Annotated in this window: 103 protein-coding genes and 4 tRNA genes (2 of these 107 running past the window's edge); 62 read left to right on the plus strand and 45 right to left on the minus strand. The window is 65.6% G+C overall.

The genetic code is table 11. The annotated features are described in order from the left end of the window. On the minus strand, positions 1-1,489 hold the 5' portion of the coding sequence (gene pepN / locus AC6CIE_RS12770) for an aminopeptidase N (protein ID WP_498092329.1). The gene continues 1,217 nt to the left of window position 1, outside the view; 1,489 of the gene's 2,706 nt are visible here — the first part of the coding sequence; the start codon lies at positions 1,487-1,489; its stop codon lies beyond the left edge, outside the window. A gap of 151 nt (positions 1,490-1,640) precedes the next feature. Here pepN and AC6CIE_RS12775 point away from each other — a divergent pair, with 151 nt between their 5' ends. Beyond that, complete coding sequence (locus tag AC6CIE_RS12775) at positions 1,641-2,276, plus strand: DUF4136 domain-containing protein (protein WP_498092330.1); 636 nt, start codon at positions 1,641-1,643, stop codon at positions 2,274-2,276. 89 nt (positions 2,277-2,365) lie between these two features. Here AC6CIE_RS12775 and AC6CIE_RS12780 read toward each other — a convergent pair whose 3' ends face one another. Continuing rightward, positions 2,366-2,749 carry an H-NS histone family protein gene (locus AC6CIE_RS12780; protein ID WP_218345091.1) on the minus strand — a complete coding sequence of 128 codons (384 nt, stop codon included), beginning with the start codon at positions 2,747-2,749 and terminating at the stop codon, positions 2,366-2,368. Between the two features lie 745 nt (positions 2,750-3,494). On the opposite strand from AC6CIE_RS12780, the gene tldD reads away from it, so the two are divergent. The 6 genes from tldD to glcF all read left to right on the plus strand — a co-directional run bounded on the left by tldD (position 3,495) and on the right by glcF (position 11,895). Continuing rightward, positions 3,495-4,955: a metalloprotease TldD gene (tldD, locus tag AC6CIE_RS12785; RefSeq protein WP_175124623.1), complete on the plus strand. Its 1,461-nt coding sequence runs from the start codon at positions 3,495-3,497 to the stop codon at positions 4,953-4,955. Positions 4,956-5,202: 247 nt separating this feature from the next. Beyond that, positions 5,203-6,276, plus strand: coding sequence for a 3-deoxy-7-phosphoheptulonate synthase AroG (gene aroG / locus AC6CIE_RS12790; protein WP_175124622.1), 1,074 nt, complete (start codon positions 5,203-5,205; stop codon positions 6,274-6,276). A gap of 167 nt (positions 6,277-6,443) precedes the next feature. Next, on the plus strand, positions 6,444-7,853 hold the full coding sequence (locus AC6CIE_RS12795; RefSeq protein WP_175124621.1) for an FAD-binding oxidoreductase: 1,410 nt from the start codon (positions 6,444-6,446) through the stop codon (positions 7,851-7,853). A 181-nt stretch (positions 7,854-8,034) separates the two neighbouring features. Continuing rightward, positions 8,035-9,534, plus strand: a complete 1,500-nt coding sequence (locus tag AC6CIE_RS12800) for an FAD-linked oxidase C-terminal domain-containing protein (RefSeq protein WP_175138771.1) — start codon at positions 8,035-8,037, stop codon at positions 9,532-9,534. 12 nt (positions 9,535-9,546) lie between these two features. Continuing rightward, positions 9,547-10,653 (plus strand): glycolate oxidase subunit GlcE, encoded by a 1,107-nt coding sequence (gene glcE, locus AC6CIE_RS12805; protein WP_367351703.1) that lies wholly within the window; start codon positions 9,547-9,549, stop codon positions 10,651-10,653. A 6-nt stretch (positions 10,654-10,659) separates the two neighbouring features. After that, entirely contained in the window at positions 10,660-11,895 is a 1,236-nt protein-coding gene (gene glcF / locus AC6CIE_RS12810; RefSeq protein ID WP_498092331.1) for a glycolate oxidase subunit GlcF, read from the plus strand. 27 nt (positions 11,896-11,922) lie between these two features. Here glcF and AC6CIE_RS12815 read toward each other — a convergent pair whose 3' ends face one another. The 5 genes from AC6CIE_RS12815 to AC6CIE_RS12835 all read right to left on the minus strand — a co-directional run bounded on the left by AC6CIE_RS12815 (position 11,923) and on the right by AC6CIE_RS12835 (position 16,886). Continuing rightward, positions 11,923-13,362 carry an NAD(P)(+) transhydrogenase (Re/Si-specific) subunit beta gene (locus tag AC6CIE_RS12815; protein ID WP_175138768.1) on the minus strand — a complete coding sequence of 480 codons (1,440 nt, stop codon included), beginning with the start codon at positions 13,360-13,362 and terminating at the stop codon, positions 11,923-11,925. Beyond that, positions 13,359-13,676: an NAD(P) transhydrogenase subunit alpha part 2 gene (locus tag AC6CIE_RS12820; RefSeq protein WP_006224972.1), complete on the minus strand. Its 318-nt coding sequence runs from the start codon at positions 13,674-13,676 to the stop codon at positions 13,359-13,361. Before AC6CIE_RS12820 ends, AC6CIE_RS12815 begins: the two co-directional genes overlap by 4 nt. Positions 13,677-13,678: 2 nt before the next feature. Next, on the minus strand, positions 13,679-14,797 hold the full coding sequence (locus tag AC6CIE_RS12825; protein WP_498092332.1) for a Re/Si-specific NAD(P)(+) transhydrogenase subunit alpha: 1,119 nt from the start codon (positions 14,795-14,797) through the stop codon (positions 13,679-13,681). 156 nt (positions 14,798-14,953) lie between these two features. Next, entirely contained in the window at positions 14,954-15,829 is an 876-nt protein-coding gene (locus AC6CIE_RS12830; protein WP_175138766.1) for an N-formylglutamate amidohydrolase, read from the minus strand. Positions 15,830-15,896: 67 nt separating this feature from the next. Next, positions 15,897-16,886, minus strand: coding sequence for a Bug family tripartite tricarboxylate transporter substrate binding protein (locus tag AC6CIE_RS12835; protein WP_498092333.1), 990 nt, complete (start codon positions 16,884-16,886; stop codon positions 15,897-15,899). Between the two features lie 237 nt (positions 16,887-17,123). Here AC6CIE_RS12835 and gcvA point away from each other — a divergent pair, with 237 nt between their 5' ends. The 3 genes from gcvA (at position 17,124) to AC6CIE_RS12850 (ending at position 20,079) form a co-directional block, all read left to right on the plus strand. Continuing rightward, positions 17,124-18,050: a transcriptional regulator GcvA gene (gene gcvA / locus AC6CIE_RS12840; protein WP_175124613.1), complete on the plus strand. Its 927-nt coding sequence runs from the start codon at positions 17,124-17,126 to the stop codon at positions 18,048-18,050. Positions 18,051-18,057: 7 nt separating this feature from the next. Then, positions 18,058-19,176, plus strand: a complete 1,119-nt coding sequence (gene mnmA / locus AC6CIE_RS12845; protein WP_498092334.1) for a tRNA 2-thiouridine(34) synthase MnmA — start codon at positions 18,058-18,060, stop codon at positions 19,174-19,176. A gap of 84 nt (positions 19,177-19,260) precedes the next feature. Then, a complete protein-coding gene (locus AC6CIE_RS12850; RefSeq protein ID WP_175124611.1) occupies positions 19,261-20,079 on the plus strand; it encodes a sulfite exporter TauE/SafE family protein in 819 nt (272 codons plus the stop codon). Positions 20,080-20,169: 90 nt separating this feature from the next. Here the strand turns inward: AC6CIE_RS12850 and AC6CIE_RS12855 are convergent, their stop codons facing one another. After that, the gene (locus AC6CIE_RS12855) at positions 20,170-20,781 is read right to left on the minus strand and encodes a glutathione S-transferase (RefSeq protein WP_175124610.1); all 612 of its coding nucleotides are present in this window, start codon (positions 20,779-20,781) and stop codon (positions 20,170-20,172) included. Between the two features lie 162 nt (positions 20,782-20,943). On the opposite strand from AC6CIE_RS12855, the gene purB reads away from it, so the two are divergent. Next, on the plus strand, positions 20,944-22,320 hold the full coding sequence (gene purB / locus AC6CIE_RS12860) for an adenylosuccinate lyase (RefSeq protein ID WP_175124609.1): 1,377 nt from the start codon (positions 20,944-20,946) through the stop codon (positions 22,318-22,320). 58 nt (positions 22,321-22,378) lie between these two features. Beyond that, positions 22,379-22,837 (plus strand): c-type cytochrome, encoded by a 459-nt coding sequence (locus tag AC6CIE_RS12865; protein ID WP_175124608.1) that lies wholly within the window; start codon positions 22,379-22,381, stop codon positions 22,835-22,837. A gap of 93 nt (positions 22,838-22,930) precedes the next feature. Here AC6CIE_RS12865 and AC6CIE_RS12870 read toward each other — a convergent pair whose 3' ends face one another. The 3 genes from AC6CIE_RS12870 to AC6CIE_RS12880 all read right to left on the minus strand — a co-directional run bounded on the left by AC6CIE_RS12870 (position 22,931) and on the right by AC6CIE_RS12880 (position 25,051). Then, entirely contained in the window at positions 22,931-23,623 is a 693-nt protein-coding gene (locus AC6CIE_RS12870; protein WP_175138765.1) for a cytochrome b/b6 domain-containing protein, read from the minus strand. Between the two features lie 86 nt (positions 23,624-23,709). Then, a complete protein-coding gene (locus AC6CIE_RS12875; RefSeq protein ID WP_175124606.1) occupies positions 23,710-23,991 on the minus strand; it encodes a hypothetical protein in 282 nt (93 codons plus the stop codon). 700 nt (positions 23,992-24,691) lie between these two features. Beyond that, the gene (locus tag AC6CIE_RS12880; protein ID WP_498092335.1) at positions 24,692-25,051 is read right to left on the minus strand and encodes a hypothetical protein; all 360 of its coding nucleotides are present in this window, start codon (positions 25,049-25,051) and stop codon (positions 24,692-24,694) included. Positions 25,052-25,253: 202 nt separating this feature from the next. On the opposite strand from AC6CIE_RS12880, the gene AC6CIE_RS12885 reads away from it, so the two are divergent. From AC6CIE_RS12885 to AC6CIE_RS12900, 4 genes are all read left to right on the plus strand, one after another. Then, entirely contained in the window at positions 25,254-25,967 is a 714-nt protein-coding gene (locus AC6CIE_RS12885) for a DUF3053 family protein (protein ID WP_495601985.1), read from the plus strand. Between the two features lie 91 nt (positions 25,968-26,058). Then, positions 26,059-27,240 carry an AI-2E family transporter gene (locus AC6CIE_RS12890; protein WP_246282972.1) on the plus strand — a complete coding sequence of 394 codons (1,182 nt, stop codon included), beginning with the start codon at positions 26,059-26,061 and terminating at the stop codon, positions 27,238-27,240. Between the two features lie 105 nt (positions 27,241-27,345). Continuing rightward, positions 27,346-27,567, plus strand: a complete 222-nt coding sequence (locus AC6CIE_RS12895) for a hypothetical protein (protein ID WP_191576547.1) — start codon at positions 27,346-27,348, stop codon at positions 27,565-27,567. Between the two features lie 160 nt (positions 27,568-27,727). Then, a complete protein-coding gene (locus AC6CIE_RS12900) occupies positions 27,728-29,302 on the plus strand; it encodes a sensor domain-containing diguanylate cyclase (RefSeq protein ID WP_175184379.1) in 1,575 nt (524 codons plus the stop codon). Between the two features lie 22 nt (positions 29,303-29,324). Here AC6CIE_RS12900 and AC6CIE_RS12905 read toward each other — a convergent pair whose 3' ends face one another. Continuing rightward, positions 29,325-29,543 carry a 6-phosphofructokinase gene (locus tag AC6CIE_RS12905; RefSeq protein ID WP_286892838.1) on the minus strand — a complete coding sequence of 73 codons (219 nt, stop codon included), beginning with the start codon at positions 29,541-29,543 and terminating at the stop codon, positions 29,325-29,327. A gap of 117 nt (positions 29,544-29,660) precedes the next feature. Between AC6CIE_RS12905 and yddG the strand changes: the two genes are divergently transcribed. Beyond that, complete coding sequence (gene yddG / locus AC6CIE_RS12910) at positions 29,661-30,569, plus strand: aromatic amino acid DMT transporter YddG (protein ID WP_498092336.1); 909 nt, start codon at positions 29,661-29,663, stop codon at positions 30,567-30,569. A gap of 27 nt (positions 30,570-30,596) precedes the next feature. Here the strand turns inward: yddG and AC6CIE_RS12915 are convergent, their stop codons facing one another. Further along, positions 30,597-30,788 carry a hypothetical protein gene (locus AC6CIE_RS12915; RefSeq protein WP_175124599.1) on the minus strand — a complete coding sequence of 64 codons (192 nt, stop codon included), beginning with the start codon at positions 30,786-30,788 and terminating at the stop codon, positions 30,597-30,599. Positions 30,789-31,047: 259 nt separating this feature from the next. Here AC6CIE_RS12915 and AC6CIE_RS12920 point away from each other — a divergent pair, with 259 nt between their 5' ends. From AC6CIE_RS12920 to AC6CIE_RS12930, 3 genes are all read left to right on the plus strand, one after another. Beyond that, positions 31,048-31,299: a hypothetical protein gene (locus AC6CIE_RS12920; protein WP_175184438.1), complete on the plus strand. Its 252-nt coding sequence runs from the start codon at positions 31,048-31,050 to the stop codon at positions 31,297-31,299. A 109-nt stretch (positions 31,300-31,408) separates the two neighbouring features. Continuing rightward, positions 31,409-31,600 (plus strand): hypothetical protein, encoded by a 192-nt coding sequence (locus AC6CIE_RS12925; protein WP_175124598.1) that lies wholly within the window; start codon positions 31,409-31,411, stop codon positions 31,598-31,600. 200 nt (positions 31,601-31,800) lie between these two features. Then, entirely contained in the window at positions 31,801-32,724 is a 924-nt protein-coding gene (locus AC6CIE_RS12930; protein WP_175124597.1) for a hypothetical protein, read from the plus strand. Positions 32,725-32,892: 168 nt separating this feature from the next. On the opposite strand, the gene AC6CIE_RS12935 is transcribed toward AC6CIE_RS12930, so the two are convergent. From AC6CIE_RS12935 to egtD, 5 genes are all read right to left on the minus strand, one after another. Continuing rightward, positions 32,893-33,237, minus strand: coding sequence for an addiction module antidote protein (locus tag AC6CIE_RS12935; RefSeq protein WP_175124596.1), 345 nt, complete (start codon positions 33,235-33,237; stop codon positions 32,893-32,895). An 89-nt stretch (positions 33,238-33,326) separates the two neighbouring features. Beyond that, positions 33,327-33,620: a type II toxin-antitoxin system RelE/ParE family toxin gene (locus tag AC6CIE_RS12940; protein ID WP_175124595.1), complete on the minus strand. Its 294-nt coding sequence runs from the start codon at positions 33,618-33,620 to the stop codon at positions 33,327-33,329. Between the two features lie 240 nt (positions 33,621-33,860). Then, positions 33,861-33,937: transfer RNA gene (locus tag AC6CIE_RS12945), tRNA-Met, on the minus strand. A gap of 155 nt (positions 33,938-34,092) precedes the next feature. Continuing rightward, positions 34,093-35,409, minus strand: a complete 1,317-nt coding sequence (egtB, locus tag AC6CIE_RS12950) for an ergothioneine biosynthesis protein EgtB (protein ID WP_498092337.1) — start codon at positions 35,407-35,409, stop codon at positions 34,093-34,095. Between the two features lie 36 nt (positions 35,410-35,445). Next, positions 35,446-36,423, minus strand: coding sequence for an L-histidine N(alpha)-methyltransferase (gene egtD, locus AC6CIE_RS12955; RefSeq protein ID WP_498092338.1), 978 nt, complete (start codon positions 36,421-36,423; stop codon positions 35,446-35,448). Between the two features lie 370 nt (positions 36,424-36,793). On the opposite strand from egtD, the gene AC6CIE_RS12960 reads away from it, so the two are divergent. Together AC6CIE_RS12960 and AC6CIE_RS12965 are read left to right on the plus strand one after the other, a co-directional pair. Continuing rightward, the gene (locus tag AC6CIE_RS12960) at positions 36,794-37,129 is read left to right on the plus strand and encodes an ElaB/YgaM/YqjD family protein (protein WP_175124592.1); all 336 of its coding nucleotides are present in this window, start codon (positions 36,794-36,796) and stop codon (positions 37,127-37,129) included. 9 nt (positions 37,130-37,138) lie between these two features. Beyond that, positions 37,139-38,629 carry a phospholipase D-like domain-containing protein gene (locus AC6CIE_RS12965; protein ID WP_175138758.1) on the plus strand — a complete coding sequence of 497 codons (1,491 nt, stop codon included), beginning with the start codon at positions 37,139-37,141 and terminating at the stop codon, positions 38,627-38,629. Between the two features lie 58 nt (positions 38,630-38,687). On the opposite strand, the gene AC6CIE_RS12970 is transcribed toward AC6CIE_RS12965, so the two are convergent. The 4 genes from AC6CIE_RS12970 to AC6CIE_RS12985 all read right to left on the minus strand — a co-directional run bounded on the left by AC6CIE_RS12970 (position 38,688) and on the right by AC6CIE_RS12985 (position 43,809). Then, the gene (locus tag AC6CIE_RS12970; RefSeq protein WP_175124590.1) at positions 38,688-40,355 is read right to left on the minus strand and encodes an FMN-binding glutamate synthase family protein; all 1,668 of its coding nucleotides are present in this window, start codon (positions 40,353-40,355) and stop codon (positions 38,688-38,690) included. A gap of 200 nt (positions 40,356-40,555) precedes the next feature. After that, positions 40,556-41,779 (minus strand): YeeE/YedE family protein, encoded by a 1,224-nt coding sequence (locus tag AC6CIE_RS12975; protein ID WP_498092339.1) that lies wholly within the window; start codon positions 41,777-41,779, stop codon positions 40,556-40,558. Between the two features lie 149 nt (positions 41,780-41,928). Continuing rightward, a complete protein-coding gene (locus tag AC6CIE_RS12980) occupies positions 41,929-42,873 on the minus strand; it encodes an AEC family transporter (protein ID WP_498092340.1) in 945 nt (314 codons plus the stop codon). Positions 42,874-42,906: 33 nt separating this feature from the next. Then, the gene (locus AC6CIE_RS12985; RefSeq protein ID WP_498092341.1) at positions 42,907-43,809 is read right to left on the minus strand and encodes a DMT family transporter; all 903 of its coding nucleotides are present in this window, start codon (positions 43,807-43,809) and stop codon (positions 42,907-42,909) included. Positions 43,810-43,928: 119 nt separating this feature from the next. On the opposite strand from AC6CIE_RS12985, the gene AC6CIE_RS12990 reads away from it, so the two are divergent. Beyond that, positions 43,929-44,372 (plus strand): GNAT family N-acetyltransferase, encoded by a 444-nt coding sequence (locus AC6CIE_RS12990; RefSeq protein WP_175124586.1) that lies wholly within the window; start codon positions 43,929-43,931, stop codon positions 44,370-44,372. A 217-nt stretch (positions 44,373-44,589) separates the two neighbouring features. Here the strand turns inward: AC6CIE_RS12990 and AC6CIE_RS12995 are convergent. After that, positions 44,590-44,674 (minus strand) — tRNA-Leu (locus AC6CIE_RS12995). Between the two features lie 161 nt (positions 44,675-44,835). Here AC6CIE_RS12995 and AC6CIE_RS13000 point away from each other — a divergent pair. Further along, positions 44,836-45,447 carry a tRNA-uridine aminocarboxypropyltransferase gene (locus AC6CIE_RS13000; RefSeq protein ID WP_343736980.1) on the plus strand — a complete coding sequence of 204 codons (612 nt, stop codon included), beginning with the start codon at positions 44,836-44,838 and terminating at the stop codon, positions 45,445-45,447. A 164-nt stretch (positions 45,448-45,611) separates the two neighbouring features. Here AC6CIE_RS13000 and AC6CIE_RS13005 read toward each other — a convergent pair. Then, a tRNA-Leu gene (locus tag AC6CIE_RS13005) sits at positions 45,612-45,696 on the minus strand. A 233-nt stretch (positions 45,697-45,929) separates the two neighbouring features. Between AC6CIE_RS13005 and rnr the strand changes: the two genes are divergently transcribed. The 12 genes from rnr (at position 45,930) to AC6CIE_RS13065 (ending at position 58,585) form a co-directional block, all read left to right on the plus strand. After that, complete coding sequence (gene rnr, locus AC6CIE_RS13010; protein ID WP_175124584.1) at positions 45,930-48,395, plus strand: ribonuclease R; 2,466 nt, start codon at positions 45,930-45,932, stop codon at positions 48,393-48,395. Between the two features lie 137 nt (positions 48,396-48,532). Beyond that, positions 48,533-49,270 (plus strand): 23S rRNA (guanosine(2251)-2'-O)-methyltransferase RlmB, encoded by a 738-nt coding sequence (rlmB, locus tag AC6CIE_RS13015; protein ID WP_498092342.1) that lies wholly within the window; start codon positions 48,533-48,535, stop codon positions 49,268-49,270. 45 nt (positions 49,271-49,315) lie between these two features. Further along, on the plus strand, positions 49,316-50,560 hold the full coding sequence (locus AC6CIE_RS13020) for a cystathionine gamma-synthase family protein (protein WP_175124727.1): 1,245 nt from the start codon (positions 49,316-49,318) through the stop codon (positions 50,558-50,560). 57 nt (positions 50,561-50,617) lie between these two features. Continuing rightward, the gene (locus tag AC6CIE_RS13025) at positions 50,618-51,298 is read left to right on the plus strand and encodes a Fe2+-dependent dioxygenase (protein WP_175138754.1); all 681 of its coding nucleotides are present in this window, start codon (positions 50,618-50,620) and stop codon (positions 51,296-51,298) included. 354 nt (positions 51,299-51,652) lie between these two features. Next, a complete protein-coding gene (locus AC6CIE_RS13030) occupies positions 51,653-51,925 on the plus strand; it encodes an HU family DNA-binding protein (RefSeq protein WP_003812968.1) in 273 nt (90 codons plus the stop codon). A 145-nt stretch (positions 51,926-52,070) separates the two neighbouring features. After that, a tRNA-Val gene (locus tag AC6CIE_RS13035) sits at positions 52,071-52,146 on the plus strand. A 326-nt stretch (positions 52,147-52,472) separates the two neighbouring features. Next, on the plus strand, positions 52,473-53,285 hold the full coding sequence (locus AC6CIE_RS13040) for an energy transducer TonB (RefSeq protein ID WP_175124581.1): 813 nt from the start codon (positions 52,473-52,475) through the stop codon (positions 53,283-53,285). A 1-nt stretch (position 53,286) separates the two neighbouring features. Then, positions 53,287-54,246, plus strand: coding sequence for a MotA/TolQ/ExbB proton channel family protein (locus AC6CIE_RS13045; RefSeq protein WP_498092343.1), 960 nt, complete (start codon positions 53,287-53,289; stop codon positions 54,244-54,246). Then, the gene (locus AC6CIE_RS13050; RefSeq protein WP_286892299.1) at positions 54,246-54,740 is read left to right on the plus strand and encodes an ExbD/TolR family protein; all 495 of its coding nucleotides are present in this window, start codon (positions 54,246-54,248) and stop codon (positions 54,738-54,740) included. Before AC6CIE_RS13045 ends, AC6CIE_RS13050 begins: the two co-directional genes overlap by 1 nt. Positions 54,741-54,803: 63 nt before the next feature. Further along, positions 54,804-55,475 (plus strand): response regulator transcription factor, encoded by a 672-nt coding sequence (locus tag AC6CIE_RS13055; RefSeq protein WP_006218435.1) that lies wholly within the window; start codon positions 54,804-54,806, stop codon positions 55,473-55,475. Positions 55,476-55,589: 114 nt separating this feature from the next. Next, a complete protein-coding gene (locus AC6CIE_RS13060; RefSeq protein ID WP_063952906.1) occupies positions 55,590-56,660 on the plus strand; it encodes a sensor histidine kinase in 1,071 nt (356 codons plus the stop codon). Next, on the plus strand, positions 56,657-58,585 hold the full coding sequence (locus AC6CIE_RS13065; RefSeq protein WP_175125770.1) for a potassium transporter Kup: 1,929 nt from the start codon (positions 56,657-56,659) through the stop codon (positions 58,583-58,585). Before AC6CIE_RS13060 ends, AC6CIE_RS13065 begins: the two co-directional genes overlap by 4 nt. Positions 58,586-58,685: 100 nt before the next feature. On the opposite strand, the gene argG is transcribed toward AC6CIE_RS13065, so the two are convergent. Together argG and AC6CIE_RS13075 are read right to left on the minus strand one after the other, a co-directional pair. Beyond that, the gene (gene argG / locus AC6CIE_RS13070) at positions 58,686-60,026 is read right to left on the minus strand and encodes an argininosuccinate synthase (protein WP_175125769.1); all 1,341 of its coding nucleotides are present in this window, start codon (positions 60,024-60,026) and stop codon (positions 58,686-58,688) included. A 69-nt stretch (positions 60,027-60,095) separates the two neighbouring features. Then, positions 60,096-61,046 carry a LysR family transcriptional regulator gene (locus AC6CIE_RS13075; RefSeq protein WP_498092344.1) on the minus strand — a complete coding sequence of 317 codons (951 nt, stop codon included), beginning with the start codon at positions 61,044-61,046 and terminating at the stop codon, positions 60,096-60,098. Between the two features lie 97 nt (positions 61,047-61,143). Here AC6CIE_RS13075 and AC6CIE_RS13080 point away from each other — a divergent pair, with 97 nt between their 5' ends. From AC6CIE_RS13080 to AC6CIE_RS13095, 4 genes are all read left to right on the plus strand, one after another. Further along, positions 61,144-62,010, plus strand: a complete 867-nt coding sequence (locus AC6CIE_RS13080) for an amidohydrolase family protein (protein WP_175138808.1) — start codon at positions 61,144-61,146, stop codon at positions 62,008-62,010. 69 nt (positions 62,011-62,079) lie between these two features. Further along, positions 62,080-63,033, plus strand: coding sequence for a Bug family tripartite tricarboxylate transporter substrate binding protein (locus AC6CIE_RS13085; RefSeq protein WP_175125767.1), 954 nt, complete (start codon positions 62,080-62,082; stop codon positions 63,031-63,033). A 2-nt stretch (positions 63,034-63,035) separates the two neighbouring features. Continuing rightward, positions 63,036-63,566, plus strand: a complete 531-nt coding sequence (locus tag AC6CIE_RS13090) for a carboxymuconolactone decarboxylase family protein (protein ID WP_175138751.1) — start codon at positions 63,036-63,038, stop codon at positions 63,564-63,566. A gap of 11 nt (positions 63,567-63,577) precedes the next feature. Next, on the plus strand, positions 63,578-64,138 hold the full coding sequence (locus AC6CIE_RS13095; protein WP_452005132.1) for a hypothetical protein: 561 nt from the start codon (positions 63,578-63,580) through the stop codon (positions 64,136-64,138). Between the two features lie 76 nt (positions 64,139-64,214). On the opposite strand, the gene argF is transcribed toward AC6CIE_RS13095, so the two are convergent. Both argF and AC6CIE_RS13105 read right to left on the minus strand, forming a co-directional pair. After that, complete coding sequence (argF, locus tag AC6CIE_RS13100; protein WP_175138749.1) at positions 64,215-65,156, minus strand: ornithine carbamoyltransferase; 942 nt, start codon at positions 65,154-65,156, stop codon at positions 64,215-64,217. 56 nt (positions 65,157-65,212) lie between these two features. Further along, positions 65,213-66,394 carry an aspartate aminotransferase family protein gene (locus AC6CIE_RS13105; protein WP_498092345.1) on the minus strand — a complete coding sequence of 394 codons (1,182 nt, stop codon included), beginning with the start codon at positions 66,392-66,394 and terminating at the stop codon, positions 65,213-65,215. Between the two features lie 179 nt (positions 66,395-66,573). On the opposite strand from AC6CIE_RS13105, the gene AC6CIE_RS13110 reads away from it, so the two are divergent. Then, complete coding sequence (locus AC6CIE_RS13110) at positions 66,574-66,864, plus strand: DUF3579 domain-containing protein (protein WP_013392635.1); 291 nt, start codon at positions 66,574-66,576, stop codon at positions 66,862-66,864. A gap of 124 nt (positions 66,865-66,988) precedes the next feature. Here the strand turns inward: AC6CIE_RS13110 and AC6CIE_RS13115 are convergent, their stop codons facing one another. The 3 genes from AC6CIE_RS13115 to AC6CIE_RS13125 form a co-directional block, all read right to left on the minus strand. Next, complete coding sequence (locus AC6CIE_RS13115; RefSeq protein WP_239212088.1) at positions 66,989-68,266, minus strand: TRAP transporter large permease; 1,278 nt, start codon at positions 68,264-68,266, stop codon at positions 66,989-66,991. A 36-nt stretch (positions 68,267-68,302) separates the two neighbouring features. After that, positions 68,303-68,803, minus strand: a complete 501-nt coding sequence (locus AC6CIE_RS13120; protein ID WP_498092347.1) for a TRAP transporter small permease — start codon at positions 68,801-68,803, stop codon at positions 68,303-68,305. A gap of 102 nt (positions 68,804-68,905) precedes the next feature. Further along, on the minus strand, positions 68,906-69,880 hold the full coding sequence (locus tag AC6CIE_RS13125; RefSeq protein WP_105238069.1) for a TRAP transporter substrate-binding protein: 975 nt from the start codon (positions 69,878-69,880) through the stop codon (positions 68,906-68,908). A gap of 102 nt (positions 69,881-69,982) precedes the next feature. Between AC6CIE_RS13125 and AC6CIE_RS13130 the strand changes: the two genes are divergently transcribed. The 9 genes from AC6CIE_RS13130 (at position 69,983) to AC6CIE_RS13170 (ending at position 78,818) form a co-directional block, all read left to right on the plus strand. Then, positions 69,983-72,514: an ABC transporter permease gene (locus tag AC6CIE_RS13130; RefSeq protein ID WP_498092349.1), complete on the plus strand. Its 2,532-nt coding sequence runs from the start codon at positions 69,983-69,985 to the stop codon at positions 72,512-72,514. Continuing rightward, positions 72,514-72,936 (plus strand): group II truncated hemoglobin, encoded by a 423-nt coding sequence (locus AC6CIE_RS13135; protein ID WP_218345069.1) that lies wholly within the window; start codon positions 72,514-72,516, stop codon positions 72,934-72,936. Before AC6CIE_RS13130 ends, AC6CIE_RS13135 begins: the two co-directional genes overlap by 1 nt. After that, entirely contained in the window at positions 72,926-73,657 is a 732-nt protein-coding gene (locus AC6CIE_RS13140) for a 3-deoxy-D-manno-octulosonic acid kinase (protein WP_498092351.1), read from the plus strand. Before AC6CIE_RS13135 ends, AC6CIE_RS13140 begins: the two co-directional genes overlap by 11 nt. Before the next feature lie 145 nt (positions 73,658-73,802). Continuing rightward, entirely contained in the window at positions 73,803-74,906 is a 1,104-nt protein-coding gene (locus AC6CIE_RS13145; protein WP_498092353.1) for a polyamine ABC transporter substrate-binding protein, read from the plus strand. Positions 74,907-74,911: 5 nt separating this feature from the next. After that, on the plus strand, positions 74,912-76,036 hold the full coding sequence (locus AC6CIE_RS13150; RefSeq protein ID WP_175125748.1) for an ABC transporter ATP-binding protein: 1,125 nt from the start codon (positions 74,912-74,914) through the stop codon (positions 76,034-76,036). Beyond that, the gene (locus AC6CIE_RS13155; RefSeq protein ID WP_175125746.1) at positions 76,033-76,944 is read left to right on the plus strand and encodes an ABC transporter permease subunit; all 912 of its coding nucleotides are present in this window, start codon (positions 76,033-76,035) and stop codon (positions 76,942-76,944) included. Before AC6CIE_RS13150 ends, AC6CIE_RS13155 begins: the two co-directional genes overlap by 4 nt. Continuing rightward, the gene (locus AC6CIE_RS13160; protein ID WP_498092355.1) at positions 76,941-77,750 is read left to right on the plus strand and encodes an ABC transporter permease subunit; all 810 of its coding nucleotides are present in this window, start codon (positions 76,941-76,943) and stop codon (positions 77,748-77,750) included. Before AC6CIE_RS13155 ends, AC6CIE_RS13160 begins: the two co-directional genes overlap by 4 nt. Beyond that, on the plus strand, positions 77,747-78,103 hold the full coding sequence (locus AC6CIE_RS13165; protein ID WP_175125744.1) for an arsenate reductase: 357 nt from the start codon (positions 77,747-77,749) through the stop codon (positions 78,101-78,103). Before AC6CIE_RS13160 ends, AC6CIE_RS13165 begins: the two co-directional genes overlap by 4 nt. A 25-nt stretch (positions 78,104-78,128) precedes the next feature. Then, positions 78,129-78,818 (plus strand): DNA-3-methyladenine glycosylase, encoded by a 690-nt coding sequence (locus AC6CIE_RS13170; protein WP_498092357.1) that lies wholly within the window; start codon positions 78,129-78,131, stop codon positions 78,816-78,818. On the opposite strand, the gene AC6CIE_RS13175 is transcribed toward AC6CIE_RS13170, so the two are convergent. Further along, positions 78,815-79,531 (minus strand): PhoP regulatory network YrbL family protein, encoded by a 717-nt coding sequence (locus tag AC6CIE_RS13175; RefSeq protein ID WP_498092359.1) that lies wholly within the window; start codon positions 79,529-79,531, stop codon positions 78,815-78,817. The two genes, AC6CIE_RS13170 and AC6CIE_RS13175, sit on opposite strands and share 4 nt — an antisense overlap. A gap of 113 nt (positions 79,532-79,644) precedes the next feature. Between AC6CIE_RS13175 and AC6CIE_RS13180 the strand changes: the two genes are divergently transcribed. The 5 genes from AC6CIE_RS13180 to phoU all read left to right on the plus strand — a co-directional run bounded on the left by AC6CIE_RS13180 (position 79,645) and on the right by phoU (position 85,996). Beyond that, entirely contained in the window at positions 79,645-81,030 is a 1,386-nt protein-coding gene (locus tag AC6CIE_RS13180) for a DNA recombination protein RmuC (protein ID WP_498092361.1), read from the plus strand. A 70-nt stretch (positions 81,031-81,100) separates the two neighbouring features. After that, complete coding sequence (locus tag AC6CIE_RS13185) at positions 81,101-82,669, plus strand: amidase (protein ID WP_498092363.1); 1,569 nt, start codon at positions 81,101-81,103, stop codon at positions 82,667-82,669. Between the two features lie 50 nt (positions 82,670-82,719). Then, the gene (locus tag AC6CIE_RS13190) at positions 82,720-84,384 is read left to right on the plus strand and encodes an isovaleryl-CoA dehydrogenase (protein WP_498092365.1); all 1,665 of its coding nucleotides are present in this window, start codon (positions 82,720-82,722) and stop codon (positions 84,382-84,384) included. A gap of 39 nt (positions 84,385-84,423) precedes the next feature. Next, positions 84,424-85,104 (plus strand): ribose-5-phosphate isomerase RpiA, encoded by a 681-nt coding sequence (gene rpiA / locus AC6CIE_RS13195; RefSeq protein ID WP_175138742.1) that lies wholly within the window; start codon positions 84,424-84,426, stop codon positions 85,102-85,104. 163 nt (positions 85,105-85,267) lie between these two features. Beyond that, positions 85,268-85,996, plus strand: a complete 729-nt coding sequence (phoU, locus tag AC6CIE_RS13200) for a phosphate signaling complex protein PhoU (protein ID WP_175138741.1) — start codon at positions 85,268-85,270, stop codon at positions 85,994-85,996. A gap of 21 nt (positions 85,997-86,017) precedes the next feature. On the opposite strand, the gene AC6CIE_RS13205 is transcribed toward phoU, so the two are convergent. From AC6CIE_RS13205 to AC6CIE_RS13260, 12 genes are all read right to left on the minus strand, one after another. Then, the gene (locus AC6CIE_RS13205) at positions 86,018-87,970 is read right to left on the minus strand and encodes a phosphocholine-specific phospholipase C (protein ID WP_498092367.1); all 1,953 of its coding nucleotides are present in this window, start codon (positions 87,968-87,970) and stop codon (positions 86,018-86,020) included. Between the two features lie 145 nt (positions 87,971-88,115). Then, positions 88,116-88,388: an oxidative damage protection protein gene (locus tag AC6CIE_RS13210; protein ID WP_105238082.1), complete on the minus strand. Its 273-nt coding sequence runs from the start codon at positions 88,386-88,388 to the stop codon at positions 88,116-88,118. 104 nt (positions 88,389-88,492) lie between these two features. After that, on the minus strand, positions 88,493-89,851 hold the full coding sequence (gene argA / locus AC6CIE_RS13215; RefSeq protein ID WP_175125729.1) for an amino-acid N-acetyltransferase: 1,359 nt from the start codon (positions 89,849-89,851) through the stop codon (positions 88,493-88,495). 225 nt (positions 89,852-90,076) lie between these two features. After that, positions 90,077-90,751, minus strand: a complete 675-nt coding sequence (locus AC6CIE_RS13220) for an amino acid ABC transporter permease (RefSeq protein ID WP_062838418.1) — start codon at positions 90,749-90,751, stop codon at positions 90,077-90,079. A gap of 112 nt (positions 90,752-90,863) precedes the next feature. Further along, complete coding sequence (locus AC6CIE_RS13225) at positions 90,864-91,541, minus strand: amino acid ABC transporter permease (protein WP_234015831.1); 678 nt, start codon at positions 91,539-91,541, stop codon at positions 90,864-90,866. Between the two features lie 20 nt (positions 91,542-91,561). After that, complete coding sequence (locus tag AC6CIE_RS13230) at positions 91,562-92,308, minus strand: amino acid ABC transporter ATP-binding protein (RefSeq protein WP_255596245.1); 747 nt, start codon at positions 92,306-92,308, stop codon at positions 91,562-91,564. A gap of 73 nt (positions 92,309-92,381) precedes the next feature. Next, positions 92,382-93,236, minus strand: a complete 855-nt coding sequence (locus AC6CIE_RS13235) for a transporter substrate-binding domain-containing protein (protein ID WP_279975642.1) — start codon at positions 93,234-93,236, stop codon at positions 92,382-92,384. Between the two features lie 10 nt (positions 93,237-93,246). Continuing rightward, positions 93,247-94,194, minus strand: coding sequence for an N-carbamoyl-D-amino-acid hydrolase (locus tag AC6CIE_RS13240; protein ID WP_498092370.1), 948 nt, complete (start codon positions 94,192-94,194; stop codon positions 93,247-93,249). A 22-nt stretch (positions 94,195-94,216) separates the two neighbouring features. Beyond that, entirely contained in the window at positions 94,217-95,695 is a 1,479-nt protein-coding gene (hydA, locus tag AC6CIE_RS13245) for a dihydropyrimidinase (protein ID WP_498092372.1), read from the minus strand. A gap of 28 nt (positions 95,696-95,723) precedes the next feature. Beyond that, positions 95,724-96,503 carry an SDR family oxidoreductase gene (locus AC6CIE_RS13250; RefSeq protein WP_175138737.1) on the minus strand — a complete coding sequence of 260 codons (780 nt, stop codon included), beginning with the start codon at positions 96,501-96,503 and terminating at the stop codon, positions 95,724-95,726. A 13-nt stretch (positions 96,504-96,516) separates the two neighbouring features. Then, complete coding sequence (locus AC6CIE_RS13255) at positions 96,517-97,443, minus strand: dihydrodipicolinate synthase family protein (RefSeq protein WP_498092374.1); 927 nt, start codon at positions 97,441-97,443, stop codon at positions 96,517-96,519. Between the two features lie 120 nt (positions 97,444-97,563). Continuing rightward, a complete protein-coding gene (locus AC6CIE_RS13260; protein WP_175125722.1) occupies positions 97,564-98,505 on the minus strand; it encodes a LysR substrate-binding domain-containing protein in 942 nt (313 codons plus the stop codon). 174 nt (positions 98,506-98,679) lie between these two features. On the opposite strand from AC6CIE_RS13260, the gene AC6CIE_RS13265 reads away from it, so the two are divergent. From AC6CIE_RS13265 to hrpA, 3 genes are all read left to right on the plus strand, one after another. Continuing rightward, positions 98,680-99,360, plus strand: a complete 681-nt coding sequence (locus AC6CIE_RS13265) for an aspartate/glutamate racemase family protein (RefSeq protein ID WP_218345060.1) — start codon at positions 98,680-98,682, stop codon at positions 99,358-99,360. Positions 99,361-99,367: 7 nt separating this feature from the next. Beyond that, entirely contained in the window at positions 99,368-100,777 is a 1,410-nt protein-coding gene (locus tag AC6CIE_RS13270; RefSeq protein ID WP_367351724.1) for an FAD-binding oxidoreductase, read from the plus strand. An 84-nt stretch (positions 100,778-100,861) separates the two neighbouring features. After that, positions 100,862-104,866: an ATP-dependent RNA helicase HrpA gene (gene hrpA, locus AC6CIE_RS13275; protein WP_498092377.1), complete on the plus strand. Its 4,005-nt coding sequence runs from the start codon at positions 100,862-100,864 to the stop codon at positions 104,864-104,866. 67 nt (positions 104,867-104,933) lie between these two features. Here the strand turns inward: hrpA and lpxO are convergent, their stop codons facing one another. Continuing rightward, positions 104,934-105,833 carry a lipid A hydroxylase LpxO gene (lpxO, locus tag AC6CIE_RS13280; RefSeq protein ID WP_175125717.1) on the minus strand — a complete coding sequence of 300 codons (900 nt, stop codon included), beginning with the start codon at positions 105,831-105,833 and terminating at the stop codon, positions 104,934-104,936. A gap of 150 nt (positions 105,834-105,983) precedes the next feature. Here lpxO and dnaE point away from each other — a divergent pair, with 150 nt between their 5' ends. The 4 genes in view from dnaE to AC6CIE_RS13300 are tightly spaced (each overlapping or abutting the next) and all read left to right on the plus strand, a layout consistent with a single transcriptional unit that may run on beyond the window. Then, positions 105,984-109,475 carry a DNA polymerase III subunit alpha gene (gene dnaE / locus AC6CIE_RS13285; protein ID WP_498092379.1) on the plus strand — a complete coding sequence of 1,164 codons (3,492 nt, stop codon included), beginning with the start codon at positions 105,984-105,986 and terminating at the stop codon, positions 109,473-109,475. Beyond that, positions 109,475-110,578, plus strand: a complete 1,104-nt coding sequence (locus tag AC6CIE_RS13290; RefSeq protein ID WP_175138732.1) for a glycosyltransferase family 4 protein — start codon at positions 109,475-109,477, stop codon at positions 110,576-110,578. Before dnaE ends, AC6CIE_RS13290 begins: the two co-directional genes overlap by 1 nt. Next, positions 110,575-111,423 (plus strand): polysaccharide deacetylase family protein, encoded by an 849-nt coding sequence (locus tag AC6CIE_RS13295; protein ID WP_175125711.1) that lies wholly within the window; start codon positions 110,575-110,577, stop codon positions 111,421-111,423. The genes AC6CIE_RS13290 and AC6CIE_RS13295 overlap by 4 nt, the downstream gene beginning before the upstream one ends. After that, positions 111,420-112,043: the 5' portion of a glycosyltransferase family 2 protein gene (locus AC6CIE_RS13300; RefSeq protein ID WP_498092381.1), read on the plus strand. Its footprint extends 129 nt past the window's final position; only the first 624 of its 753 coding nucleotides appear in the window; its start codon is at positions 111,420-111,422; its stop codon lies beyond the right edge, outside the window. Before AC6CIE_RS13295 ends, AC6CIE_RS13300 begins: the two co-directional genes overlap by 4 nt.

Here is a 112,043-nt window from a genome sequence, read left to right on the forward strand (position 1 = left end):
TCTTTTCGACGCCGACGGGCGGGCACGACTGGGTAAGTGTCACGGTGCAACAGCGCGCGGCGGCGTCGTGATCGAGCCTGACCGAAACGCGGGGCGTGCCGGCCTGCCGGTACCAGCGGCGAAACACTGACAGGTCGCGGCCGGGATGCTGTTTGACGTAAACCGATTCCATAGCGGCGACGAAATCGTCGCACGTGACGGCCTGGCCGTCGTGGCGGCGGAAGTATTCGTCCATGCCCGCGCGGAAGCCGGTTTCGCCCAGCAGCGTGTGCTGCATGCGGATGACCTCTGCGCCTTTTTCATACACGGTGGCCGTGTAGAAGTTGCCGATCTCCTGGTAGCTTTCCGGACGGATCGGATGCGCCATGGGGCCGGCGTCTTCGGGGAACTGCGCGGCGCGCAGCGCCACGACGTCATCGATGCGCTTGACGGCGCGCGCGCTGGCCGCGGCTGCGGCGTCCATGTCGCGCGCCATCATGTCAGCGCTGAATTCCTGGTCGCGGAAGACTGTCAGGCCTTCTTTCAGGCTCAGTTGGAACCAGTCGCGGCAGGTGACGCGGTTGCCGGTCCAGTTGTGGAAGTATTCATGCCCAATGACCGATTCGATACCTTCGTAGTTCGCGTCGGTGGCCGTCTGCGGATCGGCCAGCACGTAAGCCGCGTTGAAGATATTCAGGCCTTTGTTTTCCATGGCTCCCATATTGAAGTCATGGACGGCCACGATCATGAAGCGGTCCAGGTCCAGTTCAAGCCCGAAGCGGCTTTCGTCCCAGCGCAGCGAACGCACCAGCGAATCCAGCGCCCATTCGGTCTTGGTTTCGGAGCCGGGGTCGCTGTAGACCTGCAGCAGCACATCGCGGCCACTGACCGTCTTGACTGTGGTTTCGCGATGCGTGAGGTTGCCCGCCACCAGCGCGAACAGATAGCAGGGCTTGGGGAACGGATCTTCCCATTCGACCTCGTTGCGGCCGTCGGGCAGCTGGCGCGAGGCGATCAGGTTGCCGTTGGACAGCAGCACGGGATACTCGGGCTGCGCGCGCAGCGTCACGCGATAACGCGACATGACGTCGGGGCGGTCAGCAAACCACGTAATGCGGCGGAAGCCTTCGGCCTCGCATTGCGTGAAGAAATTGCCGCCCGACACGTACAAACCCATCAGGGTGGAGTTGGCGGACGGCTTGCAGCGGCTGACGATTTCAACCGTGGCGTCGGCGGGCAGGCCACGCAGCGTGAGGGTGTGCTCGGACAGCTGGTAGCTGGCGGCGGGCAGCGGCTCGCCATTCACGCCTACCGACACGAGTTCCAACTCTTCTCCGTCCAGGATCAGGGCGGCGTCTGCGCTGGCCTCAGGCCTGCGCTGCACGTGCATCGTGCAGCGCACTTCGGTCGCGTCGGGCGCGAGGTCGAAGGCGAGGGCGACTTCGGGAATTTCGTAGGGGTAGGGCTGGTAATCCTTGCGGTAAACGGTAACGGGCGTGTCGGTGCGCATGGGATTTGCAGTCCTGTATGAACAAGAAGGCTATTGTAGTGGCTGGCCGATGAGCGGAACCTTGGGCTTACGGGCTAGCCTGAAAACTTTTGGCAAGCGCTTATGTCAAAGCTCGTTATGATGGCGCCGTCGTGCGCTGAAGGAGTTGCAAATGTCCAGGTCGTCTTGGTTCAGCAGTCTTGGCCGGTGGGCCGGTATTCTTGCCGTCCTGGGGGCGATGACGTTGACGGGCTGCGCCGCGCCGACCGTCTCGGCCCGCGTGACGTCGTTTCAGCAATGGCCGGCGGCTGTCGAAGGCCAGACCTATCAGTTTGTTCCCGCCGACCCATCCCAAATCAATAATCTGGAATATCAGTCGTTCCAGGACATGGTGCGCGCGGGTATCGGCGCTACGGGTCTGGTCGAAGCCCGCCAAGGCGTAAAGGCCCGCTTCGAGGTGTCGTTCCGTTATGGCACCACACAGACGCAGGTGATGGTGCGCCGTCCGTACGATCCGTATTTCTATGGCGGCTATGGCAGTTTTTATGGGCCAGGACCGTGGGGCATGGGCGCGGGTTTCTGGGGGCCGGACTGGGTCGACGTGCCCATGGTGGTCCAGCGCAATTCGCTGTCGCTCTTCATACGGGATACCCAGCAGGGCGGTGCCGAGGTATACCGTTCGACCGCCTTCATATTGAGCGAGCGCGACGATTTGCTTCGCACCATGCCCTATCTGGTGCGCGCCATATTCGACAATTTCCCCGGCAATAACGGCGCTGAACGCGAGATTCAATTCCCCGCGCGTTGAGCCGGGAAGGTTCTCGGCGGTGGTTTCCTAAAATAAAAACGGCGCACCATGATGGTGCGCCGTTTTTATTTCTTACTGAGGAATAGGTTTTATTCCTTGATAAGAAAACTCTCGCGGGTTGCGCCGCCGGCTTCTTCGGCAGCGAGCCAGCGCGGCGCCTTGCCGCGGCCGCTCCAGGTTTCTCCGGTTTGCGGGTGGCGATACTTGGGCGCCACCGCGCGCTTCGCGGCGCCGCCTGCGCGGGCGGGGGCGCCGGCCTTGCGGCGGCCACCCGTGGCAGCGCGGGCGGGCTTGCCGGCGCCGTACGCGGCGATGATTTCTTCAGGCGTGATGTCGTACTCGCGCATCGACGTGATGATGGACGTGATCACCGGCTTGCGGCGCTTCGTCTGGAGGACTTCGGCCTTCTTTTGGAGCTTGTTGATTTCCTTTTCGATCTTTGCTTGCAGAGCTGCGTAGGTTTCTCGGGCCATGGTTTATTCCTGATTATGGAACTGCTTTAATCGCCGGCGAAGTTATTTATTTGTTGTGCTTCGCATAATACAGAATTTAAGTCGGGGTATCGTCATTCTCAGACTAATTACTTTGTATCAAAAGCGCGGGAAGACTTATCGCTTGCGGGTCGCCGCAATTTTCACAACATAGGAAGCAATATCTTAAATTTGGGACAAACTGAAACAACCGGCTGCTTGGCTAACGGGTTTGCATTGGGATCGTTGATTGTCGGACAACCCCAAGAATGGCTTGCAGGCTGACGAAATCGTCCGTCTGCAAGCCAGCGCGGGGAACTATCGATGCGAGTCTGGCGTCAATAACCGAGCGCTCGCTGCGTGCTGAATTTGTCGCAAACGCACGCGTTATACATTATGGCTTTGTGACCCCCCTGCGTTGGTATACCCCTGGAACAACGGTGTTCCGTCCCTCGGATTTCATTTTGTTGTCAGGTCGTACGACAAGATCGAAATCGTCTGATAGGCAATGCGGTCCGGGCGCAATTGCTTAACTTGATACTTAACTTGATGCCCAGTATGCCGCCCCCATCTGTATGGGCAAGATAATGCGAGATCATTTTGTCCCGCATGGCGTGCCGCATTTGCCACTACGGCGCACCGCGACTTTTGGTCTCCGGCGCGACGCCGGTCCTTGTCGGCGGTACGATACGGTCTTGAGCGCCATGACGCGCATGCGCGGCCCCGGTGCCGTTCCTGAACTGAGCCTATGAAAATCATCGATCCCGCCATTGCTTCCCTGGCCACTGCCAAATCCCTTCTGCTCGACCCCTGGGGTCTGACCGAAGCGGACATGGCGCGGGCACTGGGTGAAATCTTCACCCACAAGGTCGATTACGCCGACCTGTATTTCCAGTACACGCGCAGCGAAGGCTGGAGTCTTGAAGAAGGGATTGTGAAGACGGGCAGTTTCTCCATCAGCCAGGGCGTGGGTGTCCGGGCCGTCAGCGGGGAAAAGACCGCATTCGCCTATTCGGATTCCCTGTCGCCCGACGCGCTGCTGTCGTCGGCGCACGCCGTGCGCGGCATCGCGCGCCGCGGCGCCGGCAAGGTCAAGGTCGCCGCTCACGTCGAGGCCGAGATGGGCCGTAGCCTGTATGCGGACATCGACCCCGTCGCCAGCCTCAGCGCGCCCGAAAAGGTCGCACTGCTCGAGCGCATCGAGCGCATGGCGCGGGCGCGCGATCCCCACGTGATCCAGGTCATGGCCGGACTGGGCGCGGAATATGACGTGGTGCTGGTCGCGGGCAGCGACGGCCGCCTGGCCGCAGACGTGCGTCCCCTGGTGCGCCTGTCGCTCACCGTGATTGCCGAACGCAATGGCCGTCGCGAAATGGGTCACGCCGGCGGCGGTGGCCGGCTGGGCCTGGCCTACTTCACCGACGAGATGCTGCAGGGCTATGTCGAGCGCGCGGTGCACGAAGCCATGGTCAACCTCGAGGCGCGTCCCGCACCGGCCGGCGAAATGACGGTTGTCCTGGGCTCGGGCTGGCCCGGCATCCTGCTGCACGAAGCCGTCGGCCATGGCCTGGAAGGCGACTTCAACCGCAAGGGATCCAGCGTGTTCTCCGGCCGCATCGGCGAGCGCGTGGCGTCCAAGGGCGTCACCGTGATCGACGACGGCACGATTCCCGACCGCCGCGGTTCGCTCAACATCGACGACGAAGGCAATGCCACGCAACGCAATGTCCTGATCGAAGACGGCATTCTGCGCGGCTACATGCAGGACACGCTGAATGCGCGCCTGATGAAGACCGCCGCCACCGGCAACGGCCGCCGCGAATCCTTCGCGCACCTGCCCATGCCGCGCATGACCAACACGTACATGCTGGCCGGCGACAAGCCCGCCGACGAAATCGTCGCCTCGGTCAAGCGGGGCCTGTATGCCGTCAACTTTGGCGGCGGCCAGGTCGACATCACCAACGGCAAGTTTGTGTTCTCGGCCTCCGAGGCCTACATGATCGAAGACGGCAAGGTCACGTATCCGGTCAAGGGCGCCACGCTCATCGGCAATGGCCCCGACGCCATGAACCGCGTCACCATGATCGGCAACGACCTGCAGCTGGACTCTGGCGTGGGCACCTGCGGCAAGGACGGCCAGAGCGTGCCCGTCGGTGTCGGCATGCCGACGGTCCGCATGGAAGGCCTGACGGTCGGCGGCACGGCCTGATGCCATAAATGGGGGCGGCATCCGGCAAAAATCCGGCGTGACGCCCTCAAAAAACTGTGCTAGAGTCGGTCCCCATGAAATTCGCGTCCCCCGCCTTTTATTTTTATTTTTTTGGTTTTCTGAAGCCGCTGGCGGAGGAAGGGACGCGCTCAATCTGAAGTTTGGACAGAATCCCCCCAAAAAAGCCGCCAGCAAATCTGGCGGCTTTTTTTTATGCCGCCGTGGCGGGCAACCCAGGAGCAGTACCGTGTCGCACAACACCGATGACCTTCGTATTCGAGAAATCAAGGAACTGAATCCGCCCTCGCACGTGATGCGCGAGTTCGCGTGCACCAAGGAGGCGTCCGAGACCGTCTTCGCCGCGCGGCAAGGCATGCACCGCATCCTGCACGGCATGGACGATCGCATGATCGTCGTGATCGGTCCGTGTTCCATCCACGACACGCGCGCCGCCATCGAATACGCCAAGCGTCTGAAGCCCGTGCGCGACCGCCTGAGCGCGGACCTGGAAATCGTGATGCGCGTGTACTTCGAGAAGCCGCGCACGACCGTGGGCTGGAAAGGCCTGATCAACGATCCCGACCTGGACGGCAGCTTCGACATCAACAAGGGCGTGCGCGTCGCCCGCGAACTGCTGCTGGACATCAACAGCATGGGCTTGCCGGCGGGATGCGAGTTCCTGGACATGATTACGCCGCAGTACATCGCGGATCTGGTCTCCTGGGGGGCGATCGGGGCGCGCACGACGGAGAGCCAGGTGCACCGCGAGCTGGCGTCGGGCCTGTCGTGTCCGGTGGGATTCAAGAACGGCACGGACGGCAACGTGAAGATCGCCGTCGATGCGATCAAGGCGGCCTCGCAGCCGCACCATTTCCTGTCGGTGACCAAGGGCGGCCATTCGGCCATCGTGTCCACGGCGGGCAACGAGGACTGCCACGTCATCCTGCGCGGCGGCAAGACGCCGAATTACGACGCGGCCAGCGTGGACGCCGCTTGCCAGGACGTGTCCAAGGCCGGTCTCGCGCAGCGCATCATGGTCGACGCCAGCCACGCCAACAGCAGCAAGAAGCCGGAGAATCAGCCGCTCGTCGTCGAAGATGTGGCGCGCCAGATGGAAGCCGGCGATGCGCGCCTGGTCGGCGTCATGGTCGAAAGCCATCTGCTGGGCGGCCGCCAGGACATGGTGCCGGGGCAGCCGCTGGTGTACGGCCAGAGCATTACCGACGGCTGCATCGACTGGGATGCGTCCGTGGCCGTGCTGGAGCGCCTGGCGCAAGCCGTGCGCGAACGCCGCCGCGTGGCGCTGACCTCTGGCAAGTAAATCCGGCAAGTAAATCCGGCAAGTGATTCCGGCAAGCGATTCCGGCAAGCGATTCCGGAAAATGAGGGGGATTCACGCCGCGCACCCTCAGCCTGGGACGGTGTGCGGCGCAGCACGCGAGGCGGCGTAGAATATTCGGATTATCGAACCCGGGAAACCACGAGATCATGAACGCTCCCTTGCACGCCGAATCGTTGCGCCGCGCGGTTCCGGCCGCCTGTCTGGATGCCTTGCGTGCGCACTTTGGCGACCGCCTGTCGGAATCGGCTGCCGTGCGCGAACACCATGGCCGCGACGAATCGCCTTACCCCGCCATGCTGCCCGACGCCGTGGTCTTCGCGCACTCGACGGAAGATGTGGCATTCGTCGCCAAGGTGTGCAACGAGCACCGCGTTCCCTTGATCCCGTACGGCGCCGGCTCGTCGCTCGAAGGCCACATTCTTGCGATCCAGGGCGGCATCAGCCTGGACCTGTCGCAGATGAACAAGGTCCTCGCCATCAACGCCGAAGACCTCACCGCCACGGTGCAGGCCGGCGTGCTGCGCAAGCAGCTTAACGAAGAGATCCGCAGCACCGGTCTGTTCTTTCCGATTGACCCGGGCGCTGACGCCAGCCTGGGCGGCATGGCCGCCACCCGCGCGTCGGGCACCAACGCCGTGCGCTACGGCACGATGCGCGAAAACGTCATGTCGCTGACCGTCGTCACCGCGGACGGCCGCATCATCCGCACCGCGGGCCGCGCCCGCAAGTCGTCGGCCGGCTACGACCTGACGCGCATTTTCGTGGGCAGCGAGGGCACGCTCGGCATCATCACCGAAGTGACCGTGCGCTTGTATCCACAGCCCGAAGCCGTGTCCGCCGCCGTCTGCAATTTCCCGACGCTGGACGCCGCCGTGCAGAGCGTGATCGAGATCATCCAGATGGGCGTGCCGATCGCGCGCGTCGAGTTCATGGACGCCGCCAGCGTGCGTGCCGTCAACCTGCACAGCAAGCTGACCCTGCGCGAAACGCCGCTGCTGGTATTTGAGTTTCACGGCAGCCCCGCCGGCGTGCAGGAGCAGGCCGAAACCGTGCAGGCCATCACGGCCGAACACGGCGGCATGGACTTTGAATGGGCCGAGCGTCCCGAAGACCGCAGCCGCCTCTGGACTGCGCGCCACAACGCGTATTTTGCGGGCCTGCAGTTGCGTCCCGGCTGCCGCGCCAGCACCACCGACGTCTGCGTGCCGATTTCGCGTTTGGCCGACTGCGTGCGCGACACCGTCGAGGAACTGGACCGCGCAAGCTTCCCGTACACGATCGTCGGCCACGTGGGCGACGGCAACTTCCATGTGCTGATGCTGCTGGACGCTGACAACGCGCAGGAATGGCAGGAATCGGAAGCGATCAATCACAACCTCGTGCGCCGCGCCATCGCTGCCGATGGCACCTGCACGGGCGAGCACGGCGTCGGCCTGCACAAGATGCAGTTCATGGCGGAAGAACACGGCGAAGACGCGCTGGATCTGATGCGCAGTCTGAAGCACGCGTTTGACCCGAACAACATCCTGAATCCAGGCAAGATCGTGTCCTGGTAATCAACAGGGGGAGGCTGCAAACGCCTCCCTCGATCCGTCAGCGCCTGCTGCTTTTACGCGACAGGCTGCTTCACGGTTTACGGCCGGTTACGTATGAACTGGCCGCAAATGCCGGTAAATGCGTCAGGTGCGGGTAAATCCCGGCCTGATTAACATGGGCACACGCGCTATTGTTGCGCTCATGAATTCACTGGTCGAAACCGGCCTGGCACAAGTGCAGGCGCCTTATTCGCAGCAGCAGCTCATCGAGGCGTTGTCGGCCGCGTTGCCCGCGCACTGTGTGCTTTATCGCGAAGAAGACACCCGTCCTTACGAATGCGATGGCCTATCCCTTTACCGCTCGATTCCCGCGGTCGTCGCCCTGCCCGAAACGGAAGCGCAGGTGCAGGCCATCATGCGCATCTGCAAGCGCCTGAACGCGCCTATTGTCGCGCGCGGCGCCGGAACGGGATTGTCGGGCGGCGCCATGCCGCACAGCCAAGGCGTGTTGCTTGGGCTGTCCAAATTCAATCGGATCAAGCATATCGACCTGGCCAGCACGACCGCGATCGTCGAGCCGGGCGTGCGCAATCTTGCGATCTCCGAAGCCGTGTCGCCGTATGGGCTGTATTACGCGCCGGACCCATCGAGCCAGATCGCGTGCTCCATCGGCGGCAACGTCGCGGAAAATTCTGGCGGCGTGCATTGCCTGAAATACGGCCTGACTGTGCACAACGTGCTGCGCGTGCGTGTGGTCACAATCGACGGCGACGTGGTCGAACTGGGATCGCACGCGCCGGACGCGCCCGGACTGGACCTGTTGTCCGTGTTCGTCGGGTCAGAGGGCATGCTGGGCGTCGTGACCGAAGTGACCGTCAAGCTCATCCCCAAGCCGGCCTGCCAGCAGGTCGTCATGGCCAGTTTTTCCAGCGTCGAGGCGGCAGGCAATGCGGTCACGCAGGTGATCGCGGCAGGCATGATTCCGGCGGGTCTTGAAATGATGGACCGGCGCGCCACCCACATGGTCGAGCCGTTTGTCCGCGCGGGCTACGACATGGACGCGCAGGCCATCCTGCTGTGCGAATCGGACGGCACGCCCGAAGAGGTGGCGCACGAGATCGCGCGCATGGAGGCCGTGTTCCGGCAAGCCGGCGCCACGCGCTGCCAGGTGTCGGCATCCGAGGCGGAACGCTTGAAATTCTGGGCGGGGCGCAAGAACGCGTTTCCCGCTGCCGGGCGCGTGTCGCCCGATTACTACTGCATGGACGGCACGATACCGCGCCGTCATCTGGCGCGCGTACTGGGCGCCATTGAACAGATGGAAGACGAATTCGGCCTGCGATGCGCCAACGTCTTTCATGCTGGCGACGGCAATCTGCATCCGCTGATCCTGTTCGATTCGAATAAGCCGGACGAGGTGGAGCGCGCCGAGAAATTCGGTGCGGCCATCCTTGAGCTGTGCGTGCAAGTGGGAGGAACCGTGACCGGAGAGCACGGTGTGGGAATGGAGAAGATAAATCAAATGTGCGTGCAATTCTCTCGCGAAGAACTCGACGCGTTCCTGGCAGTCAAGCGGGCCTTTGATCCGCCGTGCCTGCTGAATCCTGAAAAGGTCATCCCCACGCTGGCACGCTGCGCCGAATACGGCAAGATGCACGTCCATGCGGGAGAACTGCGCTTCCCCGATCTCGCCCGTTTCTAGGACGTATCCCTTATGGATTTTGTCCTGTCGGAATTGTGCGACCAGGTCATGACGGCCCGTGCCGGCCACAAACCCCTGTTCGTGATGGGCGGCGGCAGCAAGCGGTTCTACGGTAACTACCGTCCCGTGCGGCCGCAGGATGGCCATTGCCTGCTGGATATGACGCCGTACCGCGGCATCGTCAGCTACCACCCATCCGAACTCGTCGTCACGGTGCGCGCCGGCACGCCGCTGGCCGAACTGGAGGCCGCGCTTGCCGAGCACGGCCAGATGCTGGCTTTCGAGCCGCCGCATTTTGCGCCGACCGCGACGGTGGGCGGCTGCGTCGCGGCCGGCCTGTCGGGCCCGCGCCGCATGAGCGCCGGCGCCTTGAAGGATTTCGTGCTCGGTGCGCAACTGCTGGATTCGGAAGGACGTATCCTTTCCTTCGGTGGCGAGGTCATGAAGAACGTGGCGGGCTATGACGTGTCGCGCCTCCTGGCCGGCTCGCACGGCATCTTCGGCGCCATCCTGGAGGTGTCGCTGAAGGTCGTGCCCAAGCCGATGGAAGAGATGACGCTGGCGTTGCCCGCGACGCAGGCGCAGGCACTGGCCAACTTTGCCTTCTGGCGGGGCAAGCCGCTGCCGATCTCGGCATCGAGCTGGTCAAGCGATGCCGACGGCGCGGACGGCATGACGATGGTGCGCCTGTCGGGCGCGCCGCCCGCGCTGGCCAGCGCGCGAGCGCTGATCGGCGGCGATGTACTGGCGCCGGATGCGGCCGACGCATGGTGGCGGTCGTTGCGCGAGCAGACGCACCCGTTCTTTGCGCCAGACCGGCCATTGTGGCGGCTGGCCCTGCCGCCAACCACCGTCGATCTGGAACTGGGGCCGACGCTGGTGGAGTGGGGCGGTGGCCAGCGTTGGCTGAGCGGTCCGCGCGATGCCGCTGAACTACGCGAGACGGCGGCCCGCCACGGCGGCCACGCGACGCTGTTCCGGCCCGCCGATACCCCGCCGCCCGCCGATGGCGTGTTCCATCCGCTTGCGCCGGGTGTCGGCGCAATCACCCGCAGGCTGAAGCAGGAACTCGATCCCGCCGGCCTCTTCAACCCCGGCCGCCTGGTCCTGGAGCTGTAGGACATCATGCAAACCAATCTGGCCTCCTGGGCGAGCGGCACCGATCTGGGCAACGAGGCGGACGCGATTCTGCGCCGCTGCGTGCATTGCGGTTTTTGCACGGCCACCTGTCCCACGTATCAGGTTCTGGGCGACGAACTGGACAGCCCGCGCGGACGCATCTATCTCATCAAGCAGGTGCTGGAGGGCAAGGAGCCCACGCAATCCACGCAGCAGCATCTGGACCGCTGCCTGACCTGCCGCAATTGCGAGACCACCTGCCCGTCCGGCGTCGAGTACGGCCACCTCGTCGACATCGGCCGCAAGATCGTGGACGAGCGCGTGGAGCGGTCGTGGGGCGACAAGACCAGGCGCACGCTGCTGCGCAAGGCAATGCTGTCGCCGATGTTCGCGCCGGCCATGCGTCTGGGTCAGAGCCTGCGCGGCATCCTGCCCCAGGCCCTGCGGCGCAAGGTGCCGGAACGCCGCGACGCCGGACCGCTACCGCAGGTGGCGCGACACGATCGTCAGGTCCTGATGCTGGCGGGCTGCGTGCAGCCGGCCATGATGCCCACCATCGACGCCGCCACCATCCGCGTGTTGGATGCGGTCGGCATCGGCGCGCGCATCGCGCCGGGCGCCGGTTGCTGCGGCGCGGTCAGTTTCCACCTGGACGCGCAGGACGAAGCCGTGGCGCAGATGCGCGGCAACGTCGACGCGTGGTGGCCGCTGGTGCAGGACGGCAAGGTCGAGGCCATCGTCATGAATGCGTCGGGCTGCGGCGCCATGGTCAAGGAGTACGCGCACCATCTGCGTCACGACCCGGCGTATGCGCAGAAAGCCGCCGACATCGTGGCGCTGGTGAAGGACGTGGCGGAGATCGTCGCGCCGCACGCCGACATGTTGCGGTCGCGTCTGCCGGCCGGTACGCGGGCATCGTTTCACCCGCCGTGCACGTTGCAGCACTGGCAAGGGCTGCGGCCGTTGTCAGAGCAATTGCTGGTCGATCTGGGATTTGAGCTGCAGCCGTTCGCGGACAAGCATCTGTGCTGCGGATCGGCGGGCGCGTATTCGGTATTGAATCCGGACATCGCGCTGGAACTGCGCGACCGCAAGCTGGGCGCCATCGCGGTGGGCAGTCCCGATGTGATCCTGTCGGCCAACATCGGGTGCATCGGCCATCTGCAAAGCGGCACCGATACGCCGGTGCGTCATTGGGTCGAAGTGGTCGACGAGCAGTTGCGCCGCGCTGCGCAGGGCTAGCCGCCCGCGCAGCGCCTGGCGTTGGGGTTACTCCACGGCCTTGACCATGTCTTCGAGCACCTTCTTGGCGTCGCCGAAGACCATCATCGTGCGGTCCATGTAGAACAGTTCGTTGTCCAGCCCGGCATAGCCTGAGGCCATGGAGCGCTTGTTCACGATGACCGTGCGCGCCTTGTAGGCCTCGAGGATGGGCATGCCGGCGATGGGTGACTTGGGATCGTTCTTGGCGGCCGGGTTGACCACGTCGTTCGCGCCCAGCACCAGCACCACGTCGGTCTGGCCGAACTCGCTGTTGATGTCTTCCATCTCGAAGACCTGGTCGTAAGGCACTTCGGCCTCGGCCAGCAGCACGTTCATGTGGCCGGGCATGCGGCCGGCCACCGGATGGATCGCGTACTTCACGGTCACGCCCCGCGCGGTCAGCTTTTCGGCCAGTTCCTTCAGCGCATGCTGGGCCCGCGCGACAGCCAGGCCGTAGCCCGGCACGATGGTGACGCTTTCGGCGTTGGTCATCAGGAACGCCGCGTCGTCCGGGCTGCCCGACTTGACGCTGCGCTGCTGCGCATCGCCTGCCGCCGCGCCGCCGCCCGCTTGCCCGCCAAAGCCGCCCAGGATCACGTTGAAGAACGACCGGTTCATCGCCTTGCACATGATGTAGGACAGGATGGCGCCCGACGAGCCCACCAGCGAGCCGGCGATGATCAGCATGGGGTTGTTCAGCGAAAAGCCGATGCCCGCCGCCGCCCAGCCCGAATAGCTGTTCAGCATCGACACCACCACCGGCATGTCCGCGCCGCCGATCGGGATGATGATCAGCACGCCCAGCACGAAGGCGATGAGCGTCATGATGATGAACGGCGTCCATTCCTGCGTGAGCATGAACCAGAGGCCGCAACCCAGCATCGCCAGCGCCAGCGCCAGATTCAGCATGTGCTGGCCGGGGAACACCACGGGCGCGCCCTGGAACAACCGGAACTTGTACTTGCCGGACAGCTTGCCGAAGGCGATGACCGAACCCGAGAACGTGATGGCGCCCACGAACGTGCCGATGAAGAGCTCGAAGCGGTTGCCGGTCGGGATGGCCATGCCGGGCGGCGCGATGCCGAAGGCGTGCGGCTCGGCCACGACGGCCACGGCGATCGCGACCGCCGCCAGGCCGATCATGCTGTGCATGAAGGCGACCAGCTCGGGCATCTTGGTCATCTCGACGCGCTTGGCCATCAGCGTACCGATGGAGCCGCCGACCAGCAGCCCCAGCACGACCCAGCCCAGCCCGATCGTGGCCGTGCCGCTGCGCGCCAGCCCAATGATGAGCGCCGCGGTGGTCACCACGGCGATCGCCATGCCGGCCATGCCGAAGGCGTTGCCCAGACGCGAGGTAGTGGGATGCGACAGGCCCTTGAGCGCCTGGATGAAGCAGACCGAGGCAATCAGGTAGAGCAGGGTGACGAGGTTCAGCGAGATCATTTCGCTTCCTCCTTGCCCGGCTTGCGGTCCTTCTTCTTGAACATTTCAAGCATGCGCCGCGTCACGAGAAAACCGCCAAAGACGTTGACGGCGGCCAGCGCCACCGCGAATACGCCCATGCCGCGCGCCAGTCCGCCTTCGGTCAGCGCTGCGGCCAGCATCGCGCCGACGATGATGATCGCGGAAATGGCATTGGTGACCGCCATGAGCGGCGTGTGCAGCGCGGGCGTGACGTTCCAGACCACGTGGTAGCCGACATAGATGGCCAGCACGAAGATGATCAGATTCATCAGGGTGGGGTTGATCGCTTCCATGGTCACGTCCTCCGCGTCACATTGCCGCCTTCGCACACCAGGCAGGCTGCCACGATTTCATCGTCGCGCTGGATCGCCAGCGCGCCGTCCGCATTGATGATGAGCTTCAGGAAATCCAGGATGTTGCGCGCGTAGAGCGCCGAGGCGTCGGTCGCGACCAGGCCGGGCAGGTTGGTCAGCCCGATGATCGTCACGCCGTGCTTTTCGACGATTTGCCCTTTTTCCGACAGCGGGCAGTTGCCGCCACGTTCGACGGCAAGATCCACCAGCACCGAGCCCGGCTTCATGGCCGCGACCGTGTCCGCCGAAACCAGCGTGGGGGCGGGGCGTCCCGGGATCAGCGCGGTGGTGATGACGATGTCCGCCTGCTTGCAGCGTTCGGACACCAGCGCGGCCTGGCGCGCCATCCAGGCGGGCGGCATGGACCGCGCGTAGCCGCCCGTGCCTTGCGCGATCTCGCGCTCTTCGTCGGTCTCGAACGGCACATCGATGAACTTGGCGCCTAGCGATTCGACTTGTTCACGGGCGGCGGGCCGCACGTCGGAGGCTTCGACCACTGCGCCCAGCCGCTTGGCGGTGGCGATCGCCTGCAGGCCGGCCACGCCAGTGCCCAGGACGACGGCGCGCGCGGCTTTCAGGGTGCCGGCGGCGGTCATCATCATGGGGATCAGCCGGCCGTAGTGATGGGCCGCAAGCAGCACGGCCTTGTAGCCGGCCAGGTTGGCCTGCGACGACAGCACGTCCAGGCTTTGCGCGCGGGTGATGCGCGGCGCGGCTTCCAGCGCGAAGCCGGTCAGGCCCGCGGCGGCCATTTGCGCCAGACCTTCGGCGTCGAAGGGGTCGAGCATGCCCACGACCACGGCGCCCGGCTTCATGTGGGCCAACTCTTCGGGGGCGGGCGCGCGAACCTTCATGACCAGTTCGGCGCCCAGGGCATCCTGGGCTGAACCGAGCGTGGCGCCCGCGGCGACATAGGCATCATCGAGATAGCGGGCGGCGGCGCCGGCTCCACTTTCCACAACGACGGTGTGCCTGCCGCCCACGTACTTCTTGACGGTCTCCGGTGTTGCTGCGACACGGGTTTCCCCGTCTCGGGTTTCCTTAGGTATCCCGATGTGCATCGACGCCTCTCCTCAGAAGGTTCGCCGTAGTTATACACGGAATGTGCGCTCTCACGCCTCCCCCGTTTTGGCCGCTTGCGCGCGGCCAAAAAAAAACCCCATGGCGAACCATGGGGCGGGGGTCTTGCAACCCGGCGTGCGGACGGGCGGCGTTGCTTATGCCGTCTGCGCGCGGGTCCACGTGATCAGCGCGGCGGTGAGGTCGCGCAGATCGGCCTTCAGCCGGCCGTAGTTGTCGGTCGGACGAAGCGACACTTCGTCCATGTAGAGCTTGCGGTTGATCTCGATCTGCAGGCTGTGGCGGCCTTCTTGCGGGCGGCCGAACGCGCGCACCAGTTCCACGCCCTTGTAGGGATCGTTCACGGTGACGTTGTAGCCGCGCTCGCGCAGCCAGGCGGCGATGAATTCGCGGAAGGCTGGATCGCTGGTGCTGCCGTCGCGGTCGCCCAGCACAAAGTCGGGATGGACCAGGCCCGGGCGATCGGTGGCGAAGGCGCCGGCCACGCTGGGCATCGAGTGGCAGTTGATGTGCCAGACCTTGCCGAACTTGCGGTGGGCGTTGTCCAGCACCTGACCAAGCGCGGCGTGATAGGGCTTCCAGCAGGCATCGATGCGGTGGCGCACTTCGTCCACCGTGAGCTTGCGGTTGTACAGCGGGGTGCCGTCATCGAGCATGCGCCAGATCAGACCCTTGCCCAGCTTGACCTTGGGCGAGGGGTTGATTGCGTCGGGCCATGCCGCGTCCAGCAGCAATTCGTCGATCTCGTCGGCGGCGCGGTTGGCGTCGATATAGGCGCGCGGGAACGCCGCGGCGATCATCGGCACGCCCATCTCGATGGCGTCGCCCCACAGATCGTCAACCCAGGTGTCCTCGGCCGTGCGCAAGGCGCCAAAGTCCACCGCGGCGGCGAAATCGGGGGGGTAGGTCGTGCCGCTGTGCGGGGAATCCAGCACGAGAGGGACCGAGATTTCCGAATCGGGATAGTGCTGCGGGAGGTCGAAGCGGTAGGACAGGGGCTGGGTAAGTCGCATATGGGGGTACTGCGTTCGTGAATCGGAGGTCCTCGCGCGCCACGGGCACGCGAGGACCGAAGACCGGTTAGTCGATCTTCACGTTGGCTTCTTTGGCGATGCGCTTGTTCTTGGCGATTTCAGCCGAGATCTGCGCGCCGAATTCGGCCGGGGTGTTGGCAGCGGGCGAGGCACCGAGGGCGGCAAGGCGGCTCTTGACGTCTTCTTCGGCGCTGACCTTCTGGACGGCGGCGTTCAGCTTGGCCAGCACGGGGGCGGGCAGCTTGGCCGGGGCGACCAGACCGAACCACGAGGCGTCGTTCACGGCCGGCAGGCCGGCTTCGGCGAACGTGGGCACGTTGGGCAGCGAGGCGACGCGCTGCGGCGAGGCGACGGCCATGGCGATCAGGCGGCCGGACTGGACGTGCGGCAGCGTGGAGGGCAGGTTGTCATACATGACGTCGACCTGGCCGGCCAGCGCGTCGTTCAGCGCGGGGCCCACGCCACGGTACGGCACGTGCATCAGGTCGGTGCCCGAGGCCATCTTGAACAGTTCGCCCATCATGTGCGAGACCGAACCGTTGCCGGCCGACGCGTACGTCAGCTTGCCGGGCTGGCTCTTGGCCAGCGTGATGAATTCGGCGATGGTCTTGGCCTGGACCTTCGGGTTGATGGTCATGATGTTCGGCACGGCAGCCAGGTTCGAGACGGGCGTGAAGTCCTTCTCGCCATCGAACGGCAGGTTCGGGTAGATGGCCGGGTTGATACCGTGCGTGCTGACGGTGGCGATGCCCAGGACGTAGCCGTCGGGCGCGCTGCTGGCGACGAAGGCGCTGCCGATCGAGCCGCCGGCGCCGCCGCGGTTTTCCACGACGACGGTCTGGCCCAGTTCCTTGCCGAGCTTGTCGGCGAACAGGCGGCCGACGATGTCGGTGGTGCCGCCGGGCGGGAAGGGAACGATCAGGCGGATGGGCTTGCTGGGATACGCATCTTCAGCGTGCGCGATACCCGAGGTCAGCGGCGTGGCCAGGGTCGCGGCGGCGACACACAGGCTCAGGACTACATTACGGCGTTGCATGAATTCCCCTACTAATGAATGAACAGCGGATGCGCAAAGGCAGACGCAAACCCGACGATTCTTTCCTGGCGGCCAGGTTTGCGCAAACGAAAGATTCTCCGTAAGCTATGACTTTTTTTCATACCTCTTTTCGGCAGGCCGTCGCCAGCGTTACTTTTTTGTAACATTCGTCGCGTCGGCCTTTGCCGTCATCATGCCCGCAGGGCAAGGGAGCCCCACATTCGGTGGGGGCTGCAGATGAGGCGTTTCTGTCCCTCTTTAACGGATCTCCAGGCGTTCGAAGTTGCCGCCCGGCACAGCAGTTTCACGCGCGCCGCGCAGGAATTGTGCGTGACACAGGGGGCCGTGAGTAAACAGGTGAAACATCTGGAAGAGTTCGTCGGCGTTGAGCTATTCCTACGAATCAGGCAAGGCCTGGTTCTGACCGAAGCAGGCCGCAGCTATCTGGCCAAGATCCAGGCCGGTCTCGGCCAGATCGAAGCGGCCACCGTCGAGCTGATCGCGCACCAGGGGCGCGGCGGCACGCTCAACCTGACCTGTATGCCGACGTTTGGCGCGCGGTGGCTGATTCCGCGGCTGACAGCCTTCATGCGCCTGCGGCCCGACATCCACGTGGAATTCCTGCCGCACCGCCAGGGCTACGACTTCTCCACACCCGAATTGGACGCCGCCGTGCGCTTCGGCGAGGGGCTGTGGCCCGGCAGCGGCGCGGACTACATCGTGGGCCGCGAGATCCTGCCGGTCTGTAGTCCCCGCCTGATCGCGGGCGGGTGCCAGTCGCCCGAAGACCTGCTGGCATATCCGCTGCTGCACCATACGTCGGCCCTGGAAGGCTGGCGCGACTGGTTCGAGCAGGCCGGCTGCGATACGCGGCGCAGCCTGGAAGGCGCCCGGTTCGATCAGTACGCGCTGCTGTCGCAGGCCGCCGCGGCGGGCTTCGGCGTGGCGCTGATCCCGCGCTGCCTGATCGAGGACGAGCTGCGCGACGGCAAGCTGGCCATCGCGATGCAGTTGCCGATCCGCGCGCGGATGGGCTATTACCTGTGCTACCCCGAGCAGAAAGCCAATCTGCCCACCCTGCAGGCCTTCCGCGCCTGGCTGATGGAAGTGTCGCGCGCCGCCGAACCGCAGCCGCGGGAAGACGCCTTGTCCGATCTAAAATAGCCGCATCATGAGTCAAACATCCACCAAGAAAGGCCGCGTTGTCGTCGGCATGTCCGGCGGGGTCGATTCTTCGGTCACCGCCTGGCTGCTCAAACAGCAAGGCTACGAGGTCGTCGGCCTGTTCATGAAGAACTGGGAAGACGACGACGATTCCGAATACTGCTCCACCCGCCAGGATCTCCTGGACGCCGCCAGCGTCGCCGACCTGGTCGGCGTCGAGTTCGAATACGTCAACTTCGCCGCCGAATACAAGGACCGCGTGTTCGCGGATTTCCTGCGCGAATACTCCGCGGGCCGTACGCCCAACCCCGACGTCCTGTGCAATGCCGAGATCAAGTTCAAGGCGTTCCTCGACCACGCCATGGCGCTGGGCGCAGAACACATCGCGACCGGCCATTACGCCCGCGTTCGTGAAGTACCCGCTGAGGGCGGCGGCTCGCAGTTCCAGTTGCTGAAGGCGCTGGACGCATCCAAGGACCAGAGCTACTTCCTGCATCGCCTGAACCAGGCGCAGTTGTCGCGCACGCTGTTTCCGCTGGGCGAGATCCACAAGACCGAAGTGCGGCGCATCGCGCACGAGATAGGCCTGCACAACGCCGCCAAGAAGGATTCCACCGGGATCTGCTTCATCGGCGAGCGGCCGTTCCGGGAATTTCTGAACCGTTACCTGCCCACCGAGCCCGGTCCCATCCTGACGCCCGAAGGGCAGAAGGTCGGCCGCCACGAAGGGCTTTCGTTCTACACGCTGGGCCAGCGCAAGGGGCTGGGCGTGGGCGGTGTCAAGGGCCGCCAGCGGGACGACGGCACGGCCGAGGCCTGGTACGTGGCGCGCAAGGATCTGGAACGCAACGTGCTGTACGTCGTGCAGGGGCATGACCATCCTTGGCTGCTGTCCGGCGATCTGAAGGCGCAGGACGCGAGCTGGGTGGCCGGCCACTCGCCGGCAGCGGGCGCCTACGGCGCCAAGACCCGCTATCGGCAAGCCGACGCGGCCTGCCGCCTGGGCGATGCGGCGCCCGAGACGTTTTCGCTGGATTTCACCGAGCCGCAATGGGCGGTGACGCCCGGGCAGTCGGCCGTGCTATACGATGGCGAGGTTTGCCTGGGTGGCGGGATCATTATTTAAGCAGTCCCCGCTGCACGTAACCAAGGCCCCCCGGAGCCATGCCCGCGGGGCCTTGTTCATGACAATAAAACTGAGGAGACGGTTGTGGATGTGACGATGGTGATCTGCCTGCTGGTGTTGGGCGGAGTGGTCGGCTTTGCCGCGGGCCTGCTGGGCATTGGCGGCGGCATGCTGCTGGTTCCCTTTTTGACAATGCTGTTTACCTGGCAGGGCATGCCGGCCGACCTGGTGGTGCACGCCGCGATCGCCACGTCCATGACGTCGATCCTCTTTACCTCCATTTCCAGCGTGCGCGCTCACCAGCAGCGGGGCACCATCAAGTGGCGCATCGTCGCGGCGATGGCGCCGGGCATCATCATCGGCGGGCTGCTGTCGGGCGGCGCAGTGTTTGCCGCGCTGAGCACGCTGTGGCTGTCGCTGTTCTTCGCGTTGTTCGTGGGCTACTCCGGCTGGAGCATGCTGCGCAACAAGAAGCCCAAGCCCACGCGCCAGATGCCGGGCGTGGTCGGCACCAGTGCGGCGGGGGCGGGCATCGGCTTCCTGTCGGGCCTGGTCGGTGCCGGGGGCGGCTTTCTGTCGGTGCCGTTCATGGTCTGGTGCAACGTGGCCCTGCACAATGCGGTGTCGACCTCGGCGGCGCTGGGCTTTCCCATCGCGCTGGCCAACAGCGTGGGTTATATCGTTTCGGGCCTGAACGAAGCCCAGACCTATCCGGGGATGCTCGGCTTCATCTACTGGCCGGCATTGCTGGCGCTGGTCTGCACCAGCGTCCTGACGGCGCCGCTGGGGGCGCGCATGGCCCATCGCCTGCCGGTGCAGACGCTCAAGCGCGTGTTCGCCGCGCTGCTGTTCGCGCTGGCGGCGTACATGCTGTTCAAGGCCTGGCAGACCTGGACGGTTTGATCGATATACGGAAAACCGGCCGCGGAAAGCGGCCGGACGAAAAAACGCCCGGTCGAGCCGGGCGTTTTTGCGGGCATTTCTGGCCGGCCGTCAGGCCGTCTTGGGCACCGTGTCGATGAACGACTGGCGCTGGGACAGCTTGTCGTACAGGCGGGCCAGATTGGGCTGGCCGGTGCGCCAGTCCAGGGTGGCAAAGCGCAGGTCCAGGTAGCCCAGGGCACAGCCGACCGCGATGTCCGCGAGGCTGTAGTTGATGCCCATGCAATGGGCGTTGTCGCCCAGGCTTTTGTTCATGGCGTCCAGGCTGGCGTGGATCTTGCCGTATTGGCGTTCGATCCATTCGGGGCTGCGCTGGGCCTCGGGGCGCTGGTTTTCCTTGACGATGGTCACGCAGGCGTCCAGGACGCCATCGGCGATGGCTTCCCAGCATTTGACGGCTGCGCGATCGCGCCCTTGCTGAGGAATCAGCCGGGCGACGGGAGACAAGGTGTCCACGTATTCGACGATGACGCGCGAATCGAACAGGGCGCCGCCGTCTTCCATCACCAGGCAGGGGACCTTGCCCAGCGGGTTGTACGTTTGGATCTGCGTGTCGGCGGACCAGACGTTTTCGAGTTCAAGCCGGTAGTCCAGCTTTTTCTCGGCCATGACGATACGCACTTTGCGCACGTAGGGACTGGTAAGCGAGCCGATCAGTTTCATGGAGTCACAAGCGGAGTCGGAAAGCGGCCGAAGTATAGCAGGCTGTATGACGGCCGGAATTGTCCGCAGGGCGGAATCTTCGTCAGTTTGCCACAATGTCAGGCGGCCCCGGATGATAAAATCGCCGGGTTTTCCCATCCGTCGCTTTTTCCCTACCAGACCATGCAAATCGCCGATCAGCTGAGCCAACTTAATGCCCTTTCGCCACTGGATGGCCGCTACGCTTCCCGGGGCGACGCACTGCGCGGTCTGCTGTCCGAAGCCGGCTTCATGGCGCACCGCGTCGAAGTCGAGGTCGCCTGGCTGATCGCCTTGTCCGACGCCGGTCTGCCCGAGCTGCCGGCCTTCTCCGAGGCCGCCCGCGCGCGCCTGGCCCAGTTGGTCGCCAACTTCTCCGAGGCGGACGCCGGCCGCATCAAGGATATCGAGCGCGTCACCAACCACGACGTGAAGGCCGTCGAGTACTGGCTGAAAGAAAAGGTTGCCGATGACGCCGAACTGGCCCGCGCCGCAGAATTCATCCACTTCGCCTGCACGTCCGAAGACATCAACAACACCTCGCACGCGCTGATGCTGTCGCGCGCCCGCGACCAGGTCGTGGTGCCGCGCCTGCGCGAAGTCGCCGCCAAGCTGAACGACCTGGCCGTCGCCAACGCCGATCAACCGCTGCTGTCGCGCACCCACGGCCAGCCCGCCAGCCCGACCACGCTGGGCAAGGAATTCGCCAACGTGGCCGCGCGCCTGAACCGCGCCATCGCCGCCGTTGTGGCCGTCGAGCCCCTGGCCAAGCTGAACGGCGCAACGGGCAACTACAACGCCCACCTGTCCGCCTATCCCGAAATCAACTGGCCAGAGTTCAGCAAGCGCGTGCTGACCGGCCTGGGCCTGACCCAGAACCGCCACACCATCCAGATCGAACCGCATGACTGGATGTCCGCGCTGTTCGACGCGATTACCCGCGCCAACATCATCATCCTGGACCTGGATCGCGACATCTGGGGCTACGTGGCGCTGGGCTACTTCAAGCAGCGCCTGAAGGAAGGCGAGGTCGGTTCGTCGACCATGCCGCACAAGGTCAACCCGATCGACTTCGAAAACTCCGAAGGCAACCTGGGTCTGGCCAACGCCGTGCTGCGCCATCTGGCCGACAAGCTGCCGATCTCCCGCTGGCAGCGCGACCTGACCGATTCCACCGTCCTGCGCAACCTCGGCGTGGGCCTGGGCTACTGCCTGGTGGCGTGGGATGCCTGCATGCGCGGCCTGGGCAAGCTCGAAGTCAACACGGCTGCCATCGACGCAGATATCGACGCCTGCTGGGAAGTGCTGGCCGAGCCGGTGCAGACCGTCATGCGCCGCTATGGTCTGCCGCAGCCGTACGAGCAGCTCAAGGCCTTGACGCGCGGCAAGGGCATCACCGAAGAGGCTCTGCGAGAATTCATCCAGGGCCTGGCGCTGCCTGAAGAGCCCAAGGCCCGCCTCCTGGCGATGACCCCGCGCTCGTACATTGGTCTGGCTGCCGAGCTGGCCCGGGCGGTATAGTCGCCGTGCCGCGCGCGTCACGCGCGCGGCTTTCACGTTGTACCTACGGGAGAAATCAATGAAGAAGTTGTCCACGCTCGCTGCGCTGGCCTGTATGACGGTGGGTCCGCTGCTGGCAACGTCCGCCTCCGCGCAATTCGCCAAGCCCGAAGATGCCGTCAAGTACCGCCAGTCGGCGCTTGCACTGATCGGCTCGCACTTCGGCCGCATGGCGCCGGTGGTCAAGGGCCAGGCGCCCTATGACGCCGCGCAGATCAAGGCCAACGTCGATGTGCTGAAGACGCTGTCGGCGTTGCCGTGGGCGGGTTTCGGCCCGGGTACGGAAGGCGGTGACGCCCGTCCCGAAATCTGGAGCGACGCGGCTGGCTTCAAGCAGAAGCAGCAGGCGTTCCAGGACAACATCGTGAAACTGTCGGCAGCCGCCGATGCCGGCGATCTGGACAAGCTGCGCGCGGCCTTCGGTGACGTCGGCGCCAGCTGCAAAGCCTGCCACGATTCGTACCGCAAGAAGAAATAAGGCATCGGGCCGTTGTCAGATCCGGCCCGTCGTCCTGGCAAGCAAAAAGCCCCGTCAAGGGGCTTTTTTCATGGGCTGTTGGCTTGGGCAGGGTCAGGAGAACGACATGTCGGACACGACCTCGAGCGATCGTATCCACAGCACCAGCCCGGTCACGCAGGCGCCCAGCAACAGCGCGCGCAGCCAGATGGCCAGGCCATCCTGAGCGGGCGGCGTGCCGGCGGGCACGTCCTTGGCGTCGACGTTGCCGGTGATGATGGCGCGCACCAGACGCTTGCGGCGCACTACCACGTACCAGGTGACGGCCAGCAGGTGCAGGGCGACCAGGCCGATGATGACCCATTCATTGAGCTTGTGCCAGGACGTCATGGCGCTGGCGGTGGCTTCGGATACGTGCCCGAACAGCGGACCCTGCGTCATGATGTCGTCGGTGGTGAACAGGCCGCTGACCGCCTGAAAGCCCACGACCAGCAGCAATGCCATGACCGACAGGGCGCCCAGCGGATTGTGGCCGGCGGGCGCGGCGGCGCCCTTCAGGTAGCGGGCCACCGCGCCGGGGCCGCGAACGAAATGCGCGAACCTGGCATAGCGCGGTCCGGCAAAGCCCCACAGCACGCGGAAGATAATGAGGCCCAGCGCCGTACAGCCGAAGCGCACGTGCCAGTCCATGTACAGGCCGCCCAGCTTCACGCTGACGAACGCGCCGACGATGCAGACGACAAGTCCCCAGTGAAAGAGGCGGGTGGGAAGGTCCCAGATGCGGACCGCAAGACGATTGTTCTGCATGGTGAGATCAGCGGGCTGAAGTTGCAGGGAATTTATCACGCACAAAGCAAACCGCCGCGGGGTAAGCGCGGCGGTGTCGGGTCTGCTTAGCGAGCGTTGCGGCGCACCGGTTCGATGCGATGCACGTGTTCGTGGCGGAACCGGATGCGCTGGGCGGGCGTCTTTTGCGCGGGCGCGCCGCACGGCACGACTTCGGTGGTGTAGGTGGTGGTGCCGTTGATCGGCGCGTTGAAGATGACCGTGGCGCGGATCTCGGGGCCGTTGGCCGGCTTCAGGTAGACGATGTCGCCGATGTGGATGGGCATGTCGTCAAGCTGCGTATGGGCCGGGCGGCGGATCAGTTCGGTGGTGGTGAAACGAGTATTCATGTTGTGTTCTCTTTAGGTTCTAGTTATTGGAAAAGCTGCGTCTTGTCATGGTGCGCGCAGGGCGGGCAAATGCAGGGCACTGGCCGGACCTTCGCGAAGCGCCTTGTCCGCCGGATGTATTGGACAGGCGTTACATGACACTAACGCATTGCTGCTGCCGTTCTTTTGCGCATTCTCATGTTTTTTGCGCGCCGGGCCGGCGGGGTGATGCCTTCGTCCAGTCCTGGCGGGCATCGGTCGGGCTGCAGGGCGCAGGCGCGCCATACACAGGCATGGTTGCCGGCGCGGTAGCGTGCGCCGATGCAGCCCTGGGTGCGCACAGAGTGGGTTGGCTCTGGCGCTCGCGGTGGTTGGACCGCGGCATGCGTCGCTGCTTCCGGAAAAGCAACGTGTTGTTTGGGTGTATCTGCTTCAGGCCGATCCGGACTGGCGGATGGGCGAAGGCGTGTGGTTTCCGATGGTGCTCTGGGTTTGCGTATTTTGCGTTGTACTTCGCAAGGACGCAGAGCTTACGGTAGTGGATCTGATTGTGGCAGCGGCTTTTTGCGGCCAGCCTGGGGTGAGCCTTGGTGTGAGCAGTTCGTGGCGGACATGGCGTACCGGGGTACGACTGCGCAGATCCAACGGGCGATATTATCGGAGAATACGCGATTATGCAAGCATTTTCGGCCGGATAGGCATCCGGCCGAGCAAACGCGCGTTAGTGCGCCGCGGGACGGGCCTGGCGTTGGGCCTCGATGATCAGGCCTTCCAGGCGCGGCGACATGCGCAGCGCCACTTGGGCGCTGGTCGTGCCGTCGGGCTGCGGCAAGGTTTCCAGCGCCAGTTCGATGCGCTCGTCGTCAAAGGCCTCGGGCGCCGCCTGAATCTCCACATAGCGTTCCAGCAGCGCGTCCACGGCTTTTTGGGCGTCCGCCAGCGCTTCTTCCGACAGCTTGCCGTGGCCGAGGTACTGGTTGACCACCCGCGCCAGGTCGTTCATGAAAAGGAGCAAGGAGTTCGCGCCGCGGCAATCCGGGAGCGTGAAACCCCAGGGCAGGGGAGAAGCGTTCTGAGTCATGGGGGCAGCCAGTGTGTGTTGCGGGCGGCCGAACGCCGCCGAATCCGTGATTTTAGAGGACGCCGGCGCCGCGGGCATGCGCGCCGCTCTCCCTGTGTCAACTCGCTTCGATGGCAACAAATTTCGCCCCATTCGGATCCAAGCTCGGGGCTACCGGATAATCTTCCCGTAATCTGCAGAATCGGAGTGCAAAAGGATGCGCATGGGTTGGGTTCGCGCGTGGGTGGCGGGCATGGCGGCGGTTTCGATGCTGTTGCTGGCGGCCTGCGTCAACAAGGAGCCGCAGGAGCGCGCCGCGTTCATACAGGTTTTGCAAGTCCGCATGAACAACGTGACGCTCTTGCCGATCGGCCTGTTGAGCAAGCAGGAAAAGGACGCGATCGGGGATTACGACGACGCCTATGAAGTAATGACGGATTTCCAGGACGCCATGGCCAAGGCGGCCGCGCCGCTGCGCGAAGTGCTGTCCGTGGAGACGATCCGGTCGGTAAGTGAGATCGTGGAGCGCAAGGCCAGCCTGCAGGCGGCGCGCAAGACGCTGGCAGACAGCGCCGCGCAGGTCCAGGCGGCGCGAAGCAAGGCCGACAAGGCGCGCGCGGCCTTGACATTGCCCGCCGATCTGGCGCCCGTGTATGACGGCGTCTACGACGAGGCGGTGACAGCGCCGGCTGCCGACATGATGGAGGCCGCGGCCAGGATGGACTCGGTCGCCCGCGACGCGCTGGGCATTGCGGACTTCGTGGCTGCCAATGGCGCGGACGTCACCTTCGAGGATGGGCAGACGAAGGTGGCGAAACCGACGTTGCAACAGGAACTGAACCTGCGTCTGCAAGCGCTGAATGCGCAGTCCGACGGTCTTGAAGCCGCCCGCGCCACGCTGCTGCAGGCAGCGAGCGCCGGCTCGAAGGCGCCATAGCCGTGGATCAGCCTCGTCCCGATGCAAGCGGCGCCAGGCGGCGCTTTGTACAATGCGGCTCTCGCGGCGCATGCCGTGCCTTGGACACACCATGAGCGAATCTTCAGGCGTGCATTACAGAACCTTCGTGCTTTTGCTGGTGGTGGTCACCATCGCGTTCGGCTGGCTGTTGTGGCCTTTCTATGGGGCCGTGTTCTGGGGCACCATTCTGGCCATTCTTTTCGCGCCCTTGCAGCGCCGCCTGGTGGTGCGCATTGGCGGCCGGCGCAATCTCGCCGCGCTCATCACGCTGCTGCTGGTGCTGCTGCTGGTGATTCTTCCGTTGGTCGTGATCAGCGGCTCGCTGGTGAGCGAAGGCGCGAGCCTCTATCAAAGCATCAAGTCAGGCCAGATCAACTTTGGCGCGTACTTCCAACAGGCAATGGACGCCTTGCCGCCGTCGGTGCATGCGCTGCTGGCGCGCTTCGACCTGGCCGACATTCCCAGCCTGCAGGACAAGCTGAGCGCCGGCGCGATGCAGGCAAGCCAGTTCCTGGCGACCCAAGCCCTGAACATCGGACAGGACACGTTCCAGTTCGTGGTCAGCTTCGGCATCATGCTGTATCTGCTCTTCTTCCTGCTGCGTGACGGGCCCCAGCTTTCGGCGCGGCTGCGGCGCGCGGTGCCGCTGAGCGACATGCACAAGCAGCACCTGTTCCGCAAATTCACGACCGTCGTGCGCGCCACCGTAAAGGGCAACGTCGCGGTGGCGGCGGCGCAGGGCGCGCTGGGCGGCATCATCTTCTCAATCCTGTCGATCCAGGGCGCGTTGCTTTGGGGCGTGATCATGGCGTTCCTGTCGCTGCTTCCGGCGATTGGCGCGGGACTGATCTGGGCGCCGGTGGCCGTGTATTTCCTGCTGACGGGCTCCGTGGTCAAGGGCGCCGTGCTCATCGCGTTCGGCGTGCTGGTCATCGGCATGGTCGACAACATCCTGCGCCCCATTCTCGTGGGCAAGGATACGAAGATGCCCGACTACGTGATCCTGATCTCCACGCTTGGCGGGATGGCGCTGTTCGGCCTGAACGGCTTTGTCATCGGTCCGCTGATCGCGGCGCTGTTCATGGCAAGCTGGGATCTGTTCTCGCCCGCGGCAAGTGATCCGACGGTCGTCCCCGCAGCGAGCGCGCCGTTGCCGGGCAACCCCGTCGCCGGCACGCCGGCGGCAGCGGGCGGCGCCACTGCCGGTACGCAGGCCGCGCTGGCCCGGGATCGCCAGTCCCGCGACGATTGACCGAGCCGGGCGCCCATGTGCGCCCGGCCGGGTGTATGGTGTAGCAGCGCCGGTCATTGCGGCCGGCCTTTCGTGTCAACTTCGCCAAACAGGAGCGCGTTGGATATGGAATGGAAACTGCATCGGTCGGGCTGGATCGAAGAACGCAACTTTGACATCGAATTTGCCGAAACGCCTGAGGGGTACCACACCCGCGTGCGCGTCTTCGGCTTTCCCATCCTGGAAGACACCAAGCACGTGTTCCCCAACGAGGCGCTGGCCGAAAAAGGTGCGCTGACGCTGCTCAAGAGCCAATTTACCGGCACGCCGGATCTGGAAGAGACGTAGGCCGCAAAAGGCGGCAGCGGGCGCGTTCTGCAATAATCTCTGAGTTTCCATCCAGGCCCGGCGGGGGTGCCGGGAGGGCGTACGGGGAGGCGCATGAGCCCACGGGTGTTGTTTAGGTCGAACGTCCGCGCAATGCGGAACCTGAGTGGCGAGGCGCGCCATGTCTGACGGCGAAACGCGTGCGGGCGTGCGCCGCCGCCAGGCGCGCCGCTACTCCATGCGCACGGGCCTGCTGGCCCTTGTCTTTGCCTGTATCACCCCCGCGCTCATCGTGGCGACGGTCGCGGTCTACGAAAGCTACGTCATCCAGAAGGAACGCATCTTTCGCGACACCATCTTTCTGGCGCGCAATCTCACGGCAATCCTCGATCGCGAGCTCACGGGCGTCGAAGCCGGCTTGCAGATGCTGGCGTCATCGCCGGACCTGGTCGAAGGAGACCTTGCCGGTTTTCATCGCCGTGCGCGCGAGTCCGTGCGGTTCCAGATCGTCGACAGCTACGTCCTGACCAACAAGGAAGGGCGCCAGATCATCAACACGCAAGTGCCCTACGGCACGGCGTTACCGTCCACCGGCGCGCCAGATGAGCTGCTTCGCGTCTTCCAATCGCGCATGCCGGTGCTGACGGGGTTGTTCACCGGCGGTCTGACCAAGGATCCCACCATCGCGCTCGGCGTGCCGGTCGTGCGAGGCGGGGAGGTGGTCTACAGCCTGAATGTGGGGCTGTCGCCCGAACGCATCGGCAATGTGTTGGGCCGCCGCGCCTTGCCCGAGGGCTGGGTGGCTGCCGTGCTGGACGACGCCGGAACCATCGTCGCCCGCACCCGCGACACGTCGAAATTCGTTGGCCAGAAGGCGGTGCCCGCGCTGGCCCGCGCCGTGCAGCAGGAAGGCGAGGGGTCGCTCGAAACGATCACCAAGGAAGGCACGCCGGTCTACACCGCGTTCAGCCGGTCGGCACTGTCGGGCTGGACGGTTGCCGCCGGCGCGCCGATGCAATTGCTGACCACGGACCTTTATCGTTCCATTGCGTGGATCGGCATGGGCACGTTGTTCGCGTTCGGCCTGGGGCTGTGGCTGGCGATCAGGCTGGCGAGCCGGCTGACGTCGGCCGTGCAGGGGCTCGTCGCGCCGGCGTTGGCGCTGGGCGAGGGCCGTACCGTGGAACTGCCTGCCACACGCATCAAGGAAGCCCAGGAAGTGGGCGCCGCCATGCTGCAGGCGTCGCGCATGCTGGCGCGCGCGCAGCATCTGGCGCACTACGATCCGCTGACTGGTCTGTGCAACCGGGTGCTGTTCGGCGAACTCGTGCTGCGTGAGCTGGCGGTCGCGCAGCGCAGCGGCGAGGCGTTCTCGATCCTGGCCATCGACCTGGACGGCTTCAAGGCCGTCAACGATATGCATGGCCATGCCGCGGGCGATACGGTGCTGAAAGAGGCCGCCGACCGCATGGCAAGCGCCATCCGGGTTTCCGACGTGGCGGCACGCCTGGGCGGTGACGAGTTTGCCGTGTTGTTGCTGGGCGCCAACCAGGAGAACGCGCGGCTGGTTGCCGAGGCGCTGGTCGAGAGCCTGTCGCTGCCGTATCCCAACGTGCGCGTCGCGGTGTCGGCGAGCATCGGCATCGCCGTGTATCCGCAATCTGGCACCACCATGCTGCAGTTGCTCGAGCGCGCGGACGTGGCGTTGTATCGGGCCAAGGGTCTGGGCAAGCGGCGGGTGGCGCTGGATCAGTAAGCCCGCCGCGGGTCTGGGCGTGTCAGGTGTCGTGGCGCGGCGCCAGCGCAGTCAGGACCTCGCCGGATCCCAGACGATACCGCTTGTCGTCCAGCGCGATGACGGCGTCACCTTCGGATGTTCTGAATATGTAGCGCCCGCCGGTTCGCGGCAGGATGCCGGCGCCCGCATCCTCCGCCCGCAAGAACACTTCAATGCGGTAAAGCCGCCCTGAATCCGTGCTTGCCAGCACGTCGCTCATCCTGCGTGTCGAAATAGCCATGCCGCGATTTCTCCGTTCGGTTTTCGCTAAACTTGCCGCCTTGGCGCCGGGCCAGCCCAGTTCTCGTACAGGCCCGGCGCGCAATCGGAATCGGTAATGCAATTGAGTCCTGGCCGGAATGCGGCCACTTCCCTCGGCTTGCTGGCGATCCTGCTATGGGGCACGGTCGTCGGACTGATTCGTGGCGTCAGTGAAAACTTTGGCCCGATCGGCGGCGCCGCGCTCATCTATACGGTGGGTTCGATCTTCCTGGTGTTGTTGCTGGGCTTCCCGAAGCTGCGCACGTTTCCCCGGTCCTATCTCATCGCGGGCAGCATGCTGTTCGTCGCTTACGAGATCTGCCTGTCGCTGTCGCTGGGATTCGCGGCCGATCGGGGGCAAGCCATCGAGTTGGGCATCGTCAACTATCTGTGGCCGTGTCTGACGGTCGTGTTTGCCATGCTCATCAATGGCCAGCGGGCAAGCATCTGGGTAGCGCCGGGCATCTTGTTGTCGGTGTGCGGCATCGTGTGGGTCGTTGGCGGAGCCGGCGGGCTGTCGTATGAACGCACCGTGGCCAATGTGTCGAGCAATCCTCTCAGTTATGGGTTGGCGTTCAGCGGCGCCATCATCTGGGCCGTGTATTGCAACGTGACCAAACGCTTTGCCGACGGCAAGAACGGCGTCGCGCTGTTTTTCGTGCTGACCGCTGTTGTCCTGTGGATCAAATACGCGATCAGCGCGGAACCCGCGCTTGCGTTCACGGCGCCCGCCACGATCGAGCTATGCGCGGCCGGCGGCGCAATGGCCAGCGGCTACGCATTCTGGAACGTGGGGATACTGCGAGGCAACCTAACCTTGCTGGCCACCGCGTCGTACTTCACGCCGGTCTTCTCCACCTTCTTTGCCGCGCTCTGGTTGGCGACGCCGCTCACCCTGTCGTTCTGGCAGGGCGTGGCGATGGTCACCGCCGGTTCATTGTTGTGTTGGGCGGCAACCCGCGGCAGACCGGCCCGCAACGGATAGTCCGGGCTTGGTCTACGTTGGGGGAGACTACTCGACGAGCATCGTCAGGGCCACGGCGAACCCCAACGGGACCAGCATCAGCGATGCAAAGGTGGAACTGACAATCGCCGCCGATATCTTCAGCCAGGGCTCGGGCCCCGCGCTTCGTATCGTTTGAATCACCAACGCGACGATACCCATAACCATCAAACAGCTCATGAAAACTGCCAAGTAAGTCATGTTGTCTCCGTCCTCGCCTGATTTAGGGGATTCGGCGCCGCTTTGCGGTCTTATGTTTGAGACGATTGTGCGCCTGTATTGCAGGACTGCACCCTAGGGTTTTCCTTGCAGGCAGGGCGCTTTGTGGCGGATTAGCCGCGCAGTCTGCAGCATGAAAATCGTGTGCAAGCGCAGCATTTTTCACGCGCCGCGTCCGTCCGTGGCGGGCCCCCGCGATTGCGCTACGATGGCGTCATCGAAACACGGAAGAGGCCGCCAGATGCCGCAAGAACTACGTCCCGGCACGCGCGCCACCTTGCAGGTCCGGCAGCTTGCGCCAGGTGAATTCGCATGGATCATCACGCTGCTTGATCCTGAATCTGGAAATGTGCGCAGCACCAATTACTCGGACAAGCGATACACCAGCCAGGATGAGGCCTCTGCCGCCGGCAAGGCCGCGGTCGTTGCTTTTCTTGCGGGCGAGACGCCCGATCGCGGGGCCGTGCCCGCCGGCAATCGGCGCAAGGACTGACGGCGCTTACGTTTTCGCTGATGGTGTTGAAACCCTGATGGGGGCCGGGCACGTCACTTGCTGATGCTCATCCGAGGCGCATCTTGCGCTGCTTGAAGGAGAGGCAATCATGTCCCAGATCCCGCATCGAGAACCCGGACAGCCGGACGATCTCACGCCGGACGATCCGGCGCTTCCGGGTACCGCCCCTGCGGACGATCCGCGTCCGGACCCGGGTCGTCCCACCGACAATCCCGACGTCATCGACCCAACGCCGCCCGCGCCGGACCCCCGTGCTCCGGGCACCATCGACCTGGCCTGATTGCGGCCGGCGTCACTTCATCCATATCCATTTATCGAAGCAAGGAGGTTTCCATGCGCTCCATCCTGTTGTGGCTGCTTGGCGTGCCCATTCCCATCATCATTCTGCTGGCGCTGTTCTGGCACTGAAGGCCGGTTCGTCATTTCCGCTTTGGCACCCGCGTCAGCGCGGTTGCGTAAGACTCTGGACAAGGATCGATCATGCAAAATACGTCTTCATTGAGCCAACCCTATGCCGATGGCGTGCCTCCACGTGAGTCCGCCATTTCGGCCGTGTCGTGGGCGGCGGTCTTCGCCGGCGCGGTGATTGCCGCCGCGCTTTCGCTCGCATTGTTTGCCGGTGGCACCGGCCTGGGTTTCCTGTCCGTATCGCCGTGGGGCGACGAGGGCGTGTCGGCCCCGACCATCGGTATTGGCATCATTGTCTGGATGCTGCTCACTCAGATCCTCTCGTACGGCATTGGCGGCTATGTCGCTGGACGCCTGCGCACCAAGTGGGTCGACGTGCACTCGGATGAGGTCTACTTCCGCGACACCGCGCATGGCTTTCTGGTCTGGGCGCTGAGCGCCGTGGTCAGCGCCGCGCTGTTGGGGTCGGCCCTGGCGTCCATGGCATCGGGCGTGGCCAAGGCCGGCGCATCGGTGGCGGCCACTGCCGGCACCGCGGCAACTGCGGCCGCGACGGCCGGCGCGGCGGGTGCAGGCAGCAACGGTGGCATGGAACGCGCCACCGACTATCTCACCGACACCCTGATGCGCTCGGAACGTCCCGAGGCCAACACTGACCCGGAAGCGGCACGTGCCGAAGTGGGCCGCATCGTTGCCATGAGCATCACCCGTGGCGAGATGACGCCCGCTGATCGCGATTACGTGGTGAAGGTCGTGGCCGCGCAGGCCGGCGTTGAGCCCGCCGTGGCGCAACGCCGCGTCGACGAGGCGATCCAGAACGCCAAGAAGACCGCGGAAGAAGCCAAGGTAAAGGCCAAGGAAGCCGCGGACGCGGCGCGCAAGGCCGCTGCGGCATTCGCGTTGTGGGGCTTTGCGTCGATGCTGATCGGCGCGTTCGTGGCAAGCCTGGCGGCGACGTGGGGCGGCCGCCGGCGCGATACGGTGTATCGGACTTGATGGGCTGACGCCTGTATTGTCCGAATGAAAATGGCCCGCACGGTGTGCGGGCCATTTTGTTCTTAACGTTCGGTACTTTCGGTTCAGCTCGTCATCAACGGATTATGAGTCCGTTGCGGGGACAAGTTTGAAATGACGCTTCGGAAGAAGCGCGCTTCGACGAAAAGTTTATCGGGAGCAGGCGATGTTGCCAAAAGCGGCGGCGTCAACATTCGGCCGATTAGCGGCGGCTGCGCGCAAAGAAATTCCCAACGCTCCCATGACCTTGAGAATCGTCGCGAAATCGGGGGACCGCTCACCAGATAGCGCCTTATACAAGCTCTCGCGCGACATGCCCGTGTCCTTTGCGATCTTCGTCATCCCTTGCGCACGGGCGATATCGCCGAGCGCCTTTGCAATGAACGCCGCGTCTCCATCACTCTCCTCGATGCAAGCGTCCAGATAAAGCGCCATCTCTTCGGCGGTACGGAGCCGCTCAGCGATGTCGTATTTTTTTGTTTGAAGCTTTGCCATGTTTCTGCTCCTATGCGTATGGAGCCTGATTACCAAGGCGTGATTGCCACTAGTGCAATCACGCCGCATCGTCGCTCAAAGGCAAGAGATCAAAGGCTTGTAGCCAATCGGTAAGCTCTTGCAATGTCAGCTTGTTGCGTGGACTTGTTGCCTCCTGCGAGGAGGATCACAAGCGTCCCATCCTGCCGCTGCGTGTAATAGACCCTGTATCCCGGGCCGATATCAATCCGAAGTTCCGATACGCCTTTCTCGAGATTTCGGTGGTCACCCGGATTGCCGGCACGCAGCCGTTGAATTCGTGCCTGGATTTTTGCGCGAGCCCGCAGATCTTTTAAATCTGCTTCGAACTCGTCATAGTCTTCGGTGCTTTCCAGGTCTTTCATCCCTGGCGCCTAACATCTTCAACACCCCTACTGACTGGTCGCGGATGATGCACTGTATCCTCGCGGATACGTAAAGTCAATCGATAGTATCCTTTGGGATACATACGGACCGGGCGGGTAAAGTGAGGCACTGATCCGGCTGATGGGTACTAGCGCGATGGATAGTGAACCTAAGATGAAGCAGCGTTGAACGCCGTCAACGAAAAAGGCCCGCACAATGTGCGGGCCTTTTGAATTCTTTGGTGGCGCATCCCTGATTCGAACAGGGGACCTGCGGATTATGATTCCGTCGCTCTAACCGGCTGAGCTAATGCGCCATCCCTTTTGCTGAACAGTTTGCGTTGCAAGTGCTGCTCAACGAAGAACGAAATTCTAGCACGAAGTTTTTTTGCAGTGCAAGCGAACCGGCGCCAATTTTTTCACGCCCGGCCTATCCGGTGTTCCAAACGGCTCGCCAGCGGCGCAAATCCCCTCATTCATCCCGAGCCAGCCGGATCCCGGAGAACTGCCACCGCGCCTCGGGCGGAAAGAAGTTACGGTAGCTCGGCCGGATGTGATCACGAGGCGTGGCGCAGGAGCCGCCTCGAAGCACGTACTGGTTGCACATGAATTTGCCGTTGTACTCGCCGACCGCGCCAGCGCTGGGCTTGAAGCCGGGGTAGGCGTCGTAGCCGCTCGACGTCCATTCCCACGCGTCGCCGAACAGCTGCACCGGACCGCGCTGGCCGTTGCGTTCGGGGGCGGGGCGCGTGTCGAGGTGGCCGTTTTCAAGCAGGTTGGCTCGGGCCGAGTAGGTGTCTTCGGACATCTGCCGGGCGGCGTGTTCCCATTCGGCTTCTCGCGGCAGGCGTGCGCCCGCCCATCGCGCATAGGCGTCGGCTTCGAAATAGCTGACGTGCGTGACGGGCGCCTCCAGTTCCAGCGCCTGCATGCCGCGCAATGTGAAGACGCGCCAGCCATCGTCGTCGCTTTCCCAATACAGCGGGGCGCGCCAGCCTTGCGCGCACACCATGTCCCAACCCATGGACAGCCACAGTTCGGGCCGCTCATAGCCGCCGTCGTTGATGAAGTCCAGGAATTCCCGCTGGGTCACGAGACGATCAGAAAGAGAGAAGGGCGTCAGCAGGACGTCGTGAGCGGGGCCTTCGTTGTCGAACGCAAAGCCGCGTCCGTCGTGGCCGATGCGCGTGATGCCGCCCTCGTAGCGGGTCCAGCCGGCGTCCGTGGCGGGCGGCTGTGCGGGTTGGCCGGGCGCCACGTAGGCGGGTTTGAGCGGATTGGCCGACAGCATGTGCTTGAGATCGGTGAGGATCAATTCCTGGTGCTGCTGCTCGTGGTTCAGGCCAAGTTCGAGCAGGGCGTCGAAGTCGGCATCGTTGCCGCCCAGCCGCGAAATCAGCGCGTGCATCGCTTCGTCGACGTATTGGCGGTACCGCAGCACCTCAGCGAGCGGCGGGCGCGACAGGAGGCCTCGCTGCGGCCGCGGATGCTTTGCGCCGACAGCGTTGTAGTAGGAATTGAACAGCATCCGGTATTGCGGATGGAAGGGCGGCGTCGATGTGTCGAAGCGCGCCAGCAGGAACGTCTCGAAGAACCAGGTGGTGTGGGCCAGATGCCATTTGACGGGGCTGCAGTCCGGCATGGATTGGACCTGGCAGTCTTCGGGGCTCAGTGGCGCGGCCAGCGCGGTTGTGGTCGAGCGCACGGCGTCGTAGCGGTCGTGCGGTCCAGCCTGTCCGCTCGCGTAGGGCGCGATGGCGGGATGGGTCAGCAGGCAAGCGGGGTCCATGGCGATCCTCCGGGGGGCGTCGTGGGTGGTCCCGCGTCAGGCGCGGGCGCTGAAAACAGAAAACCAGTCTCGGGCATCCGACCAGTGTTCGACATTGCCAAAGCCTGCGCGATGGAGCAGGTCGCTGAAGGCCTGTGGCGTGAACTTGTACGAGTTCTCCGTATGGATGCGCTCGCCGCGCTTGAAGTCGCGATGGCCGTCAGGCCAGGTCACGCGCAATGCGCGCTGCGCTTCCAGGTGCATCTCGACCCGCGAGCGTTCGCTATTGAAGATGGCCACATGGCGCCAGTCGTCGACATTGAAATCGCTGCCCAGCACCGCATTAACGTGGCGCAGCAGATTCAGATTGAACGCGGCGGTCAGATGCAACGCGTCGTCGTACGCGGGTTCAAGCACGCTTCTGGGCTTGACGCGGTCAACGCCGATCAGCAGCCCGCCGCCGGGACACGCTTCGCGAATCCTCCGCAGCATGGCGTACGCGCTGTCGGGACCCAGGTTGCCGATGCTGGAGCCCGGATAAAAGAAGAGGCGCTGCTGCATCGGGATGTCGGCCGGCAACGCAAGTTCATGCGAGAAATCCTGCCCCACGGCCGTGATCCGCATGTCGGGATAGGACAGCTTTAGCCGGCGGACAGCCGCCTGCAGATAGTCGGCAGAAATGTCGACCGGCACATAGTGGCTGGGACGAAGGCTTGAAAACAGCCGCTCGGCCTTGACGCAGTCGCCGGCGCCCAGATCGATCATGGCCTGCACCGGACCGACGTGGCGGGCGATATCCGCGCCATGGCGGCGGAAGATTTCGTCCTCGCAGCGCGTCGGGTAGTACTCGGGCAGCTGCGTGATGGCCGTAAAAAGCGACGAGCCGAGGGCATCGTACAGAAACTTGGGGTCGATGTGGGCCGGGCTGTCCAACAACCCGTCGTGCAATTCGATCTGCTCGGCGCTTTGATGCTGCGGTTCTTGCGCGACGAATTCAGGAGAAACGGCGGCAAGGAGTGCGGAAGGGGAAACCATGCGTTCAGTTCCTTTTTGGGGCGGTTGAAGCGCATTGCGAAGACCTATTGTGGCGGCCGAGGGGGTTCGGGTGTCAAGCGCCAAGCCTCTGAATGCAATGGACTTTTACGAAATCGAAAACGCGTTTGGCCGGAAGCGACAAGGTGTTTGCCTCACCTTGGGCACGGGCCAGACAGCCCCATCAGCAAGTTTCGCGCCGCTGAAATATCGGTTTACGGCTGGTTGCGAAAGCTCGGGCAGTTATGGCCGTTGCTATGGACAATGGGGCTTCGGCCATGCGGAACGATGTGTCCCGCAGTCCTGGCGATGCTGCGTTGCATCAGGCAATGGCGGTGTCGCGGGTACGGTCCAAAAAAAACAAGGAGCTACCATGAATCGAAAGCACCAGCGCGCTGAAATGGCTTTGCATCGTGAACGCGTGAATGACAGCTTCCACGAGCTGCTCGCCGGAACGGAGGACCTCTTGCGTTCGACTGCGTCGTATACGGGCTCCGAAATCGAATCGGCGCGTGCGCGCCTGAAGCGCCAACTCGCCGATGCGCGTGAATCCGCGGGCGGCTGGGAAGTCGTCGCGCGCGAACGGGCCCGCCGGGCCACCGCTTACGCGGACGAGTACGTGCATGAGAATGCGTGGAAGTCGGTCGGCGTGGCGGCGCTGGTGGGCGCCGTGCTCGGCTGCATTTTCGTGGCAGGCAACCGACGCTAGAGGCGCATGATGAGCCCATTACCGGCCGAGAGCCGGGGTGGGCCGCACAATACCTTGCACAAACTGACGGTCGACGCGCGCCGATGGGCGCGCGCCGTGCTGTTTGCGTGCGTGGCGTCCGTGCTCGCCGCCTGCGCCAGCGTCCCCGACGCGCAGGAACGGCACGCGCGCGCCTCGCAGGCGGGCCTGTCCGCGGATGCCGCGCAGGACAGTTACCGTCGCGGGCAAGGCATTGCTGCGGACCCTCAAACACCGAAGGACGACTTCCTTGCCAGGCACCTGGCAGTGGAACAGGCGGTCAGCGGCGCGCCGCTGGTCAAAGGCAACCGAGTGCGCCTTCTGGCTGATGGTCCCAGCACGTACAAGGCGATGCTGCAGTCCATTGGTCAGGCGCGCCGCTACGTCCACATGGAAACCTACATCTTCGAGGACGACGCCGAAGGCCAGCGCTTTGCCGAGGCGTTGATTGCGGCGCGCAACCGCGGCGCCGAGGTCTCGTTGATGGTGGACGCGGTCGGGACGATCAAGACGCCCGATGCGTTGTTCCAGCGGATGCGCGATGCGGGCGTGCAGGTGGCCGTCTTCAATCCCGTCAATCCGGTCAACGCCCGGGCTGGCTGGTCGCCGAACCAGCGCAATCACCGCAAGGTGCTGGTCGTTGACGGCAAGGTAGGCTACCTGGGCGGCATCAACGTCAGCAGCGTGTACGAGTCGTCGTCGTTCTCCGGCGGGGGCGGCTCGGGCTCGGGTGGCGGCTCGGGGGGCGGCTCTGGCGATAAGGCGGGCGACCCGCCGGAAGACGCCGATTCCGCGCCCTGGCGCGACACGCATTTGCGCATCGAAGGCCCGGCGGTCGCCGAACTGGAGCAGGTGTTGCAGGCGGGTTGGGCGTCGCAGGCGAAGGAGCCCATCAAGGGCGGCGATTCGCAGGTCGCGCCGCCCGTCGGCAACACCACGGTCCGCATCCTGGCCAACCAGCCCGATCGCAGCGACGGCTATACGGTCTATCTGACGCTGATGTCCGCGTTCGAAAGTGCGCAGAAATCCATCCACATCACGATGGCGTACTTCGTGCCGGACCCCGCGTTCATCGAGGTGTTGCAGTCGGCGGCGCGGCGGGGCGTGGACGTGGTGCTGGTGCTGCCGGGATTCAGCGATTCGTCGCTGGTGTTCCACGCGGGACGGTCGCACTACACCGATCTGCTGCGCGCCGGCGTGAAGATCTACGAACGGCGCGACGCGCTGCTGCACGCCAAGACGGCGGTGGTCGACGGCGTCTGGTCGACCGTCGGTTCCAGCAACATGGATTGGCGCAGCTTTGCGCTGAACTATGAGATCAACGCGGTGGTGCTGGGCCCCGAGTTCGCGGCCGAGATGGAAGCGCTGTTCCAGCGCGACGTGGCCGATGCCGTGCAGATCACGCCCGAGGCCTGGAAGGAGCGCGGCCTGGACGACCGCTTCATGGAGTCGTTCTCGCGCATGTTCGAGCGCTGGCTGTAGCGAACGCGGCAGGCGGGCTTGGCGCGATGTGCTGCGACAGGCCCGCCCGCCGCGCCGCTCAGGAATTGCCGGCTGCGGCGGCTTGGGCGGCGTGCTCGCGCGCGAGCGCGGTGGTGATGTCGTGCGTGGGCTGGAACGACTGCGCCTGCGCCATCGCCCAGCCTGCGCGAAAGACCTGATGCCGGAATTCACCGCGCAGCAGTTCGCCGGGCGCCAGTTCCGGAAACAGCGCGGACAGAAGGCGGATCTCGCTGGGCGAGATGCGGCGCGCGATATGGTGAGGACGCAGTTGGCTGGGGTGGGTCAGGCCTGCCGCAGCCAGCAGTTCGGCAAGCGCGTGCAGCGTGTTCTTGTGGAAGTTCGCCACGCGCTGGGCCTTGTCCGGCACGACCAGCGCGCGTTGCCGCAACGGATCCTGCGTGGTGACGCCGGTGGGGCACTTGCCGGTGTGGCAGGCCTGGGCCTGGATGCAGCCGATGGCGAACATGAAGCCGCGCGCGGCGTTGCACCAATCCGCGCCCATAGCCATCACGCGCGCCATGTCGAAGGCGGTGATGATCTTGCCCGACGCGCCGAGTTTGATGCGGTCGCGCAGGTTCACGCCGATCAGCGTGTTGTGCACCAGGCGCAGCGCCTCGCGCAGCGGCGTGCCGACGTGATCCACGAATTCGACGGGCGCCGCGCCCGTGCCGCCTTCCGCGCCGTCCACCACGATGAAATCGGGCGTGATACCGGTTTCCAGCATGGCCTTGACGATGGCGAACCATTCCCAGGGATGCCCCACGCAGAACTTGAAGCCGACCGGCTTGCCGCCCGAAAGCTCGCGCAGGCGCGCCACGAACTTCATGAGGCCGATGGGGCTGTCGAACGCGGAATGGCTGGCCGGCGAGTTGCAGTCCTGCCAGGGCGCCACGCCGCGCGCTTCGGCGATCTCGATCGTCACCTTGCCCGCCGGCAGGATGCCGCCGTGGCCGGGCTTGGCGCCTTGCGACAGCTTGATCTCGATCATCTTGACCTGCGGCGTACAGGCGTTGCGCACGAAGGCTTCTTCCGAGAACGCGCCGTGCTCGTCGCGGCATCCGAAGTAGCCCGAACCGATGTTCCACACCAGGCTGCCGCCGGGCTGGCGATGGTAGCGGCTGATGCCGCCTTCGCCAGTGTCGTGCGCGAAGTCGCCTTGCCGTGCGCCTTCGTTCAGGGCCAGCACCGCGTTGGCCGACAGCGCGCCAAAGCTCATGGCCGATACGTTGAACACCGACATGGAATAAGGCTGCGTGCAATCGGGCCCGCCGACGGTCACGCGAAAGTCGGTGTCGTTGATGTGCGAGGGCGACATGGAATGGTTGATCCATTCGTAGCGGTCGCCGTAGACGTCTTCCTGGGTGCCGAAAGGGCGCTTGTCGATCTCGCGCTTGGCGCGCTGATACACGATGGAGCGTTGCGCGCGCGAGAACGGCGAGGCCTGGGTGTCGTCTTCCAGGAAATACTGGCGGATCTCGGGGCGGATGAATTCGAACAGAAAGCGCAGGTTGCCCAGCACCGGATAGTTGCGGCGAATGGCGTGGCGCGGCTGGATCAGGTCGTACACGCCCAATGCGCCCAGCAGCGCCAGCGGCACTGCTGCGGCAAGCCACCACAAGGATGCGGTGGCGGCCAGGACCGCGGTGATCACCGCGCCGGCCAATGTCAGGAAAAAGGCCGTGAAGCGGCCGGCTATCCAGTTCATGTGCATCTCCGTATTTCGGAATGGAGCCACCATACACCAGCGCAGCCGTCTGGCGGATGAATGGCGCGCCCCACATGCGCGCGGTGCCGCGGGTCTCGCGCAGCCTTGCGGCGCGCCGGAACCCGCATGGCTGCTGGCGTTACGGCGAGCCAAAAAAAATGGCCTCCTGCATCAGGAGGCCATTGTTGGAACACAGTTTCTCAGCAACTGGACGCCGAGGGCGTCTTCTCGACGGCCAGGCCGAACAGCGGACGCAGGCGCACGCCCAGCGCGCTGCCGGCGAAGGCGGCAGGCAGCCACAGCCAGGCATGCAGGCTGCCCGACAGGATGCCGCTGAAGTAGGCGCCGATGTTGCAGCCGAAGGCCAGGCGCGCACCGTAGCCGAGCAGCAGGCCGCCGATTACCGCACCGGCGAGCGAACGCGCCGGCACCTTCCAGACGGGCGCGAACTTGCCCGCCGCGCTGGCGGCGGCCAGTGCGCCCAGCATGAGGCCGATGTCCATGACGGTCGTGACGTCCTGGCGCAGCGGCGCGGCCAGGGACGGCTGCTTGGCCCAATAGGCCCAGGTGGCGACGTCGCCGCCCGCCGCATCCAGCGCCTTGGCGCCCCACAACGCGAATGCCGACGTGATGCCCCACGGACGACCGGCCAGCGCCAGCGTCGCGAAGTTCAGCACGACCAGCGCCACGCCGCCCCAGATGAGCGGCCACGGGCCCTGGAGCAACGAGGCCGGGCGAGCGGTGCGCGATGCAAAGGAAATGACGTGGCCGTGGCGGCGCTTTTCCAGCACGGTGGCGATCCATGCGATCAGGGCAAAGACGGCCAGGTTGGCGAGGATGGCGGGCGCCAGGCCCCAGGTCTTGATGAGCGAGGTGGGCGCCAGTGCGGGCAGGCTGGACCACCAGCCGAAGTTGGCTGTGGCGATGACCGAACCGACGATGAAGAACAGCAGCGTGACTACCATGCGGGTGTTGCCACCGCCTACCGCGAAGAGGGTGCCCGACGCGCAGCCGCCGCCCAATTGCATGCCGATGCCGAACAGGAATGCGCCCAGCACGACCGACACGCCCGGGGGCGACACGAAGCCGTTGACCGGCTGGCCGAACAGCGTGCCGGCGGCCAGGAAGGGGAAAAACAGCAGCACGCCCGCGGCCAGCATCAGCATCTGCGCGCGCAGGCCCGCGCCGCGGCGGTCCGACACGAACACGCGCCAGGCTTGCGTGAAGCCAAACGAGGCGTGGTACAGCGTGACGCCGAGCAGCGCGCCGATCACCCACAGCGCGCCTTGGCGCCAGCTGACGGTCTGGTTGAGATACAGCGCGCCGGCCAGCACCAGCAGCAGCGCGATCCACAGCGGCTTGCGGTTGATCTGGATGGGCGGCAGGGCCGGGGACAGGGGCAGGGAGGAAGCGTTGGCGCTCATGGAAAATCCCGAGGATCAAGACGTAAATGCAAACGGGTGCGTAGTCGCACCCGTGGGAATAGCCGTCAGTCTAGTCCTGTCGTTAAATTTCTCAAACGAAGGAATTGTGCTTTAACGATAACTTAAAGTTATATAAAGTGCTCGCGCGTTCACGAGACGGGATGCGCGCTGATCCACGCCACAAGCAGGCTGACCGTCAGCACCGACGCCACGGTGCTGACGAGAATGGCGCGCGACGTGACGCGGGCATCGCGCCCATACATCTTGGCCAGCATGAAGGGGCCGGTGCCGATAGGCAGCGCGCTCATCAGAACGGCAGTCCAGGCCCACAGCGGCGGCATCGAGAACACGTAGAACGCCAGCACCGCCGTCGCAGCCGGCTGCAGCAGCAGCTTGCCCATCACCAGGCGCAACACGCCGGGACCGGAACTGGCGGTTTCGGTCTGCGCGAGAAAAAGGCCGATGGTCACCAGCGCGCACGGGCTGGCCGATGCGCCCAGCAAGGCCACATAGCGGTCGACGCCTTCGGGCAGCGCCAAGCCGGTGGCGGCCCAGCCAAGACCCAGAACCGGGGCGGCGAGCAGCGGATTGCGTACCAGCGCGCGACCCACCTTGAGCAGCGTCGCAGGGAGATTGGGTGTCTGCTGGCGGTCGAACTCGATCAGCGCGATGGCAAAGCCGAAGAGCACGCTGGCGGTCAGCAAGGTGGTGAACGTGGCGGGCGCCAGGCTGTCGGCGCCCAGCAGCGCAAGGCATAGCGGAATGCCCATGTAGCCGGCGTTGGCGTAGGACGCCGCCAGGCCTTCGATGCTGCGGTCGGTCAGCGACTGCGGTCCGCGCTTGCGCGGCAGAAAGGACACCAGGAACGTGATGGCGACGCCGCCCGCGAACGCGCCAACGAATCCCCAGTGGGCCATGTGCGCCAGATCCACCTGCGTCATGGCGCGGAACAGCAGCGCGGGCAAGGACAGGTACACCACGTAGCGGTTCAGGGCGTCGGTCGCATTGGTGCCCAGGATGCGCCAGCGGGCGGCCAGCCACCCGGTCAATATCAACGCAAAGACCGGCAGGGCGGCGGTGACGACGGCGTTCATGGGCGAGGGCGCGAAGGCGGAAAGGCGCTCATTCTACTTGCCGCCGTCGCCGGTCTTACCCGTTTTGCGCGTGACCAGCAGGATGCCCAGCGCGGCCAGCGCCATGCCGGGCCAGGCCAGCGGCGGGATGGGTTCGCGCAGGATCAGCAGCGCGATGATCGCCGTGCAGGGCGGCACCAGGAAAAACAGCGCGGACACGCGCGATGCTTCGCCATGGCGGATCATGGCCAGCAGCAAGGTAATGGCGACGAGCGAATTGCCGACCACCAGATACGCCAGCGAACCCAGCAACGGGCCCGTCCAGTCGATGTGCATCGGTTCCAGCCAAAATGCCAGCGGCGCGGACACGGCAAGTCCGACGCCGTACTGGACAAAGTTGGACTCGACCGGATGGATCTGGGCGCCGAAGCGCTTTTCGTAGAGCGTGCCGCCGGTCAGGCAAAGCAAGGCCCCGATCGCGAAAGTCAGTCCCAATGGCGCCAGCACATCGATCGAGGCCTTGGCCACGATCACCAGCGCGGCGCCCGTCACGCCCAGCGCCAATCCGGCCCAGCGCCGCGCGTCGACGCGTTCATGCGCGAGTGCCGGCGCCAGCAGTCCGATCAAAATGGGTTGAAGCGAAGTGATGAGGGCCACCCCGCCCGCCGACATGCCCTGCTTGAGCGACAGGTAGGTAAAGCAGAAGTAGCCGGCCTGCAACAGCAAACCGACCATGGCCAGATGACCCCATGCGCTGGCGCGGGTGGGGAGCGGCGGGCGAAGGGCGAGCAGCAGGGGGGTCAGGATCAGCAGCACGCAGGCGTAGCGCAGCGCCAGAAACGTGAGCGGATCGGCGTAGGCCAGGCCCACCTTCAATACGACGAAGCCGCTGGACCACAGCACGAGAAAGAGCGCGGGTGCGGCTTTCAACCAGGCAGGGGGTGCGGCAGGCGTCATGGCGGACCAGGGGCGGCAAGGGCAAGCCGCGATCGTACCCCTTTTCGCGCGTTCTTCATCCCTGCCAAAATGCGGCGTAGGATTCAGTTATTCATTTGCTGCAACGTAGGGGGAAGGACATGTCGGCCAATAGACAAACAACGGTGCGTATCGCGCTGGGGACCTGGGATCGCTTGCGCGACGATGCATATTCGGTGCGCCATGCGGTGTTCGTGGTCGAGCAGAACGTACCGCCGGAAATCGAGATGGACGACGACGATGCCGTGTCCGTGCACGCCGTGGCTTACGGGCCCGATGGCACGCCGATGGGCACGGGGCGTCTCTTGCCCGACGGTCACATCGGCCGGATGGCGGTTCACAAGCGTGCGCGCGGCATGGGGGTGGGCGGACAGTTGCTCGATGCGCTGATCGGCCAGGGCCACGGCGACGGCCATCGCATGCTGGTGCTGCATGCGCAGACGCATGCTGCAGGCTTTTACGAGGCGCATGGCTTCAAGGCCGAAGGCGAGGAATTTGTCGAGGCGGGCATTCCGCACGTGGTGATGACGCGCACGTTGAAGTAGGGCGCTGCACGATCATGCACCGCAGCCGATGGGCTGCGGTGCAGTCCGCGAACAGCGAAAGGCCGCGCCTGCGAAACAACGAACCGCGCCAAAGAACCGTGCCAAAGACCTGCGCACGCAAAACAAAAACGCGCGCACAAAGCAAAAACCCCGAACGCTTTCGCATTCGGGGTTTTTCTTTTGGCGCATCACGACAGGTACCTCGTGATGTAGTAATTGGTGCCCAGGAGAGGACTCGAACCTCCACACCTTGCGGCACACGGACCTGAACCGTGCGCGTCTACCAATTCCGCCACCTGGGCGCTGTTGCTTCACATGTTGCGTCGCTTTCGCTTCGTTTCGTGTTCAGCAGCAGAGGAACGAGATTATGCACACTTTTTTTGATGTGTGCAAGTCGTGCTGCTTTTTTTTCACTTTTTTTTGGGCGGGCCGCGAACAGGCCGCTTTCGATATAGTGTCGCCCATGTCTCGAGCCCTCTGTACGCGCTGCCTGCGCCCACTGTCGCATTGCCTTTGCGCGTTGATTCCATCGTTGTCTTGCCGTACTCGCGTGGTGGTGCTGCAGCATCCCAGCGAAGCGCGCCACGCGTTGAACACGGCGCGTCTTGCGGTGCTGGGTCTGGCGGGGGCGCGCCGTGTGGTGGGCGAGTACTTTTCGGAGTCTGAATGGGCAGTGCCGGGTCATGCGCCGCGCCTGCTGTTTCCCGGAGAGGGCGCCGAGGTGCTGACGCCGGGTTATGGCCAGGACCTGGGCATGCCCGTCCGGCTGATCGTGCCTGACGGCACATGGGGGCATGCGCGCAAGCTGCTGCACATCAATCCGGCGCTTGCCGCGCTGCCTCGCGTGATGCTGCCGCCGGGGTTGACGACACGCTATCGGGTGCGCCACGCCGACGTGCCAGGCGCGCTGTCCACCATCGAAGCGGTGACGCACGCACTGAACGCCATCGAGGCGCCGCGCAACTTTGACGCGCTGCTTGCACCGTTCGAGGCGTTGATCGATGGGCAGATCGACGGCATGGGCGCCGATCTTTATGCGCGTCATCATTTGAATCGCAAGGTGCCCTGGCGATAACCGAAGCGAGGGCGGTGCGGCGCTGATATCTGGCGTGCGCAGATTCCGGCAAGCGATCACAGAAAGAAAACACAAAAGCAAAAGCCCCGGAAACCTTTCGATTTCCGGGGCCTTTTAGCCTTATTTCACCAAGCCAGTTGAAAACTGCCTTGATTAGAATTCCGTGGTGCCCAGGAGAGGACTCGAACCTCCACACCTTGCGGCACACGGACCTGAACCGTGCGCGTCTACCAATTCCGCCACCTGGGCACTGAAAGATACTGTCAGAACTATGTGCTACGCTGCGTTCCAGTCACTTGGGTTGGTTTTAAGCGTTGACCTAATCAGCCAGCTTTGAACTAATCCATGCGTCTGAATGCAGTTGGTTTTACAATCGGTTTTTTCAAACCCGGTTTTCTTAAAACCGTTCTGACCATTTCTGCTTCAGTGTTCAGCCTTGGGCGAACCACAGAAGCTGCGCATTATATACGGAAAATTTAGCTTTGGCAAAACGATCGAATAACGAATCCAATAAGAACAGATCAACACCCTTGCCCGAAGCGCCGCCGGACTTCGACCCTGATGTTCCGTCCCGTGAAGCCATCCTGACAGCGCTGCGCGCCGCAGGTTCGCCGTTGTCTCCGGCAGAGCTGGCTGAGCGTATGGGCGTCGAGCGCGAGGCGACGTTGGTGGGGTTTGAACGCCGCCTGGGCGCCATGGAGCGCGACGGGCAGTTGCTGCCCAACCGCAAGGGGGTGCTGCTGCTGGCGACCAAGCTCGACTTCGTGGCGGGCAAGGTGCTGGGTCATCGCGACGGCTTCGGTTTCCTGCTGCGCGACGACGGCGGTCCGGATCTGTTCCTGTCCCCTCGCGAAATGCTCAAGGTGCTGCATGGCGACCGCGTGCTGGTCAAGCCGGGCGGCGAGTACCGGGGCAAGCCGGAAGGCACCATCGTCGAAGTCATCGAGCGCCGCACCAATAAGCTGGTGGGGCGCTTTCTGCACGAACATGGCCTGTCCATCGTCGTGCCCGAAGACCAGCGCATCAAGCACGACATCCTGATTCCGCCCAGCGACACCAATGGCGCCCAGCACGGGCAGGTGGTCGCGGTGGAAATCATGGCGCAGCCCACGCGCCATACGCAGCCGCTGGGCCGCGTGGCCGAGGTGCTGGGCGAGATCGACGATCCCGGCATGGAAATCGAAATTGCCGTGCGCAAATTCGATGTGCCGGTCGACTTCACCGATGGCGCCTTGAAGCAGGCCGCGCGCCTGCCTGACACGGTCCGCAAATCCGACCTGAAAGACCGGGTCGATCTGCGCGACGTGCCGCTCATCACCATCGACGGCGAAGACGCCCGCGATTTCGACGACGCGGTGTATTGCGAGCCGGTGGAGCTGGGCACGGGCCAGCGCAAGCGTCCGGGGTGGCGCCTGCTGGTGGCCATTGCCGACGTCAGCCATTACGTCCGTCCGGGCGATGCGCTGGACGACGATGCGATCGAACGCGGCACCAGCGTGTATTTCCCGCGCCGGGTCATTCCGATGCTGCCCGAGTCGCTGTCCAACGGCCTGTGTTCGCTGAATCCGGACGTCGACCGCCTGGTGCTGGTGTGCGACATGGTCATTCCGGCCAGCGGCGCCAAGGCCGGCACCGTCACGGCGTACCAGTTCTACAACGCGGTCATGCACTCGCACGCCCGCACCACCTACACGAACATCTGGGCGGCCCTGCAGCAGCCGGGCGGACCGGCCGCGCATGCGATGCGCAGCGTGATGCCGCAGGTCCAGCATCTGTACGAGCTTTTCCAGCTGCTGTCGCAAGGCCGCAAGAAGCGCGGCGCCATTGATTTCGATACTGTCGAAACCAAGATCGTCTGCAACGAGCTGGGCCGCATCGAACAGATCGTGCCGTCCGTGCGCAACGACGCGCACAAGCTCATCGAAGAGTGCATGTTGGCCGCCAACACCTGCGCGGCGGACTTCATGACGCGCAGCAAGCATCCCGGCCTGTACCGCATCCACGAAGGCCCCACGCCGGAACGCCTGCAATCGCTGCGCGAATTCCTGCGCACGATGGGGCTGTCGCTGGGCGGGGGCGACACGCCCACCGCCAAGGACTACGGCGATTTCCTGGATTCCGTGCGCGGGCGCCCCGACTACCAGCTGCTGCAGACCATGTGCCTGCGCTCGATGCAGCAGGCGGTGTACAGCCCCGACAACATGGGTCACTTCGGCCTGTCCTATCCGGGCTACAGCCACTTCACCTCGCCGATCCGCCGGTATCCCGACCTGCTCACGCACCGCGTGATCAAGGCGCTGCTGGCGGGGCAGCGGTATGTGCCCAGCCTGGACGACCACGCCGTCGTCATCGGCCGCACGCAGCGCGAACACGAACACGCCATCTGGGAAAAGATGGGTCTGGTGCTGTCCGCCAGCGAGCGCCGCGCCGACGAGGCCTCGCGCGATGTCGAGGCCTGGCTCAAGTGCTGGTTCGTCAAGGAGCGCGTGGGCGAAGACTTCAGCGGCACCGTCACCGGCGTGGCAAGCTTCGGCATCTTCGTCACCCTGGACACGCTGCACGTCGAGGGCCTGGTGCACGTCTCGGAGCTGGGCGGCGAGTACTTCCAGTTCAACGACGCCTTGCACGAACTGCGCGGCGAACGCACCGGCATGCGCTACCGCCTGACGGACAAGGTGCAGGTGCAGGTGTCCCGCGTGGACCTGGAAGCGCGCCGCATCGAGTTCCGGCTGGTGCAGGGCACGAGTTTCGACGCGCTGCGCAAGGCGGCGGCGCGCGGCCCCGATGAGCCCATGCGCCGCGTCAAGAAGGCGGCGTCCCCCAAGCCCGCGGGCCTGAAGGGTCAAACTGCCAAGGAACGGCGCGCCGCGGCCAAAAAGGCCAGCAAGCCGCCCAAGGCCACTCAGCGGGCCGCGCCCGCCAAGAAGGCCACCCGCAAGCGCCACTGAGCGACGGCGGGGATCCTTATGGCCATGCCGTCGTTTGGCGGTGTGGCTGTAAGGGGTAACATTGCGGTTATTGCCGGTCCTGTCCGGTGGCCCGCCCCCTCTGGGGCGGGTATTCGTTTATCTAAAGGTATTGTTTTATGGCGTCGACCCAAGTCCTGGCCGGGTTTCACGCGGTTGTTGCGCGGCTGCGCCACGCGCCCGAGTCGATCAAGGATATCTACGTCGAGGCCTCGCGCCGCGACAAGCGCATGCAGACATTCATCGAGCAGGCCGAGCGGGCTGGCTGCCGTCTGCACCCGGTTCCCATGGAGCGCCTGGACGGCCTGTCGCGCGGCACCCGTCACCAGGGCGTCGTGGCGCTGGCCGACGAGCGCCAGTTGGCGGTGGATGTCGACGAAGTGCTCGACGTGGTCGAAGGGCCGCCGCTGCTGCTGATTCTTGATGGCGTGACCGACCCCCACAATCTGGGCGCGTGCCTGCGTACCGCCGACGCGGCGGGCGTGCATGCGGTGATCGCGCCGCGTGATCGCGCCGTTGGACTGAACGCCACCGTGCAGCGCGTTGCGTGCGGCGCGGCGGATACGGTTCCGTATTTGATGGTGACCAACCTGGCGCGCACCATGCGCAGCCTGAAGGATCGCGGCGTGTGGCTCGTCGGCACGGACGATCAGGCCACCGACAGCATGCACAAGATCGACGCGCGCCAGCCGATGGCCTGGGTCATGGGCGCCGAAGGCGAGGGCATGCGCCGCCTCACGCGTGAAACCTGCGACCAGCTCGTCAACATCCCGATGCTGGGTTCGGTGGAAAGCCTGAACGTCAGCGTCGCCAGCGCCGTCTGCCTGTACGAGACCGTGCGCCAGCGTCAATCGTGATCCGTCTAATCCTGTAGATACCCTTATTTCTTGCGTCTGCCCATCATGCACCAGAACGGCTTTACCACCACGATCCTCCATTCCGACCGCAATCAATCCGTCGAGCACGGAGCGGTGCACAAGCCGATGCATCCGTCGTCCGAGTTTGCCTACGACGACGCGCGCGAGCTGGCTGCCGTGTTCCAGGGCAAGGCGGGCTTCACGTATGCGCGCCAGGGCACGCCGACCACGACCGCGCTGGAAGCCAAGATCAGCCAGATGGAAGGCGGCAAGGGCACGGTCAGTTTCTCGACCGGCATGGCTGCGTTGGCCGCCATTTTCACCACGCTGCTGCGCCGGGGCGACCACCTGGTGTCCAGCCAGTTCGTGTTCGGCAACACCAACAGCCTGTTCGGCACGCTGCAGGAACTGGGCGTGGAGATCACCTTTGTCGACGCGACGGATTCGTCGCAGGTGCGCGCCGCCATCCAGCCCAATACGCGCATGGTCTTTACCGAGACCATCGCCAACCCGGGCACGCAGGTGGCCGACCTGGCCGTGATCGGCGAGATCTGCCGCGAAAAGGGGCTGGTCTATGTGGTGGACAACACGCTGACCTCGCCGTGGATGTTCCGGCCTGCTTCCGTGGGCGCATCGCTGGTGATGAACTCGCTGTCCAAGTACATCGGCGGTCATGGCAACGCGCTGGGTGGCGCCGTGACCGACACGGGCCTGTATGACTGGGCCGGCAACGAGAATATCTACGAGGCCTATCGCAAGGGGGCGTCGACCGGTTGGGGTCTCACGCAGATCAAGAAAAAGGGCCTGCGCGACATGGGCGGCACGCTGGCCGCCGAGCCGGCGCACCGCATTGCGGTGGGCGCCGAGACGCTGGCGCTGCGCATGGCCAAGCACTGCGCGAATGCGCTGGCGCTGGCGCGCTTTCTGGAAGAGCACCCGGGCGTGGCGAAGGTGCATTACCCGGGCCTGGCAAGCCATCCGCAACACGCGCGCGCCGCGGCGCTCTTCGGCTCGCGGTTCGGCGGCCTGCTGGGCGTCGAGCTGGCAGATGGCGTCGATTGCTTCGACTTCCTGAATCGGCTGCGTGTCGTGCTGATGGCGACGCACCTGGGTGACACGCGCAGTCTGGCGCTGCCGGCCGCCCACACCATCTATTACGAGATGGGCGCGGAGCGCCGTCAGCAGATGGGCATTGCGGACAGCCTGATTCGCGTGTCGGTGGGCATCGAAGACGAAGCCGATTTGCTGTTTGATTTCGATCAGGCGCTCAATGGTTGCCTGAAGGGATAATGCGGCAGGCGCGGCTCCCGCCAGGGCCGCGCTAGCAACGCAATCGGGTAGGAACCCATGCTTATACAGATCGCAGAAGTCTTCACGCCGCAAGAGGCGGCCGACATCCGCCAGCGGCTGGATGCCGCGGACTGGGTAGACGGCAAGGTCACCGCCGGCCATCAATCGGGGCAGGTCAAGCACAACCGGCAATTGCCCGAACAGCATCCCCTGGCGCAAGAGCTCGGCACGCTGATCCTGCAGCGCCTGTCGGGCAACAATCTCTTCATGTCGGCTGCGTTGCCGCGCAAGATCTTCCCGCCGCTGTTTAATCGCTACGAAGGCGGCGAGGCCTTCGGCTATCACGTCGACAACGCCGTGCGCGGCATCGCGGGTTCACCGGAGCGCGTGCGCACCGACCTGTCCGCGACGCTGTTCTTCTCGGATCCCGACAGCTACGACGGCGGCGAGCTCGTCATCGACGACACCTATGGTCCGCGCGCCGTAAAACTGCCGGCAGGGCATATGGTGCTGTATCCGGGCACCAGCCTGCACAAGGTCAATCCCGTGACGCGCGGCGCGCGCGTCAGTTCGTTCTTCTGGATGCAGAGCCTGGTGCGCGAAGACAGCCAGCGCGCATTGCTGCTGGACATGGACGTGGCTATCCAGCGCTTGAACCAGGATGTGGCGGGGCATGCGTCGATCGTGCAGCTCACCGGCATTTATCACAATCTGCTGCGTCGCTGGGCCGACGTTTGATGAAGCTTAAAGTGTTTATTTGGGGTGTCGTGCAAACCCCGAAATTCGCGTTTTTGTTTATTGCGAAAACGGCTAAAAGCTAGTATTGACGCGGGTTGCGGTCAGGTTTTCTCTTGACAGCCGCTCTACGCCAAGGCCTAATACACCTCTGCGTCGCTGACGGTTTGCAGGCAAAAAGCCAGCAAATCCTAAGCGGCGCAGCAGTTTAAAAGTTGTGCTTTGCAGCGCAAGAAAAAAGTTTATCCACTGTCTGTTCGTCGTTTGCCTGGTCTCGCGTCCATTTGTGGCATCCATCCTGACGGCCATGAACTTCGCCCCCCGGCAGACTCCACACCTTGTGAGGGGTACACCTGCATGAACAAAACCGAACTCATCGATCACATCGCCAGCAAGGCCGATATCTCCAAGGCTGCTGCCGGCCGTTCGCTCGACGCCCTGATCGGTGCCGTGAAGACCACGCTGAAGAAGGGCGGTACGGTCACGCTGGTCGGTTTCGGCACGTTTGCCGTGTCGGCTCGCGCCGCGCGCACTGGCCGTAACCCGCGCACCGGCGAAACCATCAAGATCAAGAAGGCCAAGGTGCCGAAGTTCCGTCCGGGCAAGGCCCTGAAGGACGCCGTCAACTGATTGACGGCAGCGGATCGCAAGGCGCCTGGCGCTGCGATTTGCCCACAAGTACGCGGTCCGGTATACTCCGGCCCGCGTATTGCTTTTGAGTACCCCAAATTGGTAATTCCCGCGTGCTAATCGCGCCGGGCAATTGCACTGAAATGGGTGCTTAGCTCAGTTGGTAGAGCGGCGCCTTTACACGGCGTAGGTCACAGGTTCGACCCCTGTAGCACCCACCAGAAGCACACGATCCCGGATGGGCAGGCACACCGCGCCACGTTCCGGATCCGCATCTAGCCCGCACACGGCGACGTGGCGGGTTTTTTGTTTTTCCGGTGGGCGTTTTCAGTGCCGCTACGCGCGAGCGTCCGCCTTTTTTCGTAAGCGTTTATTGATTCCGCTTTGATCTCCATCAGCGGTGTTACGCTGTTCCATTCGAAATACAACGTGCGAATCATTCGCATTTAAGATACTATGTCGGGCTTGTACCGGTCAGCCGGCGTCGCCGTTTTGTGCGCGTCATTTCTCTGGCTGGCCGGAAAAGTCAATGCACCCTGGCTGATTCATGCCTAGTCTTCAACCCGGTTGGAATTCTTCTTCGCGGTCTTCTTTTGGTATACGCGCAGGCGCTGGCCTGGCGGTCGTCGCGCTTCACGCAGCGGTGATCGGCGCCATCTTCATGGCGCCGGAAAGTCGTCCTGAATTGGAGGAACCCGAGGCAATCATGGTGAGCGTGGTGGATGCCCCCATCCCCCAGATCGCCAAAGCCGAACCCACTCCCGAAGTGCCGCAGCCGGTGACCGAGACGCCGCCCGAGCCTGAACCCGAGATCGAGCCCGAACCCGAGCCCGAACCCGAGTTGAAGCCCGAGCCGGAGCCGGAACCCGAGCCCGAACCGGTGGTGGAAAAGCCGCCGATGCCGGCGCCCAAGCCGCCTCCGCCCAAACCCAAGCCCAAACCCAAGCCAAAGCCTAAGCAGGAAGTCAAACCCGAGCCCAAGCCTGAAACGCCGCCGCAGCCGACGCCGCCCAGTGGTGCGCCCGAAGGCACGCAGGCGCCGCAGGGCCCGACGCAGGGACCACCTCCCGATCAGCCCGTGCTGGTCTCGAGCATCGAGTTCCAGGGCGCGCGTCCGATGCCCAACTATCCGATGGCGTCGCGCCGCATGCGGGAAGAGGGCCGGGTCGTGGTGCTGGTGGAAATCAATACCCAGGGCTTGGTCGAGCGGGCAACCATCGATGCTTCGTCGGGCTTTCCGCGCCTGGACGAATCGGCGCTGGCAGCCGCCCGCAAAGGCCGCTTCAAGCCGTATACCCGTAATGGCGTGGCTTATCCCGCCAAAGCAAAAATTCCGTTCGATTTCGTAATGAGGAACTGAGATGTCCAACGCACTGCATAGCGCCACTCTGGTGGCGCAGGCGACCACCAGCCCGGCAGCGCCGGCTGCAGGCGCCGCGGCCGCACCCGCAGTCCAGCAAGCCGCCACGACGGGCGGCGACGTAGTCCAGCAGGCTGCTGGCGCCGTTCAGCAATCGGCCGACGCGCTGCACAGCGCCGCGGCGGCGCTGCCGGCCGCGCCTGCGCCCGCGCCCGTCCCCGACATGGGCTTCCTGCACTTCGTCGCCCAGAGCGACTTCGTGGGCAAGAGCCTGTTCGTCATCCTGATCCTCATGTCGCTCGTGACCTGGTATCTCATCCTGGTCAAGGCAGGCAGCAACGTCAGCATGCGCAAGCGTTCGGCAGACTTCCTGAACAAGTTCTGGAATGCCAGCTCGCTGGAACAGGTCGAACACGAAATCAACACGCACGGCGCGCGCGATCCGTTCTCGCATCTGGCCAGCCACGCGATGCACGCGCAGGCGCACCACAACAAATTCGGCGCCACCAAGCTGGAAGAGTCGGGCAGCAATTCGGATTTCGTCACGCGCACCATGCGCAAGGTCATCGACGAAGAAACGGCCAAGCTGGAAAACGGCCTGACCGTGCTGGCCTCGGTGGGTTCGACGGCGCCGTTCGTCGGCCTGTTCGGCACGGTGTGGGGCGTGTATCACGCGCTGGTCGGCATCGGCCTGTCCGATGGCGTGACCATCAACCGTATCGCCGGTCCGGTGGGCGAAGCCCTCATCATGACGGGCCTGGGCCTGGCGGTGGCTATTCCGGCCGTGCTGGCGTACAACACCTTCGTGCGCAACAACCGCGTGTACTTGTCGCGCCTGGATGCCTTTGCACATGACCTGTTTGCGTTCCTGACCACCGGCCAGCAAGTTGCGCTGTCCGACGGCAAGGTGCGCGCGCTGCGTCGCCAGAACGGCCACGCGGCTCAACGCGGGAGCGAATAATGGCCTTTGGCAGCTTTGAGGGTAAAGGATCCGGAAGCCATGCGGTGTCCGAGATCAACATGGTGCCCCTGATCGACGTCATGCTGGTGCTGCTGGTGATCTTCATCATCACGGCGCCGCTCCTGGCGCACTCGATCAAGATCAACATGCCCCAAGTGGCTGCCGAGCAGATCGAGGAAGAACCCAAGACCGTGGACCTGGCGATCGACGCCGCGGGCGCACTGTTCTGGGACGAGAAGCCGGTCAATATCGACGACCTGCCCAATCGCTTCAAGTCGATCGCCGGCACCAAGCCGCAACCCGAGATCCGCATCCGCGCCGATCAGAACACCCGTTACGAAACGCTGGCCAAGGTCATGGCCTCGGCGCGCCGCTCGGGCATGACACGTATCGGTTTCGTCACGACGCCGCCCTCGGGTGGCGCTACGGCGGCGGGTGCTCCCGCTTCGGGCGCACCTGCCGCGGCTCCGGCCCCGGCACCGTCCGGCCGGTGAACGAATCCAGGAAGGGGGCGCATTTCGCGCCCCTTTTTTTTTGGATCGCGCTAGAATCGCGGCATGCGAGTTCTGGTAATCGAAGACGACACCACCCTGGGCCATGCGCTCCAGGAATTCCTGGCCGACCAGGGTTATGCGGTCGACTGGCTGACTGAGGGCGACCGGGTTCTGGGCGCGCTGGCGGGCCAGCCGTATGACCTCATGCTGCTCGACCTCAATCTTCCCGGCATGAGCGGCCTGGACGTGCTGCGGCAACTGCGGCAGGACGGCAATCAGGTTCCCGTGCTCATCCTCACCGCTCGCGATGGCATCGAAGACCGCGTTGCCGGTTTGGACGCCGGAGCGGACGACTACGTCACCAAACCCTTCGAACTGCCCGAGCTGGCCGCGCGTGTGCGCGCCTTCGGCCGCCGCCGTGCCGGCCAGGCCCAGCCGCTCATCGAAGTCGGCCCGCTGGTGTTCGACACCGTCGGCCGCGAAGTCCGGGCCAATGGCCAGCGCCTGTCGCTGTCGGTGCGTGAACTTTCCGTCCTCGAAATGCTGATGGCCCGCGTGGGCCGCGTCGTGACCAAGCGCCAGATCGTCAATTCCCTGTCCGCCTGGGACGCGGATTTCAGCGAGAACGCCGTCGAAGTCTACGTGTACCGCTTGCGCAAGCGCCTGGAAGGCACGGGCGCCAGCATCCAGACGGTACGTGGCTTTGGCTACATGCTGGATGTGGAAACGGCCTGACGGGCCGGCCGCGGCCGGCGATCGCCGTCCGCGCGTTTTCATCCGCCTCATCGAGGGCTTCGCGCCATGACGCAGGAACGCACCCCCCAACCGTCTCCGGCTGCGCGCCCCCCCATGCTTCCCTCCCGATCGCTTGCCCGGCATCTCGTCATCCGGTTGATGCCGCCCATTCTGCTGCTCGTCCTGCTGGATCTGGCGGCAACCTGGGTCATCACCCACAAGATCGACATGTCGCTGTGGATGCTGGAAGACTTCTTCTGGCTGATGGTCGTGGGCCAGGTGGCGTTGATCGCGCTGTTTGCATGGGTGGTGATGCAGGGTGTGCGATCCGGCCTGCGGTCGGTGAACCATCTGTCTGAAGAAATCCGGCAGCGTTCCATCGACGACATGCAGCCGCTGGAGGTTGCAGGTGTGCCGGTGGAGATCGAACCGCTGGTCACGCACACCAATGATCTGCTGCTGCGGCTGGATGCGTCGCTGGCCGCGCAGCGGCGCTTCATTGGCCACGCCGCGCATCAGTTGCGCACGCCGCTGTCGGGCCTGCGGCTGGAATCCGAACTCATGCTGGCGCGCCCCTTGCCGGACGACGTGCGGGCCCGTGCAGAGCGCATCAAGGCCGTCAGCGACCGCATGATCCGGCTGGGCCAGCAGCTGCTGGTGCTGGCCCGCGCCGATCCCAATGCGCGCCCACAGGACAGCTTTGTGCGCATCGACCTGTGCGAGTGGGTGCGGGTGCATGGCGCCGAATGGTTTCCGCGGGTGCGCGAGGCGCACTATGAGCTGGATCTGGCCGCGCCCGAAACGCCCATCTGGATCGACGCGGACCCCTTGCTGCTCGCGGAGCTGCTGGGCAACCTGATCGATAACGCGCTGCGCTATGGCAACCCGACGGGGCGCATCACGCTGATCGTGGGCGCCAATCCGCCCTCGCTGACCGTCGAAGACGACGGGCCCGGCATTCCGCCCGAAGAGCGCGACCGCGTGTTCGAGGCGTTCTACCGGTCGCCCACCGCGACGGCCGGCGGTTCGGGCCTGGGACTGGCCATCGTGCGAGAAATCGCGCACGCGCACGGCGCGTGGTGGAAGCTCACCAGCCGGCCCGATTTTTCCGGGACGCGGCTGTCCGTCGTATTTCCCGGCCCTCGCAAGGGGGCTCAACTCACTCGCCAAGAACCCGCATCATGAGCCAAGGCACGGTCAGCGCTGCTTCTTTGCCCCCAGGTCACCCGGGCGGCGCCCACGCCCCATCGTCGCGTGCGGCGCTGGTCCTGGGCGCGCTGGGCGTGGTGTACGGCGACATCGGCACCAGCCCGCTTTACACGCTGCGCGCCTGTCTGACCGGCCTGAGCGTGCATACCGACCTGGAGCCGGCCCATCTGCTGGGCGTGCTGTCCATCCTGTTCTGGATGCTGATGGTGGTGGTGTCCCTGAAATATGTGATGCTGGTGCTGCGCGCGGACAACCGCGGCGAGGGTGGCACGCTGGCGCTGCTGGAACTGGCGGTGCGCGCGCGCGAGGGCAAGCTGCGCTGGGTGCTGATTGTGCTGGGTATCTTCGGCGCGGCGCTGTTCTACGGCGATAGCATGATCACGCCGGCGATTTCGGTGTTGTCGGCGCTGGAAGGCATCGGCATCGTGTCGCATACGCTGGACCACTGGGTGGTGCCGATCGCGCTGGTCGTGCTGATCGCATTGTTTGCGATCCAGTCGCATGGCACGGCCGCCATGGGCAAGCTGTTCGGTCCGGTGATGTTCCTGTGGTTCGCCACGCTGGCGGCCCTGGGCGGCTGGCAGATCTGGCAGACGCCCGAGGTGCTGGCCGCGTTGAACCCGATGTGGGGGCTGCGCTTCATCGTCGAAGCGCCGTGGGTCAGCTTCGTGTTGCTGGGCGCGGTGGTGCTGGCGCTGACCGGGGCCGAGGCCCTGTATGCCGACATGGGCCACTTTGGCCGCCCGGCGATCCGCCGGGCCTGGTTCAGCATGGTGCTGCCGGCGCTGACGCTGTGCTACTTCGGCCAAGGGGCGCTGCTGCTGCGCGATCCCACCGCCATCCGCAATCCGTTCTTCCTGATGGCGCCGGAATGGGGGCTTGCCCCGCTGGTCGCGCTGGCCACCATCGCCACCATCGTGGCGTCGCAGGCCGTGATTTCGGGCGCCTATTCGGTGACGCGCCAGGCAGTGCAGCTGGGCTTCTGGCCCCGCATGCAGATCCTGCACACGTCCGCGATCGAGAAGGGCCAGATCTATCTGCCGCAGGTCAACGCGCTGCTGCTGTGCGCGGTGCTGATCCTGGTGCTGTGGTTCCGTAATTCCGACAACCTGGCCGCGGCCTACGGGTTTGCGGTGACGGGCACGATGTTCACGACGTCGGTGCTGGCGTTTGCGGTGCTGCCGCGCGGCAGCACGGGCATCAAGCGCATGATGTGGTTCCTGGTGCTGGGCCTGTTGCTGCTGCTGGACGTGCTGCTGTTTTCGGCCAACGTCTTCAAGATCCACGAAGGCGGCTGGCTGCCGCTGGTGGTGGCGATCGTGGTGTTCACGCTGATGATGACGTGGCGGCGCGGCCGTCGTCTCTTGTCCGACATGCAGCAGCGCGACCGCCAGCCGCTCAAGGAATTCATGGAGCAGCTCGAGCAGTATCCGCCGTCGCGCGTGCCGGGCACCGCCATCTTCATGACGATGAATTCGGGCAACGTGCCGCCGGCGTTGCTGCACAACCTGAAGCACAACAAGGTGCTGCACGACCACGTGCTGTTCCTGTCGATCCAGTCGGCCGACGTGCCGTATATCGCACCGGAAGAGCGCTTCGAGGTGAACAAGCTCAGCGCATCGAGCTGGGCTGCGACGGTCACCTACGGCTTCAAGGAAGATCCGGACGTGCCGGAGGCGCTGCGCCTGATTGCCGAAGCGTATCCGGAGCTGGATCTGGAACCGATGCGCACGTCGTTCTTCCTGTCGCGCCAGACGGTCGTGGCGGCCAGGAAGCCCGCCTTGTCGCGGTGGCGGCGCGCGGTGTTTTCGTTCATGGCGCGCAATTCGACCCGCAGCACGAAGTTCTTCAAGATTCCGGCGAACCGGGTTGTGGAGATGGGCATGCAGGTCGAGCTGTAGCCGCCACGCTGACCGCGTCGCGGCCTCGCCGCGCCACAACTGCCAGGCGAAAAAAAACCCTCGGTGTGAAAACCGAGGGTTTTTGTTTGGCCTTGAAGAATTACTTCTTCGAGGTCGTGTCCTTCAGTTGGGGCAGCGACGTGCCGCTGGAGGCGAGCAGGCCGGTCTTGACGTACGTGAACAGCTTTTCGCGCGTGTCGACGATGTCGAGGTTGCGCATGGTGAGCTGGCCGATGCGGTCCGCCGGCGTGAAGGGGGCATTTTCCACCTTCTCCATGGACAGACGCTCGGGCGCGTACGTGAGGTTGGGCGACACGGTGTTCAGCAGCGAATAGTCGTTGCCGCGGCGCAGTTCGATGGTGACTTCGCCAGTGACGGCGCGGGCCACCCAGCGCTGGGCGGTTTCGCGCAGCATGATGGCTTGCGGGTCGAACCAGCGGCCCTGGTACAGCAGGCGGCCCAGCTTGCGGCCGTTTTCGCGGTACTGCTCGATCGTGTCTTCGTTGTGGATGCCGGTGACCAGGCGCTCGTAGGCGATGAAGAGCAGGGCCAGGCCCGGGGCTTCGTAGATGCCGCGGCTCTTGGCTTCGATGATGCGGTTTTCGATCTGGTCGCTCATGCCCAGGCCGTGACGGCCGCCGATGCGGTTGGCTTCGAGCAGCAGTTCAACGGGATCAGCGTATTCGACGCCGTTCAGGGCGACGGGCTGGCCTTCTTCGAAGCGGACCGTGACTTCCTCGGCCTTGACGGCGACGTCGTCGCGCCAGAACGCCACGCCCATGATGGGCTTGACGATGCGGATGCCGGAATTCAGGTGTTCCAGGTCCTTGGCTTCGTGCGTGGCGCCGAGCAGGTTGGAGTCGGTGGAGTAGGCCTTTTCAGCCGACATCTTGTAGTCGAAACCGGCTTGGCGCATGTATTCGGACATTTCCGAACGGCCGCCGAGCTCGTCGATGAAGCGCTGGTCGAGCCAGGGCTTGTAGATCTTGAGTTCCGGGTTGGTGAGCAGGCCGTAGCGGTAGAAACGCTCGATGTCGTTGCCCTTGAACGTGCTGCCGTCGCCCCAGATGTTGACGTTGTCTTCCTTCATGGCGGCGACCAGCATCGTGCCGGTGACGGCGCGGCCGATGGGCGTCGTGTTGAAGTACGTGATGCCAGCGGTCGAGATGTGGAACGCGCCCGACTGCAGGGCGGCGATGCCTTCGGCCACGAGCTGCGCGCGGCAGTCGATCAGGCGGGCGTTTTCGGCGCCGTAGGCCAGGGCCTTGCGGGGAATCTCGTCGTAGTCGGATTCGTCGGGCTGGCCCAGGTTGGCGGTGTAGGCGTAGGGGATGGCGCCGTTGTTGCGCATCCAGAGGAGCGCAGCGCTGGTGTCCAGGCCGCCGGAAAAGGCGATGCCGACTTTCTGGCCGGTGGGCAGGTTCGGGAGGATAGTGGTCATTGTTTGAGGTGAGACGCCAACAGGACTTTGACAGCAACGAGCCGCCAAACAAGAAAATAGCCCGCTATTTTAACTCTTTTGAGGGGGGCTGGCCGCCGGGGTTGCGGCGCGGGGGGCGCCTGGTGCGAACAGCTCGGCAAGCCGCAGGCCGCGGATCAGCTCGCCCGTGGCCGCGGCCAGCCGGGTGGCTGGGCGATGGCGGGCGCTGGCCAGCACCAGGTTGTTGGTGATCGTCGGGGAGCCAATGGCGCACAGGGACAGTTCATGTTCGGCGGCCGGACCGCGCGCCGCCGAGCGCGGCAGGATGGCGTAGGCGTCGCCCTGCGCCGCCAGTTCCACGATGGTCTGCACGGCGTCGACCTCGGCCGCGACCTTGAGCCGCACACCCTGCGCACGGCAGACGCTTTCAACGAGGGTGCGGATGGCGTTGGGCAGGCTGGGCAGCACCAGCGGATAGTCGCCCAGCCGCGCGACCGGCGCGCGGGCGGGCAGGGGCGGCTGATGGCCCGCGGCCGCGGCCAGGACGAGGTCTTCGCGAAAGAGTGACTCGTAGACCAGTTGCGGGGAAGGGGCGGGATCGTACAGCAAGGCCAGGTCCACCCGGCCGGCGAGCAGCCATTCGCGCACCTGGGCGCTCAGGCCTTCGGCCACCGCGATGGAGGCATCGGGGAAATTCTGGCGGAACGCCTGCACCAGCGGCGGCGTGAGCACGCGCGCGATGCGGGGCGGCAGGCCGATCATGACCTTGCCGGTGGGCGTTTCGCGCAGCGTCTGCAGATCCTCCTTCGCGCGCTCGGCCAACGCGAGCAAGGCGCGGGCGTGCTCGAGAAAGCGCAGTCCCGCTTCCGTGGGCTCGGCGCCGCGCCCGTTGCGGTAGAGCAGATGCTGGCCCAGCTCCAGTTCCAGCAGCCGCACCTGACGGCTGAGTGTGGGCTGCGCGACGTCCAGCATTTCAGCGGCGCGCGAGAAGCTGCGTCGCTCGGCCACGCGCACGAAGTACTCGATCTGCTTGAGATCCATCGGGATATTAGGTTTTTCGATATCAGAAATATACGGTATAGCATTGTTCGCCCTCCGGCATTCCGCGACCATGGCGCTTTCCATGCAGGAAGTCCCCGTGCCCGATTGCCGTCCGCCGCTTGCCTCGCCCTCCCGTCCCCGCCACGCGCTGCCGCCGGGCGCGTGCGATGCGCATTGCCACGTCTTCGGACCGGGCGATGTGTTTCCGTATGCCGAAGGCCGGTCGTACACGCCGCCGGACGCGTCGTTCACCAGCATGGCGGCGCTGCATGCCCATCTGGGCATCGAGCGCGCGGTCGTGGTGCAGGCCAACTGCCACGGATCGGACCACCGCGCATTGCTGGATGCGCTGGCGCGCAGCGAAGGGCGTTATCGCGGCGTGGCGCTGCTGGGCGCGGACGCCACTGCTGCCAGCGTCAAGGCGCTGCACGAAGGCGGCGTGCGGGCCGCGCGGTTCAACTTCGTGCCGCATCTGGGCGGCGCGCCCGAGCCGGCGGTGTTCGACCACGTGGTCAAGCTGATCGCGCCGTTGGGATGGCACCTGTGCCTGCACGTGGACGGCGCGATGCTGCCCGAACTGCTGCCGCGACTGCTCACGCTGCCGGTGCCGTTCGTCGTGGACCACATGGGCAGGCTGAAGGCGGCCGATGGGCTGGATTCACCGGCGATGCGCGCGTTGCTAAGCCTGGCGGACGTAGGCCAGGCGTGGGTCAAGGTGTCCGGCATCGACCGGATCGCCGCCGGCCGCCGCCCCTTTGCGGAAGGCATTCCCTTCGTGCGCGCGCTGGTTGAGGCCCTGCCGGACCGCACCTTGTGGGGCACGGACTGGCCGCATCCGAATGTGGCCGGCGATATGCCGGACGACGGTGAACTGGTCGACACGTTTTTCGAAGCGTGCCCGGACGCCGGACTGCGCCAGCGCGTGCTGGTGGACAACCCGGCGCGGCTTTACGGATTTCAGTAGCACAGAGAAAGCGGAACGAGGGCCAGGAAGCCCCCGCCGCAAGCACATCCCCATCAACGAGGAGACACCATGTTCAAGAAAATCATCTCGGCCGCCGTGCTGAGCCTGGCCGCCGCTGGCGCGGCCCACGCCGACGGTCCCGTGCGCCTGATCATCGCGTTCCCGCCGGGCGGCCCCGTGGATCTGGTGGGTCGCGTGCTGGCCGAGCAGCTGGGCAAGGAGCTCAAGCAGAACGTCATCGTCGAAAACAAGGCGGGCGCCAACGGCAACATCGCGGCCGCCTACGTGGCCAAGGCGCCGGCCGACGGCTCGGTGCTGTTCCTGACCAGCGTGGGCGCGGTGGCAATCAGCCCGGCGCTGTACAAGGACCTGCCGTATGACCCCGCGCGCGATTTCGCGCCGGTCTCGCGCGTGGTGAACAACGCCACGGTGTTCGTGGTGAATCCGTCCAACCCGGCGACGGACGCCGCCGACTTCGTGAAGAAGTCGCAGGCCGCGTCGCAGTCGGTCGCCATCGGCTCGTCGGGCATCGGCAGCATTCCGCATCTGACGCTGGAAATGTTTGCCGATTCCAGCAAGGCCAAGGTGCTGCACGTGCCTTACAAGGGCGCGGCGCCCGTCATCAACGACGTGATGGGCAATCAGGTGTCCGGTTTCTTCGGCGACGTGCCCGGCCTGATCGGCCATATCCAGGGCGGCAAGCTCAAGCCGTTGGGCCTGGCCGCGCCGACACGCCATCCGCTGCTGCCCGACGTGAAGACGATGGCCGAGCTGGGCATCCCCGGCGTCGAATCGAACAACTGGTACGGCCTGGTCGCACCCGCGGCCACGCCCGCCGCCACCGTCGACAAGCTGAACCAGGCTGTGCGCGCCGCGCTGGCCAACGAGGCCGTCCGCGCCCGCCTGGAGAAGTTTGGCGCCGAGGCCGCGCCCAGCACGCCGCAGGAACTGGGCGCGCTGATCGCCGCCGACCGCGAAAAATGGACCGCGCTGATCCAGCGCAAGAACATCCGTCCGGAGTAAGCATGAGCGCCCGCCGAATCGAACCCGTGGTGCCGGGCACCCGCCCGGAGCTGGCCGTGCTGGAGGCGCGCATCGCCGCCGCGCGCGGCCGCATCTCGCCGCTGTACCAGGTGCTGCTGAACAGCCCGGCGGTGGTCGAGGGCTGGGAAGCCATGCTGACCGCGATCCGGCAGAAGACGTCGCTGGCGCCGCGGTTGCGCGAGCTGATCATCCTGCGCGTGGCGACGTTGAACAATGCGCCCTACGAGTTCGAGGCGCACGTGCCGCACGCGCTGGCGGGCGGCATGCCGCAGACCGTCATCGACGTGCTGCGCGGCAACCCCGCGCCGGATCAGGTGCAGGGCCTGGAACCGGGAGAGGCCGAGGTGCTGGCGCTGACCGACGCCATGACCCGTGACATCGAGGTGCCGGACGCGGTGTTCGCGCCCCTGCGCGAACGCTACGATGATGCGCAACTGGTGGAACTGACCGCAACGGTGGGCGCCTACAACATGGTGTCGCGCTTCCTGGTCGCCTTGCGCGTCGGACATTGAAGGAGAGGGCTGTGCAGGAAACGATGTTGCTGGTGTCGCTGGGCGAACGGTTTGACGAGGCGCGCGCCCGTGATCTGGCCGAGCGCCTTGCGGACGGGCTGGCGGATGTGAAGATCAGCGCCTTTGCCGCGCTGGAAGCCGAGGAGACCTACGTAACCGTGCGCGGGGCCCGTGCCTTGCCGGAGATCCAGGCCCGTCTTGACGAACTGGCGCCCGGCGCGCATGCGCGTGTGTTGCACCAGACGCTGGATCTGCCTGGCGCGTCGGCTGGGCAGGCGGCGCCGTGGCATTACATCGTCGAAACCGATGTGTTGCCCGAGGCCGAGGCCGACCTGAACGCCTGGTACGACCAGGAGCATCTGCCAGGGCTGGCGTCGGTGCCCGGCACGGTGCGCGCGCAGCGTTGGGAATGCCGCGACGAATCGCCGCGCTACCTGGCCTGCTACGACCTGCATACGCAGGAGACCTTTGGCAGCCCGCCGTGGCTGGCGGTGCGCGCGACTGACTGGAGCAGCCGCGTGCGGCCGTCGTTCCGCAACACGCGGCGCACGATGTTCAGGAAGATCCTGTAGCACCAAGCGGTTTAGAAAGCAGAAGGGCCCGGGCGTCGCAGGATGCCCGGGCCCTTCTCATGCGTGCAGCACAGGTTTAGTCGACCTGACCCAGCAGCAGGAATTCCATCAGCGCCTTCTGCACGTGCAGGCGGTTTTCGGCTTCGTCCCAGACCACGCTCTGCGGCCCATCGATGACTTCGCCGGTGACTTCCTCGCCGCGGTGGGCGGGCAGGCAGTGCATGAAGACGGCCTGCGGGTCGGCCGCGGCCATCATCTCGGCGTCCACGCACCAGTCGGCGAACGCGGCGCGGCGCTCTTCGTTCTCGGCCTCGTAGCCCATGCTGGTCCACACGTCGGTGGTGACCAGGTGCGCGCCCTTGCAGGCTTCCATGGGGTCCTTGAACTGGCGCAGCACCTTGTCGGACGGCGTGCCGATGCGCGAGGCTTCGAGTTCGTAGCCGGCCGGCGTGGACACATGCAGCGTGAAGCCCAGCATTTCGGCCGCGTGCAGCCACGTGTAGGCCATGTTGTTGGCATCGCCCACCCAGGCGACCGTCTTGCCGGCGATGGGGCCGCGGTGCTCGATGTAGGTGAAGATGTCCGCCAGGATCTGGCAGGGGTGGAATTCGTTGGTCAGGCCGTTGATCACGGGCACGCGCGAATGCGACGCGAAGCGCTCGATGCGGGTCTGCTCGAACGTGCGGATCATGACGATGTCGACCATGCGCGAGATCACGCGCGCGGTGTCCTCGATGGGCTCGGAGCGGCCGAGCTGCGAGTCGTTGGACGTCAGGTTGATGACCGAGCCGCCCATCTGGTACATGCCGGCCTCGAATGACACGCGGGTGCGCGTGCTGGCCTTTTCGAACACCATTGCCAGCGTGCGGTCGTGCAGCGGCATGTGGGGCTCATAGCGTTTGAACTTTTCCTTGATCAGGCGCGCGCGGTCCAGCACGTAGGCGATCTCGGCGGACGAGAAGTCCTTGAACTGCAGAAAGTGCCGCAGCGGGCCGTTTTGAGTCGTGGGAGGAGTCATGTTGATGTCGCAGGTCATTGGGCCCCGCCAGGCTCGTGGCCCGGCAGGGACGTTGATTATGGTTTTTCGGCCAGGAACTGTTGAATGAGCGGCACCAGCAGGGCGACGATCTGGTCGGCCTCCTGGCGCGTCAGGATCAGCGGCGGCAGCATGCGGATGACGCGGTCGCGCGTGACGTTGATGAGCAGGCCTGCTTCCATGGCGCGCAGCGCAAGGACGCCGCAGGGGCGGGCCAGCTCGATGCCCAGCATGAGGCCGCGGCCGCGGATGTCGGTCACGCCGGGCGTGCCGGCCAGCGCGCTGGCCAGGCGGTCTTTCAGGTATTCGCCCACGTCATGGGCGTTTTCAAGCAGGTTTTCGGATTCCAGCGCATCGAGCACTGCAAGGCCTGCCGCGCACACGAGCGGCCCGCCGCCGAACGTGGTGCCATGGCTGCCCGGCGTAAACACACCTGCGGCCGGCCCGGCGGCCAGCATCGCGCCGATGGGCACTCCGCCCGCCAGGCCCTTGGCCAGCGTCATGACGTCGGGGCGGATGTCGGCCCATTGGTGCGCGAACCACTTGCCGGTGCGGCCGATGCCGGACTGCACTTCGTCGATCATCAGCAGCCAGCCGCGCTCGGTGCAGAGTTGGCGCAGCGCCTGCAGGTAGGCGATGTCGGACGGGCGGATGCCGCCTTCGCCCTGCAGGACTTCCAGCAGCACGGCGGTGGTGCGCGGCTCGGCGTCGCCGGCGGCACGCACCGCGTCCAGGTTGTTGTACGGCACCTGGATGAAGCCGCTGGGCAGGGGCTCGAAGCCTTTGCGCGCCTTGTCGCTGCCGGTAGCCGCCAGCGTGGCCAGCGTGCGGCCATGCCAGGACGAATCCATGGTGATGATGTGGGCGTGCTTGTTGCCGCGCTGGTAGGCGTAGTAGCGGGCGAGCTTGATGGCCGCTTCGTTGGCCTCGGAGCCGCTGTTGTTGAACGCGACTTCCTGCATGCCGGACAGCGCCGTCAGCCGGGCGGCAAGCTCGGTCTGCTGCGGGATGTCGTAGATATTGGAGGTATGGATGACGCGGGCCGCCTGCTCGGCGATGGCGGCGACCAGCATCGGATGGGCATGGCCCAGGCAGGAGACGCCGATGCCGGCCAGGGCATCCAGGTACTTGCGGCCGCCTGCGTCCCACAGCCAGACACCCTGGCCGTGCGTGAACGATACCGGCAGCCGGGCATAGATATTGGCCAGAGGCGAGCTCATCGCGGATCCTCCTGGGGGAATGGCATCGACAGCGTGCCCGCTTGCTAGGGCGAATCAGGGGCGAATCGCGGTTCGAAAGAGGGCAAAGGATCAATCATATACAATTCGCGGCGCGGCACGCATGTTTGATCACGCCGAAGATCCGGCTTTCGTGAAAGGCGTCCCGCAGTGAAGAACACATGGCAACTCGCGTCAGACAATTCGTAATTCATGGCGTTACCGAAAGCGGTAGCCGCTTCCGCCCCAGCGATTGGGCAGAACGGCTCGCCGGCGTAATGGCACAGTTCCGGCCCGCCGGCTGTGCTGGTAACCACCTCACTTATTCGCCTTATGTGCTGCCCGTCGTGATCGATGGCGTGCGCGGGATCGTTGTCGACCTGCGCCTGCGCGACCTGGAGCCGCTGGCCTACAAGTTCGTGGTGGATTTCGCCCGCGACAACAACCTCAAGACGGAAGAACGCGAAATCTAGGCCCCCAGAACGAAAAAGCGCCCCAACCGGGCGCTTTTCTCATTCTGCGATCCCTGCACGCCGGTCAGGCGGGCCGGGCGCTACCCGCCGCACGGACAGTTTGCCCGCGCGGCGGCGACGCACATCATTTCGCGTACACCAGATCACGCAGCCCCAGCGACAGCCCCGGCCAGTAGGTGATGACCAGCAGGCACAGGATCACCACGCCGACGAAGGGCACCAGGGGTTTGATCAGGCGCTCAAGCGGCAGCTTGGCCACCGCGCACGCGGCAAACAGGTTCACCCCGAACGGCGGCGTGATCATGCCCAGCGCCAGGTTGACCACCATGATGATGCCGAAATGCACCGGGTCCACGCCGAACTGCAGCGCCACCGGCAGCAGCAAGGGGGCCAGCACGACGATCGACGCCGAGGTCTCGATGAACATGCCGATCACGAACAGCGCAGCGTTCACGCCCATCAGGAAGCCGAACTTGGTGTCGAAGATCTGGGCGAGCCACGTGCCCAGCGCGTCCGGAATGCCGGCGCGGTTGAGCAGGAAGCTGAAGATGCCCGCGTTGGCGATCACGAACATGATGACTGCGGTCGACACGACCGATTTGTGCAGCGTGTCCGACAGCTGACGGAACGTAAGGCGGCGGTAGATGAACTTGCCCACGAAGACGGCGTACATCACTGCCACGACCGACGCTTCGGTCGGCGTGAAGACACCGCCGTAGATGCCGCCCAGGATGATGACGGGCATCAGCAGCGCCAGCCAGGCGCGCTTGAACGCGGGCCACAGCGGCAGGCGGCCTTCGCCGTCGCGCTTGCCCAGGTTGTTGCGCTTGGCGTAGAGCCAGACGTAGAACATCAGCGCAACGCCGATCAGGATGCCCGGCATGACGCCGGCAATGAAGAGTTCGCCGGTGGACGTGTCGGTGGACACGGCAAACAGGATCATCGGAATGGACGGCGGGATGATGACCCCGAGTTCCGCCGCGCTGGCCTGCAATGACGCCGCAAAGGGGGCCGGATAGCCGTGCCGGATCATGGCGGGGATCAGGATGGCGCCCACCGCGAAGGTCGTGGCCACGCTGGAGCCCGCGACCGCCGCGAAGATCATGCAGGTCAGCACGCAGGTGCAGGCCAGGCCGCCCTGGATGCCGCCGACCACGCTCTTGGCGAACTCCACCATGCGCTCGGAGATGCCGCCGGCTTCCATCAGGTTGCCGGCCAGGATGAAGAAGGGGATGGCCACGAGCGGGTACTTGTCCAGCGCGGCAAACAGCTGCTGCGCGACGACCAGCCAGGGCAGGCCCGAGGCGCCGACGCCCGCCAGGCTGGCCAGCCCGATCGACACGGCGACCGGCACGGACAGCCCGAAGAAAATCAGCATCGAGACAATCATTAATTGGGACATGGCGATTTTTGCTGCTCAGGTTCGATAGGGGGCGGCTCAGCCTTGCGCGTCGTTGCGCACGGGCACGTCGTCTTCTTCGCCGGCGCACCAGCGGGCCAGCACGGCGATGGCCGCCAGCGTGGCGCCCACGGGGATGGCCAGATAAATCCAGGAAATCGAGATGTCCAGGCTCGGCACGTTCTGGAAACGCACGCGATAGGTCATGTTGCCGCCGATCCAGGCCAGAAAGCCGAGAAAGCCCGCGCAGATCAGGCCGATGATGGCTTCCAATACCCGGCGTCGCTTGCCGCCCAGCATGTTGCGCAGCAGTTCCACGCTGATCATGGCGCCGTGGCGGAATGCCAGCGCCACGCCCAACAGCACGGTCCAGATCAGAAGCGCGCGGGTGAGGACCTCGCTCCAGTCGGCGGGTGAATGCAGCACGAACCGGGCGATGACCTGATAGAACGCGGCCGCCGCGGCGGCGACCAAGAGGAGTTGGGCGAATGCCGAGACCAGCTTGAACAGGCCGCGGTCGAAGGCGCAGAGCAAACGCATGGTGAATTCCGTTGGCGATGGACGCGGAAAAGTGGGGCGGGCGCGCGGCGCAGGCCGGTCCCGCCGCCAGGCAAACGGCCCCGCGATGGGGGCCGTGCCGGCTTACTTGGTGTCGCGGATCGAGTCGATCAGCTTCTTGTCGAACTTCTTGTAGTACTCGGGGTAGGCGGGTTCCACGGCGGCGGCAAAGGCGGCGCGGTCCACTTCGGACACCTGCATGCCTTCCTTCTTGAGCTGCTCGACGCCCGTCTTTTCAATGTTGTCGACATAGGCGCGCATGGCCTGGGCCGATTCCTTGCCGGCCTTGTCGAAGTTGGCCTTGTCGGCGGCCGACAGGCCTTCATAGACGTTGGCGGACATCAGCACCAGAGCCGGGCCGTACACGTGCCCGGTCAGCGACAGGTACTTCTGCATCTGCGACAGCTTGGCCGACGTGATCACGGACAGCGGATTTTCCTGGCCGTCGATGGTGCCCTGCTGCAGCGCGGTGGCCACTTCGGGCCAGGCCATCGGCGTGGGCAGGATGCCGATCTGGCGGAAGGCCGTGATGTGGATCGGGTTTTCGGTGGTGCGGATCTTCAGGCCCTTGGCGTCCGCCGGGGTCTTGACCGGGCGCACGTTGTTGGTCAGGTGGCGAAAGCCCTGTTCGCCCCACGCCAGCGCCACGATGCCGCGGCTGGGGAACTTGGCCAGCATGTCCTGGCCGATCTTGCTGTCCAGCACCGCGCGGGCGTGCGGCAGGTCGCGCAGCAGGAACGGGATGTCGAAAACGCCGGTCTCGGGAACAAAATTCAGGGTTGCACCGGTCGAAACGATCGCGAGATCGATGGTGCCGATCTGCAGGCCTTCGATCACTTCACGTTCGCCGCCCAGCGCGCTGTTGGCAAACTGCTGGACCTTGAACTTGCCGTTGGTGGAACCCTCGATGGATTTGGCCATCGCGTCGGCGCCGGCGCCGTAGTGCGACGACGTCGACAGGGCGTAGGCCATCTTCAGGGTGGTCTGCGCTGCCGAGGGCAGCGAGGTGGCGGCCGCGCAGGCGGCCAGAATCGTGGCCGCAAGCCAGGTTTTACGCATTGTCTTCTCCGGAATTGGTTATCTTTATGGGCGGCTTTGCCTCCCGCCCCGGGATGATATCGGGATTCGGACGCCCTACAGGCGCTTAGTTAACATGGACGAATGATGGATTTCCCTGATATGTCACAGGCCAGGCGCCCTGGTTTCTGGTCAACCTTGCGCCTGGGCGCCCGGATGATGATGCGCGATGCGCGCGCCGGCGAGCTCCGTTTGCTGGTCCTGGCGCTGGTCGTGGCGGTGGCCGCCGTTACCAGCGTGGGCTTTCTGGCCGACCGCGTCGGCCGCGCGCTGGAACGCGACGCCGGCCAGATGCTGGGCGCCGATCTGGTGCTGGATGCCGACGAACCCGTACCCGCCGCCTTCAAGGATCAGGCGCGCGAGCGCGGTCTGACCGTTTCCGGCACGTGGCAGTTTCCCTCCATGGTGGGCGCCGGGGACGGCGCGCAGCTCGCGGCATTGAAAGCGGTGGAGCCCGGCTATCCGCTGCGCGGGGCCTTGCGGGTGGCGGAGGCGCCGTTCGCGCCCGATGCGCCCACGCGCGACATCCCGCCCGAAGGCGCGGTGTGGGTAGACGCGCAGTTGCTGGCGCTCTTGAACCTGAAGGTGGGCGATACGCTGAACGTGGGCGACGCCCACATGCGCATCGACCGCGTCATCACCTATGAGCCGGACAAGGGCATGCAGTTCGTCAACGTCGCCCCGCGCGTGCTGCTGCGCGCCAGCGACCTGCCAGCCACGGGCCTCATCGCGCCGGGCAGCCGCATCGGCTATGCCATGCTGGTCGCCGGCCAGCCCGACGCCGTGGCTGGATATTCCGCCTGGCTGAACCAGAATCTGAAGCGCGGCCAGAAGATCGCCACCCTGGAATCGGGCCGCCCGGAAGTGCGCCGCACGCTGGACCGCGCGCAGCGTTTTCTGTCGCTGGTCGCGCTGCTGGCCGTGCTGATCTCGGCCGTGGCCGTGGCGCTGGCGGCGGGACGTTACATGACGCGGCATCGTGATGGCATCGCGGTCATGCGCTGCCTGGGCGCCGTGCAATCGCAAGTCGCGCGCATGCTGACGCTGGAATTCACACTGGTTGGGCTGTTCTCGTCCGCCGCCGGCTGCCTGCTGGGGTTTGGTGTGCATCAGGTGCTCGTCATGCTACTGGACTCGCTGATCGACACGACCTTGCCGGCCCCGTCTGCCATTCCGGCGTTGCAGGGCGTCCTGACCGGATTGCTGCTGCTTCTGGGATTCGCGCTGCCCGCGCTGGCGCAATTGCGCCACGTGCCGCCCGCCCGCGTCCTGCGGCGTGATGCGGACACGATCAGCGCGCGTAGCGCGTTCGGCTACGTGCTGGGTGCGGCGGGTTTTGCGCTGCTGATCTGGTGGTTCGCGGGCGATGCCAAGCTGGGCGGCGTGGTGGCGGGCGGCTTTCTGGGCGCCTTTGGCGTGTTCGCGCTGGTCGCCTGGCTGTGCATCCTGGGCCTGGCGCGCGTGCGCCGGCTGGCTGCCGGCCTGCCCGCGCTGCGCTTTGCGCTGGCGGGCGTGGTGCGCCGCCGGGCCGCCACGATCACCCAGGTCTGCGCACTGGCGGTCGGCTTGATGGCGCTGCTGCTGTTGACGATGACGCGCACCGATCTTATCCAGGGCTGGCAACGCACCATGCCGCCGGACGCGCCCAACCGCTTCCTGATCAACGTGCAGCCGGACCAGCGCCAGGCCGTGACCGACGCGCTGACGCGCGAAGGCCTGGGCCGCATCACGCTGTCGCCGATGGTCCGCGGGCGGCTGATTGCCGTCAATGGCAAGCCGGTGGGACCGGACGATTATGAAGAGCCGCGCGCCAAGCGCCTGGTGGACCGCGAATTCAACCTGTCCTATGGCGACGAGATGCCGTCGTCCAATCGTATCGAGCAGGGCCGCTGGCTGACGCCGGGTTCCGCGGAGGTCTCGCTGGAGGCCGGGCTGGCGCAGTCGCTGCGCATCGGGCTGGGCGACAAGATGACGTTCGACGTGGCCGGCCAGCAGGTCGAGGTGGCGGTGTCGAGCATCCGCCGGGTGGATTGGGATACGATGCGCGTCAATTTTTTCGCCATCCTGACCCCCGCCGCACTGGCCGACATGCCCCAGAGCTGGATCACGTCCTTCTACCTGCCGCCCGAAAAGGCGGCGGTGTTGCCCGCCCTGGTGCGGGAGTTTCCGAACCTGACGGTGTTCGACGTGGGCGCCATCCTGCAGCAGTTGCAGTCCGTGCTGAATGAAGTGGGCCGCGCCGTGCAGCTGCTGTTCCTGTTTACGCTTGCCGCCGGCGTGCTGGTGCTGTCCGCGGCGCTGACCGCCACGCGCGACGAGCGCATGCGCGAGGCGGCGGTGCTGCGCGCGCTGGGCGCCACGCGCCGTCAGCTTGCCCGTTCGCAGCGCATCGAGCTGTGGGCCGTGGGCGGGTTGGCAGGCCTTCTTGCGGCGGCCGGCGCGACCGCGATCGCTTGGGCTTTATCAACCCAGGTGTTCGACTTCACCATTACCCTCAGCCTCTGGCCGTGGCTGGCCGGCATCGGCACCGGCATGCTGGGCGCCTGGGCGGGCGGCGCGCTTGCCCTGCGCGGCGTCCTGCGTACGCCGCCGCTCGTCACCCTCCGAGAAACCTGATGACGTCCCGCGTCCACACCATTACAGAACCCGTGGAAAACTCCCGCACCATGTTTGACCTTCTTGGCGGCGAAGCCGGCGTGCGCGCCCTCGTCGACCGCTTCTATGACCTGATGGACATGGAGCCCGACCTCAAGGAACTGCGCGCCGCCCACGGCCCCAGCCTGGACGAGGCGCGCGACAAGCTCTTCTGGTTCCTCTGCGGCTATTTCGGCGGTCCGGACCACTACATCGAACGCTTCGGCCATCCCCGCCTGCGGGCGCGTCATCTGCCGTTCTCCATCGGCGAGGTCGAGCGCGACCAATGGGTGACCTGTATCGGCCGCGCAATGGAAGACGAGGGCATCGATCCCGTCCTGGTCGAGCGTCTGCTCGAATCGTTCTACGGCGTGGCCGACTGGATGCGCAATCGTGAAGGCTGACGATCAATCCGGCGCGCGGCGCACCACCTGGGATGGCCCGCTGGCCGGCGCCATGCTCAGCGATGCCCGGCGCCTTGCCGACGCGGGCCCCGAAGTCTTCAACCCCGGTCACTATGGCGACCGGGCGCGGCCGGTGGACGCCGGCGGACGCCAGGCCGCGTGGTTCGTGGAGGGGCAGGGCTGGCAGGGTGTGCTGCGGCGCTACCGCCGCGGCGGCATGATCGCCCGCATCAGCCGCGACGCGTATCTGTGGAACGGCGAGTCGCGCACGCGCAGCTTTCGCGAATACCGGCTGCTGGCCGCCCTGCGCGCGCAAGGGCTGCCGGTGCCGGCGCCGCTGGCGGCCGCCTACTGGCGCCAGGGCCCAATCTACCGCGCCGCCATCGTGGTCGAGCGCATTCCCGGCGTGCGGCCCTTGGCGCAGGCGCTTTCCGAGCCCCTGTGGCAGCCGGTGGCCGATGCCATCGTGCGCATGCACCGGGCGGGCGTCTGGCATGCCGATCTGAACGTGTTCAACATCCTTATCGGCAACGATGGCCGGGTCTGGCTCATCGACTTTGACCGCGGCACGCAGGGCGGGCTGTCGGAGCGGCAGCGCCAGGCCAATCTCGACCGCCTGCGCCGGTCGCTGCGCAAGGTGGCCGGCGAGGCCGGCGACCGGTTCTGGATGCGCCTGCGCGACAGTTACTGGACGGCCTGGGGCATCGGAATCCAGCCCTGACCGCTGGCCCGCCCGCCGCGGCCCGCCAAGGCGGCAATTGCGCCAATTACCCCCCAAAGTTGGGCAGGTCATCGCAAAATGGCTTTATCATTTCGCCTTTTGGTACTCCTGTCATAAACGGCATAGAGCAAGGGGGCTGGACATAATGGAACTGAAGGCGGGAATGCGCTGGGCGCTCGGGGCGGTGCTGGTCGCGGTGGCCACGTCGGCTGCGATGGCGCAGAACAAGGTCGTCAACGTCTACAACTGGGCCGAATACACGGCCCCGGACACGATCCCGGGTTTTGAAAAGGAAACCGGCATCAAGGTCCGCTATGACGTCTACGACAGCAACGACGCATTGCAGGCCAAGCTGCTGGCCGGCAAGTCGGGTTACGACGTCGTTGTCCCGTCCACCCATTACGCCTCGCGCCAGATCGAAGCCGGCCTGTTCCAGAAGCTGGACAAATCCAAGATCCCCAACTGGAAGTACCTGGATCCCGAAGTCATGGCGCTGGTCGCCACGGTGGATCCCGGCAACGAACACGCCATTCCGTGGGGCTACGGCACCAATGGCCTGGGCTACAACGTCACCAAGGTCAAGCAGATCATGGGCGACGACGTGGACCTGGCCAGCTGGGACATGATCTTCAAGCCCGAGAACGCCGCCAAGCTGAAGGAATGCGGCATTTCCATGCTGGACGAAGCCGCGCAGGTGTTCCCGGCCGTGCTCAAGTACCTGGGCAAGGACCCCAACAGCACCAACAGCGCCGACTACCAGGCCGCGATGGAAGTGCTGAAGAAGATCCGTCCGTACATCCGCCAGTTCAGCTCGTCGGGCTACATCGACGAACTGGCCGTGGGCGACCTGTGCATGGTCTACGGTTTCTCCGGCGACGTCATGATTGCCCGCAAGCGCGCGCAGGACGCCAAGAAGCCTTATGAAGTGAACTACTTCATTCCGAAGGGCGGCGCGCCGGCGTGGTTCGACCTGATGGTCATCCCCAAGGATGCGCCGCATCCCGAAGAGGCCCACGCGTTCATCAACTACATCGAAACGCCGAAGGTCCACGCAGCCATCACCAACACCATGTTCTACCCGAACGCCAACAAGGAAGCGCGGCAGTTCGTGAACAAGGATGTGGCTGAAAATCCCATGATCTACCCGCCCGCCGAGGTCTCCAAGACCCTGTACGTGATCAAGGCGTTGCCCTTGAACATTTCACGGCTGCAGAACAAGTTGTGGTCCGAGCTGAAGTTGGGAAATTAGTCATCATGAACGATAGCCGTTACTCGGCGCAGCAGGCGGACCCGGACGAGTTCGTCCGGGTCTCCGATGTTGTAAAGATCTTTGGCGACGTGGTGGCCGTGCGTTCGGTCAACCTGTCCGTCAAGCGAAACGAAATCTTCGCGCTGCTGGGCAGCTCGGGCAGCGGCAAGTCCACCTTGCTGCGCATGCTGGCGGGCTTCGAGGAAGTGACTTCGGGCCAGATCCTGCTGGACGGCGAGGACATCACCAGCGTGCCGCCGTACCGCCGGCCCGTGAACATGATGTTCCAGTCGTACGCGCTGTTCCCGCACATGACGGTCGAGGCCAACGTGGCCTTCGGCCTGAAGCAGGAAGGCGTGGACCGCGCCGAAATCCATGACCGCGTGTTCGAGGCGCTGGACCTGGTGCAGATGGCGGGCTATTCGCGCCGCAAGCCCAACCAGCTTTCGGGCGGGCAGCAGCAGCGCGTGGCGCTGGCGCGCAGCCTGGTCAAGCGTCCCAAGCTGCTTTTGCTTGACGAACCCATGTCGGCGCTGGACAAGCAGATCCGCCAGAAGACGCAGATCGAACTCGTGAAGATCCTGGAACAGGTCGGCGTGACCTGCATCATGGTCACCCACGACCAGGAAGAAGCCATGACCATGGCGCACCGCCTGGCCGTCATGACCGAAGGCCAGATCGTCCAGTGCGGCACGCCGCAGGACGTGTATGCCTTCCCGAACTCGCGCTTTGTCGCCAGCTTCATCGGGTCGACCAACATGTTCACGGGCACCATCGTCGTCGACGAGCCCGATCATGTGGCCATTGAATGCGACGAACTGACCCGTCCGCTCTTCGTGAACCACGGGGTCAGCGAACCCCTGGGCATGGAAGTGCACGTCTCCATCCGGCCCGAGCGCCTGCTGGTCTCGCGTGAACAACCGGACGGCGAATACAACTGGGCCCACGGCATGGTCAGCCACATGGCCTGGATGGGCAGCTATGCCCTCTATCAGATCCGCCTGGACTCCGGCAAGACGGTCGAGGCCAGCGTGCCCAGCCGCCTGTTGGCCCAGATGGACGCGCCGGGCATCGACGAAGAAATCTTCGTGAGCTGGGACGCCGACAGCGCGACGGTGCTTGCGTCATGATCCGCTTTTCGCCCCGCGAGTGGCTCCCGTCGGGCAGGGCGCTGGCGGTGGTGCCGCCGTTCGCCTGGCTGGTGCTGTTTCTGCTGCTGCCGTTCCTCCTGGTGCTGAAGATCAGCTTTGCCGAAATGAAGTTCGGCATTCCGCCGTACACGTCGCTGGCGCAGTTTCAGGACGAGGCGATCCAGTTCAGCCTGCACCTGCGCGGCTACATCCTGCTGTTCACGGAAAACCAGTATTTCCGCACGTACCTCAGCTCGGTGAAGATCGCCGGCATCACCACGCTCGTCTGCGTGCTGATGGGTTACCCCATTGCGTACTACATCGCCCGGTCGTCGGCGCGCGTGCGCAACCTGCTGCTGCTGGCGGTGATCCTGCCGTTCTGGACGTCGCTGCTTTTGCGCGTGTATGCCTGGGTGGGCATCCTGCGCAACGACGGCCTGCTGAACAACCTGCTGCAGGGCCTGGGCCTGATCTCCAGTCCGCTCGAGATCTACCGCACCGACCTGGCCGTGTACATCGGCATGGTCTATGCCTACCTGCCGTTCTTCATCCTGCCGCTGTACGCGACGCTGGTGAAGATGGACCTGCGCCTGCTCGAAGCCGCCTATGACCTGGGCGCCCGGCCGTGGCAGGCGTTCTGGCAGATCACGGTGCCGATGTCGCGCCAGGGCGTGATCGCGGGCGCGATGCTCGTGTTCATTCCGGCCGTCGGTGAATACGTGATCCCCGAAATGCTGGGCGGCGCGAATACGCTGATGATAGGCCGCGTGATGTGGAATGAATTCTTCAACAACGCCGACTGGCCGATGGCGTCGGCCGTGACGTGCGTGATGGTGTTGCTGCTGCTCGTGCCCTTGGTGTACTTCCAGTACAGCCAGGTCAAGCAGCAGGGCGGAGACCGCAAATGAACGGTCCGAACAAGACGCTGCGCGCCGTGGTGCTGGGGCTGGGCTACTTCTTTCTGTACGTGCCCATCCTCAGCCTGATGGTGTTTTCGTTCAACGAGTCGCCCTCGGTCACGTCGTGGACCGGGTTTTCGTTCCGCTGGTATCACTCGCTGGTCAATGACGACGCGCTGTTGCGCGCCGCCTGGCTGTCGTTCCGCATTGCCGTGCTGACGGCCACCGCGGCCGTCGTCATCGGCACCTGGGCGGGCTATGTGCTGGGACGCATGGGCCGGTTCCGCGGCTTTGCGCTGTACGTCGGCATGCTGAGCGCGCCGCTGGTGATTCCCGAAGTTGTGCTGGGCATCTCGCTGCTGCTGATGTTCGTCGAGGTGCGCGGTGCGCTGGGCTGGCCCGAGCAGAACGGCATGTTCACGATCTGGGTGGGGCACGTGACGCTGTGCATGGCGTTCGTGGCCGTCGTCATCCAGACCCGCATCCGCGACCTGGACCGCTCGCTGGAAGAAGCCGCGCTGGACCTGGGCGCCACGCCGATCACCGTGTTCTTCAAGATCACGCTGCCGCTGATTGCGCCGGCGCTGGCGTCGGCCTGGCTGCTGTCCTTCACGTTGTCGCTGGACGACGTCGTCATCGCGTCGTTCCTGTCCGGCCCCGGCTCGAGCACGCTGCCCATGGAGGTCTTCTCCCGGGTGCGGCTGGGCCTCAAGCCCGAGATCAACGCGCTGGCCACCCTGTTCATCCTGGCGGTGGGCACGTGCGTGATCCTCGCCAACCGCATGCAATGGCGCAAGGAGTCCGAAGCCAAATGACGCAAACCACCCTGTATGGCCTGACCAAGTGCAGCACCTGCGTGAAGGCGCGCGACTGGCTGACCGAGCATGGCGTTGACCACGCCTTCGTCGATTACCGCGACGAGCCGGTGCCGGCCGCGACGCTCAAGTCCTGGTCCGAGCAGGTCGGCGGTTGGGAAAAGCTGGTCAACCGCGCCTCCATGACGTGGCGCAACCTGCCCGAGGACCGCAAGACCGCCCATACCGACGCCCAGTGGACCAAGCTGATCGCTGAGTACCCGGCCCTGGTGCGCCGTCCGGTCACCGTCACGCCGGATGGCGAGGTGAGTGTTGGTTTCAGTGAAAAGCGCTACGGCGAACGTTTCGCCTGAGGCCCGCGGCGGGGCCGGACAGGCCTTGCCGGACGCCTTCTTTGACCGCGACGCGGCTCAGCTGGCGCGCGAGTTGCCCGGCAAGGTGATCCGCCACCGGGTCGGCGGCCTGTGGCTGTCGGCGCGCATCATCGAAACCGAGGCCTACTACCTGGAAGAGCGGGGCAGCCATGCCTCGCTGGGGTACACCCACAAGCGCCGCGCCCTGTTCATGGACGGCGGCACCATCTACATGTACTACGCCCGCGGGGGCGATTCGCTGAACTTCAGTGCGGGCGGCCCCGGCAATGCGGTGCTGATCAAATCGGCTTATCCGTGGACCGACGCGCTGTCCGGCCCCGAGTCGCTTGAACGGATGCGCGAACTGAACCCCGATGCGCAAGGCCGGCCCCGGGCGCTGGGCGCGCTTTGCGCGGGCCAGACGCTGCTGTGCCGGTCGCTGGGCCTGAAAGTGCCTGAATGGGATGCCCGCCGTTTCGATCCCGGCGCCCTGTACGTGGAAGACGTGGGCGAGTCGCCGCCGTATCTCATCTGCACCACGCGGCTGGGCATTCCGGCGGGGCGCGACGAACACCTGAGCTACCGTTTCGTGGACCCGGCCTACGCCGCGTTCTGCACGCGTAACCCGCTGCGGCGCGGGCAGCGCGCGGGACAGGATTACGTGTGGGTGGACCGGCAGGGCAGCGTGCTGCCCGAGGCGCCGGCCGGCGGCTAGACGCCGGCTTCGCGCATGCGCCGGGCCAGCGATTCGCGCAGTTCGGCGTACTTGCGCTGCAGGCGGCGGCGGTTCAGGCGCTTGCTCCATGCATACAGCGGGATCAGCGGCAGCACGCCGAAGCCGTCGATCAGGTACAGGCCCTTCTTGCCGTCGGCGTTCAGGCCCACGGCGATATTGCTGGTCGACATGTCGTGCACCACGACGTGCGCATCGGCCAGATCATCGAAGAACGCATCGAGCTGCGCTTTCAGCGCATCGTCGAGCAGGCCATTCATGGCCAGATCGGTCACGGTCGGCGCCATGTTGCCGGCTTCGTCGGTGATCTTTTCGACCACCAGCCCCAGGCCCAGCGAGGTCTGCGCCACCCCGACGATGCGCGCCATGGGCACCTGCCACACGCCGGACGGGCGCGTCGTGGTGGTGACGTATTCCGATATCTCGTTCAGGTACACGCGGTAGGCGCTTTCGCGCTGATATTGCTTGTACCAGCGTTTGAACGGCCGCGCTTCCAGGTAGATCGCCCGCGCGCGCATGTCCATGACCTTGACGAGCAGGGCGGGCGAGTGCGGGTGCTGGAAAATGTGCCGGTCTCCGCCCGTGGCAAGCGGTGTTGCCGAATCCAGGTTCAGCGGTCCGAACACGGACTGGAATGAGACGGCAGGCGTGCAGGCGGAGCGGTCGGCGGAGTTCAAAGAAGCGAGGGTATCCATGCAGATGGCCGCCAGTTTAATCCTCTTGCTCCCGCCGCGCCTTCACGCTGGCGGAGCAGGCTGGAAAGGGGGGCGGAATGGGACCTACAATTCGCGCTTTGGAGACGCCTTTCTTGAACGATATTCTGCTTTGGGTCGTCGCCGGCGGCGCCGTGCTGGCCTTCGTGGCCGCCGTGCTGGCCTGGCTGCGCCCGTCCGCCACCGATCCCCGACTGGACGCCCTGCTGGAAGGACTGGAGCGCACCGAGCGCGCGCTGCGCGCCGACATCGCCGAAGGCCAGCGCGGCCTGCGCAGCGAGTTTTCCGAATCCACACGCGCGCTGCGGCAGGAACTGGCGCAGTCGCACGGCGATCTGCGTGCCGGCCTGTCGCGCGATGCGCAGGCCGCCCGGGCCGAATCCGCCGAATCGCTGTCGCGCTTTGCCGCCGGCTTCTCGGAACAATTGCAGGGCCTCATCCAGATCAACGAGCGGCGCCTGATGGAAGTGCGCGCCACGGTGGATCAGCGCCTGCAATCGCTGCAGTCGGACAACAGCGCCAAGCTCGACGAAATGCGCCGCACCGTGGACGAGAAGCTGCATGCCACGCTGGAGCAGCGGCTGGGCGAGTCCTTCAAGCTAGTGTCCGACCGCCTGGAAGCCGTGCACAAGGGGCTGGGTGAAATGCAGGCGCTGGCCGCCGGGGTGGGCGACCTGAAGCGCGTGCTGACCAACGTGAAGTCCCGCGGCACGTGGGGCGAAGTGCAACTGGCGCGCCTGATCGAAGACAACATGACGCCCGATCAGTACGCCAGCAACGTCAAGCCGGTGCCGGGCAGCGACGCGGCCGTGGAATTTGCCATCCGGCTGCCGGGGCGTGGCGACGGCGGCGATCCGGTCTGGCTGCCGATCGACGCCAAGTTCCCCAAGGAAGAATACGAGCGCCTGATGGACGCGCAGGAAGCGGCCGACGCCGAGGGCGTCAAGGTGGCCGGGGCCGCACTGGGCCGCGCGGTCGAGGTCCAGGCGCGGCTGATTGCCGGCAAGTACATCGCGCCGCCCCACACGACCGACTTCGCCATCATGTTCCTGCCCACGGAAAGCCTGTATGCCGAGGTGCTGCGCCGCCCCGGCCTGCTGGACAAGCTGCACGACCTGCGCGTCAACGTGGCGGGCCCGAGCAATCTGGCCGCGCTGCTGAACAGCCTGCAGATGGGATTCCGCACGCTGGCGATCGAACAGCGTTCCTCCGAGGTGTGGCAGGTGCTGCGGGCCGTCAAGACCGAGTTCGGCAAGTTCGGCGAATCGCTGGCCAGCGTCAAGAAGACGCTGGACACCGCCAGCAACAAGATCGGCCAGACCGAGGTGCGCACCCGCGCCATGCTGCGCAACCTGAAGGGCGTTGAAGCGCTGCCGGAAGCCGATGCGCTGCGCCTGCTGGGCGGGGCGTCGGCGGACGCTGCCGATCCCGAGGACGACGACGCCGAGGAACCCCGCGCGCCGTCGGCCAGCGCCGTCTGAACAGGCAAGCTGGGGCGCGCCCGTCGCCGGGCGCGCTTGTTGGCCGCCTTGACTGCCGATATCCTCATGCATGCGGCACTTCGCCGTCGATACCTGGAGCATCGTCAGCATGAGCATCGCCGAACGCCATGATTCCTCTTCTCTCGACGCGACGGCGCTGGGCGCCGACATCGCCCAAGGCGCCACCACCGCGCTGACTGCCATGCAGCAGGCGGTCGAGCGCGTCGCAGCGCGCAATCCGTCCATCAATGCCGCCTGCGGCGTGCAGGCCGAAGCCGGGCTGCGGCTGGCCGAGTCCCTGGACGAAGAACTGGCGTCGCTGACGTCCGAGCAGCGCCTCGCGCTGCTGCGCGATCGGCCGTTCCTCGGCGTGCCGACCCTGCTCAAGGACCTCGCCACGGCGGCCATCGGCCTGCCCAGCGCGATGGGGTCCGTGCTGTACGGCCAGGTCACGTGGAACCTCGATGCCGACATCGTCAAACGTTACCGGCGCGCCGGGTTGATTCCGTTCGGCCGCACCACCAGCGCCGAGCTGGGCCTGAGCCCCACGACGGAGTCGCCCGTCTATGGCCCCGCCACGCAGAATCCCTGGAAAAAGGGCCACAGCGCGGGCGGCTCCAGCGGCGGCGCCGGGGCGGCGCTGGCCAGCGGCATGGTGCGCATCGCGCATGGCAGCGATGGCGGCGGATCGATCCGCATCCCGGCGTCGTGCTGCGGCGTGCTGGGCCTGAAGCCTTCGCGCGGCCTCATGCCGCTCGGTCCGCTTAAAGGTGAAGGCTGGGGCGGCCTGGCCACCGAACACATGATGACCCTGTCCGTGCGCGACTGCGCGGCGGCGCTGGACATCAGCGCGGGCGCCGACGTGGGTGCGCCCTATGCCGCGCCCGTCCCGCCCGCGGCGTCCTATCGCGGGGTGGTGGCCCGGGTTGCCGCGGATCCGAGCGCGGCGCCGCGCCGGCGCATTGCCTTCATCAACACCACCTACGAAGGCGAGGCCATTCATCCGGATGTTGCCGCGACGCTGGACGAGGCGGCCCGGTTCTTTGCCTCGCTGGGGCATGAATTGGTGCAGGAGGCGCCGCCCGTCGGCTCCGAGGAAGTCCTGTCGCCGATGCTGCCGCTGATCGCCAGCGCGGCCGCCAACGCCATCGACAGCTTCGTGGCCGCGCGCGGCAGGCGCCTGGCCGCTGACGAACTGCAGCCCACCACGCTCGGCGCGCGTGAATATGCCCGCGCGATCTCCGGTGCGCAGTATGTGGCCTGCGTTGACACCTGCCACGAGATCACCCGCCGCATCGGGCGTTTCCTGCATCGGGATGGCGCCCAGGGTTATGACCTGTTCCTGAGTCCGGTGCTGGCGTTGCCGCCCGCGCCCATCGGCCGCTACGCCATGGACAACGCCGATTATCTGGCCTACCGTCTGGGCAAGAAGGGCGTCATCGGCTATTCGCCCTTCGCGCCGTTGGCGAACCTGACCGGCATGCCCGCTATCTCAATTCCGTTTGGCATGTCCGCGGACGGGCTGCCCATCGGCATCCAGGTGATGGGACCGCTGGGCGCCGAGGCGCAGCTGCTGGAACTGGCGGCGCAGGTCGAAGCGCTGCGGCCCTGGCCCTTGACCGCGCCCATGGCCGGGTAGCGGCTGCGGGCAACCCGCGCCGCCGCGGCAGTTCGAACCAGGGAGACTCCATGTCATCGTTCGCGACGCATACCGTGTTCAACCAGGTGCCGCCCCTGGAAGACTATTCCCTGTACGACACCGATCCGGCGCTGCGCGAGGCCGTGCGCCGCGAGGGCGCCGAAGCGTGGGCGGGCGACCTCGCCGCGCATGGCGCCTGGCTGGGCCGCGCGCAGACGCTGGCCGCGGGCGCCGAGGCCAACCGCTGTCCGCCACGCCTGGTCAGTTACGACCGCGCCGGCCATCGGGTGGACCGCATCGACTTTCACCCCGCCTGGAACGTGCTGATGAGCGGCATCATGGCGCGCGGCCTGCATAGCCGCGCGTGGATGCAGCCCGCGCCGGGCGCGCAGGTGGCGCGCGCCGCCGCCTACTTGATGCAAGGCCAGGTCGAGGCCGGCACGCTCTGTCCCACCACCATGACCTTTGCCGCCGTTCCGCTCTTGCAACGCGAGCCTGCCGGCGTCGTGGACTTTGCGGGCCAGTGGCTGCCTGCGCTCTACGCGCGAGATTTCGATGGCAGCGATGCGCCGCTCACCGCCAAGTGCAGCGCGCTGATCGGCATGGGCATGACCGAAAAGCAGGGCGGCTCCGACCTGCGCGCCGTTACCACCCGTGCCTCGCCGCTGGGCGCGCCAGGGCGCGGCAGCGCCTATCAGCTGATCGGACACAAATGGTTCTTTTCGGTGCCGCAGGCCGACGCCCATCTGGTGCTGGCGCAGACCGATGAGGGGCTGAGCTGCTTTTTCGTCCCCCGCTGGATACCGGATGGCCCGCGTAATGCCGTGCGCGTGCGGCGTTTGAAGGACAAACTGGGCAACTGGAGCAACGCCAGTTCGGAAGTCGAATTCGAAGACGCCTGGGGCGTGATGGTCGGCGAACCCGGCCGCGGCCTGACGGTGCTGCTGGAAATGGCGGGCACCACGCGGCTCGATTGCGTGCTGGGCAGCGCGGCGCTGCTGCGCCAGGCGCTGGCGCAATCGGCGCATCATGCGCGGCATCGTCAGGCCTTTGGCAAACCGCTGATCGAACAGCCGCTGATGCGCATCGTGCTGGCCGACCTGGCGCTCGAAAGCGAAGCGGCCATGGTGCTGGCGCTACGTCTGGCGCGGGCTGTTGACGAACGCAGCGACGCGGCCGCGCGCGCGCTGGTGCGTGTCGGCACGCCGGCCGCCAAGCTGTGGGTCTGCAAGCGCGCGGTCGCCGCCGTGGCCGAGTGCATGGAGGTCTGGGGCGGCAACGGCTACGTCGAAGAAGGGCCGATGCCGCGCCTGTACCGGGAAACGCCCGTCAATTCCATCTGGGAAGGCTCGGGCAACGTCATGGCGCTGGACGTGCTGCGGGCGCTGCAGCGCGAGCCCGACGCGCTGCCGGCGCTGGACGCGGAATTCGCCCGCGCCGCCGGCCGGCACCGGGAGTTCGACGCGGCGCTGGCGCGTTGGCGCGCGCTGCTGGCCGATGGCGAGCAGGCGCCATTCCAGGCGCGTCGCATCGCCGCCGGTCTGGCGCGCCTGTGGCAGGCCGCCTTGCTCATCGAGCACGCGCCCGGCGCGGTGGCGCAGGCCTTCGTCGGCAGCCGCCTGCAGGAAGCGTCGGGCATCTTTGGCGAATTGGCCCCCGGCGTCGACACGCAGGCCATCCTGTCGCGCGCCTGGCCCGCCATCGCCGCGTGCTAAATTTCCCGGCTCAAGCAACTTTTCCGCACTTCTACCGCCATGCTCTCCCAGCAAGAACTCAAGCAGCAAGCCGCCGACGCGGCCCTGGAATTCGTCGAACAGGTCGCCGGCCCTGACGTCATCATCGGCGTGGGCACCGGTTCCACCGCCGACCTGTTCATCGATGGCCTGGCGCGATTCAAGGGCCGCATCGGCGGAACGGTCGCCAGCTCCGAGCGCAGCGCGGCGCGCCTGGCCGGCCACGGCCTGAAGGTGCTGGATCTGAACGACGTGTCCACGATGCCCATCTACGTGGACGGCGCCGACGAGATCAACGCCGATCTGCACATGATCAAGGGCGGCGGCGGCGCGCTCACGCGCGAGAAGATCGTGGCCTCGGTGGCCGAGCGCTTCATCTGCATCGCCGACGAATCCAAGCTGGTCCAGACGATGGGCAAGTTCCCGCTGCCGCTAGAAGTCATCCCGATGGCGCGTGAATCCGTGGCCCGCGCACTGACCGCGCTGGGCGGCCAGCCCCGCCTGCGCGAGGGCTTCGTCACCGACAACGGCAACATCATCCTGGACGTGTCGGGTCTTTCCATCACTGACGCGCCCGCGTTCGAGGCCATCGTCAACAACCTGCCGGGCGTCGTGACCTGCGGCCTGTTCGCGCTGTCCGGCGCCGACGTGGCGCTGCTGGCCACCCAGAACGGCATCCGCCGCCTGGACCGCCGCGCCTGAGTCCGGTTGTGATGCGGGTCCGCCGCTCCGTCTTGCGGGGCGCGAGGCCCGCATTCATAATCCTGTCACACTTGGGTCATAACCTTGCGGGTTGTGCAGGCCCATCTCGTAACCTCTCTACTTTCGGGGCAATGCAATGAGATCAACCACGCAGGGAGCCCGGATGACGGAGCATACAAACAAGCAGTTCGACGCCGATCTGGAAAGCGTCCGTTCGCAGTTCTTGCAAATGGGCGGCGTGGTGGAAGCCATGATCCAGGAAGCGATCGACGCGCTGGCCAGCGGCGACATGTCGCTGGTTGAAAAGGTTCGCGAGCGGGAAAAGGAAGTCAACCGCCACGAAGTCGAGATCGACGAAAGCATCAGCCGCATCCTGGCCCGGCACCAGCCCACCGCCATCGACCTGCGCATGCTGATGGCCGTGTCCAAGATGCTGACCGACATGGAACGTTCCGGCGACGAAGCCGAAAAGGTCGCTACCGTCGCCCGTCGCGTCCACGAAGGCGAACTGCGCCACATTCCGGTGATCGAACTGCGCCACATGGCCGCCAACGTGCGCAACATGCTGCACCAGGCGCTGGACGCGTTTGCCCGCCTCGACCCCATCCAGGCCGCCGCCGTCGTGCGCAGCGACAAGGAAGTCGACAAGGAATGGAAGGGCGCGCTGCGTCACCTGATCACGTACATGATCGAAGATCCGCGCACGATCTCACGCGCCATCGACATGATCTTCATCGCCCGCGCGCTTGAGCGCATCGGCGATCATGCCAAGAACATGTCCGAACGCGTGATCTACATGGTCAAGGGCGCCGACGTGCGTCACACCGGCGTGAAGAACACCGAGCGCCTGGCGCGCGGCGAAGAAGAAACCGAGGACACCTCGGAGCAGTAAACAGAAAGACCGGCTGCCGCTTCACAGCGGCAGCGCCGCTCCCTGGCACAGCCGGGGATCCGGCACCCCCGGCTTGCCCGCGTCGATGCGGCCCGCCAGCCGGCGTCCAAAGGCCGGCATCGCCGGCGCACCCACTTCCAGGTCGTACCAGCCCTCGCAGCCGGCGTATTTAAGCTCGACCGCGCCGCCCGCGGGCACGTGGGCCATCGCGCGCCAGCCATCGTTCATGCGCGACTCCACCCTGACCAGCTGCGGCATGTCGCCGCGGTTCACGAGCCGCAGGCGCAGGCCCGAGGTCACGGGCACCAACTGCGCTTCAAGCGTGCCCGCATCCTGCGCATCGCCGCGGAACGCCCGGTGAAAGCCATCCGGTCCCAACAGCCAGAGATCGTACGCGCCACCCGCGGCCAGCCTCCATCCGTCATCCAGACGCGCGCCCGCGCCCACCGTGTAGCGCCGGGGCGGATGCGCCAGCGCAAGGCGGTCGTAGACATGCAGCACGGCGCCCGCGCCGCCCGGGTTGCGCAGCGTCAGGCGGTAATGCTGGCCGTCGGCCGTGATCTTGCCTACGGCTTCCAGCACGTAGGGCAGAGGACACGCGTGGCGGTGGCTGTCGGGGTGATGCGAACATCTGTCGCCGGCAAAATCGAAGGCTGTCGTCAGGTCGCCCGCCACTGCGCGGCGCCAGGGGCTGATGTTGGGTTCGGCCACGCCAAAGCGCGCTTCCAGGAATCGGATGACCGACGTGTGGTCGAACACCTGCGAATTGACCCAGCCGCCGCGGCTCCAGGGCGAGACCACCAGCATCGGCACGCGCGGGCCCAGGCCGAAGGCGCGTCCGTACAACCCGGCCGGATCGTCGGCCGTGGACGCGCTGGGACCACGGCGCGCGTCGTGGTATTCGCCGTCCAGTTCCACGGTGGACAGGCCGCCCGACTCGCCGTCCGGGTGGCGCGCCGGCGGGGCGGGCGGGGGCACGTGGTCGAAGAAGCAATCGTTTTCGTCGTAGGTGACGAACAGGACGCAACGGCTCCACGTGTCGGGATGCGCCGTCAGAATGTCCAGCACGCGCTCGGTGTAGGCGCCGCCCTGGCGAGGGGACGAGACCTCGGGATGTTCCGAATCCGCCGTGGGCGCGATGATCCACGACACGGCCGGCAGCGTGCCGTCCGCGACGTCGCGCGCCAGATCGTCCAGTGTGCGCGTGGCCAGCGCGCGGTCGCGCAGCGGGGCGTTGCCCATGTTGCCCGCATGCTGCCGTCGGTACTGCTGAAAGCCCGCGAGCGGATTGTCGTTGTAGTTGTCCGCCATGTCCTGGTAGATGCACCAGGTCACGTCGGCGTCCTGCAGACGCTCGGGGTATGTAGTCCAGGAATAGCCTTCACCCGCCGGACCCAGCCGGTCGTAGGTGTTGACCAGCGCGGGGCCGCCGGCCGCGCCCTGCGGGTCGTTGGTGCCGGTCCACAGGAACAGCCGGTTGGGGTTGGTGCCGGCCTGGACCGAGCAGTGATAGGCATCGCACAACGTGAAGGCATTGGCCAGCGCGGTCTGAAACGGCACGTCGGCGCTGCGGTAGGCGCCCATGCCCAGCCGGCTCTTGGCGGACAGCCACTGATCCATGCGGCCGTCGTTCCAGGCGCGCTGCGAATCGTCCCAGGTGTGCGGCGTGATGTAGCCGACCGGCTTGTCGCTGGCGACCTCTGTCTGCAAGTCGTAGGGGCGGCAATGCGTGCTGCCATCGGTCTGCGTCAGCACCGTGCCCGCGCGCGTGGGCACGGCATGCGGATCGGCGAATCCGCGCACGCCGGGCAGCGTGCCGAAGTAATGGTCGAAGGACCGGTTCTCCTGCATCAGGATCACGACATGCCGCACATCCTGCAGCGTGCCGGTCTTGCGGTCGGGTTCGATCGCCAACGCGCGCGCAATGACAGGGGACGGGTCCGGGTGGAGGGGCGGGCGCGATTCTTCTTTCATGACAGCTTTAATACGGTCTGCAACCTTGAATCTTAAGGCCTTCGCCTGCACGCTGGCGGTGCGTATCGGCGCGCCGCAAAAACAAAGCCCCTCGCGTGCGAGGGGCTTTGCCGTGCCGCATGCCCGAAGGCGCGGCGGGGGCGGATCAGGCCGAGGGAGGAACGTAGCCGTCGGCTTCGACGCTGCCGTCTTCGAACAGGAAACGCTCCATCTGCTGCTGCAGGTATTTGCGTGCGCGGGCGTCGGCCAGGTTCAGGCGGTTTTCGTTCACCAGGCGGGTCTGCACGCCTTTCCAGTCTTCCCACGCTTCCTTGGAAATGCTCTGCCAGATGCGGGTGCCGACTTCGCCGGGGTAGGGCGGGTAGTCCAGCCCTTCGGCTTCACGTTTCAGTTTCACACAGTTGACGATACGGGCCATGGTTCGCTGCCGGAAAAATGAATAACGCCACATTTTAGCGGGCTTGGCGTGCGTCGGGCGCCAAGCCCCTCTTGCTTACCGCGGAATCGCGCCGCGGGCCGGTGTCAGAGCTTCTTGATGAACACCAGGCTGTTGCGGGAGCGGTTGTAGTTGTTCTGCTTTTCGCGGGGCAGGTCGGTGATGCCGCCCTGCACGAAACCGCGCTTCATGAACCAGTGCGAGGTACGCGTGGTCAGCACGAACAGCCGTTTGGCGCCCAGCGCGCGGGCGCGCGATTCCATGTGGCGCAGCAGAATCTCGCCTTCGCCGGAGCCTTGCCACTCGGGATGCACGATCAGGCAGGCCATTTCGGCCATCTGCTCGTCGTGGAAGTCATGCAGCGCCGCGCAGCCGTAGATGACGCCGTCGTGCTCCAGCACAGTGAAGTTTTCGACGTCGCGCTCGACCACGCTGCGCGGACGCGGCACCAGCGTGCCGTCGGCTTCCAGCGGCTCGATGAGGCTGAGAATGGCGCCCACGTCGTCGATGGTGGCGGGGCGCAGGTCATCCAGCGTGTCCTCGACCACCATGGTGCCCACGCCGTCGTGGGTGAAGATCTCGAGCAGCACGCTGCCGTCCAGCTCGAACGGCAGCAGGTGGGCGCGGGCCACGCCGCGCTTGACCGCGAGCGAGGCGTACTGCAGGAAGGAATGGGTCTCTTCGTCCAGCTCGCCGCCCGCCAGCAGCGCGTCAGCATCCACGCGCGCCAGTTCGGTGTCCAGCGTGCCATCGTCGTTCAGCACGCCCTGCGAGCTGGACAGGAAAATCAGCTTTTCGGCGCGCAGGCCCACGGCCACGCTGGTGGCCAGGTCTTCCATCGCCAGATTGAAGGCGTCGCCGGTGGGCGAGAACCCCAGCGGCGACAGCAGCACGACCGACGAGCCTTTCTCGATGGCGAACTTCAGCGCCTCGATGTCGATCTTGCGCACCTGGCCGGTGTGCTTGTAATCCACACCATCCAGCACGCCCGTGGGACGCGCGGTGACGAAATTGCCGGAGATCACGCGGATGTGCGCGTGCGACATGGGCGTGTTGGGCAGCCCCTGGCTGAAAGCGGCTTCGATGTCCAGACGGATCTCGCCGGCGGCTTCCTTGGCGCATTCCAGCGCGGCGGCGTCGGTAGGGGACAGGCCCCGGTCGAACTGCTGCGTGTAGCCCTTCAGGCGAAGTTGCTCGTTGACCTGGGGCCGCGAGCCGTGCACCAGCACCAGCCGGATGCCCAGCGACGACAGCAGGGACAGATCCTGGACCAGGGCGTTCAACGCGCCCGCCTGCACGAGTTCCCCGCCAAACGCCACCACGAAGGTCTTGCCTCGGAACGCGTGCACGTAGGGGGCCACGTCTCGGAACCATCGCACAAACTGCGCGGCGGCGAATTCAGGGGCTTCAAGGGCGGAGACGGTGTCTGGTTCCAGGTCGGGCATGGTGTGAGTTGCTTAACAATCCTATGGGTCGCGGGACGGCGCAGGCCGGCAGGCCGTGCGGAGAGCGCCGCCCTCAGGGGGCGGCGCTACGCGGAATTATAGGGCGCGCGCTGGCCCGGTCCGCGCGGTGCGCAGCACGCATTGTTGCGGGCGCCCCACAGGAAGTTCCAGGGGCGAGCCGGGGCCGCCGCACTGGCCGCCGCGCTGGCCGCCGCGCTAAAAGGGTCAATGCCGGGAAAGCTGCCGGTGTTCCAGCCGGCTGAGCAGCCGCACCACCGGCCACAGCAGCGCCAGGTAGAATAGCGCCGCCAGCACGATGGGCGACGGGTTGTAGACCAGCGACTGGGCGTCGCGCGCCACCCGCAGCAGTTCCGGTAGCGCCACGGCGCTGGCCAGCGTGGTCAGCTTGACCACTTCGAGCGTGTTGCTGATGAGATCCGGCATGACGTTGCGCGTGGCCTGCGGAATCTGCACGTGCCACATCGTCTGCCAGGCGGACAGGCCGGTTGAGCGCGCCGCCTCGATCTGCCCGCGCGGCACGCTTTCCAGCCCGGCACGGAAGACCTCGCCGTAATAGGACGAATTGTTCAGCATGAAGCCCACGGCCACCGCCAGCAGCTTGGGCAGGTCCAGGCCCAGGAACGGCGCCCCGAAGTAAATGAAGATCAGCAGCACCAGCGGCGGCAATGCGCGGAAGAAGTCGATGTAGATGGCCAGCAGCACGCGCGACCAGCGGGCTTTCAGCGTGACGGACAGCACGCCGATGAGCAGTCCCGAGGCCAGTCCCACCGGGATCACCATGGCCGACAGCATCAGCGTGCGCCCCAGCCCCTGCAAGAGGTACGGCGCGACGCTGACATAGATGTTCAGATTGAAGAAATTCTGCAGGATTTCGTCCATGCGGTTCCCCTGGGGCCCGTTCGGGGCTCCCTTGTTGTGCCGGGCGGGTGCGATCGGCCTTGCTTCCCGCCCGATATGTATTCGTAAAGATGCGTCCGGTCAGTGCTTCCCGTCAGTGTTTCCACTTGAAGCGCGTTTCAGTCCAGCGCCCCAGAATCACGACCGGCAAAAAGATCAGCAGGCACGCCACCGCAGCCAAGGTCAGCGGCGTGGCGTTGCCCGCGTTGCTGCTGGCCGATTGGGCGTTGTTGAGCACTTCGCTCAAACCCACGACCGAACCCAGCGCGGTGCTCTTCGTAATGGCGATGACCCGGTTGGTCAGCGGCGCGACCGTCAGCCGCATCGCCTGCGGCATCACGACATACACCATGCTCTGCAGCCAGTTCAGCCCGGTGGAGCGCGCCGCCTCGGCCTGGCCGCGCGGCACGGACAGAATGCCTGCCCAGAAGATTTCCTCGGCGAACGCGGCCAATACCAGCGACAGTGACAGCCAACACGCCATGAACGCCGACATCGACAGGTTGATGTACGGGAATGCGAAGAACAACACCATGATCACCACCAGCGGCGGCAGCGCGCGCAGGATGTCGGCAAAGCAGATGATCAGGAAGTTCACCGGCCGGATACGCAGCGCACGCACCACGGCTAGCACCAGGCCAAGCGCCACGCCGGTCGCGGCAACCGCCACGCCCAATTGCAGCGTGACCCACATGCCGGCCAGGATGTCGGGCAGGTAGCGCCAGGCGACCTCAGCGTTGAAAAACGAGAACAGCAGGGCATTCAGATCCATGGAGCGCTCTTCAAACCGCATTACGCGGCATGTTCCGCCATGCTGGCCAGAAAGGCCTGGGTGCGGGGTTGTCGGGGGGCGCCAAAGACGTCCTGCGGCGGGCCTTGCTCGACGATCACCCCGCCGTCCATGAACACCACCCGGTCGGCCGCCGCGCGGGCAAAGCCCATTTCGTGGCTGACCACCATCATCGTCATGCCGTCGCGCTTCAGTTCTCGCATCACGTTCAGCACGCTGCCCACCAGCTCCGGATCCAGCGCGCTGGTCGGCTCGTCGAACAGCACCACTTTGGGCCGCAGCGCCAGCGACCGCGCGATCCCCACTCGCTGCTGCTGGCCGCCGGACAACTGGTCGGGATAGGCGCTCGCCTTGTCGGCCAGTCCCACACGATCCAGCGCCTCCAAGCCGCGGCGGTCGGCTTCGGCGCGCGCCAGTTTCTGCACCTTGCGCAGCGCCAGCGTGATGTTCGACAGCACGGACATGTGGCGGTACAGGTTGAAGTGCTGGAACACCATGCCGATGTTCTGGCGGATGCGGTTCAACTCGGCCGACGGGGCGGTGATCTCCTCGCCGTCGACGTGGATGCTGCCGGCGGTCGGCTCCTCCAGCCGGTTGCAGCAGCGCAGGAGGCTGCTCTTGCCCGAGCCGGAAGGGCCGATCATGAAGACCAGCTCGCCGCGGCTCACGTCCAGGTCGATTCCCTTGAGGACCGCGTTGTCGCCATAGGACTTGTGCAGCCCGGCGATTTTCAGGATCGGCGTTTCCATCGAAAGCTCCTCAATGCGCGGGCAGGGGCCGCGTGGCGGCTCCTTACCCAGTCGTTGGCGGTGCGTCGGAAAATCAGCTGCAGCGCAGCTCGACCGGCTGGGCGTCGTAGCCCGGCAGATCCGGGACGCCCTGACCCGGCGTCACGGTGGCCGCCGCCGAACCGGCTGCGGGCGTGAAGCCGAACCACTTCTGCGCCAGCTTGGAGACCGTGCCGTCCTGCTTCAGGCACTTGAGCGCCATGGACACGCGGTCGCGGCCCGCCTTGTCGTCCAGCCGGAACGCCAGCGCCCAGACCAGGCCCGTCTTGATCGTGTAGCTGGTGCGCACGGCCGGATTCTGCTTGGCGGCCCAGGCCGCCACGGTGTTGCCCGCCAGGTTGGCGTCCGCGCGGCCGGCCTGCACTGCCTGCACCGCGTCGGCGTTGGAGGCGTACACGTCATAGGTGAAGCCGTACTTGGCTGCGTTGTCGCGCGCCCAGTTCTCGTAGGCCGACCCCTTGTTGACCGCCAGCTTCCTGCCCTTAAGATCATCCAGGCCCTTGATGTCCTTGCCGTTCTTGCCGATCACGAAGGTGTAGTCGGTGTTGAGGTACCCCTCGGAAAACAGCAGGGCGCGGGCGCGTTCCTCGGTGGCCGTGGTGGGCGCCAGCACGAAGTCGTATTTCTTGGCGTTCAGGCCCGGGATCAGCGCGGCGTACTCGGTGCCTTCGATCTTGATGGTGGTGCCCAGCTGCTTGGCGATGGCTTGGCCCAGTTCGATGTTGAAGCCGTCCAACCCGCCGCCTAGCTTGGGCATGGCGTGGGGGGCAAACGTGGCGTCCACGCCGGTCGTCAGCGGCTGGGCGGCCGCGGCCAGGCTGGCGCCGGCCAGGCACAGCGTGAGGCCGCAACGGCCGGCAAAAGTCAGGGTGCGGAGAAGGCGGGTCATGACAGGTCCTTTAGGGAAGAGGCGTCTTGCCCAGGGCGGGACCGGCCCCCACGCGCTCGAGAATCAAGCCGTAGTGTTCCGGACGCCGGTGGGCGGCGAAGTTGAAGATGTGCTGCTTGAAGGTGTCTCCCAGCGCCAGATCGGCCTGGCAGAAAATCACCTCGTCCTCCTCCCCCTGCGCCTGCGCCACGATCTCGCCCGTGGGCGCGACGATGGCCGATCCGGCGATCAGGTGGCTGCCGTCCTCGTTGCCGGCCTTGCCTGCGGCGGCCACCCAGACCGCGTTCTGGTACGCGGCCGCCTGCAGGCTGAGCAGGTGGTGGAACATGCGCAAATGGACCGGTTCGTTCCAGTGGATGTTCAATGACGGCGTGTTGTATCCCAGCGCCACGATCTCGGCGCCCTGCAGCGCCAGCACGCGCCAGGTCTCCGTCCAGCGGCGGTCGTTGCACAGGCACATGCCGATGCGCGTGCCCAGCGTTTCCCAGACGTTGAAGCCGTCGTTGCCGACTTCAAAGAACTTCTTTTCCAGGTGCTGGAACGGCGCCTCGGGCTTGTGGTCGCTGTGGCCCGGAAGATGGATCTTGCGGTAGCGCCCGACGATGCGCGCGTTGGCGTCGACCAGGATGCTGGTGTTGAAGCGCCGGCCGTCCGAGGCGATCTCGGCGTAGCCCAGGTAAAAGCCGATGCCCAGCTCCCGCGCGGTGTCGAACAGCACGCGGGTCTCGGGGCCGGGCATTTCCTTTTCGAAGTAGCGCGCCGTCGCTTCTTCTTCCGTCATCCAGTAACGGGGAAAGAAGGTGGTCAGCGCCAATTCCGGAAACACCACCAGGCGCGCGCCGCGTCCATGCGCCTCGCGCATCATCGCGAGCAGGCGCGCCACCGCCTGCCGGCGCGTCTCCTGCGGTTGCACCGGACCCATCTGCGCGACCGCCAGGCCGAAGGGACGTTTGCTCATGCTGTGATCCTTTCGCAATGACTCAGGCGGCGCTATCGGCCGAAAAATACTTGCGCACCAGCGCGTTGGGATTGCCGGTCAGGCGCTGGCGCAATACGGGCTCGGGCGTGCCGCGCTTGATGAAGCGGCCGCTGCCGCGTTCGACATGCAGCTGGCCGTTCTCAATAGCGATGCGGCCGCGGCTGATGACCACCTCGGGCCAGCCGCGCACCGTTCGGCCCTCGTAGGGCGTGTAGCCGACGTTGTCGTGCAGCATGGACGCGGAGATCGTGACCTCCCGTTCCGGATTCCAGATCGCGATGTCGGCGTCCGCGCCCACCGCGATAGTTCCCTTCTGCGGGTACAGGCCATACGTGCGGGCATGATTGGCGGCGGTCAGCGCGACGAAGCGTTCAATCGAAATGCGTCTGCCCAGCACGCCTTCGGAGAAGAGCAGCGGCATGCGCACTTCCAGTCCCGGCACGCCGTTGGCCACGTCCTTGAACGTGGTGGCGTCGCCCTTGGGCAGCTTGCCGCTGGCGTCGAAGCGGTAGGGCGCGTGGTCGGAGGAATAGATCTGCAGGGTGCCGTCGATCAGGCCCTGCCAGACGGCTTCCTGCGAGGCCGCATCGCGCGGGGGCGGGCTGCAGCAGAACTTGGCGCCTTCCAGGCCGGGCGCGTCGATGTCATCGGCCGTCAGGAACAGGTACTGCGGGCAGCTTTCAGCGTGAATCGGCAGCCCCAGCGCTTGCGACGAATGCACCACGCGCACTGCTTCGAGCCCCGCGACGTGAACGATCAGGATGGGCACGTCCATCATGCGGGCCAGCGTCACGGCACGATTCGTTGCCTCGCTTTCGGCCAGCGGCGTGTGCGCCACGGCGTGGTACTTCGGCGCCGTCATGCCGCGTTCGGCCAGGCGGCGGGCCACCCAGCGGATCATGTCGTTGTTTTCGGCATGCACCATCACCAGCGCGCCTTCACGGTCGGCGACCTCCAGCACGTCCAGCAACTGGTAATCGTCCAGTTTCAGGCGGTCGTACGTCATGAACACCTTGAAGGACGTTATGCCGTTCTTGATGAGTTCGGGCAGGTCGTGCTTGAGCGCCTGTTCCGTGGGGTCGGACAGGATCAGATGAAAGCCGTAGTCGATGACCGCCTTCTCTTCGGCGCGGCGGGCGTAGTCGGCCACCACTTCCGGCAACGCGTTGCCGCGGTGCTGGGCGGCGAACGGAATGATGGTGGTGGTGCCGCCGAATGCGGCCGAGACGGTCGCGCTGTAGAAGTCATCGGCGCACATGATGCCCATGCCCGACAGCTGCTCGACGTGGCAGTGGCTGTCGATGCCGCCCGGCAGCACCCACCGCCCCGCGGCGTCGATGTCCCGGGCGCCCGGCGGCAGGCCCTGTCCCAGTGCGACGATCACGCCGTCGCGCACGCCGATGTCGGCGTGGAAAGTGTCGTTGGCGGTGCTGATGCGGCCGTTGCGGATCGTCAGGTCAAATGCTGCGGTATCGGTCATGGGTAAGGGGTTCCGCGCAAGTAATGGGTCAGAGCGTTCCGGGATAGATGCCGCCGTCCAGCACCAGGTTCTGGCCTGTCATGTAGCCGGCGCGCGCGCCGCACAGGAAGGCGCAGGCGTCGCCGAATTCGGCGGGGTCGCCATAGCGTCCGGCAGGAATGCCCGCCAGCCGGGCGGCCAGCACGTCGTCCACCGTCTTGCCGCTGTCGCGCGCACCGCGTTCGGCGGTCTGGCGCAGGCGATCCGTCAGGAACGGGCCGGGCAGCAGGTTGTTGATCGTGACGCCATGTCGTACCGTCTGACGCGCCAGTCCCGCCACAAAGCCGGTCAGCCCGGCCCGCGCGCCGTTGGACAGGCCCAGGATATCGATCGGCATCTTCACGGCGGCGGACGTGATGTTGACGATGCGGCCAAAGCGGCGCGCGATCATGCCGTCCACCGTGGCGCGGATCAGTGCAATGGGCGTCAGCATGTTGGCGTCCAGCGCGGCAATCCAGTCTTCGCGCGACCACTCGCGAAAGTCCCCAGGCTTCGGCCCGCCCGCGTTGGTGACCAGGATGTCGGGTTCGGGGCAGGCCGCCAGCAGCGCCTGCCTGCCGGCCTCGGTGGTGACGTCGGCCGCCACCGTGACAACCGACGCGCCGGTCTCGCGTCGGATCGCGTCCGCCGCGGCGTCCAGCGTGGTCGTGGTTCGCGCGGCCATCACCAGATTCACGCCTTCGCGCGCCAGAGATAGTGCGCAGGCGTAGCCCAGGCCTTTGCTCGATGCGCACACCAGCGCGTGCTTGCCCTTGATTCCGAGGTCCATGCGTTTGCTCCTTTCAACCCTGCACGGGTTGGCGGCCGGTGACGCCCAGCGACAGCCCGACGCGCGCGACGGTCGCCTCCAGTTCGGCGGCGGTCACCGGATCGATCCGCATCCCGGGCGCGCGCAGCGCGTGGCTCTTGATGGCGCCGCGGCGCTGATAGACGTACTTGCGCAACGCCAGCCCGATCTTGGGCTGGAACTCGTAGCGGATCAGCGGGCAGTAGCGATCGAAGATCGCGGCAGCCCCGGCGTGGTCGCCACTGGCGTAGCGTTCGTAGATGGCGACCAGGATCTCCGGGAACGCAAAGCCGGTCATCGTGCCGACCGCGCCGCGCTGCAGCTCTTCCAGGAAGTACACGCCGCCCAAGCCGCCGAAGATGGCCATGTCGGCGTCGGGCACGAGTTCGCGGATGCGGCTGATCTTCTGCCCCACCGGCGGCTCTTCCATCTTGATCATGTGCACGCCGCCTTCGCGGCCCAGTCGCGCGACCACCTCGGGGCGGATCTCGGTGCCGAAGGAATCCGGAAAGTCGTGGATCACGACCGGAATCTTCACGGCGTCGGCCACGGCCTTGTAGTAGTCGAACAGCAGGGCATCGCTGGCGTTGTCCAGGGGCGCCGCGAACACGGCCGATGCGCCCAGCTCCTGCGCTTCGCGGGCCTGCTCGATGGCGCCGGCGATGCCATGGGCTCGCACGCCAACCCACACCGGCACGCGGCCGTTCGTGTGCTTGACGAAGGTGTCCAGCACCAGCCGGCGCTCGTCGTTGGACAGCTTGTGCAACTCGCCCAGAAAGCCCAGGATGGCCAGCCCGGTCACGCCGGTTTCAAGCAGGAAGTCGACCAGCGTGCGGATGCTGTCGGCATCGACCCGCAGGGCGTCGTCAAAGGGCGTGGGGCAAATGGTGAAGACGCCTTTGGCGTCGATGGAGGCTGCCATCTTTTCTCCGTCAGGATGCGTGAAAACCGAAATCGGAAGCGACGTTTCGATGTCATCCTAAAGCGGAAGTTTTAGAACTCCACTTGCTTTTTTATTGCCTTGGTATAACAGCGAGTTAAGTCAAGGTTTACCCTTGGCAGGGTTTGCCTGGACGTTTGCGGACAGCTCGAAACCCTGTTCGCAAAGCGTGTGGCGCAGCACGTCGACAAAGGCCTGCGCAAGCTGCGACAACGGTTCGAAGCGCGACTGCACCAGGCTTGCCGTCAGGATTTTTGCCTGGTCGATCGGGCGCACCACAAAGTCGCCTTGCGTGCGGCTCTTGACGGAGAATTCATCGACGATGGCGATGCCCGCACCGGCCTGCACCAGCGAGCACGCGTTCTGCGGCGAACTCACTTCCACCGCCAGCCGGCGGGCCTGTCCCGCCTCGTGGTACATCTGCTCGACCAGCATGCCGAACGGCGTGTCGCCGCCGTACGAAATCAGCGGGTAGGGCAACAGGTCGCCGATGGATAGCAGCGAGCGATGGGCAAGCGGATGGTTGTACGGGCAGATGCAGACCAGCCGTGCCTGGCCGATCGGCTGGGTCAGCAGATTCGGGTGCTGCACGGGCAGGATCACCACGCCCAGTTCGGCGCGGTTGTCGAGCAGCATCTGCGTCAGGGGCTGCTGCGTCAGCGGCTGAAAGGTGACCTTGACGTCGGGGTGCGTTTCGCGAAAGCGGGAGATGGTCAGGGGCACGAGCATGTGGCCGATGCTGGGGCTCGACACCAGATGCAGGATGCCGCTGCGGCGCTCGGACAATTCCGAAGCCAGTTCTTCCACGCGCCGCACGCCGGCATAGACCGTTTCCACTTCGCGAAAGAGCTGCCGGGATTCGGGCGTGGGATACAGCCGGCCCTTGATGCGCTCGAACAGCGCGAAGCCCAGCCGCTGTTCCGTGTGCGACAGCAACCGGCTGACCGCAGGCTGCGACACGAACAGCAGCTTGGCCGCCCCGCTGATCGAACCCGTGGTCATCACCGCCCGGAAAACTTCGATTTGCCGCAGATTCAGTTGCATGGCGCACCCGCTCCGAATTGACGCGACGAGCATAACAAAGGGTTAAGGGCAGCGCACAAATTGACAATACATGCTCAGGCCGCCCGCAGATAGACTGGCGCCGTACCTTGCCCCCGCCCGCGTCAGCGTGGCCCGGGCCCCGCCACCACCAGGACGGACGACCAGGACGGACGAATGGAACAGACCCTGTTTGTGATCAATCCCAATTCCACGCAAGCCGTGACGGACGCATTCGACGCGGCGCTGGAGCCGCTGCGCATGGCCGGCGGTCCGCGCATCCAATGCCTGACGCTGGCCGAAGGACCTGCGGGCGTCCAGACGCAGCTCGACGTCGAAAGCGTGACGTTGCCGCTCGCCGCGCTGGTGCGCAAGCTCGATGCGGAGCACGGCGCGGCCGCCGCAGGCTACGTCATCGCCTGCTTCAGCGATCCTGGCCTGCACGCGGTGCGCGAAACCACGCGCAAGCCCGTGCTGGGCATCAGCGAATGCGGCATGCTGACCGCGCTGACGCTGGGCCAGCGCGTCGGTGTGATTGCGATCCTGCGCCAATCGCTGCCGCGCCACGGACGCATGTTCGGCGCGATCGGCCTGTCGGGCCGCGTGGCGGCCGAGCTGCCGCTGGATCTGGGCGTGGTCGAACTGTCGGACGAGGCGCGTACCCGCGAGCGCCTTTTGCACGTGGGCGCGCGGTTGCGCGACGAGCATCAGGCCGACGTGCTGGTGCTGGGCTGCGCCGGCATGGCCGCGTATCGCGGCTGGCTGCAGGCCGAGCTGGGCCTGCCCGTCGTCGAGCCGACACAGGCTGCCGCGGCGATGGCGATCGGCCGCATCCGGCTGAACTGGCACGGCGCCTGAGGCCACCATGCGCAACCACGAACTGATCGAACGGCTGTCGCATCTGGTCGGCGACAACGGGCTGGTGCTGGACGCCGAGGGGCAGGGGCCCTACGTGCGCGACTGGCTGGGCAAGTGGCAGGGCAGCACGCCAGTGGTGGTGCGGCCACGCAACGCCACCGAGGTGTCGGCCGTCATGCGTCTATGCCATCAGACGCGCACGCCGGTGGTGCCGCAGGGCGGCAATACCGGAATGAGCGGGGGCGCCACGCCCGACGGCAGCGGCGCGCAGGTGATCCTGAGCTTGAACCGTATGAAACGCATCCGCGAGGTCGATCCGGTCAACAACACGCTGTGTGCGGACGCAGGCGTGCTGCTGGCCGACGTGCAGGCTGCCGCGCGCGAGGTCGGGCGGTTTTTCCCGCTGAGTCTGGGCGCGGAGGGCAGCTGCACCATCGGCGGCAATCTGGCCACCAATGCCGGCGGCACCGCGGTGCTGCGCTACGGCAACACGCGCGACCTGGCGCTGGGGCTGGAGGTGGTGCTGCCCGACGGCCGCGTCTGGAATGGCCTGCGCGGCCTGCGCAAGGACAACACCGGCTACGACCTCAAGAGTCTCTTCATCGGCTCGGAGGGCACGCTGGGCATCATCACCGGCGCGGTGCTCAAGCTGTACCCTGCGCCGGCGGGCCGCGTGGCGGCGTGGGTGGGGGCGGATACGCCCGCGCAAATCGTGGCGTTATTGAGCCGCATGCAGGGCGTCTGCGGCGAACGGCTGACCGCGTTCGAAATGATGTCGGCGCATTGCCTGGATCTGGTGGTGGCGCACGTCAGCGGCGCGGCCAGTCCGCTGGCCGCCCGCCATGCCTATCACGCGCTTCTGGAACTGTCGGACACCGAGCCCGCCGGCCTGCCCTCCTTGCTGGAAGCGGCGCTCGGCGCGGCGCTCGAGGACGGCGTCATCCAGGACTGCGTCGTCGCAATGAACGACACGCAGGTCCAGACGCTGTGGCGGCTGCGAGAAGGCATCTCGCAGGCGCAGGTGCGCGCGGGCAAGGCGGTCAAGCACGACATCGCGCTGCCCATCTCGCGCCTGGCCGCATTCGTCGAGGAAGCGGATCTGGCGCTGGTGTCGGATTTTCCGGGACTGCCCATCATCAACTTTGGCCACATCGGCGACGGCAACCTGCACTACAACGTGCTGCTGCCGCCGGACGTGGCGCCCGCCGAGTACGCCCGGCTGACCGCGGCGCTGAACCGCCGCGTGCACGACCTGGTGGCGCAGCGCGGCGGCAGCATCAGCGCCGAACACGGCGTGGGCCAATTGCGGCGCGACGAGCTGCGCCGCTACAAGTCGCCGGTTGAAATGGACCTGATGCTGATGATCAAGCGGGCGCTAGATCCCAATCAGCTCATGAATCCCGGCAAGCTGCTGTAGGAGCCCCGCGCGCGGGCAGCCAGGGGCCGCGCGCGCGAACTCCGCCAGAAATTTATAATGGCGGGCTAATCGGATAAATCCTACATGCCTGAATCCTCCAGCCCGCGGGCGCCGAAGAAGCCGGCGCCGCGCGCCACTGACCGGGAGCAGACCCCGGAAGACGCCCGGCAAAGTGCTCAGCCGGACCCTCGGCAAGCCGCCCGGCAAGCCCCCCGGGCCCGTCCCGAAGGCCGCCCCGCCGCGCCCCGTCCCGAACGGCCCATCCCGGCCGTCACCTACCCCGAAGACCTGCCCGTCAGCGCACGGCGGCAGGAGATCGCGCGCGCCATCGCCGGCCATCAGGTCGTGATCGTCAGCGGCGAAACCGGCTCGGGCAAGACCACGCAGCTTCCGAAGATCTGCCTGGAACTGGGCCGTGGCCGCCAGAAGATGATCGGCCACACGCAGCCGCGCCGCTTGGCGGCGACCTCGGTGGCCAAGCGCATCGCCGAGGAACTGAACACGCCCATGGGCGAAGTCGTCGGCTATCAGGTGCGGTTCAACGACCGCACCGGGCCCAACGCGTCCATCAAGCTGATGACGGACGGCATCCTGCTGGCCGAGTCGCAGCGCGATCCGCTGCTGCGCCGCTACGACACGATCATCATCGACGAAGCGCACGAACGCAGTCTGAACATCGACTTCCTGCTGGGCTACCTCAAGCAGCTCTTGCCGCGGCGTCCGGACCTCAAGCTCATCATCACGTCGGCCACCATCGACGCCGAGCGCTTCGCCAGGCACTTTGCCGCGTCGGAAGACAAGCCCGCGCCGGTCATCGAAGTCTCGGGGCGCCTGTATCCCGTGGAAGTGCGCTACCGGCCCGTGCGCGAAGAGCCCGCCGCCGACGACAACGCGCCGGCGCCCAACAAGGCCGGGCGCGACCGCGAGCGCATGTCGGGCGACGAAGAGCGCGACCTGATCGACGCCATCGTCGATGCGGTTGACGAATGCGCGCGGCATGGTCCGGGCGACGTGCTGGTGTTCCTGCCTGGCGAACGCGAAATCCGCGAATCGGCCGAAGCGCTGCGCAAGCGGCACCCGGCCGGCACCGAAGTCCTGCCGCTGTTCGCGCGCCTGTCGCAGGCCGAGCAGGAACAGATCTTCCGCCCGCGCGGCAACGCGCGCCGCATCGTGCTGGCCACCAACGTGGCGGAAACCTCGCTGACGGTGCCCGGCATCCGCTTCGTGGTCGACAGCGGCCTGGCCCGCATCAAGCGCTATTCGTGGCGCAACAAGGTCGAACAGCTGCGCATCGAGCCCATCAGCCGCGCCTCGGCCAACCAGCGCGCCGGCCGTTGCGGCCGGGTGGGGCCGGGCGTCTGCATCCGGCTCTACGACGAGCTGGATTTCAACAACCGCGCGGCCTTCACCGATCCCGAAGTGCTGCGCTCGTCGCTGGCGTCGGTCATCCTGCGGATGAAGTCGCTCAAGCTCGACGACATCGAACAATTCCCCTTCGTCGAGGCGCCGCCGGGACGGGCGGTGGCCGATGGCTACCACCTGCTGCAGGAACTGGGCGCCATTGAACTGGCGTCGGCGTCCGACGACGACACGGACGACGGGCGAACAGGCGCGTCTTTTGTCCTGACCCGCACCGGCGATGAACTGGCCAAGCTGCCCGTGGACCCGCGCATCGGCCGGATGATCCTGGCCGCGCGAGAACACCAGTGCCTGGCCGAAATGCTGATCATCGCCTCGGCGCTGTCCGTGCAGGATCCGCGTGATCGCCCCATGCAGGAGCGCGAGGCCGCCGAGGCCGCGCACGCCAAGTTCGGCGACGACAAGTCCGAGTTCATTTCTTTCCTGAAACTGTGGCGCTGGTATGGCGAGCAGGTGCAGCACAAGGCATCGCAGCGCAAGCTGGTGGGCCTGTTGCGGCAGAACTTCCTGTCGCCCATCCGCCTGCGCGAGTGGCACGACGTGCACACGCAGCTGTCGGCGCTGGTGGGCGAGCAGGGCTGGCGCGTCAATCAGTCCGAAGCCACGTACGAACAGCTGCACATGGCGCTGTTGTCGGGCCTTTTGGGCAACATCGGTTTCAAGAGCGACGAAGGCGGCAGCTACCAGGGCGCGCGCGAAATCCGCTTCCACATCCATCCGGGCTCGCGCCTGGTGAAAAAGGCCGGCCGCTGGATCATGGCGGCCGAACTGGTCGAGACCACGCGCCTGTACGCGCGCTGCGTGGCGCGCATCGACCCGGTGTGGCTCGAAAAGGTCGGCGCGCACCTGATCCGCAAGAACTGGTCGGACCCGCGCTGGGAAAAGAAGGCCGGGCAGGTCGTGGCCAACGAGCGGGCCACGCTTTACGGCCTGGCCATCTACACCGGCCGTCGCATTCATTACGGCCGCGTGAATCCCACCCATGCGCGCGAACTCTTCATCCGCCAGGCGCTGGTGCCCGGCGAGATCGACACGCGCCTGCCGTTCGTCGCGCACAACCGCAAGCTCATCGCGGGTATCGAAAAGCTTGAGCACCAGACGCGGCGGCCGGACATCCTGGTCGATGACGAGCTGATCTACGCGTTCTACGACCGGCAGCTTCCCGCCGACATTTCGCAGACCGCATCGCTGGAAAAGTGGGTGAGCGGCCTGGACAAGGCGGCCGCCGCCAAGCTGATGCTGACGCGCGACGAGCTGATGCGGCACGAGGCGGCCGGCGTCACGACCGATGTCTTTCCCAAGAAGGTGGAATGGCAGGGCGTGTCGATGGCGCTGGACTATCACTTCGAACCCGGCTCGCCGCGCGACGGCGTCACGCTGTCGGTGCCGCTGTTCGCGCTGAACCAGATCGATCCCGCGCGCTGCGAGTGGCTGGTGCCCGGCATGCTGAAGGAAAAGGTGCATCTGCTGCTCAAGTCGCTGCCGCAGAAGCTGCGCCGCCACTGCGTGCCGCTGCCCGACTACGCCGCGGGCTTCTACGACCGCTGGTTCGAGCGCCTGGCCGACCCGCAGACGGGGCTGGTGGATGCCATCATCGCCGACATGTGGGACCAGGTGCAGATCCGCCCGGCGGTGGGGGACTTCAAGCTGGAAACCCTGCCGGCGCATCTGTTCATGAACTTCCGCGTCGTGGACGAGCACGGCCGCATGCTGGCCGCCGGCCGCAATCTGGCGCAACTGCGCGCCGAATTCGGCAAGCAGGCTCAAGCCACCTTCCAGCAACTGGCGGCCAGCGACACGCAGGTCGCGCAGGCGCTGGCGCACGAAAACCTGACCTCCTGGTCGTTCGGGCCCTTGCCCGAGATCATGGAGATCAAGCGGCGCGGCCAGTCCGTCATCGGCTATCCGGCCCTGGTGGACCGAGGGGCGCATTGCGACCTGGACGTGTTCGACGATCCCGACGAGGCGCGCAAGCACCATCGCGCGGGCCTCTTGAAACTCTTCCGGCTGGGCCTGCGCGAGCAGGTCAAGTTCCTCGAAAAGAACCTTACCGACCTCACCAGGATCAGCATGCTGTACATGACGCTGGGCACGCAGGAAGAGCTGCGCGACCAGATCATCGACTGCGCGCTGGGGCAGGCGTGTCTTGCCGAGCCCTGGCCGGTGAACGAGCAGCAGTTCGAAGCCCGCCGCGCCGAGGGCAAGGGCCGCTTGGGTCTGCTGGCCCAGGAGGTCGCGCGGCTGGCCGGCGCGGTGCTGACGGAATATGCGGCGCTTCAACGCAAGCTGCCGCAGGCCAAGCCCCACGCGGCTGCGTACGCGGATCTGCAGCAGCAACTCGGTGCGTTGATGCCCAAGTGGTTCATCCGCGACACGCCGTACGCGCAGTTGTCGCACTTTCCGCGCTACCTGAAGGCGGCGGTTGCACGCATCGACAAGCTGCGCGCCGACCCGGCGCGGGACGCGAAGCTGGTGTCGGAAATGGCGCCGCTGGTCACGCAATACCAGCGTGCCCGCGCGGCGCTGAAAGGCGCGGCCGATCCCCGCCTGGACGAGTTCCGGTGGCTGCTCGAGGAATTGCGCGTCGCGCTCTTCGCCCAGGAGCTGCGCACGCCGATGCCGGTGTCGGTCAAGCGGCTGATGAAAAGCTGGGAATCGTTGCAACGCTAAGCGCTAGCTGACGCCGCATGCAAAACGGGCCGCAAATCGCTTTGCGGCCCGTTCTTTTGCGGCGTCTTTACAGCGCCAGGAACCCGACGATCACCAACGCGATCAGCCCGTACTTCGTGGCCTTGTACGCCGTGCGGTTCCACTTCTTGAACGCCTTGCGCTTCTGGTCGATCACCCAGTGCGCGTGCGTCAGCTTGTTGATGGCCCCCGTCTGGTCGCCGCCGTCGTTGGGCGAGCTGGCCGCCGACATGACTTTGCGGCCGAACCAGCGGTTGAAGGCCTCGGCCCAGCGCCACTTCAGCGGCCGCTCGACGTCGCAGAACAGAATGATCCGGTTCTCGCCCGTCTTGTTGTAGGCCTCGTGGACGTAGGTCTCGTCGAACACCACGCTTTCGCCATCGCGCCAGCTGTAGTGCTCGCCATCAACGATGATGTGGCAGCCGTCGTCGTTGGGCGTGACCAGTCCCAGGTGATAGCGCAGCGACCCGGCAAACGGATCACGGTGCGGATTGAGCTGGCCGCCCGGCGGCAGCTCGGCAAACATGGCGGCCTTGACCTTGGGCAGGCCCTTCAGGATGGCGACCGTCTTGGGGCAGAGTTCCTCGGCCGAGGGGTGGCGGGCGTCGTACCACTTCAGGTAGAACCGCTTCCAGCCATACTTGAAGAACGAGTTGAAACCGATGTCGTTGTGGGTGTCGGCCGCCTTGATCCGGCGAAGCTCGGCCATCTGCATGGCCTCTTCGCGGATCGTCTCCCAGTTGTCGTCCAGCACTTTCAGTTCGGCGATTTCGCTGGTCGTCAGGTACGGCGTCGTGGGCACGCGGGACGTCAGCACCATGAACGCGTTGATCGGCGCCAGCAGCACCGAATGGTCCAGGAATTGCCGTCCCAGGGGCAGTTTGACGCGGCCTCGGAAGTGCGCGAACAGGATGGCGGCCAGCCAGATCCCAGGTATTAACCATTTCATAGGTATGTCTCGTCGTGCGACGGGGTAGTGCGGTATGGGCGGTATTGTCCCACAAGCCTCCCGGGCGGATCCCGTCAGGGCGGGATGCAACTGGCGGATTCTGATGCAAGGATTGTTCTAGGGCGGTCGGCCGCTGGGTACAATTCCGCCATGTCCGAAGCCGTAACGACCCCGACCCCATTTGTTCACCTGCGCGTCCACTCCGAGTTCTCGGTCGTGGACGGTACGGTGCGTATCCCCGACCTCATCAAGCGCGTGGCCAAGCTGGGCCAGCCCGCCGTCGCCCTGACCGATCTGTCCAACCTGTTCGGACTGATCAAATTCTATAAGGGTGCACGCGGCGCGGGGGTCAAGCCCATCGCAGGCTGCGACGTCTGGATTTCCAACGACGAAGATCCGACGAAGCCCTTCCGCCTGCTGTTGCTCGTGCGCAACCACCAGGGTTACCTGAATCTGTGCGAACTGCTGTCCAAGGCGTTCCTGACGAACCAGGGCAAAGGCCGGGCCGAAATCCGCCGCGAATGGCTCCAAGGACAGGCTGGTCTCATCGCCCTGTCTGGCGGGCGCGCCGGCGACGTCGGGCAGGCGCTCGAGGCCGGCAACGCGGTGTCGGCGCTGGCCCTGGCGCGCCAGTGGGCGCTGATGTTCCCGGGCAGCTACTACGTCGAATTGCAGCGCGCCGGCATGGACGGCGACGAAGGCTACTGCCAGGCCGCCATGCGGCTGGCCTCGGAAGCCGGGCTGCCGGTGGTCGCCACCCATCCCGTGCAGTTCCTCGACGAATTCGAATTCCAGGCGCACGAGGCGCGCGTCTGCATCGCCGAAGGTGAAATCCTGGCCAACCCGCGCCGCGTGCGTCGGTTCTCGAAAGAGCAGTATCTGCTCAGCTCCGAGGAAATGGCGCGCCGCTTCGCCGACGTGCCGTCGGCGCTGGCCAACACGGTCGAAATCGCCAAGCGTTGCAACCTGAGCCTGGTGCTGGGCAAGCCGCGCCTGCCCAATTTCCCCACGCCCGACGGCGTGACGCTGGACGATTATCTGGTCCAGCTCTCCGAAGAGGGCCTCGAAAAGCGCATGGAGTTCCTGTTCCCGGACGTCGCCGAGCGCGAGTCCAAGCGCGAGCAGTACTACGAGCGGCTGCGCTGGGAGTGCAAGACCATCATCCAGATGGGCTTTCCCGGCTACTTCCTGATCGTTCAGGACTTCATCAACTGGGGCAAGAACAACGGAGTGCCGGTCGGCCCGGGCCGGGGCTCGGGCGCCGGTTCGCTGGTGGCCTACGCGCTGGGCATCACGGACCTCGACCCCATCCGCTATGACCTGCTGTTCGAGCGCTTCCTGAATCCCGAGCGGGTCTCCATGCCCGACTTCGATATCGACTTCTGCCAGGACAACCGCGAACGGGTCATCGACTACGTCAAGGAAAAATACGGCCGCGCCGCCGTCAGCCAGATCGCCACGTTCGGCACGCTGGGCGCCAAGGCCGTGGTGCGCGACGCCGGCCGTGTGCTGGACATGCCCTATATGTTCTGCGACGGCCTGTCCAAGCTGATCCCGTTCAATCCGATGGATCCGTGGACGCTGGAGCGCACGCTCAAGGACGAGCCCGCCTTCAAGGACCGCTACGAGCAGGAAGAAGAAGTCCGCGCGCTGGTCGACCTGGCCAAGCCGCTCGAAGGCCTGACCCGCAACATCGGCATGCACGCGGGCGGGGTGCTGATCGCGCCCGGCAAGCTCACCGACTTCTGCCCGCTGTATTGCCAGCCGGGCCAGGAAAACAGCGCGGTCTCGCAGTTCGACAAGGACGACGTCGAGGCGGCCGGCCTGGTGAAGTTCGACTTCCTGGGCCTGCGCAACCTGACCATCCTGGACTGGGCCGTGCGCTACGTGCGCCAGTTCAACGCCGAAAAGCGCGACTTCGACGTCATGGCGCTGTCGCTGGACGATCCGGCGGCCTACAAGATCCTGTGCGACGCGAACACCACCGCGGTGTTCCAGCTTGAATCGCGCGGCATGAAAGAGCTGCTCAAGAAGCTGCGGCCCAATACGTTCGAAGACATCATCGCCATGCTGGCCCTGTATCGTCCGGGGCCGCTGGAATCGGGCATGGTGGACGACTTCGTGAACCGCAAGCACGGGCGCGCGGCGGTCGATTATTTCCACCCGGACCTGGAAGCCACCCTCAAGAGCACCTACGGGGTCATCGTCTACCAGGAACAGGTGATGCTGATCTCCCAGATCATCGGGGGCTATTCGCTGGGCGGCGCCGACCTGCTGCGCCGGGCCATGGGCAAGAAAAAGCCCGAGGAAATGGCCAAGCACCGCGAACTGTTCGAACAGGGCGCCAAGGAAAAGGGCCACGATCCGGATCTGGCGGTCAAGCTCTTCGACCTGATGGAGAAGTTCGCGGGCTACGGCTTCAACAAGTCGCACTCGGCCGCGTACGCGCTGATCTCGTACCAGACCGCCTGGCTGAAGGCCTACCACCCGACCGAGTTCCTGGCCGCCACCATGTCTTCGGACATGGACGACACCGACAAGGTCCAGATCTTCTGCCGCGACGCCCAGGACAACGGCGTCGAGGTGCTGCCGCCCGACGTCAACCATTCTGGCTACCGGTTCGAACCCGTCGCTGACAAGCACACCGAAAAAGGCAAGCCGCCGCGCACCATGCGTTACGGCCTGGGCGCCGTCAAGGGCACCGGGCAGGGCGCCGTCGAGGACATCCTGCGTGCGCGCAAGGAAGGCGGCCCGTTCCTGAACCTGTTCGACTTCTGCCGCCGCGTCAGCAAGCAGGCCGTCAACCGCCGCACCATCGAGGCCCTGATCAAGGCCGGCGCGTTCGACACCATCGAGCCGAACCGCGCCGCGATGCTGGCCTCCGTGCCTACCGCCATGGAAGCGGCCGAGCAGGCCGCGCGCAGCGCCAACCAGGCCTCGCTTTTTGGCGACGACAGCGGCGACGTGGTCGCGGGCGAACTCGCCAAGGTCGCGCCGTGGGATCTGCACAAGAAACTGACCGAAGAAAAATCCGCGCTGGGCTATTACTACAGCGGCCACCTGTTCGATGCGTGGCGCGACGAAGTGCGCCGCATCGTGCCGATGCAGCTGGCCCGCATGGAGCCGCAGCGCGACCTGCAATGGATGTGCGGCGTGCTGGCCAGCGTGCGCGTCATGATGACCCGCCGCGGCAAGATGGTCTTTGCCGTGCTGGACGACGGCACGGCGCAGGTGGAAATCTCGGTCTTCAACGAACTCTTTGAAAAGCACCGCAATCGCCTGCGCGAAGACCAGCTCGTCATCGTGCAGGGCAAGGTCAGCAACGACGACTATTCCGGCGGCATGCGCATCGTTGCCGAGCAGCTCTATGACCTGCAGCTCGCGCGCGAAGCCCGCGCCAAGTCGCTGCGCGTCAAGCTCAACGGCAGCGCCGACGCGGCCCGTCTGCGCCAGATGCTCAACCCGTTCCGCGCCGAACCCGAGAACGGCATTCCAGGCGTGCCGGTCGACATCGTCTACACCAAGAACAATTTCCTGTGCACGGTCAGGCTAGGCGAAGAATGGCGCGTGCGCATGGCCGACACGCTGCTCGCCAACCTGAACGCCTGGACCAAACCGGACGGCGTGGAGGTTACGTACTGATGTCTTCAAGTCTACGTATCGTGCATTCGGAAGCCGCCACCGCCTTTGGTGGACAGGAAGGACGAATTTTCAAGGAAATGCATGCCATGCGGGCGCGCGGGCATCATGTCGAAGCGATCTGCCAGCCGCGCGCGCAACTGACTGAGCGTCTGCGGGATGCCGGTTTCACCGTGCATGCCGTCGATATGAAGGGGACGGTGGCCTATTTGAAGGGCGTCCCCGCCGTCCGCCAGATCCTGAAGGCGGGGCGCTTTGACGTGCTCAATACGCACAGCCGGCGCGACACGGTCATCGCCGCCCTGGCCGGGCGCATGGCAGGTACGCCCCTCATCGTGCGCACCCGCCACCTGTCCAACGTGGTCGGCTCGATGTGGTCTTACACCATCCTGCCGCACCGCGTCACCGCCGTCAGCGACCATGTGCGCGAATACCTGATCAGCCGCGGCGTCCCGGCCGAGAAGATCGCGACCGTGTATTCGCCCATCGTGCTGCCCGCGCCCGTCGAGCACTCCACCTTGCGTGACGAACTCGGCCTGGCCGACGACGACATCGTCGTGGGCTGTGTGGCCGTCATGCGCGCCACCAAGGGCCACAAGGACCTGATCGACGCCATGGCGCCGCTGATGGCCGTGCGTCCGAAGCTGCACCTGGTGTTCGTGGGCGCCGGTTCGCCGGTCTTCGAGCAGACGCAGGCGTACATTGCTCAGCGCGGCCTGCAAGACCGGATCCACCTGATGGGCACGCGGCGCGACGTCCCCAACCTGCTGGCGGGATTCGACCTCTTCGCGCTGGCCACCCAACAGGAAGCCTCCGGTACGGTCTATGTCGAGGCGCAGGCGAGCGGGCTGCCGGTCGTCGGCACGAACGTCGGCGGCGTATCCGAGATGTTCCGGGACGGCGTGACGGGCTTTCTGGTCCCGCCCAAGAACTCGCTCGCCTTGACCACCGCACTCGAGCGCCTGATCGACGACCCGGCCCTACGCCGCACCATGGGCGAGGCCGGCCGCAAGATGGTCTGGGAAGAGGGCGTGTTTTCTCCCGCGCGCCTTGCGGAAACCACGGAGGCGATCTATACGCGCTGGCTGGCGGAGCGCCGCAAATGAACGCGCCCAACGTTCCGGTGCTGATGTACCACCACATCACGCCGGCGGGTGGCATGATCGCCGCGACGCCCGACGTCTTCGAAACGCAGATCGCGCGCCTGGCGCGCGCCGGCTACCAGTCGCTCACCACCGCGCAGTTCGCCGCCTACCTGGCCGGCGGCAGCGTGCCCGAACGCTCTGTGCTCATCACCTTTGACGATGGCTACCTGAACAATTGGGTGCACGCGCATCCCGTCCTGGCCCGCCATGGCATGCGCGCGGTGCTGTTCACCATCACCGGCTGGATCGGCGACGGCCCCGTGCGGCCGCATGCGGGGCAGGGCGGCGCGTTGCCCCCGACCCCCGATCACCACGCCTGCAAGGAACTCGTGGCGTCGGGCCGCGCCGACGAGGCGATGCTGCGCTGGAGCGAAATCGAGGCCATGCAGGCCGCCGGCACCTTCGAGTTCCATTCCCATACCAACACGCACACCCGCTGGGACAAGGTCTGTGGCGCGGATGTGGCCGCCAAGCGCGAACGCATCGCGCAGGATCTGCACGATTCGCGCGACACCCTGATCCGCCGGCTTGGCGGCGTGAGCGATCACCTGTGCTGGCCGCAGGGTTATTTCGACGCCGACTACGTGGCCGCCGCGCGGCAGGCCGGTTTCCGGCACTTGTACACTACCGACCCTTTCGGCCAGAACCTGCCCGGCACGGATCCCGGCCATATCTATCGCTTCGCGGTGCGCAATCTGGGCGGGTCCTGGCTGAACCGCCGGATCTGGCTGTCGCGCGACCCGTTCTGGGGACCGCGCTATCACGCCTGGAAGGCCTGGAAAAAGCGTCTTAGGAATCGCGGATGAAGCTATCAGTCATCATCATCACCAAGAACGAAGCGGCAAATATTGCCGCCTGCCTGAAGTCCGTGTCGTTCGCCGACGAGTTCATCGTCGTGGATTCGGGCAGCACCGACGGCACCGTGGAACTGGCGCGGGCGCTTGGGGCCCGCGTTGAAGTCACCGCCGACTGGCCCGGTTTCGGTCCGCAAAAGAACCGCGCGCTGGATCTGGCGACGGGCGACTGGGTGCTGTCGATCGACGCGGACGAGCGCGTCACCCCCGAGTTGGCGCAGGAAATCCAGGACGTGCTGCGCGCGCCCCGCGCCGACGCCTACGAGATCGCGCGCCTGTCCAATTTCTGCGGCCGCGACATCCGCCACAGCGGCTGGTGGCCCGACTACGTGCTGCGCCTCTTCAAGCGCGGCACGGCGCGCTTCACCGACGCCGCCGTCCACGAGCGGGTGGTGCCAGCCAACGGCCGGCCCCTGCAGATGCGCGGCTACTTCAACCACTATCCGTACGACAACCTGGACGCGCTGATCAACAAGGTCAACCGTTACTCGTCCGACGCCGCGGCCATGATGTATGCCAAGGGCAAGCGCACCTCGGTCTTCGGGGCGCTGGGCCACGGCTTCTGGACCTTC

The organism is Achromobacter sp. GQ309 (assembly GCF_059759315.1).

Excerpts from the sequence above, each read along its gene's own strand:
- AC6CIE_RS13055 (WP_006218435.1), top strand. The coding sequence starts at position 54,804 with ATGCGAGTTCTGGTAATCGAAGACGACACCACCCTGGGCCATGCGCTC.
- AC6CIE_RS13290 (WP_175138732.1), top strand. The coding sequence starts at position 109,475 with ATGTCTTCAAGTCTACGTATCGTGCATTCGGAAGCCGCCACCGCCTTT.
- AC6CIE_RS12880 (WP_498092335.1), bottom strand. The coding sequence starts at position 25,051 with ATGACTCAGAACGCTTCTCCCCTGCCCTGGGGTTTCACGCTCCCGGAT.
- AC6CIE_RS12865 (WP_175124608.1), top strand. The coding sequence starts at position 22,379 with ATGAAGAAGTTGTCCACGCTCGCTGCGCTGGCCTGTATGACGGTGGGT.
- AC6CIE_RS13125 (WP_105238069.1), bottom strand. The coding sequence starts at position 69,880 with ATGCGTAAAACCTGGCTTGCGGCCACGATTCTGGCCGCCTGCGCGGCC.
- rpiA (WP_175138742.1), top strand. The coding sequence starts at position 84,424 with ATGCTCTCCCAGCAAGAACTCAAGCAGCAAGCCGCCGACGCGGCCCTG.
- AC6CIE_RS13030 (WP_003812968.1), top strand. The coding sequence starts at position 51,653 with ATGAACAAAACCGAACTCATCGATCACATCGCCAGCAAGGCCGATATC.
- AC6CIE_RS13220 (WP_062838418.1), bottom strand. The coding sequence starts at position 90,751 with ATGGACGAAATCCTGCAGAATTTCTTCAATCTGAACATCTATGTCAGC.
- glcE (WP_367351703.1), top strand. The coding sequence starts at position 9,547 with ATGGATTTTGTCCTGTCGGAATTGTGCGACCAGGTCATGACGGCCCGT.
- AC6CIE_RS13250 (WP_175138737.1), bottom strand. The coding sequence starts at position 96,503 with ATGGACCTCGGAATCAAGGGCAAGCACGCGCTGGTGTGCGCATCGAGC.
- AC6CIE_RS13225 (WP_234015831.1), bottom strand. The coding sequence starts at position 91,541 with ATGGATCTGAATGCCCTGCTGTTCTCGTTTTTCAACGCTGAGGTCGCC.
- AC6CIE_RS12960 (WP_175124592.1), top strand. The coding sequence starts at position 36,794 with ATGAATCGAAAGCACCAGCGCGCTGAAATGGCTTTGCATCGTGAACGC.
- AC6CIE_RS12895 (WP_191576547.1), top strand. The coding sequence starts at position 27,346 with ATGGAATGGAAACTGCATCGGTCGGGCTGGATCGAAGAACGCAACTTT.
- dnaE (WP_498092379.1), top strand. The coding sequence starts at position 105,984 with ATGTCCGAAGCCGTAACGACCCCGACCCCATTTGTTCACCTGCGCGTC.
- AC6CIE_RS13130 (WP_498092349.1), top strand. The coding sequence starts at position 69,983 with ATGATGGATTTCCCTGATATGTCACAGGCCAGGCGCCCTGGTTTCTGG.
- AC6CIE_RS13000 (WP_343736980.1), top strand. The coding sequence starts at position 44,836 with ATGTCTCGAGCCCTCTGTACGCGCTGCCTGCGCCCACTGTCGCATTGC.
- AC6CIE_RS13060 (WP_063952906.1), top strand. The coding sequence starts at position 55,590 with ATGCTTCCCTCCCGATCGCTTGCCCGGCATCTCGTCATCCGGTTGATG.
- AC6CIE_RS13175 (WP_498092359.1), bottom strand. The coding sequence starts at position 79,531 with ATGGATACCCTCGCTTCTTTGAACTCCGCCGACCGCTCCGCCTGCACG.
- AC6CIE_RS13040 (WP_175124581.1), top strand. The coding sequence starts at position 52,473 with ATGCCTAGTCTTCAACCCGGTTGGAATTCTTCTTCGCGGTCTTCTTTT.
- lpxO (WP_175125717.1), bottom strand. The coding sequence starts at position 105,833 with ATGAAATGGTTAATACCTGGGATCTGGCTGGCCGCCATCCTGTTCGCG.
- AC6CIE_RS13045 (WP_498092343.1), top strand. The coding sequence starts at position 53,287 with ATGTCCAACGCACTGCATAGCGCCACTCTGGTGGCGCAGGCGACCACC.
- AC6CIE_RS12920 (WP_175184438.1), top strand. The coding sequence starts at position 31,048 with ATGCCGCAAGAACTACGTCCCGGCACGCGCGCCACCTTGCAGGTCCGG.
- AC6CIE_RS13160 (WP_498092355.1), top strand. The coding sequence starts at position 76,941 with ATGAACGGTCCGAACAAGACGCTGCGCGCCGTGGTGCTGGGGCTGGGC.
- AC6CIE_RS12965 (WP_175138758.1), top strand. The coding sequence starts at position 37,139 with ATGAGCCCATTACCGGCCGAGAGCCGGGGTGGGCCGCACAATACCTTG.
- AC6CIE_RS13090 (WP_175138751.1), top strand. The coding sequence starts at position 63,036 with ATGAGCGCCCGCCGAATCGAACCCGTGGTGCCGGGCACCCGCCCGGAG.
- AC6CIE_RS13265 (WP_218345060.1), top strand. The coding sequence starts at position 98,680 with ATGGAACAGACCCTGTTTGTGATCAATCCCAATTCCACGCAAGCCGTG.
- AC6CIE_RS13105 (WP_498092345.1), bottom strand. The coding sequence starts at position 66,394 with ATGAGCTCGCCTCTGGCCAATATCTATGCCCGGCTGCCGGTATCGTTC.
- AC6CIE_RS12795 (WP_175124621.1), top strand. The coding sequence starts at position 6,444 with ATGAACGCTCCCTTGCACGCCGAATCGTTGCGCCGCGCGGTTCCGGCC.
- AC6CIE_RS12970 (WP_175124590.1), bottom strand. The coding sequence starts at position 40,355 with ATGAACTGGATAGCCGGCCGCTTCACGGCCTTTTTCCTGACATTGGCC.
- AC6CIE_RS13150 (WP_175125748.1), top strand. The coding sequence starts at position 74,912 with ATGAACGATAGCCGTTACTCGGCGCAGCAGGCGGACCCGGACGAGTTC.
- AC6CIE_RS13075 (WP_498092344.1), bottom strand. The coding sequence starts at position 61,046 with ATGGATCTCAAGCAGATCGAGTACTTCGTGCGCGTGGCCGAGCGACGC.
- AC6CIE_RS13205 (WP_498092367.1), bottom strand. The coding sequence starts at position 87,970 with ATGAAAGAAGAATCGCGCCCGCCCCTCCACCCGGACCCGTCCCCTGTC.
- AC6CIE_RS12855 (WP_175124610.1), bottom strand. The coding sequence starts at position 20,781 with ATGAAACTGATCGGCTCGCTTACCAGTCCCTACGTGCGCAAAGTGCGT.
- AC6CIE_RS12885 (WP_495601985.1), top strand. The coding sequence starts at position 25,254 with ATGGGTTGGGTTCGCGCGTGGGTGGCGGGCATGGCGGCGGTTTCGATG.
- AC6CIE_RS12890 (WP_246282972.1), top strand. The coding sequence starts at position 26,059 with ATGAGCGAATCTTCAGGCGTGCATTACAGAACCTTCGTGCTTTTGCTG.
- AC6CIE_RS12985 (WP_498092341.1), bottom strand. The coding sequence starts at position 43,809 with ATGACGCCTGCCGCACCCCCTGCCTGGTTGAAAGCCGCACCCGCGCTC.
- argF (WP_175138749.1), bottom strand. The coding sequence starts at position 65,156 with ATGACTCCTCCCACGACTCAAAACGGCCCGCTGCGGCACTTTCTGCAG.
- AC6CIE_RS12775 (WP_498092330.1), top strand. The coding sequence starts at position 1,641 with ATGTCCAGGTCGTCTTGGTTCAGCAGTCTTGGCCGGTGGGCCGGTATT.
- argA (WP_175125729.1), bottom strand. The coding sequence starts at position 89,851 with ATGCCCGACCTGGAACCAGACACCGTCTCCGCCCTTGAAGCCCCTGAA.
- AC6CIE_RS13270 (WP_367351724.1), top strand. The coding sequence starts at position 99,368 with ATGCGCAACCACGAACTGATCGAACGGCTGTCGCATCTGGTCGGCGAC.
- mnmA (WP_498092334.1), top strand. The coding sequence starts at position 18,058 with ATGAGTCAAACATCCACCAAGAAAGGCCGCGTTGTCGTCGGCATGTCC.
- AC6CIE_RS12930 (WP_175124597.1), top strand. The coding sequence starts at position 31,801 with ATGCAAAATACGTCTTCATTGAGCCAACCCTATGCCGATGGCGTGCCT.
- AC6CIE_RS13020 (WP_175124727.1), top strand. The coding sequence starts at position 49,316 with ATGCACCAGAACGGCTTTACCACCACGATCCTCCATTCCGACCGCAAT.
- phoU (WP_175138741.1), top strand. The coding sequence starts at position 85,268 with ATGACGGAGCATACAAACAAGCAGTTCGACGCCGATCTGGAAAGCGTC.
- AC6CIE_RS13155 (WP_175125746.1), top strand. The coding sequence starts at position 76,033 with ATGATCCGCTTTTCGCCCCGCGAGTGGCTCCCGTCGGGCAGGGCGCTG.
- AC6CIE_RS12905 (WP_286892838.1), bottom strand. The coding sequence starts at position 29,543 with ATGAGCGACGTGCTGGCAAGCACGGATTCAGGGCGGCTTTACCGCATT.
- AC6CIE_RS12830 (WP_175138766.1), bottom strand. The coding sequence starts at position 15,829 with ATGCGACTTACCCAGCCCCTGTCCTACCGCTTCGACCTCCCGCAGCAC.
- AC6CIE_RS13135 (WP_218345069.1), top strand. The coding sequence starts at position 72,514 with ATGACGTCCCGCGTCCACACCATTACAGAACCCGTGGAAAACTCCCGC.
- rlmB (WP_498092342.1), top strand. The coding sequence starts at position 48,533 with ATGGCGTCGACCCAAGTCCTGGCCGGGTTTCACGCGGTTGTTGCGCGG.
- AC6CIE_RS13115 (WP_239212088.1), bottom strand. The coding sequence starts at position 68,266 with ATGTCCCAATTAATGATTGTCTCGATGCTGATTTTCTTCGGGCTGTCC.
- AC6CIE_RS13085 (WP_175125767.1), top strand. The coding sequence starts at position 62,080 with ATGTTCAAGAAAATCATCTCGGCCGCCGTGCTGAGCCTGGCCGCCGCT.
- AC6CIE_RS12975 (WP_498092339.1), bottom strand. The coding sequence starts at position 41,779 with ATGAGCGCCAACGCTTCCTCCCTGCCCCTGTCCCCGGCCCTGCCGCCC.
- AC6CIE_RS13025 (WP_175138754.1), top strand. The coding sequence starts at position 50,618 with ATGCTTATACAGATCGCAGAAGTCTTCACGCCGCAAGAGGCGGCCGAC.
- egtB (WP_498092337.1), bottom strand. The coding sequence starts at position 35,409 with ATGGACCCCGCTTGCCTGCTGACCCATCCCGCCATCGCGCCCTACGCG.
- AC6CIE_RS12835 (WP_498092333.1), bottom strand. The coding sequence starts at position 16,886 with ATGCAACGCCGTAATGTAGTCCTGAGCCTGTGTGTCGCCGCCGCGACC.
- AC6CIE_RS12875 (WP_175124606.1), bottom strand. The coding sequence starts at position 23,991 with ATGAATACTCGTTTCACCACCACCGAACTGATCCGCCGCCCGGCCCAT.
- AC6CIE_RS13165 (WP_175125744.1), top strand. The coding sequence starts at position 77,747 with ATGACGCAAACCACCCTGTATGGCCTGACCAAGTGCAGCACCTGCGTG.
- AC6CIE_RS12780 (WP_218345091.1), bottom strand. The coding sequence starts at position 2,749 with ATGGCCCGAGAAACCTACGCAGCTCTGCAAGCAAAGATCGAAAAGGAA.
- AC6CIE_RS13190 (WP_498092365.1), top strand. The coding sequence starts at position 82,720 with ATGTCATCGTTCGCGACGCATACCGTGTTCAACCAGGTGCCGCCCCTG.
- AC6CIE_RS12935 (WP_175124596.1), bottom strand. The coding sequence starts at position 33,237 with ATGGCAAAGCTTCAAACAAAAAAATACGACATCGCTGAGCGGCTCCGT.
- AC6CIE_RS12925 (WP_175124598.1), top strand. The coding sequence starts at position 31,409 with ATGTCCCAGATCCCGCATCGAGAACCCGGACAGCCGGACGATCTCACG.
- AC6CIE_RS12900 (WP_175184379.1), top strand. The coding sequence starts at position 27,728 with ATGTCTGACGGCGAAACGCGTGCGGGCGTGCGCCGCCGCCAGGCGCGC.
- AC6CIE_RS12980 (WP_498092340.1), bottom strand. The coding sequence starts at position 42,873 with ATGAACGCCGTCGTCACCGCCGCCCTGCCGGTCTTTGCGTTGATATTG.
- AC6CIE_RS12820 (WP_006224972.1), bottom strand. The coding sequence starts at position 13,676 with ATGGAAGCGATCAACCCCACCCTGATGAATCTGATCATCTTCGTGCTG.
- hrpA (WP_498092377.1), top strand. The coding sequence starts at position 100,862 with ATGCCTGAATCCTCCAGCCCGCGGGCGCCGAAGAAGCCGGCGCCGCGC.
- AC6CIE_RS12990 (WP_175124586.1), top strand. The coding sequence starts at position 43,929 with ATGTCGGCCAATAGACAAACAACGGTGCGTATCGCGCTGGGGACCTGG.
- AC6CIE_RS13050 (WP_286892299.1), top strand. The coding sequence starts at position 54,246 with ATGGCCTTTGGCAGCTTTGAGGGTAAAGGATCCGGAAGCCATGCGGTG.
- AC6CIE_RS13235 (WP_279975642.1), bottom strand. The coding sequence starts at position 93,236 with ATGACCCGCCTTCTCCGCACCCTGACTTTTGCCGGCCGTTGCGGCCTC.
- AC6CIE_RS13295 (WP_175125711.1), top strand. The coding sequence starts at position 110,575 with ATGAACGCGCCCAACGTTCCGGTGCTGATGTACCACCACATCACGCCG.
- AC6CIE_RS12870 (WP_175138765.1), bottom strand. The coding sequence starts at position 23,623 with ATGCAGAACAATCGTCTTGCGGTCCGCATCTGGGACCTTCCCACCCGC.
- purB (WP_175124609.1), top strand. The coding sequence starts at position 20,944 with ATGCAAATCGCCGATCAGCTGAGCCAACTTAATGCCCTTTCGCCACTG.
- hydA (WP_498092372.1), bottom strand. The coding sequence starts at position 95,695 with ATGACCGATACCGCAGCATTTGACCTGACGATCCGCAACGGCCGCATC.
- AC6CIE_RS12815 (WP_175138768.1), bottom strand. The coding sequence starts at position 13,362 with ATGATCTCGCTGAACCTCGTCACCCTGCTCTACCTGATTGCCTCGGTC.
- AC6CIE_RS12800 (WP_175138771.1), top strand. The coding sequence starts at position 8,035 with ATGAATTCACTGGTCGAAACCGGCCTGGCACAAGTGCAGGCGCCTTAT.
- AC6CIE_RS12825 (WP_498092332.1), bottom strand. The coding sequence starts at position 14,797 with ATGCACATCGGGATACCTAAGGAAACCCGAGACGGGGAAACCCGTGTC.
- AC6CIE_RS13065 (WP_175125770.1), top strand. The coding sequence starts at position 56,657 with ATGAGCCAAGGCACGGTCAGCGCTGCTTCTTTGCCCCCAGGTCACCCG.
- AC6CIE_RS13210 (WP_105238082.1), bottom strand. The coding sequence starts at position 88,388 with ATGGCCCGTATCGTCAACTGTGTGAAACTGAAACGTGAAGCCGAAGGG.
- AC6CIE_RS13110 (WP_013392635.1), top strand. The coding sequence starts at position 66,574 with ATGGCAACTCGCGTCAGACAATTCGTAATTCATGGCGTTACCGAAAGC.
- yddG (WP_498092336.1), top strand. The coding sequence starts at position 29,661 with ATGCAATTGAGTCCTGGCCGGAATGCGGCCACTTCCCTCGGCTTGCTG.
- glcF (WP_498092331.1), top strand. The coding sequence starts at position 10,660 with ATGCAAACCAATCTGGCCTCCTGGGCGAGCGGCACCGATCTGGGCAAC.
- AC6CIE_RS13185 (WP_498092363.1), top strand. The coding sequence starts at position 81,101 with ATGCGGCACTTCGCCGTCGATACCTGGAGCATCGTCAGCATGAGCATC.
- tldD (WP_175124623.1), top strand. The coding sequence starts at position 3,495 with ATGAAAATCATCGATCCCGCCATTGCTTCCCTGGCCACTGCCAAATCC.
- gcvA (WP_175124613.1), top strand. The coding sequence starts at position 17,124 with ATGAGGCGTTTCTGTCCCTCTTTAACGGATCTCCAGGCGTTCGAAGTT.
- AC6CIE_RS12940 (WP_175124595.1), bottom strand. The coding sequence starts at position 33,620 with ATGAAAGACCTGGAAAGCACCGAAGACTATGACGAGTTCGAAGCAGAT.
- AC6CIE_RS12915 (WP_175124599.1), bottom strand. The coding sequence starts at position 30,788 with ATGACTTACTTGGCAGTTTTCATGAGCTGTTTGATGGTTATGGGTATC.
- argG (WP_175125769.1), bottom strand. The coding sequence starts at position 60,026 with ATGACCACTATCCTCCCGAACCTGCCCACCGGCCAGAAAGTCGGCATC.
- egtD (WP_498092338.1), bottom strand. The coding sequence starts at position 36,423 with ATGGTTTCCCCTTCCGCACTCCTTGCCGCCGTTTCTCCTGAATTCGTC.
- AC6CIE_RS13240 (WP_498092370.1), bottom strand. The coding sequence starts at position 94,194 with ATGAGCAAACGTCCCTTCGGCCTGGCGGTCGCGCAGATGGGTCCGGTG.
- AC6CIE_RS13255 (WP_498092374.1), bottom strand. The coding sequence starts at position 97,443 with ATGGCAGCCTCCATCGACGCCAAAGGCGTCTTCACCATTTGCCCCACG.
- AC6CIE_RS13145 (WP_498092353.1), top strand. The coding sequence starts at position 73,803 with ATGGAACTGAAGGCGGGAATGCGCTGGGCGCTCGGGGCGGTGCTGGTC.
- AC6CIE_RS13230 (WP_255596245.1), bottom strand. The coding sequence starts at position 92,308 with ATGGAAACGCCGATCCTGAAAATCGCCGGGCTGCACAAGTCCTATGGC.
- AC6CIE_RS13260 (WP_175125722.1), bottom strand. The coding sequence starts at position 98,505 with ATGCAACTGAATCTGCGGCAAATCGAAGTTTTCCGGGCGGTGATGACC.
- AC6CIE_RS13120 (WP_498092347.1), bottom strand. The coding sequence starts at position 68,803 with ATGCGTTTGCTCTGCGCCTTCGACCGCGGCCTGTTCAAGCTGGTCTCG.